109 protein-coding genes, 2 tRNA genes, 1 other RNA gene and 1 pseudogene (2 of these 113 cut by a window edge) are annotated in these 111,114 nt (G+C 68.1%); 65 read left to right on the top strand and 48 right to left on the bottom strand.

All coding sequences use genetic code 11. The features are described from left to right. Both FHR04_RS05340 and FHR04_RS05335 read right to left on the bottom strand, forming a co-directional pair. Positions 1-1,830, bottom strand: the 5' portion of a protein-coding gene (locus FHR04_RS05340; RefSeq protein WP_249038992.1) for an amylosucrase. 126 nt of this gene lie to the left of the window's left edge; only the first 1,830 of its 1,956 coding nucleotides appear in the window; its start codon is at positions 1,828-1,830; its stop codon lies beyond the left edge, outside the window. A 120-nt stretch (positions 1,831-1,950) separates the two neighbouring features. Further along, positions 1,951-2,226 (bottom strand): DUF2171 domain-containing protein, encoded by a 276-nt coding sequence (locus tag FHR04_RS05335; RefSeq protein ID WP_139401363.1) that lies wholly within the window; start codon positions 2,224-2,226, stop codon positions 1,951-1,953. 134 nt (positions 2,227-2,360) lie between these two features. Between FHR04_RS05335 and FHR04_RS05330 the strand changes: the two genes are divergently transcribed. Beyond that, positions 2,361-3,011 carry a DNA-3-methyladenine glycosylase gene (locus FHR04_RS05330; protein ID WP_139401362.1) on the top strand — a complete coding sequence of 217 codons (651 nt, stop codon included), beginning with the start codon at positions 2,361-2,363 and terminating at the stop codon, positions 3,009-3,011. Here the strand turns inward: FHR04_RS05330 and meaB are convergent. The 4 genes from meaB to FHR04_RS05310 form a co-directional block, all read right to left on the bottom strand. Next, positions 2,998-3,942 carry a methylmalonyl Co-A mutase-associated GTPase MeaB gene (meaB, locus tag FHR04_RS05325; RefSeq protein ID WP_170213859.1) on the bottom strand — a complete coding sequence of 315 codons (945 nt, stop codon included), beginning with the start codon at positions 3,940-3,942 and terminating at the stop codon, positions 2,998-3,000. The two genes, FHR04_RS05330 and meaB, sit on opposite strands and share 14 nt — an antisense overlap. A gap of 59 nt (positions 3,943-4,001) precedes the next feature. Continuing rightward, the gene (locus tag FHR04_RS05320) at positions 4,002-4,802 is read right to left on the bottom strand and encodes a VOC family protein (protein ID WP_139401360.1); all 801 of its coding nucleotides are present in this window, start codon (positions 4,800-4,802) and stop codon (positions 4,002-4,004) included. Between the two features lie 72 nt (positions 4,803-4,874). Further along, positions 4,875-7,022: a methylmalonyl-CoA mutase gene (scpA, locus tag FHR04_RS05315; RefSeq protein WP_139401358.1), complete on the bottom strand. Its 2,148-nt coding sequence runs from the start codon at positions 7,020-7,022 to the stop codon at positions 4,875-4,877. An 83-nt stretch (positions 7,023-7,105) separates the two neighbouring features. Continuing rightward, positions 7,106-7,360 carry a hypothetical protein gene (locus FHR04_RS05310; protein ID WP_139401356.1) on the bottom strand — a complete coding sequence of 85 codons (255 nt, stop codon included), beginning with the start codon at positions 7,358-7,360 and terminating at the stop codon, positions 7,106-7,108. Positions 7,361-7,501: 141 nt separating this feature from the next. Between FHR04_RS05310 and FHR04_RS05305 the strand changes: the two genes are divergently transcribed. After that, on the top strand, positions 7,502-7,759 hold the full coding sequence (locus FHR04_RS05305) for a hypothetical protein (RefSeq protein WP_139401354.1): 258 nt from the start codon (positions 7,502-7,504) through the stop codon (positions 7,757-7,759). 27 nt (positions 7,760-7,786) lie between these two features. On the opposite strand, the gene csaB is transcribed toward FHR04_RS05305, so the two are convergent. Next, the gene (gene csaB / locus FHR04_RS05300) at positions 7,787-8,761 is read right to left on the bottom strand and encodes a polysaccharide pyruvyl transferase CsaB (RefSeq protein ID WP_039682516.1); all 975 of its coding nucleotides are present in this window, start codon (positions 8,759-8,761) and stop codon (positions 7,787-7,789) included. Continuing rightward, positions 8,758-10,665 (bottom strand): DUF5693 family protein, encoded by a 1,908-nt coding sequence (locus FHR04_RS05295; protein WP_221265407.1) that lies wholly within the window; start codon positions 10,663-10,665, stop codon positions 8,758-8,760. Before FHR04_RS05295 ends, csaB begins: the two co-directional genes overlap by 4 nt. A gap of 218 nt (positions 10,666-10,883) precedes the next feature. On the opposite strand from FHR04_RS05295, the gene miaB reads away from it, so the two are divergent. After that, a complete protein-coding gene (gene miaB / locus FHR04_RS05290; RefSeq protein WP_139401352.1) occupies positions 10,884-12,263 on the top strand; it encodes a tRNA (N6-isopentenyl adenosine(37)-C2)-methylthiotransferase MiaB in 1,380 nt (459 codons plus the stop codon). A gap of 261 nt (positions 12,264-12,524) precedes the next feature. On the opposite strand, the gene FHR04_RS05285 is transcribed toward miaB, so the two are convergent. Then, positions 12,525-12,998 (bottom strand): hypothetical protein, encoded by a 474-nt coding sequence (locus tag FHR04_RS05285; protein ID WP_139401350.1) that lies wholly within the window; start codon positions 12,996-12,998, stop codon positions 12,525-12,527. Between the two features lie 410 nt (positions 12,999-13,408). On the opposite strand from FHR04_RS05285, the gene FHR04_RS05280 reads away from it, so the two are divergent. The 3 genes from FHR04_RS05280 to FHR04_RS05270 all read left to right on the top strand — a co-directional run bounded on the left by FHR04_RS05280 (position 13,409) and on the right by FHR04_RS05270 (position 17,363). Then, positions 13,409-15,127 (top strand): ABC transporter substrate-binding protein, encoded by a 1,719-nt coding sequence (locus tag FHR04_RS05280; RefSeq protein ID WP_039682521.1) that lies wholly within the window; start codon positions 13,409-13,411, stop codon positions 15,125-15,127. A gap of 141 nt (positions 15,128-15,268) precedes the next feature. Next, entirely contained in the window at positions 15,269-16,291 is a 1,023-nt protein-coding gene (locus tag FHR04_RS05275; protein WP_039682523.1) for an ABC transporter permease, read from the top strand. A 43-nt stretch (positions 16,292-16,334) separates the two neighbouring features. After that, complete coding sequence (locus tag FHR04_RS05270; RefSeq protein WP_039682525.1) at positions 16,335-17,363, top strand: ABC transporter permease; 1,029 nt, start codon at positions 16,335-16,337, stop codon at positions 17,361-17,363. An 81-nt stretch (positions 17,364-17,444) separates the two neighbouring features. Here the strand turns inward: FHR04_RS05270 and FHR04_RS05265 are convergent, their stop codons facing one another. Then, on the bottom strand, positions 17,445-18,284 hold the full coding sequence (locus tag FHR04_RS05265; RefSeq protein ID WP_139401348.1) for a VOC family protein: 840 nt from the start codon (positions 18,282-18,284) through the stop codon (positions 17,445-17,447). Positions 18,285-18,341: 57 nt separating this feature from the next. Continuing rightward, on the bottom strand, positions 18,342-19,280 hold the full coding sequence (gene hemC / locus FHR04_RS05260) for a hydroxymethylbilane synthase (protein ID WP_039682530.1): 939 nt from the start codon (positions 19,278-19,280) through the stop codon (positions 18,342-18,344). Between the two features lie 244 nt (positions 19,281-19,524). Here hemC and FHR04_RS05255 point away from each other — a divergent pair, with 244 nt between their 5' ends. The 3 genes from FHR04_RS05255 to FHR04_RS05245 all read left to right on the top strand — a co-directional run bounded on the left by FHR04_RS05255 (position 19,525) and on the right by FHR04_RS05245 (position 21,425). After that, the gene (locus FHR04_RS05255; RefSeq protein WP_139401346.1) at positions 19,525-20,094 is read left to right on the top strand and encodes a PaaI family thioesterase; all 570 of its coding nucleotides are present in this window, start codon (positions 19,525-19,527) and stop codon (positions 20,092-20,094) included. After that, complete coding sequence (locus FHR04_RS05250; RefSeq protein WP_139401344.1) at positions 20,091-20,534, top strand: hotdog fold thioesterase; 444 nt, start codon at positions 20,091-20,093, stop codon at positions 20,532-20,534. Before FHR04_RS05255 ends, FHR04_RS05250 begins: the two co-directional genes overlap by 4 nt. Before the next feature lie 306 nt (positions 20,535-20,840). Next, a complete protein-coding gene (locus tag FHR04_RS05245) occupies positions 20,841-21,425 on the top strand; it encodes a YcjF family protein (protein WP_039682535.1) in 585 nt (194 codons plus the stop codon). Positions 21,426-21,587: 162 nt separating this feature from the next. Here FHR04_RS05245 and FHR04_RS05240 read toward each other — a convergent pair whose 3' ends face one another. Further along, positions 21,588-21,983, bottom strand: a complete 396-nt coding sequence (locus FHR04_RS05240; protein ID WP_139401342.1) for a hypothetical protein — start codon at positions 21,981-21,983, stop codon at positions 21,588-21,590. 35 nt (positions 21,984-22,018) lie between these two features. On the opposite strand from FHR04_RS05240, the gene FHR04_RS05235 reads away from it, so the two are divergent. Both FHR04_RS05235 and FHR04_RS05230 read left to right on the top strand, forming a co-directional pair. Further along, positions 22,019-22,582, top strand: coding sequence for a DUF402 domain-containing protein (locus FHR04_RS05235; RefSeq protein ID WP_139401340.1), 564 nt, complete (start codon positions 22,019-22,021; stop codon positions 22,580-22,582). Between the two features lie 47 nt (positions 22,583-22,629). Next, positions 22,630-23,127, top strand: a complete 498-nt coding sequence (locus FHR04_RS05230) for a PaaI family thioesterase (RefSeq protein ID WP_139401338.1) — start codon at positions 22,630-22,632, stop codon at positions 23,125-23,127. A gap of 280 nt (positions 23,128-23,407) precedes the next feature. Here the strand turns inward: FHR04_RS05230 and FHR04_RS05225 are convergent, their stop codons facing one another. Beyond that, positions 23,408-23,863 (bottom strand): response regulator, encoded by a 456-nt coding sequence (locus FHR04_RS05225; RefSeq protein WP_039682543.1) that lies wholly within the window; start codon positions 23,861-23,863, stop codon positions 23,408-23,410. Between the two features lie 131 nt (positions 23,864-23,994). Between FHR04_RS05225 and FHR04_RS05220 the strand changes: the two genes are divergently transcribed. The 7 genes from FHR04_RS05220 to FHR04_RS05190 all read left to right on the top strand — a co-directional run bounded on the left by FHR04_RS05220 (position 23,995) and on the right by FHR04_RS05190 (position 31,151). Next, on the top strand, positions 23,995-25,215 hold the full coding sequence (locus FHR04_RS05220; protein WP_139401336.1) for a sensor histidine kinase: 1,221 nt from the start codon (positions 23,995-23,997) through the stop codon (positions 25,213-25,215). A gap of 61 nt (positions 25,216-25,276) precedes the next feature. Next, positions 25,277-26,110, top strand: coding sequence for an HAD-IIB family hydrolase (locus tag FHR04_RS05215; RefSeq protein WP_249038991.1), 834 nt, complete (start codon positions 25,277-25,279; stop codon positions 26,108-26,110). 50 nt (positions 26,111-26,160) lie between these two features. Then, positions 26,161-26,874 carry a nucleotidyltransferase domain-containing protein gene (locus FHR04_RS21325; protein ID WP_249038990.1) on the top strand — a complete coding sequence of 238 codons (714 nt, stop codon included), beginning with the start codon at positions 26,161-26,163 and terminating at the stop codon, positions 26,872-26,874. 60 nt (positions 26,875-26,934) lie between these two features. Then, positions 26,935-27,708, top strand: a complete 774-nt coding sequence (locus FHR04_RS05205) for an ABC transporter ATP-binding protein (protein WP_139401334.1) — start codon at positions 26,935-26,937, stop codon at positions 27,706-27,708. Between the two features lie 139 nt (positions 27,709-27,847). Continuing rightward, positions 27,848-29,539, top strand: a complete 1,692-nt coding sequence (locus tag FHR04_RS05200) for a putative ABC transporter permease subunit (protein ID WP_139401332.1) — start codon at positions 27,848-27,850, stop codon at positions 29,537-29,539. A 47-nt stretch (positions 29,540-29,586) separates the two neighbouring features. Beyond that, positions 29,587-30,420, top strand: a complete 834-nt coding sequence (locus tag FHR04_RS05195; RefSeq protein ID WP_139401330.1) for a hypothetical protein — start codon at positions 29,587-29,589, stop codon at positions 30,418-30,420. A gap of 104 nt (positions 30,421-30,524) precedes the next feature. Beyond that, positions 30,525-31,151 (top strand): hypothetical protein, encoded by a 627-nt coding sequence (locus tag FHR04_RS05190; RefSeq protein WP_139401328.1) that lies wholly within the window; start codon positions 30,525-30,527, stop codon positions 31,149-31,151. A 56-nt stretch (positions 31,152-31,207) separates the two neighbouring features. Here FHR04_RS05190 and FHR04_RS05185 read toward each other — a convergent pair whose 3' ends face one another. Further along, positions 31,208-31,672: an SRPBCC family protein gene (locus FHR04_RS05185; RefSeq protein ID WP_039682553.1), complete on the bottom strand. Its 465-nt coding sequence runs from the start codon at positions 31,670-31,672 to the stop codon at positions 31,208-31,210. Between the two features lie 293 nt (positions 31,673-31,965). Here FHR04_RS05185 and FHR04_RS05180 point away from each other — a divergent pair, with 293 nt between their 5' ends. The 3 genes from FHR04_RS05180 to FHR04_RS05170 are packed head-to-tail and all read left to right on the top strand — an operon-like array spanning position 31,966 to position 34,374. After that, positions 31,966-32,595 (top strand): nucleotidyltransferase family protein, encoded by a 630-nt coding sequence (locus FHR04_RS05180; protein ID WP_139401326.1) that lies wholly within the window; start codon positions 31,966-31,968, stop codon positions 32,593-32,595. Positions 32,596-32,634: 39 nt separating this feature from the next. After that, complete coding sequence (locus tag FHR04_RS05175) at positions 32,635-33,909, top strand: class I SAM-dependent RNA methyltransferase (RefSeq protein WP_139401324.1); 1,275 nt, start codon at positions 32,635-32,637, stop codon at positions 33,907-33,909. A 57-nt stretch (positions 33,910-33,966) separates the two neighbouring features. Further along, positions 33,967-34,374: a hypothetical protein gene (locus FHR04_RS05170; protein ID WP_249038989.1), complete on the top strand. Its 408-nt coding sequence runs from the start codon at positions 33,967-33,969 to the stop codon at positions 34,372-34,374. 7 nt (positions 34,375-34,381) lie between these two features. Here FHR04_RS05170 and FHR04_RS05165 read toward each other — a convergent pair whose 3' ends face one another. Beyond that, entirely contained in the window at positions 34,382-34,933 is a 552-nt protein-coding gene (locus FHR04_RS05165) for a hypothetical protein (RefSeq protein WP_139401322.1), read from the bottom strand. A gap of 100 nt (positions 34,934-35,033) precedes the next feature. Between FHR04_RS05165 and FHR04_RS05160 the strand changes: the two genes are divergently transcribed. Then, a complete protein-coding gene (locus FHR04_RS05160; protein ID WP_139401320.1) occupies positions 35,034-35,606 on the top strand; it encodes a hypothetical protein in 573 nt (190 codons plus the stop codon). A gap of 13 nt (positions 35,607-35,619) precedes the next feature. Next, on the top strand, positions 35,620-35,886 hold the full coding sequence (locus FHR04_RS05155) for a helix-turn-helix domain-containing protein (protein WP_139401318.1): 267 nt from the start codon (positions 35,620-35,622) through the stop codon (positions 35,884-35,886). Here FHR04_RS05155 and FHR04_RS05150 read toward each other — a convergent pair. Next, positions 35,811-36,689: a Cof-type HAD-IIB family hydrolase gene (locus FHR04_RS05150; RefSeq protein ID WP_081994893.1), complete on the bottom strand. Its 879-nt coding sequence runs from the start codon at positions 36,687-36,689 to the stop codon at positions 35,811-35,813. The genes FHR04_RS05155 and FHR04_RS05150 overlap by 76 nt on opposite strands. 10 nt (positions 36,690-36,699) lie before the next feature. Further along, positions 36,700-37,083, bottom strand: a complete 384-nt coding sequence (locus FHR04_RS05145; protein ID WP_039682567.1) for a 4'-phosphopantetheinyl transferase superfamily protein — start codon at positions 37,081-37,083, stop codon at positions 36,700-36,702. A gap of 38 nt (positions 37,084-37,121) precedes the next feature. Here FHR04_RS05145 and FHR04_RS05140 point away from each other — a divergent pair, with 38 nt between their 5' ends. Next, positions 37,122-37,817: a HepT-like ribonuclease domain-containing protein gene (locus FHR04_RS05140; RefSeq protein ID WP_039686639.1), complete on the top strand. Its 696-nt coding sequence runs from the start codon at positions 37,122-37,124 to the stop codon at positions 37,815-37,817. 31 nt (positions 37,818-37,848) lie between these two features. On the opposite strand, the gene FHR04_RS05135 is transcribed toward FHR04_RS05140, so the two are convergent. From FHR04_RS05135 to FHR04_RS05110, 6 genes are all read right to left on the bottom strand, one after another. Then, entirely contained in the window at positions 37,849-38,796 is a 948-nt protein-coding gene (locus FHR04_RS05135; protein WP_139401316.1) for an aldo/keto reductase, read from the bottom strand. Next, positions 38,793-39,581: a hypothetical protein gene (locus FHR04_RS05130; protein ID WP_139401314.1), complete on the bottom strand. Its 789-nt coding sequence runs from the start codon at positions 39,579-39,581 to the stop codon at positions 38,793-38,795. The genes FHR04_RS05135 and FHR04_RS05130 overlap by 4 nt, the downstream gene beginning before the upstream one ends. Continuing rightward, a complete protein-coding gene (locus FHR04_RS05125; protein WP_211344172.1) occupies positions 39,578-39,958 on the bottom strand; it encodes a RidA family protein in 381 nt (126 codons plus the stop codon). Before FHR04_RS05125 ends, FHR04_RS05130 begins: the two co-directional genes overlap by 4 nt. 10 nt (positions 39,959-39,968) lie before the next feature. Continuing rightward, entirely contained in the window at positions 39,969-41,486 is a 1,518-nt protein-coding gene (locus FHR04_RS05120; RefSeq protein WP_139401311.1) for a hypothetical protein, read from the bottom strand. A gap of 35 nt (positions 41,487-41,521) precedes the next feature. After that, the gene (locus tag FHR04_RS05115; RefSeq protein WP_139401309.1) at positions 41,522-42,316 is read right to left on the bottom strand and encodes an N-formylglutamate amidohydrolase; all 795 of its coding nucleotides are present in this window, start codon (positions 42,314-42,316) and stop codon (positions 41,522-41,524) included. A gap of 94 nt (positions 42,317-42,410) precedes the next feature. Further along, positions 42,411-43,520 (bottom strand): BMP family lipoprotein, encoded by a 1,110-nt coding sequence (locus tag FHR04_RS05110; protein ID WP_039682577.1) that lies wholly within the window; start codon positions 43,518-43,520, stop codon positions 42,411-42,413. Between the two features lie 227 nt (positions 43,521-43,747). On the opposite strand from FHR04_RS05110, the gene ligA reads away from it, so the two are divergent. The 5 genes from ligA (at position 43,748) to FHR04_RS05085 (ending at position 48,206) form a co-directional block, all read left to right on the top strand. After that, positions 43,748-45,823, top strand: a complete 2,076-nt coding sequence (gene ligA, locus FHR04_RS05105; protein WP_139401307.1) for an NAD-dependent DNA ligase LigA — start codon at positions 43,748-43,750, stop codon at positions 45,821-45,823. A gap of 122 nt (positions 45,824-45,945) precedes the next feature. Further along, positions 45,946-46,326: an Asp23/Gls24 family envelope stress response protein gene (locus FHR04_RS05100; protein WP_139401305.1), complete on the top strand. Its 381-nt coding sequence runs from the start codon at positions 45,946-45,948 to the stop codon at positions 46,324-46,326. Beyond that, complete coding sequence (gene nusB / locus FHR04_RS05095; RefSeq protein ID WP_139401303.1) at positions 46,323-46,877, top strand: transcription antitermination factor NusB; 555 nt, start codon at positions 46,323-46,325, stop codon at positions 46,875-46,877. The genes FHR04_RS05100 and nusB overlap by 4 nt, the downstream gene beginning before the upstream one ends. Next, a complete protein-coding gene (locus tag FHR04_RS05090) occupies positions 46,874-47,764 on the top strand; it encodes a bifunctional 5,10-methylenetetrahydrofolate dehydrogenase/5,10-methenyltetrahydrofolate cyclohydrolase (RefSeq protein ID WP_139401301.1) in 891 nt (296 codons plus the stop codon). Before nusB ends, FHR04_RS05090 begins: the two co-directional genes overlap by 4 nt. Next, entirely contained in the window at positions 47,748-48,206 is a 459-nt protein-coding gene (locus FHR04_RS05085; RefSeq protein ID WP_139401299.1) for a divergent PAP2 family protein, read from the top strand. Before FHR04_RS05090 ends, FHR04_RS05085 begins: the two co-directional genes overlap by 17 nt. A gap of 78 nt (positions 48,207-48,284) precedes the next feature. On the opposite strand, the gene FHR04_RS05080 is transcribed toward FHR04_RS05085, so the two are convergent. Together FHR04_RS05080 and FHR04_RS05075 are read right to left on the bottom strand one after the other, a co-directional pair. Beyond that, on the bottom strand, positions 48,285-50,456 hold the full coding sequence (locus FHR04_RS05080) for a glutamine synthetase III family protein (RefSeq protein ID WP_039682587.1): 2,172 nt from the start codon (positions 50,454-50,456) through the stop codon (positions 48,285-48,287). 274 nt (positions 50,457-50,730) lie between these two features. After that, positions 50,731-52,965: an ATP-binding cassette domain-containing protein gene (locus FHR04_RS05075; RefSeq protein WP_139401297.1), complete on the bottom strand. Its 2,235-nt coding sequence runs from the start codon at positions 52,963-52,965 to the stop codon at positions 50,731-50,733. A 164-nt stretch (positions 52,966-53,129) separates the two neighbouring features. On the opposite strand from FHR04_RS05075, the gene glnA reads away from it, so the two are divergent. From glnA to FHR04_RS05040, 7 genes are all read left to right on the top strand, one after another. Further along, a complete protein-coding gene (gene glnA / locus FHR04_RS05070; protein ID WP_039682591.1) occupies positions 53,130-54,476 on the top strand; it encodes a type I glutamate--ammonia ligase in 1,347 nt (448 codons plus the stop codon). Between the two features lie 398 nt (positions 54,477-54,874). Continuing rightward, positions 54,875-56,032, top strand: coding sequence for a branched-chain amino acid ABC transporter substrate-binding protein (locus tag FHR04_RS05065; protein WP_039682593.1), 1,158 nt, complete (start codon positions 54,875-54,877; stop codon positions 56,030-56,032). Between the two features lie 201 nt (positions 56,033-56,233). Further along, a complete protein-coding gene (locus FHR04_RS05060) occupies positions 56,234-57,247 on the top strand; it encodes a branched-chain amino acid ABC transporter permease (RefSeq protein ID WP_039682595.1) in 1,014 nt (337 codons plus the stop codon). Beyond that, the gene (locus FHR04_RS05055) at positions 57,244-58,881 is read left to right on the top strand and encodes a branched-chain amino acid ABC transporter permease (protein WP_039682597.1); all 1,638 of its coding nucleotides are present in this window, start codon (positions 57,244-57,246) and stop codon (positions 58,879-58,881) included. Before FHR04_RS05060 ends, FHR04_RS05055 begins: the two co-directional genes overlap by 4 nt. After that, a complete protein-coding gene (locus tag FHR04_RS05050; protein ID WP_139401295.1) occupies positions 58,878-59,729 on the top strand; it encodes an ABC transporter ATP-binding protein in 852 nt (283 codons plus the stop codon). The genes FHR04_RS05055 and FHR04_RS05050 overlap by 4 nt, the downstream gene beginning before the upstream one ends. After that, positions 59,726-60,493 (top strand): ABC transporter ATP-binding protein, encoded by a 768-nt coding sequence (locus FHR04_RS05045; protein ID WP_052195249.1) that lies wholly within the window; start codon positions 59,726-59,728, stop codon positions 60,491-60,493. The genes FHR04_RS05050 and FHR04_RS05045 overlap by 4 nt, the downstream gene beginning before the upstream one ends. Positions 60,494-60,614: 121 nt before the next feature. Beyond that, positions 60,615-61,634: a lipocalin family protein gene (locus FHR04_RS05040; protein ID WP_139401293.1), complete on the top strand. Its 1,020-nt coding sequence runs from the start codon at positions 60,615-60,617 to the stop codon at positions 61,632-61,634. Positions 61,635-61,653: 19 nt separating this feature from the next. Here the strand turns inward: FHR04_RS05040 and FHR04_RS05035 are convergent, their stop codons facing one another. Then, complete coding sequence (locus FHR04_RS05035) at positions 61,654-62,280, bottom strand: YczE/YyaS/YitT family protein (RefSeq protein ID WP_139401291.1); 627 nt, start codon at positions 62,278-62,280, stop codon at positions 61,654-61,656. Positions 62,281-62,287: 7 nt separating this feature from the next. After that, positions 62,288-62,869, bottom strand: a complete 582-nt coding sequence (locus tag FHR04_RS05030) for a hypothetical protein (RefSeq protein ID WP_039682601.1) — start codon at positions 62,867-62,869, stop codon at positions 62,288-62,290. A 158-nt stretch (positions 62,870-63,027) separates the two neighbouring features. Between FHR04_RS05030 and FHR04_RS05025 the strand changes: the two genes are divergently transcribed. The 4 genes from FHR04_RS05025 (at position 63,028) to FHR04_RS05010 (ending at position 65,130) form a co-directional block, all read left to right on the top strand. Next, positions 63,028-64,197, top strand: coding sequence for an ATP phosphoribosyltransferase regulatory subunit (locus tag FHR04_RS05025; RefSeq protein WP_139401289.1), 1,170 nt, complete (start codon positions 63,028-63,030; stop codon positions 64,195-64,197). Further along, positions 64,194-64,841, top strand: coding sequence for an ATP phosphoribosyltransferase (hisG, locus tag FHR04_RS05020; RefSeq protein ID WP_139401287.1), 648 nt, complete (start codon positions 64,194-64,196; stop codon positions 64,839-64,841). The genes FHR04_RS05025 and hisG overlap by 4 nt, the downstream gene beginning before the upstream one ends. A 113-nt stretch (positions 64,842-64,954) precedes the next feature. Then, positions 64,955-65,030, top strand: a tRNA-Ile gene (locus tag FHR04_RS05015). Positions 65,031-65,055: 25 nt separating this feature from the next. Beyond that, positions 65,056-65,130, top strand: a tRNA-Val gene (locus FHR04_RS05010). A gap of 137 nt (positions 65,131-65,267) precedes the next feature. Here the strand turns inward: FHR04_RS05010 and FHR04_RS05005 are convergent. Beyond that, a pseudogene (locus FHR04_RS05005) lies at positions 65,268-65,384 on the bottom strand (IS5/IS1182 family transposase); the annotation flags it as partial. A gap of 428 nt (positions 65,385-65,812) precedes the next feature. On the opposite strand from FHR04_RS05005, the gene FHR04_RS21320 reads away from it, so the two are divergent. Then, a complete protein-coding gene (locus FHR04_RS21320) occupies positions 65,813-66,625 on the top strand; it encodes a BON domain-containing protein (RefSeq protein ID WP_170213858.1) in 813 nt (270 codons plus the stop codon). 347 nt (positions 66,626-66,972) lie between these two features. On the opposite strand, the gene FHR04_RS04995 is transcribed toward FHR04_RS21320, so the two are convergent. After that, on the bottom strand, positions 66,973-68,010 hold the full coding sequence (locus FHR04_RS04995) for an LLM class flavin-dependent oxidoreductase (protein ID WP_139401283.1): 1,038 nt from the start codon (positions 68,008-68,010) through the stop codon (positions 66,973-66,975). A gap of 200 nt (positions 68,011-68,210) precedes the next feature. Here FHR04_RS04995 and glcF point away from each other — a divergent pair, with 200 nt between their 5' ends. The 5 genes from glcF (at position 68,211) to cpdB (ending at position 75,001) form a co-directional block, all read left to right on the top strand. Then, on the top strand, positions 68,211-69,488 hold the full coding sequence (glcF, locus tag FHR04_RS04990) for a glycolate oxidase subunit GlcF (protein WP_139401281.1): 1,278 nt from the start codon (positions 68,211-68,213) through the stop codon (positions 69,486-69,488). A gap of 91 nt (positions 69,489-69,579) precedes the next feature. Next, positions 69,580-71,010: an FAD-binding oxidoreductase gene (locus tag FHR04_RS04985; RefSeq protein ID WP_139401279.1), complete on the top strand. Its 1,431-nt coding sequence runs from the start codon at positions 69,580-69,582 to the stop codon at positions 71,008-71,010. Beyond that, on the top strand, positions 71,003-71,668 hold the full coding sequence (locus FHR04_RS04980) for a DUF5639 domain-containing protein (RefSeq protein WP_139401277.1): 666 nt from the start codon (positions 71,003-71,005) through the stop codon (positions 71,666-71,668). Before FHR04_RS04985 ends, FHR04_RS04980 begins: the two co-directional genes overlap by 8 nt. Positions 71,669-71,718: 50 nt before the next feature. Then, complete coding sequence (locus FHR04_RS04975) at positions 71,719-72,981, top strand: lactate 2-monooxygenase (protein ID WP_139401275.1); 1,263 nt, start codon at positions 71,719-71,721, stop codon at positions 72,979-72,981. 124 nt (positions 72,982-73,105) lie between these two features. After that, entirely contained in the window at positions 73,106-75,001 is a 1,896-nt protein-coding gene (gene cpdB, locus FHR04_RS04970) for a 2',3'-cyclic-nucleotide 2'-phosphodiesterase (protein ID WP_139401415.1), read from the top strand. 66 nt (positions 75,002-75,067) lie between these two features. Here cpdB and FHR04_RS04965 read toward each other — a convergent pair whose 3' ends face one another. From FHR04_RS04965 to ffs, 9 genes are all read right to left on the bottom strand, one after another. Beyond that, entirely contained in the window at positions 75,068-75,472 is a 405-nt protein-coding gene (locus FHR04_RS04965) for a hypothetical protein (protein ID WP_139401273.1), read from the bottom strand. A 272-nt stretch (positions 75,473-75,744) separates the two neighbouring features. Then, positions 75,745-76,473, bottom strand: a complete 729-nt coding sequence (locus FHR04_RS04960) for a redox-sensing transcriptional repressor Rex (protein WP_039682620.1) — start codon at positions 76,471-76,473, stop codon at positions 75,745-75,747. Next, complete coding sequence (locus FHR04_RS04955) at positions 76,473-77,636, bottom strand: SPOR domain-containing protein (RefSeq protein WP_139401271.1); 1,164 nt, start codon at positions 77,634-77,636, stop codon at positions 76,473-76,475. Before FHR04_RS04955 ends, FHR04_RS04960 begins: the two co-directional genes overlap by 1 nt. 344 nt (positions 77,637-77,980) lie before the next feature. After that, positions 77,981-79,648: a tetratricopeptide repeat protein gene (locus FHR04_RS04950; protein WP_249038988.1), complete on the bottom strand. Its 1,668-nt coding sequence runs from the start codon at positions 79,646-79,648 to the stop codon at positions 77,981-77,983. A gap of 122 nt (positions 79,649-79,770) precedes the next feature. Continuing rightward, complete coding sequence (gene rlmN / locus FHR04_RS04945) at positions 79,771-80,811, bottom strand: dual-specificity RNA methyltransferase RlmN (RefSeq protein ID WP_139401267.1); 1,041 nt, start codon at positions 80,809-80,811, stop codon at positions 79,771-79,773. 49 nt (positions 80,812-80,860) lie between these two features. Further along, positions 80,861-81,646: a PhzF family phenazine biosynthesis protein gene (locus tag FHR04_RS04940; protein WP_139401265.1), complete on the bottom strand. Its 786-nt coding sequence runs from the start codon at positions 81,644-81,646 to the stop codon at positions 80,861-80,863. 12 nt (positions 81,647-81,658) lie between these two features. After that, positions 81,659-82,846 carry a homocitrate synthase gene (lysS, locus tag FHR04_RS04935; RefSeq protein ID WP_139401263.1) on the bottom strand — a complete coding sequence of 396 codons (1,188 nt, stop codon included), beginning with the start codon at positions 82,844-82,846 and terminating at the stop codon, positions 81,659-81,661. Between the two features lie 166 nt (positions 82,847-83,012). Then, entirely contained in the window at positions 83,013-84,068 is a 1,056-nt protein-coding gene (gene argC / locus FHR04_RS04930) for an N-acetyl-gamma-glutamyl-phosphate reductase (protein WP_139401261.1), read from the bottom strand. A gap of 177 nt (positions 84,069-84,245) precedes the next feature. Next, an RNA gene (gene ffs / locus FHR04_RS04925) (signal recognition particle sRNA small type) lies at positions 84,246-84,344 on the bottom strand. 207 nt (positions 84,345-84,551) lie between these two features. Here ffs and FHR04_RS04920 point away from each other — a divergent pair. After that, positions 84,552-85,229, top strand: coding sequence for an MgtC/SapB family protein (locus FHR04_RS04920; protein ID WP_039684692.1), 678 nt, complete (start codon positions 84,552-84,554; stop codon positions 85,227-85,229). A gap of 385 nt (positions 85,230-85,614) precedes the next feature. Beyond that, positions 85,615-86,769: a branched-chain amino acid ABC transporter substrate-binding protein gene (locus FHR04_RS04915; protein WP_139401259.1), complete on the top strand. Its 1,155-nt coding sequence runs from the start codon at positions 85,615-85,617 to the stop codon at positions 86,767-86,769. A 64-nt stretch (positions 86,770-86,833) separates the two neighbouring features. Here the strand turns inward: FHR04_RS04915 and pfkA are convergent, their stop codons facing one another. From pfkA to FHR04_RS04895, 4 genes are all read right to left on the bottom strand, one after another. Further along, a complete protein-coding gene (pfkA, locus tag FHR04_RS04910) occupies positions 86,834-87,841 on the bottom strand; it encodes a 6-phosphofructokinase (protein WP_039684688.1) in 1,008 nt (335 codons plus the stop codon). Between the two features lie 76 nt (positions 87,842-87,917). After that, positions 87,918-88,820 (bottom strand): 16S rRNA (cytidine(1402)-2'-O)-methyltransferase, encoded by a 903-nt coding sequence (rsmI, locus tag FHR04_RS04905; protein WP_139401256.1) that lies wholly within the window; start codon positions 88,818-88,820, stop codon positions 87,918-87,920. Beyond that, positions 88,813-89,073, bottom strand: coding sequence for a hypothetical protein (locus FHR04_RS20875; protein ID WP_170213850.1), 261 nt, complete (start codon positions 89,071-89,073; stop codon positions 88,813-88,815). Before FHR04_RS20875 ends, rsmI begins: the two co-directional genes overlap by 8 nt. Beyond that, the gene (locus FHR04_RS04895) at positions 89,070-89,498 is read right to left on the bottom strand and encodes a hypothetical protein (RefSeq protein ID WP_039687253.1); all 429 of its coding nucleotides are present in this window, start codon (positions 89,496-89,498) and stop codon (positions 89,070-89,072) included. The genes FHR04_RS20875 and FHR04_RS04895 overlap by 4 nt, the downstream gene beginning before the upstream one ends. 152 nt (positions 89,499-89,650) lie before the next feature. On the opposite strand from FHR04_RS04895, the gene FHR04_RS04890 reads away from it, so the two are divergent. The 5 genes from FHR04_RS04890 (at position 89,651) to FHR04_RS04870 (ending at position 93,349) form a co-directional block, all read left to right on the top strand. Then, on the top strand, positions 89,651-90,091 hold the full coding sequence (locus tag FHR04_RS04890; protein ID WP_139401253.1) for a 23S rRNA (pseudouridine(1915)-N(3))-methyltransferase RlmH: 441 nt from the start codon (positions 89,651-89,653) through the stop codon (positions 90,089-90,091). A 54-nt stretch (positions 90,092-90,145) separates the two neighbouring features. Next, entirely contained in the window at positions 90,146-90,760 is a 615-nt protein-coding gene (locus FHR04_RS04885; RefSeq protein ID WP_139401251.1) for a GNAT family N-acetyltransferase, read from the top strand. Positions 90,761-90,844: 84 nt separating this feature from the next. Next, positions 90,845-91,306 carry a hypothetical protein gene (locus tag FHR04_RS04880; RefSeq protein WP_139401249.1) on the top strand — a complete coding sequence of 154 codons (462 nt, stop codon included), beginning with the start codon at positions 90,845-90,847 and terminating at the stop codon, positions 91,304-91,306. Between the two features lie 150 nt (positions 91,307-91,456). After that, on the top strand, positions 91,457-92,374 hold the full coding sequence (gene mraY, locus FHR04_RS04875; RefSeq protein ID WP_139401247.1) for a phospho-N-acetylmuramoyl-pentapeptide-transferase: 918 nt from the start codon (positions 91,457-91,459) through the stop codon (positions 92,372-92,374). Positions 92,375-92,407: 33 nt separating this feature from the next. Beyond that, the gene (locus FHR04_RS04870) at positions 92,408-93,349 is read left to right on the top strand and encodes a class I SAM-dependent methyltransferase (protein WP_139401244.1); all 942 of its coding nucleotides are present in this window, start codon (positions 92,408-92,410) and stop codon (positions 93,347-93,349) included. A gap of 435 nt (positions 93,350-93,784) precedes the next feature. Here FHR04_RS04870 and FHR04_RS04865 read toward each other — a convergent pair whose 3' ends face one another. Next, positions 93,785-94,006 carry a hypothetical protein gene (locus tag FHR04_RS04865; RefSeq protein WP_039684673.1) on the bottom strand — a complete coding sequence of 74 codons (222 nt, stop codon included), beginning with the start codon at positions 94,004-94,006 and terminating at the stop codon, positions 93,785-93,787. A gap of 129 nt (positions 94,007-94,135) precedes the next feature. Between FHR04_RS04865 and abxC the strand changes: the two genes are divergently transcribed. Beyond that, the gene (gene abxC, locus FHR04_RS04860) at positions 94,136-94,789 is read left to right on the top strand and encodes a monothiol bacilliredoxin AbxC (protein ID WP_139401242.1); all 654 of its coding nucleotides are present in this window, start codon (positions 94,136-94,138) and stop codon (positions 94,787-94,789) included. Positions 94,790-94,859: 70 nt separating this feature from the next. Here the strand turns inward: abxC and FHR04_RS04855 are convergent, their stop codons facing one another. Further along, a complete protein-coding gene (locus FHR04_RS04855) occupies positions 94,860-95,276 on the bottom strand; it encodes an organic hydroperoxide resistance protein (protein ID WP_139401241.1) in 417 nt (138 codons plus the stop codon). A 116-nt stretch (positions 95,277-95,392) separates the two neighbouring features. Continuing rightward, positions 95,393-97,003: a flotillin family protein gene (locus FHR04_RS04850; RefSeq protein ID WP_139401239.1), complete on the bottom strand. Its 1,611-nt coding sequence runs from the start codon at positions 97,001-97,003 to the stop codon at positions 95,393-95,395. 203 nt (positions 97,004-97,206) lie between these two features. On the opposite strand from FHR04_RS04850, the gene FHR04_RS04845 reads away from it, so the two are divergent. From FHR04_RS04845 to FHR04_RS04835, 3 genes are all read left to right on the top strand, one after another. Beyond that, positions 97,207-98,091, top strand: coding sequence for a hypothetical protein (locus tag FHR04_RS04845; RefSeq protein WP_139401236.1), 885 nt, complete (start codon positions 97,207-97,209; stop codon positions 98,089-98,091). Then, a complete protein-coding gene (locus tag FHR04_RS04840) occupies positions 98,088-98,492 on the top strand; it encodes a DUF8082 domain-containing protein (RefSeq protein ID WP_039684662.1) in 405 nt (134 codons plus the stop codon). The genes FHR04_RS04845 and FHR04_RS04840 overlap by 4 nt, the downstream gene beginning before the upstream one ends. Before the next feature lie 118 nt (positions 98,493-98,610). Continuing rightward, positions 98,611-100,086, top strand: coding sequence for a HAMP domain-containing protein (locus FHR04_RS04835; RefSeq protein ID WP_139401234.1), 1,476 nt, complete (start codon positions 98,611-98,613; stop codon positions 100,084-100,086). Positions 100,087-100,285: 199 nt separating this feature from the next. On the opposite strand, the gene FHR04_RS04830 is transcribed toward FHR04_RS04835, so the two are convergent. After that, the gene (locus FHR04_RS04830) at positions 100,286-101,413 is read right to left on the bottom strand and encodes an AI-2E family transporter (RefSeq protein WP_139401232.1); all 1,128 of its coding nucleotides are present in this window, start codon (positions 101,411-101,413) and stop codon (positions 100,286-100,288) included. A 330-nt stretch (positions 101,414-101,743) separates the two neighbouring features. Between FHR04_RS04830 and FHR04_RS04825 the strand changes: the two genes are divergently transcribed. The 3 genes from FHR04_RS04825 to FHR04_RS04815 all read left to right on the top strand — a co-directional run bounded on the left by FHR04_RS04825 (position 101,744) and on the right by FHR04_RS04815 (position 106,247). Next, the gene (locus FHR04_RS04825) at positions 101,744-102,172 is read left to right on the top strand and encodes a hypothetical protein (protein ID WP_039684658.1); all 429 of its coding nucleotides are present in this window, start codon (positions 101,744-101,746) and stop codon (positions 102,170-102,172) included. Positions 102,173-102,368: 196 nt separating this feature from the next. Then, complete coding sequence (locus tag FHR04_RS04820; RefSeq protein ID WP_139401230.1) at positions 102,369-105,830, top strand: diguanylate cyclase domain-containing protein; 3,462 nt, start codon at positions 102,369-102,371, stop codon at positions 105,828-105,830. 78 nt (positions 105,831-105,908) lie between these two features. After that, positions 105,909-106,247 (top strand): cupin domain-containing protein, encoded by a 339-nt coding sequence (locus FHR04_RS04815; protein ID WP_139401228.1) that lies wholly within the window; start codon positions 105,909-105,911, stop codon positions 106,245-106,247. Between the two features lie 131 nt (positions 106,248-106,378). Here FHR04_RS04815 and cutA read toward each other — a convergent pair whose 3' ends face one another. Beyond that, a complete protein-coding gene (cutA, locus tag FHR04_RS04810) occupies positions 106,379-106,690 on the bottom strand; it encodes a divalent-cation tolerance protein CutA (protein ID WP_039684651.1) in 312 nt (103 codons plus the stop codon). Positions 106,691-106,830: 140 nt separating this feature from the next. Between cutA and FHR04_RS04805 the strand changes: the two genes are divergently transcribed. The 3 genes from FHR04_RS04805 (at position 106,831) to FHR04_RS04795 (ending at position 109,269) form a co-directional block, all read left to right on the top strand. Continuing rightward, on the top strand, positions 106,831-107,328 hold the full coding sequence (locus FHR04_RS04805; RefSeq protein ID WP_139401226.1) for a LapA family protein: 498 nt from the start codon (positions 106,831-106,833) through the stop codon (positions 107,326-107,328). A gap of 145 nt (positions 107,329-107,473) precedes the next feature. Beyond that, entirely contained in the window at positions 107,474-108,328 is an 855-nt protein-coding gene (gene accD / locus FHR04_RS04800; RefSeq protein ID WP_039684649.1) for an acetyl-CoA carboxylase, carboxyltransferase subunit beta, read from the top strand. Then, the gene (locus tag FHR04_RS04795; RefSeq protein WP_139401224.1) at positions 108,325-109,269 is read left to right on the top strand and encodes an acetyl-CoA carboxylase carboxyltransferase subunit alpha; all 945 of its coding nucleotides are present in this window, start codon (positions 108,325-108,327) and stop codon (positions 109,267-109,269) included. The genes accD and FHR04_RS04795 overlap by 4 nt, the downstream gene beginning before the upstream one ends. 62 nt (positions 109,270-109,331) lie before the next feature. Here FHR04_RS04795 and FHR04_RS04790 read toward each other — a convergent pair whose 3' ends face one another. Continuing rightward, on the bottom strand, positions 109,332-110,228 hold the full coding sequence (locus FHR04_RS04790; RefSeq protein WP_139401222.1) for a metallophosphoesterase: 897 nt from the start codon (positions 110,226-110,228) through the stop codon (positions 109,332-109,334). A 92-nt stretch (positions 110,229-110,320) separates the two neighbouring features. Between FHR04_RS04790 and FHR04_RS04785 the strand changes: the two genes are divergently transcribed. Together FHR04_RS04785 and FHR04_RS04780 are read left to right on the top strand one after the other, a co-directional pair. Further along, positions 110,321-110,587 carry a hypothetical protein gene (locus FHR04_RS04785; protein WP_039684645.1) on the top strand — a complete coding sequence of 89 codons (267 nt, stop codon included), beginning with the start codon at positions 110,321-110,323 and terminating at the stop codon, positions 110,585-110,587. Continuing rightward, positions 110,584-111,114: the 5' portion of a metallophosphoesterase gene (locus FHR04_RS04780; RefSeq protein ID WP_039684643.1), read on the top strand. 279 nt of this gene lie beyond the right edge of the window; 531 of the gene's 810 nt are visible here — the first part of the coding sequence; it begins with the start codon at positions 110,584-110,586; its stop codon lies beyond the right edge, outside the window. Before FHR04_RS04785 ends, FHR04_RS04780 begins: the two co-directional genes overlap by 4 nt.

The raw sequence follows: 111,114 nt of genomic DNA, 5'->3' as shown, positions 1-111,114 counted from the left end.
CAGGGTGTAGGCGGGCAGCACCACGCGGTCCTCGCTGAAGTTGTACAGCTCCAGCAACGTGCCTTGCGGGTGGTCACGCCGCAGCACCAGCACCCGTGGGTCAGGGCTGGCGATGACCCGCGACTCAATGGAGGCGTGCAGATGGGGCAGCGTCTTTCGCACGGCGATTCTCTGGCGCAGCCCCGCGTTGACCTGTCCAGCAGGGGTATCGGGATGGGCCTGCACTTCCTCGGCCAGGGCCCAGTCCATGCGCGGGCGGTGCACCCAGCGGTTGTCGGCCGCATGTTCGGGGATGTCGGCGTAGCGGTCATCGTTGGTCAGCGCCAGTTCGTCGCCCATGTACAGCAGCGGCACCCCGCCGAAGCCCAGCACCACCGTGTGGAGGAGCAGCAGGCGCCCCACGGCCAGCTCGATCTGCGTCTCGTCGCCGCCCTCCAGCGCCGTTTCCAGGCCGGCCAGACTGGCCGCCGCGCCGCTGATGCGCCGGTCGCCGGTGGCCGGGTTGTGCTGAAAGACCAGGCCACGCGCAAAAGACCCGGCGAATTCGCCGCTGTAGAAGTCGCTGAGGAAGTGGCGGTGGCCCGGCCCGCTCATGCCCACCCGCGCGGCGTCGGTGTCGCTGATGGCCCAGCCGATGTCGTCGTGGCAGCGCACGTACAGGCCCCAGGTGGTGTTGGTCGGCTTGGGGGGAAAGGCGCGCAGGGCCTCTTCCATCAATCTCGTGTCGCGGCTGGCGAGGCTGCTCCACAGCTGCACCATCAGGCTGTTGTGGTAGGCCATGTCGCTGACCCGGCCGTGGTGGGTGCCGCTGCCCAGGTAATGGATCAGGTCATCCGGCCCCACGATGGCCTCGGCCTTGAACGCCACCGCCGGGGCCACGATGCGCGCCGCCGCCCGCAGAGCGCGGGTCAGGTGATGCACCTCCGGCTGGTTCTGGCTGCTGGTGCCCAGCCGCTTCCAGATAAAGGCGATGGCGTCCAGCCGGAATACCTCCACCCCCCGGTTCGCCAGATTCAGGATGATGTCCACGAATTCGGCCAGCACGTCGGGATTGCCCCAGTTCAGGTCCCACTGGTAGGTGTTGAAAGTCGTCCAGACCCAGCCGCCGATGCCGCCCTCGCCCGCCTGCTCGTCCCAGGTGAAGTTGCCGGGGGCAAAGTCGGGGAACACCTCGGGCAGGCTGGCCTCGTAGGCGTCGGGCAGGCCACGGTCGGCGAAGAAATGGAAGTAGTCGCGGTATTGTTCCTCGCCCGCCCGCGCACGTTCGGCCCACTCGTGCTCGCGGGCCACATGGTTCAGCACCAGATCCAGCACCAGGCTGATGCCCCGGCCGCGCAGTTCACGCGCCAGCCCCGACAGGTCATCCATGGTGCCCAGATCGGGGCGCACCGAGCGGTAGTCGGCCACCGCGTAGCCGCCGTCGTTCTCGCCCTCACGCGGGCGCAGCAACGGCATCAGGTGCAGGTAGGTGACGCCCAGCCCTTCCAGATAGTCCACATGCTCCTGCACGCCGCGCAGCGTTCCGGCGAAGCGGTCGGTATACGCCACGTACCCCACCATGTGCGGCGATTGCAGCCAGTCCGGCGACAGCAGCCGGGCCTCGTCCAGCCGTTTCAGGTCGGCGGGGCGGGTGTGGTAGGCGTGCAGCATGATCTCCAGCAGCCGTTCCAGCAGGCCATCGGCACGCTCCAGATACACCGCACGCAGGCTGTCCAGCAACTCGGGGCCGTAGCGCTCCAGCCGTAGAAAGAAGGTCTGGGCATCGCGGTCGTCGTCGAAGGCCAGCCGCAGCCGCTCGGCCTGTTCGGGGGTCAGCAGGGTGGTGGGCATAGGTCTCCTCAGCATACGGCCTCGGTGGAAGTGTTTCCAATCTGCCTGTTTTGCTCTGCCGACAGTCGGGCAAAGAAAAAGGGCGACAGATCGCTCCGCCGCCTCTTGTTGTGCGTGGGTTTACTTCATGGCCTCTTCGCGGGTCACGTTCAGGTACACGGCCACGTTGTCCATGCTCTCCACCTGCGAGAGCGGGACGTAGTGGTGCTGGCTGTCGCTGCTGTCGCTCTTGGTCAGCTTGATGCGGTCGCCGTCCAGATGATCCACGGTGCCGACGTGCTCGCCGTCCTTGTCCTTGACCTGCATGTGCTCGCCGCCCTGATCCAGCCGGGCCTTGAGATCCTTGGCAATGCGTTCGGTGATCTGGCCTGCATCTGCGTTCTGGTTCTGTGTCATGGCCCCAGGCTAGGCCGGAGGCATGACCGGCAGATTGGCGTGGGCGTTAGAGAACATTGAGATACAGCATTCCTGCCGTCGTTGCGTAGGCGTCCACGCACAGGCCGCCGCGCCTGCCCCTTACGCTGGCAGACATGCTGTTCGCCCCACCGGAGGTCGCCCACGCCCACGCCCTGAGGCCCGACTTTTTTGCGGGCGATCCGGTGGCGGTGGCCCGCGCCCTGCTCGGCGGGAGGCTGGTGCGCGTGCTGCCAGACGGCACGGTGCTGGCGGCCCGCATCGTGGAAACCGAGGGCTACGACTGCCCGCGTGATCCCAGCTGCCACGTGATCGCCCGGCTGCCCGGCGCGGCGGCGGCGATGGGCGGCGAGCCGGGCCGGGTGTACTTCCACTTCGCCTACCGGCAGGCGCTACTGAACGTCACCTGCCGTCCTGTGGGCGTGCAGGCGTCCATCCTGATCCGCGCCGCCGAGCCCCTCCTGGGCGAGGAGAGAATGCGCGAGTTGCGGCCCGTCAAGCGCTCGATTGAGCTGAGCAATGGCCCTGCCAAACTGGTCACGGCGCTGGGCCTGACCCCCGCACTGGCCGGCCAGCCCATCGACACCCCGGCCTTCTACATCGTGCCGGGTGAGGCGCTGCCGGAGTCGGCAGTCGAGACCACGGCGCGCGTGGGCCTGCGCCGGGGGGCCGAATTGCCGTGGCGTTTCGTGATCCGGGGCAATCCGTGGGTGTCGACGGGCAAACCGAGTGCGGGCACCTATGAAACGGGCCTCAACCCGCCGTGAGCGCGGCCACGCCCTGAATCGCGGTCAGCTGTCCAGCCTCCACCTCGGCCCGCAGGGTGCGGAGGTTGTTGCCATCTAGGCCTTCACGGAAGATCCTCCACGCCGCCTCGCGCAGCAGTTCGTCGAACCACTGGGCGGTCTGGGCACGGCGCCTGGCCGCCACATCCACCTCGCCCACGTAGTCCAGTACCGCCGCCCACACCTCCGGCACGCCCTCGCCGGTCAGGGCAGAGGCCCGCAGCGCACGGGGCCGCCACGGAGCGTCGTGCGGGGTCAGCAGCCGCAGGGCCGCGCGCAGTTCGGTCTGGGCGCGCACCGCCGCCTTCGGATCGCTGTCGGCCTTGTTCACCACGCACACGTCGGCCAGTTCCATGATGCCGCGCTTGATGCCCTGCAACTCGTCGCCGGCATTGGGCAGCGTGAGCAGCACGAACAGGTCGGTCATGGCGGCCACCTGCGTCTCGCTCTGGCCCACGCCCACGGTTTCCACCAGCACCACGTCGTGGCCCGCCGCCTCGCACAGCGTGATGGCCTCGCGGGTGCGCCGGGCCACGCCGCCCAGATTGCCGCCCGCCGGGCTGGGGCGGATGTAGGCATTGGGGTGAACCGTCAGCCGGGGCATGCGCGTCTTGTCGCCCATGATGCTGCCGCCCGTGCGGGCACTGCTGGGATCGACGGCCAGCACGGCCACCCGGTGGCCCGCATCGGCCAGGTGGACGCCCAGCGCCTCGATAAAGGTGGATTTGCCCACCCCAGGCACGCCGGTCAGGCCCACCCGGATGCTCTGCCCGGCGTGCGGCGCGACTTCCGAGAGAAGCTGCTGGGCCTGCGTCTCATGATCGGCGCGCGTGGACTCGCTCAGGGTGATGGCGCGGGCCAGCGCGCGGCGGCTGCCTGCCAGGAGGGGGGCGGCGAGGGGATGGGCGGACATGCCCCCAATCATAGAGAAAGCCCCACCTCTGCGGCGGGGCCGGGGGTGGGATGGGCGGTTTACGCGCCCGCAGGCTGCGGATTCATGACCGAGAAGACGGCCCCCAACGGATCGGCCAGCACCGCCATGCGGCCAAACTCCATGTCGAAGGGGGCCACCAACACCTGACCGCCGTGCTGTTCGGCCCGCTGCACGGTCTGATCCACGTCGTCGGCGTAGAAGTAGACCATCCAGCCGGCTGCGCCCACGGCGTCCCAGTTCTGCGCGTTGCCCGACACGCCCGCGAAGCCCGTCTCGCCGTGCATGAGCTGGTGATAGTCCGCGCCGGGAAGCGGCTGGGCGTCGGCGTGCAGCAGCTGACGGTAAAACGACACGGCGGGGGCTGAATCCTGGGTGTTCACCTCGGCCCAGACCAGGCGGCCTGGCCCGTCATACGCTGCAAATCCGCCGTGCTGATCGTCCTGCCACAGCCCGAAAGTGGCGCCGCCGGCATCGACACAGGTGGCCATGTGCCCCTGATCGCCGATCTGCATGGGGCCGACCAGCACCCGGCCGCCCAGGTGCCGCACGCGCCCGACATCGGCGGCAAGATCGGCACTGGCAAAGTAGACGGTCCAGGCACTCCGGCCCTCCCGCGCCGAGTACGGCGGCATCGGGCTGATCCCTGCGGCTTTGTTGCCTTGCACATGGGCGTTGGCATGGCCCCCAAACTGCTCCGAAATCCTGTAGTCCCAGCCAAACAGGGCGGTGTAGAACGGTCGGCTCTGGTCTGGATGGGGCGAATCCAGATCCACCCAGATCGGTTCTCCGGCGGCAATAGGCGAGGACATGACGGGCGCAGACGTCTGGGGCTGGAACATGGGTTGTGCCTCCTGTCGAATCGGACTGTCACAGCAGTCTAGGGCACAATCCATATTATGTCAATAGCATATTCAGAGAGTTGAATTCCGCTCCCGAAGCAACCGTAACACCTCGCGCGCACTGGTCAGGATCGGGGTGCCGGGGCCGAAGATGCCCGCCACGCCCGCCTCCCGCAACGCCGCGTAGTCCTGCTGAGGAATGACGCCGCCCGCGATCACCAGGATGTCCCCAGCTTCCTGCTCCCGCAGGGCGGCGATCAACTGGGGAATCAGGGTCTTGTGACCCGCCGCCTGAGAGCTGACGCCAATCACATGCACGTCGTTCTCCACCGCCTGCCGCGCGGCCTCGTCGGGGGTCTGGAACAGCGGCCCCACGTCCACATCGAAGCCCAGATCGGCAAAGCCGGTGGCAATCACCTTGGCCCCCCGGTCATGGCCGTCCTGGCCCATCTTGACCACCAGCATGCGCGGGCGGCGCCCCTCGGCCTCGGCAAAGGCCTCAATGTCGTGCTGGAGTCCCGCGAAGCCCTCGTCCCCGGCGTAACCCTGGGCGTAGACGCCGCTCAGGGTGCGGACCTCGGCAGCATGGCGGCCCCAGACCCGCTCCAGCGCGTCGCTGACCTCGCCCACCGTGCAGCGGGCGCGCATGGCCTCCACCGACAGGGCCAGCAGGTTGCCCTCGCCGGTGCGGGCGGCTGTTTCCAGGGCGTCCAGCGCCGTCCTGACCGCCTCCGCATCCCGCTCGGCCTTGACCCGGTTCAGCCGCGCGATCTGCGATTCCCGCACCGCGTCGTTGTCGATCTCCAGAAGCTCCACAGGGGTCTGCTCGCTCAGCTGATACTTGTTGACGCCCACGATCACGTCCTCGCCGCGGTCGATGCGCGCCTGTTTGCGGGCCGCGCTTTCCTCGATCCGCAGCTTGGGAATCCCGGCCTCGATGGCCTTGGCCATGCCGCCCAGTTCCTCGACCTCGCGCATCAGCTCGCGGGCCTTTTCGGCCAGATCGAAGGTCAGGCGCTCCATCAGGTAGCTGCCGCCCCAGGGATCGATCACGTCGGGAATGCCGGTTTCCTCCTGAATCAGCAGTTGGGTGTTGCGGGCAATCCGGGCCGAGAACTCGGTGGGCAGGCCAATCGCCTCGTCGAAGGCGTTGGTGTGCAGGCTCTGGGTGCCGCCGAACACCGCCGCCATCGCCTCAATTGCCGTGCGCACCACGTTGTTGTACGGGTCCTGTTCAGTCAGGGACCAGCCGCTGGTCTGGCAGTGGGTTCGCAGGGCGCGGCTCATGGGGTTCTTGGGGTTAAAGCCCGCCATGATCTCGGCCCACAGCAGCCGGGCGGCGCGCAGCTTGGCGACCTCGGTGTAGAAGTTCATCCCGATGGCGAAGAAAAAGCTCAGGCGCGGGGCGAAGGCGTCCACGTCCAGCCCCTTGGCCAGCGCGGCCCGCACGTATTCCAGGCCGTCGGCCAGGGTGTAGGCCAGCTCCAGCGCGGCGTTCGCGCCCGCTTCCTGCAGGTGGTAGCCGCTGATGGAAATGGAATTGAAACGCGGCATCTTCTGCGCCGTGTACTCGATGATGTCGGCCACGATCCGCATGGACGGTTCCGGCGGGTAGATGTAGGTGTTGCGGACCATGAATTCTTTGAGAATGTCGTTCTGGATGGTGCCCGACAGCTGTTCCAGGCTGGCTCCGCCCTCCTGCCCGGCCACGATGTATCCGGCCAGAATGGGCAGCACCGCGCCGTTCATGGTCATGGACACCGACATCTGATCCAGGGGAATGCCGTCGAACAGCAGCTTCATGTCCTCGACGCTGTCGATCGCCACCCCGGCCTTGCCCACGTCGCCCACCACGCGCGGGTGGTCCGAGTCGTAGCCCCGGTGCGTGGCGAGGTCGAAGGCCACCGACAGGCCCTTTTGCCCGGCGGCCAGGTTGCGGCGGTAAAAGGCGTTGCTGGCCTCGGCGGTAGAAAAGCCCGCGTACTGCCGGATGGTCCAGGGCCGCGCGGCGTACATGGTGGCGCGCGGCCCGCGCGTGTACGGCGGCAGGCCGGGCAGGGTCTCCGCCGCCCCGGCGGGCAGATCGGCGCGGGTGTACAGCGCCTGGAGGGTCAGGCCCTCGGGGGTGACGCGGTTCAGGGTTTCAGGTTCCGCGCCTTTCAGATCCTTGCGGGCCAGCGCCTTCCAGGCGTCCAGCGGGGGTATGTCTTGCTCGCTCATGCGCTCAGCCTCCGTAGGGGGCCATGATGCCACGCGCGGGCCTAACGGGCGTTAGGAAGGGGAAGGGACGCCCAGGGTTCGGCTCAGCGACCCTGCGCTGCTGCCTGCGTCAGCGCCGCCTCAATGCCGCGTCCGCGCCAGCCGGTGTCCAGCGCCTGCGCCTCGCCGCCGGGCCACACCAGATGCGCGCCGATCACCGCCCCCCCGGCAATGGCCAGGGCCGCCGCTGTGACGTCGCCCAGCGGGGCGCCGGGGCACAGGCGCAGGGCGGCGGCGTGCAGGGCCGGGGCCAGCGGCAGGGGCGGGCGGGTGACGCGGACACGGGCAGGCAGGCTCACCCTTCCAGGGTACACACCCGTCTCAAGGGTGGTGGGGCAGCGGCGGCGCGCCTGTCCGCCCTTCTCTTCTGCAGTCTGCTTTGACTACAATGCCCCCGATGACCGATGTACCGAGAGCCGCCTGATGGAAACGCAGCCCTGATGCGCGCCCTGGCCTGGATTCTGACCGTGGTGCTGATCGCCTGCGCGCTGTGGCTGGCGCTGCTGACGCTGGGCGCCTTCGCCTCGCTGGGGGCCAGCGCGCCGCTGTGGCTGCGCTCGCTGGGCAGCCTGGAGCACGCCACGAGCGCCCAGCTGGGCCTGTCCAGCCTGACGAATTTTGCCCGTGCGGTGGGGCTCGCGGTGCTGACCAGTGCCCTGGCGGGTCTGGCGGCGTACATCAAGCCCCGGCGGGCCTGAATCCACGCCGGGCCGGGCGGCCAGACTCTAGGTCAACGCCCGGCTGAAGCTGTGCGCGGCGCGCAGTTTCATGTCTTCCAGGGCATTCCAGTCCGGGGTGACGCGGCGGATGGCCTCGTCCACCAGGGCCGCGGGTGGGGGCGGGACGGGATGGCTGGGGGCGCCCGCGTCGGCGCAGAAGCCCTGGACCTTGGGGTCGTAGGCGACGCCGGAAAATGGCGTTCCGGCGGCGGCAGCCAGGATCACGGCGTGCAGGCGCACCCCGATCACGTAGCCGCTGCGGGCGATGGTGTCCAGCGCGGTCTGCGGGTCACGGGTGCTGACCACCACGTTGGCGCCCAGCGCGTGCGCGGCCACGTCGTCGTGGTCCGGCATGAAGCTCAGGGCCGTGACATGTCGCCCCGCACGCCGGAGCTGCAACGTCACCTCCCGCAGCGGCTCCAGCGCCTCTGTGACGTCCCCGCGCGGGGCGATGACCACGCTCCGCAGGTCACGGGGCAGCTCGGGCGTGGGCGTCAGCAGCAGGGCCGGATCGCCGCCCAGTTCCCCCTTCAGGCCCAGGCCTTCCAGGGTCTCCAGGCTGCCTGCGTCGCGCACGATGATCCGCAGGCCCCTCAATGCGGCGGCCACCTTGCGCCCACCTTCCGGCGACAGCGGGCCGACACTCTGGTTGAAAATCACCACGCGCTTGCCCAGCAGGCGGGCCAGCCGGATCACGCCCAGGTAGTAGCTCAGGGTCCGGGCGCTCGTCTTGTCCTGCAGCAGGCCGCCGCCGCCGCTGAGCAGCACGCTCGAGCGGGCCACCGCCGCCAGCAGCGGCCCCGGCTTCATGCGGGCCGCCGCCTCCGCGCCGAACGCCTGGGCCGATGCCTGCGGCGTGTTGGAGAGCAGCAGGGGCGTCAGGCCGCGTTTTTTGATCTCGCGCGTGATCGCCAGGGCAATCGCCTCGTCGCCGGTGTTGCCGAAACCGTAGTACCCGCTGACCGCCACCCGGCGGCTCACGCCTGGCCTCTGACACCGGCGCCCAGGCGCGGCGAGCCGTAGGTTTTCCACAGCCGCATTCCGGTCCTCAGCGCCCAGATGGCGACGACGCCCAGCAGCAGTCCCAGCCCCAGGCCGATAAAGACGCGCGCCGCGCTGATCAGCAGCGGGGTATGGAAGTGCGAGAAGGTGTTCAGGATGCTGGACTGCCCCACCACCCCGGCCAGGATCAGCAGGCCGCTGAAATAGCCGGGCAGTGTGCCACTCAGGCCCAGCAGCCCCAGCGGATGCGCGGCGATCTCCTTGAAGCGCGGGCGGATGATCGAGTCCTGCACCTCGCGCCGCAACGACGCCTCGAAGTCGCTGGCCGAGCCGCCGGTGGCGTTGCCGCGCCGCTCGTAGACCAGCGACAGCAGCACGAACCCCAGCGCCATCACGGCCACGTCGCCCAGCCGGATCGGGGCGGCGTAGATGTCGGCGGCGGTCTTTCGGATGTCCTGGCGCGGCAGGAAGCTCAGGGCCACCAGCAGCAGCGGCAGCAGCAGTGTCAGGCCGACGCCCCGGAACGGTTCGAGGCCCAGCGTGCTCTCGCGGCTGGCCCCCAGCGCGGACACGAACAGCACGCCCACCAGCGAGAGGCCGGTGGCCAGGAACCAGTCGGTGACCTTTGAGCGCCGCAGGACCAGCCCCAGCGCTGGAAAGGCCACGGCGGCCAGCAGCGCCGCACTCTCGAAGGGGTGCAGGGTGTTCAGGCCAAAGGCCAGCAGCGCCACCACACCCGCCAGGGTCACGCCCAGCCTGGACAGCGGGAAGCTCAGGCCCAGCAACAGCAGCGCCGCCAGCGGCCCCACGACGCTCAGCGCCCGCAGAAGCGGGCTGGGATTGAAGGTGCCCACCTGCGGCTCGGTCAGCGTGATGCCCGAGCGCTTCAGCAGCTGCTGGGTGCGGCCCAGCATGGCCTCGGTCTCGTTGATGGTGGGGTAGGGGCGCAGGTACAGCAGCCGCATGCCGCGCTCGCGGGCGGCCAGGTTGTACTTGCTGGCCACGTCCAGCGGCTCGAGCTTGTTCTGGTAGCTGGGGGCCAGCGCGAACAGCCGCACGCCGCCGTGCGTTTCCACCAGCCGGTCCAGCCCGTCCTGAATGTTGCCCTCGATGATGGCGGGCAGGCGGCTGCCCATCGCCTGATCCACCTGCGCCAGCAGTTCCGGGGTGCGTGCCCCGATCACCTCGTCGCCGGTAAAGGCGATGAAGGGCACGTCCGGCCAGTCCGTGCCTACCTTCTGGGTGGGCACCGCGTCATCCTGATAGGGGCGGTAGACCACCACCATGCCCTGCTGTTTGAAGTCGTTCACCGCCGCCGTGTCCGGCCCGGCCGGCAGGAAGCGCGGGTCGCTGGGCCACTCCACCCAGGTCTGGCCGCCGATGGTGACCTCGCGGGTGGGGATGGTGTAGCGGCCCCGCAGCGCCTCGGCAATGGCGGGCGTGGCCGCCTTCATGTACACCGCGTTGGTCTTCACCGCCTGCCCCGGAAAGTCCGCCGCCAGGTCCGCGCCGCTTTTCAGGTACAGCTCGCCGCGCTGTTCCAGGCTGGCAATGGTGTCCTCGTACAGCGCCACGCCGTTGACGCCCAGCGCCTTGTACCGGTCCAGCAGCGCCTGCGGCTCCAGCCCGAAACGCCGGGCCTGGATCACCAGCGCCGGGTAGTCCATCACCAGCGCTGCCGTTTTCTGGGACTGCTCGTACTGCACGCGCCCGAAGCCCAGCAGCAGCGCCGGGATCAGCGACAGCGCGATCAATCCCAGCAGCAGCGGCGTCCAGGGATGGCGGGTCGCCGGGGGCAGCGACGTGGGCGCGGCAGGCAGGCGCGGCTCCGGCTGGGGGATGGGAGACAGTGGGGCGCGGTTCGGGTCGGTCACAAAGCACATCCTAGCGGCGTGGTGGGGCGGGGGAGGGGCGGCGGGCCAAAATCGGGGCAGCCTAGCGCCTGTCCCGCGCAGGCTCGTCCGCCGAAGGGTGGAGGTGTGGGCAGGCGGTCCCTGGAAGCTGTGGCGTGGGCGGCGCGCTACAATCCGTCGTCACGCCCGAGTCGGGGCGCGAGAAAGGCCGCAGAATCCATCTGTCAGGCTGAGAGGAGAGCAGAACTATGAAGGCACACACCATCACCTACGGGTGTCAGATGAACGAGTACGACACGCACCTGGTTCAGTCGCAGCTGGTCAGCCTGGGCGCGGATCTGGTGGACAGCGTCGACGAGGCCGATTTCGTGCTGGTCAACACCTGCGCGGTGCGCGGCAAGCCGGTGGACAAGGTCCGCAGCCTGCTGGGGCAACTACGCAAGACCAAGGCCCAGCGCCCGCTGGTGGTGGGCATGATGGGCTGCCTGGCGCAGCTTGAAGAGGGCCAGCAGATGGCCCGCAAGTTCGAGGTGGACGTGCTGCTGGGGCCAGGCAGCCTGCTGGACATCGGCGCGGCGCTGGAGAGCAACGGGCGTTTCTGGGGCCTGCAGTTCAAGGACGAGCTGCACGAACACATTCCGCCCTCTCCCACGGGCAGGTTGCAGGCGCACCTGACCATTATGCGCGGCTGTGACCACCACTGCACGTACTGCATCGTGCCCACCACACGCGGCCCGCAGGTCAGCCGCTCGCCGGACGACATCCTGCGCGAACTGGACCTGCAGCTCGCGGCGGGGGTGCAGGAGGTCACGCTGCTGGGCCAGAACGTCAATGCTTACGGCGTGGACGGCGGGGCGCGGCTGGCCGGCTATCCCTCGTTCGCCGACCTCCTGCGCATGGTGGGGCGCAGCGGCGTGCGGCGCATCAAGTTCACCACCAGCCACCCCATGAACTTCACCGAGGACGTGGCCGCCGCGATGGCCGAGACGCCCGCCGTGTGCGACTTCGTGCATCTGCCGGTGCAGAGCGGCAGCAGCCGCGTGCTGCGGCGCATGGCCCGCGAATACACCCGCGAGAAGTACCTGGGTCACATCGCCGACATCAAGAAGCACCTGCCGAACGTGGTGCTCGCCACCGACATCATCGTGGGCTTTCCTGGCGAGACCGAGGAAGATTTTCAGGAAACCCTGAGCCTGTACGACGAGGTGGGGTTTGACAGCGCGTACATGTTCATCTACTCGCCGCGCCCTGGCACGCCCAGCTACAAGCACTTCGCGGACCTGCCGCGAGAGTTGAAGACCGAACGCCTGCAGCGCCTGATCGTGAAGCAGAAAGAATGGAGCAAGCTGAAAAATGCCACGAAAGTCGGCACCGTGCAGGAAGTGCTGCTGCGCGGCGACGCCCACAGCGAGGGCTTTCTGGAGGGCCACACGCGCGGCAACCACCCCACCGTGGTGCCCAAGGCCATCGGCGCCGATGGGGCAGGCGTCTATTCGGTGCTGATCGGCCACAGCACCCCGCACATGCTCTACGGCCAGATTCTGGGCGCAGACGGCCAGCCGCTGCCGGAAATTCCCCGGCTGGAGCCGCAGGCGGCGGCGCTGAGCAGCCCGCTCCAGATGGCGTAGGCCGTCCCTGGTCCCGGCCCTCTCCATGCGGAGGGGGCTTTTTGTTTTGCCCTTTTGTCAATCTCAAGCGGCTGTCATACGGATTCCGTTTGTTTCGTGTGGAAATCCGAGCTGTCCCGATTTCCACACTCCACGTCCGGAACCCGTTTTTCTCCTGCTCACTTCGCTCGGATTTCCAGGTGTTTTCAACACCTTTCAATCGGAGTCCGTATCAGATCAAGAAAGCCAGGTCAGAAGGGACCGCGCCGTGGTGATGCGGGGTTACTTGATGTCCACCTGAAAGGCCGGCACCTTCACCTGAATGGTGCGGAAGCCGTCCGGCCCGGTCCCTTCAGAGGCCAGCTTGACGTTGACGCTGGCCTGGGCCTCCAGCGTGCGGACGCCGGTTTCCTGCGGGAACTCCACCACGGCCTCGATGCGCTCGCCGATGTTCCACGGCTTGGGCGGCAGGTACGACGCCACACACACCTGAAACTGCCCGTACTTCAGGTCCGGCAGGCCGGTCTTGGCGGTGTCCAGCACGCTCAGGCTGAAGGGGCGGGGGCAGTCGTTCTTCAGCAGCAGGTTGTGGGGGCCGAGGTTGACCAGCGTGACCGTCAGCAGCCGCCCGTTGACGCTGACGCCGGAGCTGATCTGGGTCTGCGGCAGCGTGACGCGGGGGGCGCAGGACGTGGCGGCCAGCGCCAGACCCGCCAGCAGGAAACGTGAGGACGGCAAGTGGGGAAGGCGAAGCATGGCGTCCAGGGTAACAGCCTGCGTTCTGAGAAAGTGCCCTGAGCGGGCGTTCCCGTTGTGGAGGCCCAGGGTGGAACACAGAACCGCCGCCGCGTGTGTGGCAGCGGTGGCAGACAGCCGGCAGGGCCAGCCCCTGACCTGTGTCCCTGACCCACTCTGAAGCCCACCGGACACAAATCGTTGCCGCATGCCACCCCGCCCCTTCCGGACAGGGTTTCAGGGTTCTGGCCGAGACTCCGCGTCCTTGCCCCCGCTGCCTTAAGCTGATGCTGGTCCAGTTCACACTAAGCCGGATGACCTACGCTATGATGCGCGCGTTCAAACTCTAGACAGGTGACAAGGCCGGGCAATGCGAGCTTTGTGTTGTTCTCTTGACCCATCCCACCCGTCAACCCCCTTTCGGAGGCCCCATGAAGAAATTAGTCACCCTCAGCTCGTTGCTCCTCGTTTCCGCTGCACTGGCCGCGTCGCCCGCCGACACGCTGGTGATTCAGTCCGCCGCCGATATTCCCACGCTGGACCCCGGCGTGACCTACGACACCGCGTCCTCGAGCCTCGTGGACAACATGTACGAGACGCTGATCACCTATGACGGCGCCAGCCTGACCAAGCTGATTCCCGCGCTGGCCACCAAGTGGACCGCGAGCAACGGCGGCAAGACCTACACCTTCGACCTGCGCAAGAACGTCAAGTTCCACAGCGGCGCCACCATGACCTGCGCCGACGCCGAGTACACCTTCGAGCGCAACCTCGTGACCAACAGCGGCGCCAGCGGCAACTGGTTTATCGCCGAGCCGCTGACCGGCACGCAGAGCAACGCCGCCGACGACAAGAGCGTGACCTGGGCCAAGATCGACAAGTCCGTCGAGTGCAACAACAACGGGCAGCTCGTCTTCACGCTGGCCGCCGTGGACCCCGCTTTCCTGGCCAAGCTGGCCTACACCGGCATGGCGATTGTCGAGAAGGCCTACAGCGCCAAGATCGGCGAGTGGGACGGTACCGAGAAGACCTGGAAGGACTGGATCGGCAAGGACCTGACCGGCAGCGAACTGAGCAAGAAGCCCAACGGCACCGGCCCCTACAAGCTGGTCCGCTACGACGCCAACAACTACCTGTTCCAGGCCTTTGACGGCTACTGGGGCAAGAAGCCCAACATCAAGAACGTGATCCGTCAGAAGGTGCCGGAACTGGCCGCCCGCCAGCAGGCCCTGCTGCGCGGCGACGCCGACATCATTGAGGGCGGCGGACGCAGCGTGGACGAGGCTCAGATCAAGGGCAAGCCCGGCGTGACCTGGGTGGACGATCTGCCCAGCACCACCTCGACGGCCATCTTCATGAACGAGAAGATCGGCGGCAAGGGCAACAACCTGCTGGGCAGCGGCAAGCTGGACGGCAAGGGCATCCCCGCCAACTTCTTCAGCGACGTGAACGTGCGCCGCGGCTTCTCCTACGCCTTCGACTACCAGGGCTACATCAAGGACGTGCAGAAGGGCAAGGGGATCCAGCGCACCATGCTGATGCCTGATATCTTCCCCGGCTACGATCCCAAGGTGAAGACCTACACCTTCGATCCCAAGAAGGCCACCGAGTACTTCAAGCGCGCCTGGGGCGGCGAGCTGTGGAAGAAGGGCTTCGTGCTGACCGCCAACTACCGCGCCAACGCCGTGGCGTCTCAGACCGCCATGGAAATCCTGAAGCGCAACATCGAGTCGCTGAACCCCAAGTTCCGGGTCAACATCCAGTCCAAGCAGTGGAGCGAAATGCTCTCCGACTCCCGCAAGGGTGAGGAAGCCATGATCCTGATCGGCTGGGCCCCGGACTACGCCGACGCCGACAACTTCATGTACACCTTCTACGCCAGCGACGGCTACTACAGCCCCCGCGCCAACTGGAAGGACACCAGCGTCGACAAGTGGCTCAAGCAGGCCCGCAGCACCATCAACACCGCCGAGCGCAACCGCCTGTACAGCCTGGTGGGCCAGCGCGCCTACGAGCAGGCCCCGTACATCCTGGTGCCCGCACCCGTGGACTACCTGTTCAACAGCAGCCGCGTGACTGGGGCGCCGCGCACAAAGGCCGGCTACAACCCTATGACCTCGCTGTACTGGAAGGACCTGTCCAAGAAGTAACCGGTCCTGCTGTGACCTGAGGTGTCCGCAGGGACAGGCGGGGCAACCACGAACGCGGGTTGCCCCGCCCCCTTTTGTTTTTGCTCAGTTTCACCCCGCAAGCACCTTTATGCGCTTTTCACCCATTAAACTGAGGCTCAGATGCTGAACTTCACTCTCCGGCGACTGATCCAGATTCCACTGGTCATGCTCGTCCTGTCCGTCATCGTCATCGGCCTGACACAACTGTTGACCCCTGAACAGCGGGCCGCGCCGTACATCCGCAGCGAACAGCAGGCGGCCCGTCTGGAACAGATCATCACCGAGCGTGGGCTGCGCGATCCCTTCCCTGTGCAGTACGGGCGCTGGTTTTCCAACATCATCAAGGGTGACCTGGGCTACTCCAAGGCCAGCAACAAGGATGTCGTGGCCACCATCAAGGAACGGCTGCCCAACACCATCGAGCTGGCGCTGCTGACCGCTATTCCCATTCTGCTCCTGGCGGTCTGGCTGGGCACCCTGAGCGCCTTGCACAAGGACAAATTCATCGATCAGCTGCTCCGGGTGGTCGTGGTGCTGGGCTACAGCCTGCCGACGTTCGTGCTGGGGATCGTGTTGCTGGCGGTGTTCTACGCGTATCTGGGCTGGCTGCCCGGTGCAGGGCAACTGGACATCATCAACCAGTTTTCGGTCAGTGACCTGAAACGCTACACCGGGATGATGACGGTGGACGCCGCCCTGAACGGCCGCTGGGACATTGCCTGGGACGCGCTGCAGCACATGATTCTGCCTGCCGTGACCCTGCTGATTGTCCTGAGCGCCAACCTCGTCAAGGTGATGCGCAACAGCATGCTGGAGGTTCTCACCAGTGATTACGTGCGCACCGCCCGGGCCAAGGGCCTGTCTTCCAAAGTGGTCAACGGCAAGCATGCTCGCCGCAATGCGCTTCTGCCCATCATCACGCTGGGCGGCTTTTTGGTGATCAATCTGCTGGCGGGCTCGGTGATCACCGAAACCATCTTTGCCTATCCCGGAATCGGGCAGTGGTTCGTGCAGGCCGCGCTTCAGCTGGATATCGCCGGCGTGCTGGGCTTCACGCTGCTTTCGGCCCTGCTGGTGGTGGTCATGAGTACCGCGGTGGATATTCTGTACGGTGTGATTGATCCCCGCGTGAGGTTCCACTGATGCCGCTCTCTAACGTTTCCTGGACCGTTCTCTGGAGATTTCTATGACCACCAGCTCCTCTGCCCCCGTCTCTATCGAGAAGCGCGGCGCTTTCCAGATGTTCTGGACTGGCCCCGCCATGCGGAAGATGCGGCGCAATCCGCTGGCCATCGGCGGCCTGATTATCACCCTGCTGTTCGCCCTGCTCGCGCTGTTCGCCCCACTGGTGGCCAGGCCCGCCGGCAACTGCCTGCGCGATCTGGGGATGACCAGCCAGAGTCAGGTGTACAACCCGCTGGCCGCGCCGTTCTGGCAGGCCGTGTTCGCCCCGCCGGCCAGCTGCTACAAGATCCAGCGCCTGAGCTTCGCGCAGGAACCCGCGCCGCCCAATTCGATTGAGGGTGCCACCGCGCCGTTCGGAACCGTCAACGGCTACAACATCTTTTACGGACTGGTCTGGGGCACCCGCACCGCCCTGAAGATGGCCTTTACCATCGTGGGCATCACCCTGGTGGTGGGCGTGTTGATCGGAGCCATCAGCGGCTTTTACGGCGGCTGGGTGGACAACCTGATTCAGCGCTTTATCGACGTGATCTTCGCCATGCCAGGACTGGTGCTGACGGTGGTGATCCTGACCATCCTGCGCGCCAAGAATCCGGGGGGTGATCCGACGTGGCCGATCATCATCGCGTATTCGGTGGCCGGCTGGGCCGGATACGCCCGTGTAATTCGAGGTGACGTTCTCAAGACCCGTCAGCTGGAATACGTGGACGCCGCCCGAGGCCTGGGCGCCCGCGACATGCGGATGATCCTCAAGCACATCATTCCCAACAGCGTGACCACGGTGTTTACGATTGCCGTGCTGGATCTGGCCACCGTGCCGCTGGGCATCGCCGCCCTGAGCTTCCTGGGCCTGGGCTTCGAGCCGGGGTACTCCGAGTGGGGCCAGCTGGTGGACTTTGCCCGCGCGTGGCTGAAGCCCGAGTACTGGTACGTGCTGGTGTTCCCCGCCACCTTCATCGTGCTGTTCAGCCTGGCCTTCAACCTGTTCGGCGACGGCCTGCGCGACGCGCTGGACCCCAAGACGAGGTAAGCAGGTTTTCAGAGGGGCGCGGTGCCTGGGTCTTCACTTCCCAGGCACCGCGCCTTTTGCGTCGACGGTCTGGGCCTGTCCTCAGGCCGGGACGAATTCGAACACATGGCCTTCCGGGTCGCGCACGGCCAGCCCTTGCTCATCGCGCACCGACAGCAGTCCAGCGGCGTCCACCTGCCCGGCCACCGCGTCCACGTCGGCGTAGAAGCGCACCAGCGCGTGATCACCGCCCAGCATGTCGGCCAGCCCCACCTGCGGGTCCCAGGCGTACAGCCACCTTCTGGGCGTGCCGTTGCCGTCCGGCTCGGCCTGCGGCCCCAGGGTGAACTGGGCGAAGTCGCGGTCCTCTTGCTCCTTGGCATACGCAAAACCGTAGGCGCGGGGCAGCCGCTCCTTCATGGCGGCGTAATCACCAAAGGCCAGCGCGACCTCGCGCAGGCCCATCACCGGCAGGGCGTGGGCGGGGCGCTGAACCGGTGTGGGCGGAAAGTGCGGCTGACGCGCGTCGTCGCGGTTTACGCCACGCAGTTCCAGGCCGTGGCCGAACGGATCAAAGAAGTACAGCGTCGGGTCGGGCCGGTCGTCCGTGCCCAGGTTGATCTCCTGCCACTCCAGGCCGTGCGCGTCCAGCAGCGCCTTGCTCGGCTCCAGCTGAGCCGGATCGATCTGCCAGGCGTAGTGCAGGTGGGAGGCTCCGCGTGGCCTCAGTGGGGCCAGCCGCTCGTCATTGGCCTGCCGCGTGATGGGCTGCCACAGCGTCAGCGTCTGATGCGGGTTGACCGTGAACTCGGCCACGCCCGCCGCCTCGTCGTGACGCCGCAGCTCCAGGCCCAGAACCTGCGAGTAGAAGCGCACGCCGCGCCCCAGGTGGTTGACTTCCAGCGTCAGGCCCGCCAGATCGAGGATGGGAGAGGGGGTCATGCCCGCATTTGAGCGCAGGCCACCCCACCCAGTTCGCTGGCGAGGTTCAGGGATTCTTCAGGCGATCTGCTCGTGGGCCGCGTCCACCAGCGCCTGCGCGCCCTGTCCGAGCGTGTCGTTGGCCAGTTCCGCGCCCAGCTCGGCGCACTCGCTGGGGTCGCCGCTGGTGGTGGCGCGCAGCACCTGCGAACCGTCCAGCGCGGCCACCCAGCCTTCCAGCGTCAGGATGCCGCCCTTGACGGTGGCGTGCGCGCCCACCGGGGCCATGCAACCTGCGCCCAGCCCCGCCAGGAACTCGCGCTCGGCGGTGATGCGGTCGTCGGTGGTGTGGTCGTGGATGGCGTAGGCGACTTCCACCGTCAGGTCGTCGTCCGCGCGGGTCTCCAGGGCCAGCGCGCCCTGACCGGGGGCGGGCAGCATGATGTCCGGCTCGATGAATTCGTCGATGCGGTGGCGCATCTCGGTGCGGATCAGGCCCGCCGCCGCCAGGATGATCGCGTCGTACTCGTCGGAGGCCAGCGCGGCCAGCCGGGTGTCGATGTTGCCGCGCAGCCCCACGATCTGCAGGTCCGGGCGAAACGCCTTCAGGAACGCCTTGCGCCGCACGCTGCTGGTGCCGACGCGCGCGCCCTGCGGCAGGTCCGCGAGCCGCTTCATGCCCTCCTTGCCGATCAGGACGTCGCGGGCGTCCACCCGCTTGGGAATGGAGGCCACCTCCAGCTCTTCGGGCTGGCTGGTCGGCAGGTCCTTGAGAGAATGCACCGCGATGTCGATGCGCTTGGCGAGCAGGGCGTCCTCGATCTCCTTGATCCAGAAGCCCTTGTCGCCTTCCTTGGCCATCGAAATCAGGCTGGCGCGGTTGCGATCGCCCTTGGTGGCGATGGTCTGAATCCGGAAATCCGTTTCAGGCCACTCTTCTTTGAGCCGGGCCACCACCCAGTGGGTCTGTGCCAGCGCCAGCGTGCTGCCGCGCGTTCCTACCGTCACCGTCCGCATAACCTGAGCAGTATAGGGGTTGGGGGCGGCTCCCGCCTACGCGCGCTGGTCTTCATCTCCGGCAACGGTCTGGGGCGTGGCCCGCCGCCCGGCGGGGATGGACGGGGGATGGACTGTGAAAGGAACAGCGCCAGCCCCCGATGGTCGCCCCGGCCAATCCGTTCTATGGTGGCTGCTGGACCAGACCGGCCACCGTCCGGCACCATGAGCCGTGAGCGGCAAGGCAAGCCCGGCAAGGAGCGACATGACCCAGACTGAAGACCCACCGACGGCATCCGGCGCCGCGCAGCGCACCCGGACCTACACCTGGCAGGACCCGCTGATCGGCGCGGGCGCGGCCCCCGGCCTGAGTGGGCTGGACTACCTGCGCGGCATGGTGCGCGGCGAGTTTCCCCCGCCGCCTATCGGGCAGACGCTGGGCTTCAGCATCGGCCGCGAGGAGGACGTGCAGAAGGGAAAGGTGACCTTTCACCTGCGCCCCGAGGAATTCCACTACAACCCCATCGGCAGCGTGCATGGGGGCGTGTACGCCACGCTGCTGGATTCGGCGCTGGGCTGCGCGATCCACACCATGTTGCCTGCCGGGGTGGGCTACACCACCCTGGATCTGGCCGTCAAATACCTGCGCCCGCTGCGGCTGGGCATGGGCGAGGTCCGCGCGGTGGCCGAGGTGATCAGCGTGTCGCGCCGGGTGGCCACCGCCAGCGCGCAGATCGTGGACGACGCGGGCAAGGTCTACGCCACGGCCACCACCACCTGTCTGGTGATGCGGCCGGTCCACGCCCCCGAACCCACCCAGGAGAGCCAGCCATGACCGAGCCGCAGAGCCTGTCCGGTTCCAACCTTGAACAGCTCGGCGTTCAGCGCGGCCTGGCGGAACACCTGGGCATCACCTTCAGCGAGGCCAGCGGCACGCGGGTGGTGGCGCAGATGCCGGTGCAGCCGCAGGTCCATCAGCCCTTCGGCATCCTGCACGGCGGTGCGAGCGTGGTGCTGGCCGAGAGTGTCGCCAGCACCGGGGCGTACCTCAGCGTCAGGGACCGGGGCATGCTGGCGGTGGGGCTCGAAATCAACGCCAACCACCTGCGCAGCGTGGCGTCCGGAACGGTCACCGCGACGGGGACGCCCATCTTCCAGGGCCGCACCACCGAGGTCTGGAGCGTTGAGATCGCCGACGAGCGCGGCAAGCTGATCTGCGTCTCGCGCTGCACCCTGGCGATCATTCCCAGGCCGGAGGGGGCGCAGCCGGGGTGAACCGTGCAGGAGGGGCGCAGGCGTGTGCGGGTGCCTCTGGCCCCTGATCTCCAGCAGGCAGAACACAGGGGTGAGGGGGCATGTCTGAGGCTGTCCACAGCAAATTGTCAGAAGAGTGTCATGGGCCGGGCCTACGATGGTCTGGAGAGGTGTACTCCACCCCTCATCCTTCCCTCCCCGGACACGCCACCCCCCCCCGGCGTGTCCTGTTTTTTGCCGGGCCGGGCAGCGGCAGGCCCGCGCAATGGTGAACGTCCGCCCACGCCTGACTCACGCGCACCCGGTCACCGGGAGTACACTCGCCCCATGTTGCCCCCGCTGGTCAAGCAGGTTCTCGACAACTTCAACTTCGACATCGACCCCGGACTGAGCCGCGACGAAAACGTTGACGAGGTCATCAAGAGTGCGGCGCTGCTGTCCGGCGCAGTATCCATCGAGCCGATTCCCTTTGCGGACATCCTGGTGATTACCCCCGTGCAGGCCAAGATGGTGCTGCACATCGGCAAGATCTACGGCTTCGACATCACCGCCGAGCGGGCGCGGGAGATCGTGCAGGAGTTGGGGGTCACGGTGGCCTACGGCGTGGCGGCGCGGCAGGTGATGCGGGGGCTGGCCAAGATGGCGCTGCCGCTGATCGGCGGCCTCATCACGGCCCCTGCCGTGTACGGCTGGACCTTCGCGCTGGGCCGCGTGGCGCAGAGCTATTTCGAGCGCAAGACCCTGGGGTTGCCCGACAGCCGCAAGGAACAGGTCCGGGTGATTCAGGAGGCCAAGCAGCAGTCGCGCAAGGTGCTGCCCAGCGCCCAGGACTTCACGGATCTCGCCAGCGAGCTGCGCCGCCGCGCCGATGAGAAGAACCGCAACCAGGGTGGACCGAACGGCCCGAACTGAAGCTGGACAGCCATGCAGGCGGCGAGGGGTAGACCCTTCGCCGCGCTTTCCTGACGTGATCCGTTCCTGGCGTCACAGCAACAGTTCACAAGCGCGGCGTCAGATGCCGCCAGGCTTGCAGGCAGCGCGTCCACCGCAGGCCATCCTACCCTTCGTCAGTCTCTAGTCTCTGGGCCAGTGGAAGACCCGCCCGTCCCGGAGGGTCAGCGTCACGGTGGCTGGTCCGGTGCCCGGGTCAAGAATCGTGCAGGTCAGCGTCTCGGGCGGCGGGTCCCCCACGCCGCTCTCGAAGCCGCTGACGCTCTGGCAGGGGCCGCTGGCGTCCTGCTCGCCGTCGCCGATCACGTCGGCGGCAATCGCCACCTGACGGATGTATTCCTCGAAACGCACCGGATCAGAGGCCATCAGCCGCGCCGTCTCGGCCTGTCGCGTGGCCTCGGCGGCGTGGCGCTGGCGTTCGGCCCCGGCCTGACGGGCGGCAGGTACGACCCACAGCACGGCCAGCAGGACCACGCTTAGCAGCAGCACGGGCCACAGGCGGCCCACAGAACGGCTCACGCCCGCATCCTAGCGAAACCGCTACCCTGGGGAGCGTGAAGCGCAAAACCTTTGACCTGCGGCCCTGGGCACGGGTGACCCAGTCCACCCAGACGGCGCTGGCCGTGCCGGGGTACGTGATCGTGGATTTCACGGCCCAGACTGTGGTTCGCCCATTGGAGGTGACCCGGCCAGAAAGCACCATCTGTCACCTGATTCTGGACCACGGCTACCGCTGGATTCGCTGTCATCCCACCGGCACGGGTGAGGGCGTGATGGGCGCGGCGTTGACCGTGCAGCTGAATGCGGCGGGCCAGCCGGTGCAGTTTTACGTGGACATTCACGGCGGCGAGGGCGTGTACGAGGACGGCCTGCCGTGGCACGACGACCTGTACCTGGACGTGGTGGGCGATCCCGATGACGAGGACCGCTGGACCGTGGCGGCCACCGAGATCATCGATGCTGACGAGCTGGACGACGCGGTAGAGGCCGGACTGGTGACGCCGACCCTGGCCGCGCAGACCTGGGAGCACGCCCGCCAAATCGAGGCGCAGCTGCGGGCTGGCAGCTACCCGCCGGTGGACGTGCTGCGGCGCTACGTGGAAGACCCGTATACTTGAATCCAGAACTTGAACCCGGTTCAAAATCCAACTCCCAGAGGTCTTCGATGCCCGATTCCACGCTGCAAGCCCCGCTGCCCCCGCAAGCTGTTCAGGCGGTCCAGGCCGCCCTGCACAACATTCCCATGAACGCCACGGTGGGCGTGACCATCACCGATGTCGGTGTGGGCTGGGCCACGGGCGAGTGCCCCGACACGCCGCCGTTTCACAACCACCTGGGCACCATCCACGCCGGGGCGCAGTTCCTGCTGGCCGAGGCGGTGAGCGGGGCCGCTTTCGGCGGGGCCTTTGCGGCCCACTTTGCCAGTGCCGTGCCGCTCATCGAGCGACTGGACACCCACTATGTGGGCCGGGCGCGCGGCGGCTTGACGGCCAGGGCACAGGCCCGCGCGGCTGATCTCCCCGCCGCTCTGGCAGCCTACACGGCGGAGGGTAAAGCGCGGCTGATCGTCGATGTCAGCGTCCGCGACGGCGAGAACAAGGAAGTGATGCGGGCGGTGGCGCACTGGTATCTGCGCTCCATGGCCACCTTGCGGGGCAACTGAAGCACGGCAGCGGACAGGGATCCATAAGCCATAAGAAGGGCCAGTTCAACCAACCGGCCCTTTTCGTGCGTGTCGCCTGCATTTCTGCCTGATCCGGACAGGCCCCGCCGCAAAGGCGGATTCATACGGATTCCGTTTGTTTCGTGTAGGAACCGGGAGAGCGCCGGTTCCTACACTCCACGTCCGGAGGGATGTTTTTCTCTTTCTCGCTCCGCTCGGATTTCCAGGTGTTTCCAACACCTTTTAATCGGAGTCCGTATCATTCACCTGCGACGCCGCATCAGGAGCCGACGCGCCCCCGGATCACCTCTTCCAGGCTGGGCAGGCGCACCAGACCGCGCCAGTACGCCCGAATGGTTTCCAGCACGTGCATGTATTCCTGGTAGTTGCCCGGCTTGACGACGTAGCCGCTGACCTGCTGATCGTAGGCCCGGTGAATGTCGCTGGGATGCTCGGAGGTGGACAGCACCAGCACCGGAATGGAGCGCACCTCGGGTATGGCCTTGACCCGTTCCAGAAACTCATGGCCGTTCATGATCGGCATGTTCAGGTCCAGCACGATCAGGTGGGGGCGGGAGGTCTGGTCGGGGCGGGTCAGGAAGTCCAGAGCCTCCTGACCGTTCTGAACGTGGTGAACCGTGATGTCCTGGTCCTGCTCTGCCAGCATGTCCTGGAAGAGCAGGGCGTCGGCCAGCTCGTCCTCGACAAGCAGCAGGTGAAAGGGCGCAGCACTCATGAAATCAGATTAATAATTGACTGCCAGGCCAATCGTTAGCCAGTTGACAATGCCTTCTGGCAGCAAGGAAAAATGAAGATTGGGAGGAATGCTCAGTCTGCCAGCGGACGGCGGGTGTTACCCTGGGGGCCATGCCCGCCGCCACGCCGCCCGAACGCTTTGCCGTGGCGGCCTTCGATGCCCTGATGGCGAATATTGCCATCGTCGACGCGGACGGAGTGATCGTCGCCGTGAACCGGGCCTGGACGGTCTTCGCAAGTGAGAACGGCGGAAGCAGCAACGACGTGGGGATCAATTACCTGTCGGTCTGCGACGCGGCGCGGGGCCGGGACAGCGGCGACGCCCACGCCATCGCGGCAGGCATTCGTGCGGTGTTGGCCGGCGAGCAGCCCCTCTACGAGCTGGAGTATCCCTGCCACACGGCCACCCAGCCGCGCTATTACGTGGCGCGCGTGACCCGGTTCGAGCAAGACGGCGCGCACTACGCGCTGGTGGCCCACGAGGACATCACCCGCCGCAAGCTGGCCGAGCTGGAAGTGTCCTCGCTGAACGCCTCGCTGGAGCGGCGGGTGCTGGAGCGGACGCAGGCGCTGGAGGCTGGAGAACGGGACTTGCAGCGCCTGAACACCGAGCTGACCGCGCGCAACGAGGAACTCTCGCAGTTCGTGTACGTGGCCAGCCATGACTTGCAGGAGCCGCTGCGGACGTTGGGGGCCTACGCCGACATCCTGCGTCACCGTTACCGGGGGCGACAGTTCGACGAGCGGGCCGACGCCTATCTGGGTCACATCACCGAGCAGGTGGGCCGCGCCCGCCGACTGGTCCGCGACGTGCTGGCCCTGGCCACCGTCAGCGAGGAAGCGCCGCGTGAGGTGACCGATCTGGCCGAGGTCTGCCGCGAGGTCCAGGCTGAACTGGACTGGCCCCCGGACGCCCGGCTGCATGCTGCTCCGCTGCCGCTGGTGTGGGCCAGTCCGCTCCAGATGCGCCAGCTGCTGGACAACCTGCTGGGCAACGCCCTGAAGTTTCATGGCGCCGCGCCGCTCCGGGTGACACTGAGCGCGGAGGCGGAAGGCGAGCTGGTCCACTTCATCCTGCGTGACAACGGCATCGGCATCGCGCCGGAGCACACCGAGAAGGTCTTCGGCATGTTTCAGCGCCTGCACGGGCGCACGGCCACCGGGGGCAACGGCATCGGGCTGGCGGTGTGCCGCCGCATCGTGGAGCGCCACGGTGGGCGCATCTGGATCGAGGCCGCGCCGGGCGGGGGCAGCGCCCTGCACTTCACGTTGCCTGTTGCCCAGGATGACGCGGTCCATCTCTCTGCGGCCGGGGAGAGAACCAGCGGATGAGGCCAGGGGCTTTGACGTTCCATTCCCTTTGTCTGGCCCGGTCTTTGCTAGGCTGCCGCGCGTGACCTCCCGCGACTCTGGCCGCCCCACTGGACGCCCATCAATCTCAGCCCCGACCGGGCTGCCGCTGCTGATGGCCTTCGATCTGGACGGCACCCTGATCACCGAGCAGGGCCGCGAGGTGGACGCCGCCACGGCGGAGGCGCTGGCCCGCCTGCGCGGGCTGGGCGTCAGGCTGGCGATCATCACCGGGCGCGACATGGCCCCCGACGCCGTGATGGACGTGATGCAGCCGGACGCGGTGGCCACCAACAACGGCGGGCGCATCGTGGTGAACGGCGAACTGCACACTGAGGCCCGGTTCACGCCCTCGGATCTCGAGGCGGTGCTGGCCCACGAGTTGACGGGCGCGCGCATCGTACTGTTCACGGCTGAGCGCCTGTTCGTGGACCTGCCGCACGGCACCGAGCCGGAACCCTGGATGATCGCCCGCGATTACGCCCCGCTGAGGGACGCCCCGGCCGGAGACGTGTTGAAGGCCGGGTTCTACCATCCCGGCGTGGCGGACTTTGCCGGCCGGCTGCGGCAGTCTCACCCGCATCTGGTGGTGACCGGCGCGCAGGACCCGTACCTCAGTTTCCTGACCGTCACCCCCGAGGGCGCCCACAAGGGCGCGGCCCTGACCCTGATCGCGGACGCGCTGCACCTGCCGCATAACCGCACGGTGGCCTACGGCGACAGCGACAACGACGAGGCCATGCTGGAGGTGGCCGGCTACGCCGTGCAGGTGGGCCGCCTGCCCCTGCTGACCCGCCACGCCCACGCCCGCCTGGAGCGTCAGACGGACCTGGGAGGCTACCTGGGCGCCTGGGCAGATCGTCTGGAGCGGGAATAAAAGCTTCCCATCAGTTCTCCAGCGGCAGAATTTGAACTTAACATTGACGGGTGAAGTCCGAACTCTTCTCCCATCAGGCCCGCCTGGAAGCCGCCCTGCCCGCTGCCCTGAAGCGACTCGCCACCACGCCGGGGGTTTACGCCGCGCTGTGGTGCGGCTCGGCGGCGCGGGGGGAGGCCACCCCGTACAGCGATCTGGACTTTCATGCGCTGGTCACGGGTGATGTACGCTGGCGCCGCAATGTCGTGGTGGACGGCGTGCCGGTGGAGGTCTTCCATAACCCCGTCCGCAAGGTACGCGCCATGTTCGCCGCCGAGGACGCCGCGACGATCACCATGTACGCGCAGGGCCGTGCCGTCCTGCCCCATCCCGATCTGGACGCGCTGATGGCCGAGGCGCAGGCGCTGTCCGCGGCTGGCCCGGTGCCCCGCCCACTCAGCGAGGCGCAACGCTTCAACCTGATCGAGGAGGTGATGGACTGCCGGGGCGTCGTCCAGCAGCCCACGCACGCGCTGCTGGCGCTGGCTGTGGCGAGTCGCGCCGTGGATCGGCTGTACGCGGTGAACGGCTGGTGGGAAGTCAAGCGCGAGCGCTGGCCCGCTGACCTTGCCGTCAAAAATCCAGAGGTGGCGCAGGAGTTGAATGCTGTCCTTGTCGCCTCTGAACCGGATTCACGACAGGCGGCGCTGGAAACCCTGATCACGCGGCTGACCGGCGATCTGGCGTACCGGGACGGGGGCAGCGAACCTCAGGCCGTGCCCTGAAGCCGCGTCAGTCTCCTGTCATTCTGTTCGTCCTACACTCCCGCCAATGATCGAGGCCAGATGATTGAGGTCAGCCACTACGGCAAACGCTACGGCGCACATCAGGCGGTGCAGGATCTCAGCTTCACCGTGCAGCCGGGGGCGGTGTTCGGGCTGCTGGGCAGCAACGGGGCGGGGAAGACCACCACCATCCGCGCGCTGGTGGGCCTGACCCGCCCCACCTCCGGCACGGTGCGGGTGGCGGGCTTCGACGTGTGGAAGGAGCCGATGAAGGCCAAGGCCGCCTTCGGCTACATCCCGGATCGCCCGTACCTGTACGGCAAGCTGACCGCCCGCGAGCTGCTGCGCTTCGTGGGGCAGCTGTACCGGGTAGAGGGGGCCGACGCCGAGATCGACCGCTGGCTGGCCCTGTTCCGACTGGAAGACTTCGGCAACGAACCCATCGAGACGTTTTCCCACGGCATGCGGCAGAAGGTGGCGATCATCGCGGCCCTGCTGCCCGATCCCGGCGTGTTGATCGTGGACGAGCCGATGGTGGGCCTCGATCCCCACGCGGCCCGGCAGGTGCGAGAGCTGCTGCGCGCCCACGCCGACCGGGGCCGCACGGTCTTGCTGACCACCCACAGCCTGCCGCTGGCCGAGGCCGTGTGTGACCGGCTGGTGGTGCTCGACCGGGGCCGCGTGCTGGGCGAGGGCACGATGGACGAGCTGCGAGATCGCACCGGCACCGCCGCCGGGGGCGTCCACGGCGACAGCCTGGAGCGCATCTTCTTCCGCCTGATCGAGGAGGAGCAGGAGGAGGAACGTCAGCGCCGGGAAGGGGTGGCGGGATGAAGCTGGGAGGCAGTCCGCAGTGCGCGGTACGCGGCTCTTTAATTCTTCCCCCCTTGTGGGAGAGGGAGGGAGCCGCGAAGCGGCGGAAAGGTGAGGGGGCCACCGAGCGGCGAACCCGCCCCACCCAGGCCCCCCGCCCATGACCACCCGCCCCGCCCCCACACCCCAGTCCACCCGCCCGCCCAGCCTGCTGAACCTCAAGCTGACGGCCCTGCGCCACACGCTGCGGCGAGGGCCGAAATGGGGCTACGCCCTGGTCATGCTGCTGGCCGCGCTGCTGGTGTGGGCCGAGATTTACGGCACCTGGCGGGCGCTGAATTTTCTGGGGTCTTTCGGCAGCATCGGCACCAATGTCTTCGCCCGCGTGCTGGAAATCGGCCTGATTACCCTGTCCAGCGGCGTGACCTTCAGCGCCACCACCGCCGCCATCTCCACGCTGTACCTCAGCGAGGATCTGAACTTCCTGCTGACCCAGCCGATTAAAACCTGGCGCGTCTTCGCCCTGAAAGTCACTGAGACGTTCCTGAATACGGCGATGGTGCCGGTGTTCCTGACCCTTCCGCTGCTGCTGACGGTGGGCGTGTATTTCCACGCGCCGCCGTGGGCCTACCCGCTGATGGTGCTGACGGCCTTAATGACCTTCGCCGCCCCGGTGGGCCTGGGTGCCTTGCTGGCTGTTCTCCTGATGCGGGTGGCCCCGGTGGGCCGGGTGCGCGAGGTCAGCACCGGCCTTGGCGTGCTGATCAGCGCCGGGCTGGTGTACGCCATCCGTGCGCTGCGCCCCGAGGTGCTGATCCAGAAGATGCAGGATCCGGCGCAGTTCGAGACCCTGCTCAAGACCTTCGCCAGTCCCAGCAGCCCGTTTCTGCCGCCCGTGTGGGCCTCGCAGGGCATCTGGGGAGCGGCGCAGGGCCGGCTGGACTGGGGGGTGCTGCCCCTGCTGATCCTGACCGTGGGCCTGCTGGCCGCCGCCACCGCCCTCGCCACCCGCGCGTACCAGGACGGCTGGGCACGGGCGCTGGATTCCAGCACGCCCCGCCTCGATCCGGCGCCGAAGCGGGCCACCGCCGCCGAGCGGCTGTTCGCGCGCCTTGGCCCCGGCGGCAGCCTCGCCTACAAGGATCTGCGCGTGACCCTGCGCGATCCGACGCAGTGGAGCCAGCTGCTCGTGGTGGTGGCGCTGGCCGGGGTGTATCTGGTCAGCGTGAAGGCCGTGCCGATCCCACTGCCGCAGTTCCGGGGCATTCTGGGCTACGTGCAACTGGCCTTTCAGGGCTTTATCGTCTCCGGCGTGGCGGTGCGGCTGGCCTTTCCCGCCGTCAGCACCGAGGCCCGGGCGTACTGGCTGCTCAGAACGGGGCCGATCAGCGCCCAGCAGATCGTGCTGAGCAAGTTCTGCGGCGTGCTGCCGGTCACCCTGACGCTGGGGCTGGTGATGGGCGTCGCTAGCGCCCTGAGCATGAACCTGGGGCCTACCCTGCTGCTGCTGAGCGTGCTGGTCAGCGTCAGCAACGCCTTCGTGATCACGGCGCTGGGGGTGGGCCTGGGCGCGGCCTCGCCTCGATTCGACGCCGACAACCCCGCCGAGATCGGCGTCAGTCCCGGCGGGCTGGCCTTCATGGGCCTGAGTCTGGCGTACTCGGTGCTGTGCCTGGGGCTGCTGGCGCGTCCGGCGGCGGGCAGCGTGCTGCGGCCAGACCTGTTTCCGGGCCTGTCCGCACTGGGCACAGTGGAAGGCGTGCTGGGCTTGACTGGCCTGGGGCTGGCCACCGTCTCCGGGACATGGCTCAGTTTGCGCCTGGGGTGGCGACGGCTGGACGCGCTGGAATAGCGGCGGTCTGGGCGGACTCCAGCGGGAAAGCGCATAATGTTCCAAACATGTCGACAGACCTTCAAGACACAGATCGCGAAGATAGAGAGCACCGCCACGAGCGCAGAGAGCGCCGCCGTGCCGCACGCAGGGACGATCCGCTTTCGGCGCTGGGGGGCACCCTGATCGCGCTGCTCGTGACGGGCCTGATCTTCGGTGAGGCGCTGGTGGGCTTCGCGCTGCTGGTGCTGGTGGCGGTGTTCGCTGCGGCGTATCTGGTGTTGCCGGGGGCGCAGCGTGGACTGTCGGCGCTGCTGCCCACCCCCGGCTTCAAGCGCGCGGCTGGGCTGGTGATTCCGGTGTTCGTGCTGGCGGGGATCTTCGGCACCCCCCTGCTGATGGTGCTGGTGCTGGTCATCGCCGCGCTGATGCTGGCCGCCGCCGTCTTCGGCGTCCGTCCGGCGGCCCCCTTCCCCGAGGCGGGCGTGCAGGCCGTCACGCCGCCCGCTGCCGTGCCCGCGTTGCCGGCCCAGGCCAGTGGCGAAACCATCTCTGAGATCGACATCCGCGCGCTGTGCCGGGGACTGCCGCCCGCCGTGGCCGGGCAGGTCTTCGCCACCGTGGAGCATCTGGAAACGGTGGCCGTGGAGGCCCGGAAAAATGGCGACACCCGCCGTTCCTACGACGCCCGCCAGGGCCTGACCGATTACCTGCCCAACACGGTCAACGCCTGGAAGGCCCAGACCGAGGAGGGGCGCGATTTGGGCGAGTTGGAGCGGGCGCTGGCCCAGGTGCGCGAGATCGCGGGGGCCGACGACTCCGGCGGCGAGGCCGGGCGGCGGGCCTGGGAAACCCAACAGCGCTTTCTGGCGTCGCGCAAGGGGGAGAAGGACGGGGCATGAGGGGGCGCTGGGACTGACTTTCGGCTGACGATCTCTCCCCCTGGCCTCCGGTATAAGTGGGGAACGCAGTTTCTTTCTCCCTCTTTCCCGCTCCAGGAGGACGCATGACCCGTCGCCGCCCCACCCTGAACACCCTGATCCGCGTGACCAAGGCCCTGCGCGAACCCGAGGCCAGACCCGGCGAGAGCGGCGGCTTCCGCGAAACGGCCCGCCGCGCCGCCCAGAGCGCCCTGAACGATCCGCGCGTGCAGAGCGCCGCCGGGCTGGTGCGTGACCGCGCCGAGGCCGTCCGCATCCGCGTGGGCGACACCGCTGACCGCAATCTGGAACGCCTGATCGGCGAGGCGCGCGCCCGCCGGGGCGAGGCCACGCCGGACGAGGTGGCCGCCGTGCTGGAGACGCGCCGCCGTGAACGGGACGCCCGCATCCGCCGCGCGCTGGCCCGCCAGGAACTGCTGAACCGCGCCGAGACCCCCGAGCAGCGCCAGATACTGACGCTGGTGGCCGGGGTCACGGCCTGGGCGGGCGGCTCACCGGAGGCCGGGCCGCTGCGCTACACGGCACTGCTGGATCGGCTGGCCCCCGGCGGCAGCGCCGAGGCGGAAATGGCCGTTCACCGCGCCCTGTGGACACTGGCCGAGCGACGCGTGCTGGCGGTGTCGCCGCACGGCGTCGTGACGGCGGTGCAGCTGCTGGAACAGGGGCGGGCGGCGTTGCCGGAAACGGACTGAACAACAAAGCGAGAAGCGGGAGGGGAGTACGCGCCTCCCGCTTCTCGCTGGATGAACTACGCCAGCGTTCCGCCCGCCGCGCTCATGGCCGTCCCCATGTTCTCGAAGGTCTTCTCGATCAGCTTCTTGGCCTGCACGTCCAACATGCGCCCGCCCACCGAGGCCACCGGGCCGCGCATGCTGGCCTCGCCTGTCCAGTCCAGGGTGGTGGTGCCGTCGCCGTTGTCCAGCACGTTCGCGCCCGCCGTCAAGTCCACAACGCTGCCCAGGCCCCCGCCGCGCACGTTGACGTTTACGCGTCCGGCCGCCTCGTCGGGCAGCACCTCGATCTTGAACTTGAACTTGCCGCGCACCATGCCCACGCCCACCTGCACGGTGGCTTCCATGTGGGTGGCGTCCTGCACGGTGACTTCCTGCACATCGGGCAGGCAGCGGGCCACCCGTTCGGGATCTTGCACGAAGGCCCACACCACGGCGGGGGCGGCTTTGACCTGTTCCTGACCTGAGTAATTGAGTTTCATGGTTGACGCTCCTTGAGGGAAAGGGGACGGAGAACACCGGGCTGGGGCTGCTGCCGTGATTGTAGGGGGGCAGGCGAGGGAGACGGTGAACGCGCCCGCTGGATTCCTTATACGGACTCCGATTGAATCGTTTGCAAAACGATGGAAATCCGAGCGGACGCGAGAAGGAGAGAAACGGGTTCCGGGCGTGGAGTTGGCAAACTGGCGCTTTCCCAGTGTGTGAACGAAACAGACGGAATCCGTATTATGAGCCTGGGGCTCCTCCTTCGCGCTGCCCCGTACTACCATGCGCCATGCCTTCCCCGCCCCTCCCCGTCGCGGGCGTGCTGCTCGCCGCTGGCCGCAGCACCCGCATGGGCCGGCCCAAACAGCTGGCGCCCCTGAATGGGCAGCCGCTGTGCCGGTACGCGGCGCAGGCGCTGGCCGGGGTCTATTCGCCGCTGCTGGCCGTCGTTCCCCCCGGCGAGATGGGCGACGGCATCCGCGCGGCGCTGGCTGATCTGCCGTTCGCGTTCGCCGTCAACCCGCAGCCCGAACGTGGGCTGGCGTCCTCCTTCCGGGTGGCGGCGGCCCACCTGCCCCCCGGTCTGGGCGGCGCGGCCTTCGCGCTGGCCGACATGCCGCTGGTGACGGCGGAGCTTCACGCGGCGCTGCTCGCGGCGTTCCGGGCCTCGAATGCGCCGGTGGTCATGGCCGCCTACGGCGAGGGCAGTGCGGCGGTGCCGGCCCCCCCACACCTGCTGCGCGCAGACCTGCTGCCCGAGCTGCTGACCCTGCCCGACGCCGATCACGGCCCCCGCCGGGTGATCGCGGCGCAGGGGGGGGCGGCGCAGACGCTGCACTTTCCCGCCGCCCTGCTGCTGGACGTGGACACGCCTGAGGCGCTGGAGCCGGCCGAACGGGCGCTGAAGGCAAGCCGCTGAACGGTTCGGGCCGCCGCGCCGCGCTACCCTGAAGGTCTGATGTCTGAAGCTGCCCCCCAGAATGCCCCCCAACCCGAAGTGCTGACCCTGAACATAGAAAAACTCGTGGCCGGGGGTCTGGGGCTGGCCCGTGACGAGGGCGGCGTGGTGCTGGTGCGCGGCGCGCTGCCCGGCGAACGGGTGCGCGCCAGCGTGCGCTCCGGCCGGGGCGTGCGTCAGGGCGTGACCCTGGAGGTGCTGGAGGCCAGCCCAGACCGCGTGGACGGCCCCCGCCTGCCCACCGCCGATCTGGCCCACGCCAGCTACGCCGCGCAGCTGCGCTACAAGCGCGACTTCGTCCGGGAGGCGCTGAGCCGGATTGCCAAGCTCCAGCACGGAGTCAACGAGACGCTGCCCAGCCCCAGCGAGTGGCACTACCGCAACACCGCGCAGTATCTGGTCACGCCTACGGGACTGGCCTACCGCGAACGGCGCGGCAACGAGCCGCTGGTGGTGGGCGAGGATCCCCTGGTCATGGCCGCCATCTCGGCCATCGTGAACAAGATCGATCCGGCGCATCTGGATCCGGCGAGCGAGGTGGCTTTCCGTGCCAGCGCCCTGACCGGCGAGGTGGTGGCTGCCCTGATCGGGGCCGGCGAGCCGCGCGTGTTCCTGCGGGCCAGCGATCACCTGATGGACGCCGGGGTGGTGGGCGTGTCCCTGGCCCAGCCGGCTGGACGCCGCTTCAGCGCGGGCGTGCGCCTGATCGCCGGGGAATCGGAAATCCGCGAACAGTTCGGGCGCGTGCAGGTCAGCGTGAGCGCCACCGGCTTCGCGCAGGTCAATCCGGCGGCGGCGGGTCTGGCCTACGTCAGCGCCGCCGAACTGGCGGGCAGCGGCGAACACGCCGTCGATCTGTACGGCGGCGCGGGCGCCATTGGCCGCCACCTGGCCCCCAACTTTCGCCGCGTCACCGTGCTGGACGCCTCGCCCGAGGCCCTGGCGCGGGGGCGGCAGGACGTGGCCGAGAGTGTGGCTGCCGGGCGGGCCGAGGGCAACGTGACCTACGTGGGCGGCGACGCGGCCCGCTTCAGCGAACTGGGCACCGACGTGATCGTCGTCGACCCCCCGCGCGCCGGGCTGGAAGAGGGGGCGCGGATTCACATCGATTCCAGCACCGCCGACCGGCTGGTGTACATCTCCTGCGACCCGGCCACCTGGGCGCGTGACGTGGGCGATCTGGTGCGGCGCGGCTGGAAACTGGGCGAGGTGACGCCGCACGACTTCTACCCCCAGACCAGTCACATCGAGATCGTGAGCGTCCTGAACCGCTGAGAATCCATAAGCGCCGTCTTCACCCTGGCCTGGGCCGCAGGTTCTAGCGTGGTGGGTGTGAAAGCTGGCCTCCTCCTGTTGCCCGTCCTGCTGCTGAGCGGCTGCCAGTCTCCTGGGCCGGACCCGGAGGTCGAGCGGCAGCTCGCCGCCCTGAATGCCCGCATTGACGCGCTGGAAACGGAGGTGGCGTCGCTGCAGACCGGCCCGCAGGTCACGGGAACCGTCAACGCGGGTGACGTGACGGCCCGCGCCGCTGCCCAGAACTGCGCCGTCGCGCTGGCCCGCACGCTGGAACTGTTCCGGCAGAGCAGCATGGGTCACCGCTATCCCGCAGCGTCACAGGTGGTGCTGCCCGACGCCTGCGAGGGCCAGCGCGTGGGCTGGAAACGGCTGGAAGCCCAGCAGTACAGCTTTGCCGTGACCAATCGGGACGGTGAGGTGCTCGCGCAACAGAGCGGGCCGTAGGAGACCCTCAGTCTCCCAGCGCCACCGGATCTCCCAGTGCCACCGGATCGTCGGTGCGCTCGTCTTCCAGCAGCACGCCAAAAGACGTGATCTTCTCGCCCGTGAAGCCCATCACGAAGGCCCAGACCTGATCGGGGAACTTCTCGTAGATGCTGCTGCGGACGTACAGCGCCTCGCCGCCCTGCGTGAAGGTCCGCTCGCGCACCACCCTGGTTTCCTTGCCGTACTGCTCGAAGCCCGTCTTGCGGAAAGCCGTGAAGCCCGCCAGCGATCCGTACTGCGCCTGCACGTCTGGGGTGAAGGCATTCCATAACCGTTCCACCTTGAGGGCCAGAAACTCGGCCATCAGCGCGTGCCCCCGCGTGAAGGCAGTCTGCTCGGCGGGCGTGCGCGTGGAGGGAGTGGCCGCCGGTCTGTTCGGAACCGGCGCTGCGCTCTGCGCCCCTGCTGCCGGGCTGGCGACCAGCAACGCGAGGGCCAGCGCCACTCCCTTCATCGGCGACAGGGCGGGCGGCGCCGAATAAATCGGCTCTGGATGAAGTGGCACTGAGGCGTTCATACGCCAGCGTACAAGGCGGAATCGGGCAGGGCTGTCAGCTGGGAGACCATCTTCTTTTCCCCTGCTTGATTATTGTTCCGCAATAATATATTGTCGTGGTATGATGACGTCTCAGGAGGGTCAGCGGGTGGATTGGGAAACCGCCCGGCAGCGTGCGGCGGACAGGGCCAGAAAGCTGTGGGCGCTCTCGCTGTCCCTGTTTGTGGTCCTGGTCGTCTCCATTGCCGTCTCGGACTTCCTGAAACCGCTGCTGTTGCAGGTTCGCGAGTGGCGTGAACTGAGCCCGACGGGCGGCGTGGCGCCAGGAGAAGTCCTGACTTGGGTCAGCCTGCGGGCGTTGTGGGCCGCCCCGGCGCTGGCACTGGCGGCGGCGATCTGGGCCGCCCAGAACTACCTGCGGCACCTGGGCGCTGGGGAATTGTGGAACGCAGGGACCGCACGGCTGCTGCGGCGGGTTGGCAGTGCGCTGCTGCTCAGCGCGGCACTCACGGCGGTGGGCGTGCCCAGTGGGACGCGCTGGCTGGAGGCGCGGGGCGGTTTTGACGTCACGCTCAGCACCGAGGTGTTGACGCTGGGCGTGCTGGGCGCGCTGCTGATCGTGATGGCAGACCTGCTGAAAGACGTGTTGCAGACGTCCAGTGCCCTCAAGGCCGACAGCGACGGCTTTGTCTGATGGAGCTTTCCTGATGCCCATCGTCGTGCGTCTGGACGTGATGATGGCCCTGCGCAAACGCCGGGGCAAGGATCTGGCCGCCGAAATCGGCATCACCGAGGCCAACCTCTCGCTGCTGCGAACCGGTAAGGTCAAGGGCGTGCGCTTCGAGACGCTGGCCGCCCTGTGCCGCGCGCTGGACTGCGTGCCGGGTGACCTGCTGGACTACGAGCCGGACGACGAGGCACCGGACGGGCCGCAGGGCATCCCCGAAGCGGGAGCGGCGGGCGGTACCAGGTAGAGCAGCTGCTCGATCACTGCTGCCACCCCGTCCTCCGCGTTGCTCAGGGTGATTTCATCTGCCGCCGCCAGCGCTTCAGGCTCCGCATTCGCCATCGCCACGCCGCGCCCGGCCCACGCCAGCATCTCGGCGTCGTTGGGGGCGTCCCCGAAGGCCAGCACCTCCTCCCTGGCGATCCCCAGTGTCTCGCACAGCCGCGACAGGCCCCACGCCTTGCTGACCCCCTCGGCCAGCACTTCCAGAAACGGTGCGCCGCTGTGGGTTACCGCGTAGCCGCCCAGTGCCAGGGCCTGGACTTCCGCCAGCAATTCGCGCGGGGTCAGCGCCGGGTGGCGCACGATGAATTTCAGGCTGGGTTCGGCCAGCACGTCGTCCAGCTGGTGGCGGCCCATCTCTCCCGGCTCACGCTTGTGGTCCTCGAAGTGGGCCAGTTCGGCGTAGCCTTTCTGGGCGACGAACACTTCGCCCCCACGCCGCACGCTCACGAACAGCACGCCGGGAAGGCGCCCGGACAGGGCCTCGGCCAGCGCACGTTGCGCCGCCACCTCCACATGGGCCTCGAACAGCACCTCCCCGGTGGTCAGGTGAACGCCGTGCGCGCCGTTGCCGCACAGCGCCCACCCGGTGAAGGCGGCCGCCTCTGCAATCCGCCGGACGCCACGCGGTTGCCGCGCCGTGACCGGAACAACCAGGAGGCCCGCGGCCCGCGCCGCGTCCAGCGCCCGGCGGGTGCGCGGGCTGACGCTCAGGTCGGGGCGCAGCAGCGTGCCGTCCAGATCGGTGGCAATCAGGCGAATGGGCATGGGGGCCAGCCTAACGCTTCTCCAGCACCACCACCGCCGAGGCGTGTTCTTTCGTGTGGGTCAGCGTCAGGTGCGCCACCCAGCCGCGTTCCCGCATCTCGGCCTCGATCTCGGGAATGAAGCCCAGCGTGGGTCGGGCAAAGGGAAACGGGCCGTCCGGCGTGGCAAGGCGCACCACCCACACGTCGCGCCAGCCGTGGGGGCGGGGCCAGACCTTCTGAAAGGCCTCCTTGGCGGCGAAGCGGGCGGCCAGACTGGGGGCCGGGTCGCTCAGACGGGCGCAGTACGCCTGTTCCTCGGGGGCGAACAGCCGTTCGGCGCGCGGTCCCTCGCGCTCCAGCATGCGGCGGATGCGCGCAATCTCGATCAGGTCATGGCCCACGGCGACGATCATGACCGTGATGCTAGAGCGTGGACCGCTATCTTCATACGGTGAACTCCGCCTCGCCGCACCTGTTTCCCGACACCAGCCTGCAAGAAGTGGCGCGCATCATCCGCTCGGTGGAACCCCAGTGGCGCGGCATGGGCGCGTCCCGCGTGCGGATCTTCGGCTCGGTGGCGCGCGGCGAGGCCACGGACCTGTCCGATGTGGACCTGCTGGTGGACTTTGCGGGCGAGGCCGGGCTGCTGGACCTGATGAACGTCAAGGACCTGTTCGAGGACACCCTGCGCCGCCGCATCGACGTGCTGACCGAGGGCGGCCTCAAGCCGCAACTGCGCCGCGAGATTCTGAGCGACGCGGTGGACGTCATGGAGGTGCCGCGCCATCCCCAGACCACCTTCCGGCGCAAACGCTGGCGCTGGCGGCTGCATGACGTGCTGGACGCCCTGGACCGCGTGCGTGACTACACGGCGGACCACACACTGGACAGTTTCATTGCGGACGAGCGGACCCGCGACGCCGTGCTGCGAAACCTTGCGCGACTGGGCGAGACCACCAAGTTCATCCCGCAGAGCGTGGAGGACCGCCACCCGCAGGTGCCTTGGGCCTACCTGCGTGACATCCGCAACCTGGTGGCGCACGACTATTTCGGCATTGACCCGGCGCTGGTGTGGCACACGGCCACGTCGGAACTGGTCAACATCCGCCCGGCCCTGCAGGAGCTGGCGGACGGGGGAGAGGAATAGTGGAATGGGCCGTGACCAGGGGGGCTCCCCCTCAGTTCCAGGCCAGCCCGGCCCGCGTGCGCCAGTAGGAGGCTGGGGACTCGGCCAGGCCGGCCAGCCCTGAGAAATCGCCCGCCAGCGTCAGCGCCTGCAGATTGCTCTCCAGCTGCTCCACCGTGGTTGCCCCGCTCAGCACCCCGTCGGCCCACGGCTGAGCGAGGGCGGCGGCCAGGGCCACCGCGTCGGGGGTGGCGTTCAACCCGGCGCAGAGTTCGGCCAGCGCAGGGGGAAGGGTGGCGCGTCCGGCCAGCCGCCCATTGGCCACCGCCTCCTTGACCACCACCGCCCAGCCCGCCGCATCTGCCTCTGCCAGCGCCGTCCCCGCCGACGGCTCCAGCAGGTTCCAGGTGGCCTGCACGGCGCTGAAGGGGTTCACGCCGTCCACCGCGACCTCTAGTGCTCGCCGCAACGTCTCGGCCTGTCCCGGCCCGCTGGTGGACAGGCCCACGCGCACGCCCCCTGCCGCCCGTTCGGCCAGCCGTGCCAGCACCCGCACGTCCTCCAGCACGCCCGTGGCAAGCGTCGCGGAGTGGATCAGGTACAGGTCTGGCTGGCGGCCCAGCGCCTCAAGCGTTTCGGGCCACTGCCGGTCCAGCGTGTCCAGATCGTGGCTCTTGATCTCGTGCGTGTCGGCGTCGGTTCGCCAGTTGGCGACGTAGGTGTAGCCCCACTTGCTGCCCACCGTTGCTGGATAGCCGCGTTCCCGCAGCCAGCCACCCAGAAAGTCCTCGGCGCGTCCGTAACTGCGGGCGGCGTCGAAATAGCGCAGTCCGGCGGCCCAGGCGCGGTCCAGCACGGTCCAGGCGTGTTCCCGCATGGCCTCCACGGTCTTGTCGGTCAGATCCTCGCCGTGGCCCAGATTGATGTAGCCGGGCCGGCCCAGCGCGGCCAACCCCAGGCCCAGGCGGGGTGCATGTGGTGGGAGCAGGGGAGAGGTCATGCGCCCACCCTCGCACGTTCCCTTAAATCCTGCGCCAGTTCCGGATTTACCTTCAAGCCCAGACTTGCGGCCAGTTCCAGGGTCCAGCCGACGGCCTCCGAATAGGCGGCCTCCAGATCATCCACGCTGCCTGTGATGGCGGCATACCGCCGCAACGTGTCTGCGCTTAGCCGCCGCTCGGCCAGCCTTGCTGGGTTGAGCAGATATTCCGTGTGGCCGGATTCCACAGAGGCCAGCGGGAGAAGGCCGCCCTGAATCCACCACAGCAGCCCGTGCGCCCGGATGCGCTCGCCGCGCGCCAGCACGTTTAGTCCGAAAGCCATCCAGTTCAGCAGGCGGTCCAGCGTGGCCTGCGTATCTGGGTGGGGCGGGGCTTTCGCGGCTAGCTTTTGCAACGCCGCCCGAAGGCGCCCGTCCGGGTCCTTGACCAGCATCCGCTCGGGAAAGAGGTGTTCGTTGCCCCAGTCCTCCAGCCCTGCCAGGCGCGTATTGGGAACGGCGTGCAGTTCTACCCGCAGCAGACCAGAGAGGATGGCGGTGGGCGTGCCAAACTCGTTGACGACAAAGTGCAGAACGGGCGTCAGCGTTTCGAGCCAGCCGCACACGTCAAAGTCAGCGTCTGGCGCCAGATAAAGCCAGTATTCCAGATCGCTGAACCCGTCTGCCGTGCCCTGCGTGAAACTGCCGTAGGCCAGCGCGTGGCTGATGCGTTCATCGGCGCGCAGAGCGTCGCGCAACCGCGCGTCCAGCTTGGCATGACGGTTCAAATCCGGGGCCAGACTCACGAAATGATGGCCTCGGCCTCGATTTCCACCAGATGCTGCGGGTCAATCAGGGCGGCCACCTGCACCATCGTCGCCGCCGGGCGGATGTGCCCGAAGACCTCGCCGTGGGCGCGGCCCACCTCCTGCCAATGCGAGATGTCGGTGACGAAGATGCGGGTCCGCACCACGTCTTCCAGCGCGGCCCCGGCTTCCTTCAGAGCATTGTGGATGATCCCGAGAATCACGTGGGTCTGCTCGTAGGGGTCGCCCACACCCACCACCTCGCCGTTCACGGTGGCGGTGGTCCCGGCCACATGCACCACGTTGCCCACGCGCACGGCGCGCGAGTAGCCCACACTCGTTTCCCAGGGCGAGGTGCCCCGGACGTTCTGCCTCACCCCTCCTGACCTATTCGGCATACGGCTCACCCACGCGTTTCTCCAGCGCCCAGCGGGTCACGGTCCAGCCGCCCGCCCCCCGTGTCAGGTCAATGGTCAGGGTGGAGCGCTCGCCGGTCACGTACTCGCTGTCCTGCTCGGCGGCCACCAGACCGAAGGTCACCGGAGCCACCACCCGCGCGGTGTCGGCCCGGTCCAGCGGCATCTCCAGGGCCGAGACCGTGAAATTGCCCAGCCTGCGCGGATCGAACTTCAGGTTGCCCAGGGCCAGCGCGGGCTGCACACGCGACACGGCCACGTCGATGCGGCGCTGGATTTCGGCCTGCTGCGCGGCGCTGCGTGGCGCGCTGGCATACCCCGAGGCCACATGCCGGGCCAGCGCTTCCAACTGGGCGATCAGCCGGGTGGCGGCACCCAGGGCGTCGTCTTTCAGGACCGTTCCCGAGGCCGTGCCCAGACGGTACACCGGGTACTGCACGCTGCCGGAACTGGCGTCGTACACCACAGCGTCGTCGCGGCCCGTCGCGCGGCGGACGGTGAAGGCGGGCCACCAGTTCAGCCCTGCGAAGCCGGTCTCGAAGATGGCCCCTGCAGGCAGCGGGCGGGTGTCCAGCGCGTCCCCGGCCACGATGCCCCCCGACTGCGGGCGATACAGCCGCAGCGCTGCCGTTTTGCCCTGACCGACCACGGCCAGGTACTCTGCCCGGCCCGGCGCGCTGAACGAGCCGCCGATGCCGGTCCGGGGAGCGTCCGGGTCCGCGCCCGCCCGTGTGGGCCAGTCGGACATGCCGTAGTCCGAGAGGTTCTGGCGGAGGTCGGGACCGTAACTGGTCAGCCAGGTCCGCAGCCGGGGCGGCAACTGCGACAGGTAGGTCTGGGCCCGCGCCGTTTTGCCGGCCACCAGCAGAGAGGCGTAGTCGTACAGCGCCTGTCCGGGGCGCGTGTCCGGTCCGGGCTGGCCCACCTCGCGCAGGGCTACCCCCGGATACGCGCGGCTGTTGTCCACGTACTGCCCACCGATGAACGAGTAGATGCGCCATAACGCCGGGCTGTCGGCAAAGGGCAGGCCGTAGGCGTAGGCAAAGCGCCAGTCGCCGCCCAGCAGTTCCAGCGCGCCCTGCCCGTCCAGTTGCTGTGGCGTCAGCGTATCGGTGTCGGCACTGAATACGTGCAGGACACGCCGGGGCGGGTTGCTCAGCGAGTACAGGTGGTGCGTGAAACAGCAGTGCGCGCCGCCGCTGAATCCCGTGAGCATCGCTTCCGGAATGCCGTCGCCGGTCACGTCGCGGCAGAAATCCAGCTTCACCATCGTGTCGCTGACGCGGGCCAGCGTCACGCCGTTCAGCAGCAGGCTGGCGCTGTCGGGGGGGTCCTCGAAACCGTTCTGCCGAAGTTGTACAGTGTACGCGCCGCACGTTGTGCGGGTGGTCTCGACGGGCGCGGGTGGGCTGGACTGCGCCCCGGCAAGGGAGGACCACCCCAGCGCAGGCAGGCTCAGGACGGCGGCGGCAAGGACTGTTCTCAGCATGGGGTCACTCCTGAAAAGGACAACGCAGGGGGACTTCAGTTCACCAGTTCCAGCGCCGCGTCCGCGAACCTCGCGAAGGCCGCGTTCATCTGCCGCATGACGTCGTCGCGCGGCTGCCCGTCGCGGAGATGCAGCCCCACGTTGAACTCGATGCCGAAGGCGGGTACGCCGCTGCGCCGGCTGTGCGTCAGGCTCAGCGTGTCGGTGCTCCACGGCTCGCCGATGGTCACGCGCTCGAAGGGGCTGGCGGCGATCACGTCACCGAACGCATCCTCGGCGGCGCCTTGCAGCGCGTGCCACTGCTGGTGCGGAAAGGTGGGGGCGTCCGGCGTGCCGGGCATCAGGCAGATGGCCGGGCGGGGCGTGCCGGTGTCCTGGCCCAGCCGGGGGCCGTGCGAGGCCATGCTGTGGCCCACGATCATCAGCCGCGCGCCGGACAGTTCCGCACCCACGGCGGCGTCGAAGGGGTCCCAGATGTGCCGCAGGCGGGCCTCGCGCTCGTCGTCCAAGAGCCGGGTGTGGGGCGGGTACAGCGGCTGGCGGTCAAAATCGGTGTCTTTGATCACGCCGTTGTCCACCCGGTCGCCGCGCTCCCGATTCAGGTCCACGGCAAAGCGGCTCCAGGGCGCCTGAACGTGTCGCGCGCCGGGCAGCGAGTACAGCAGATCGGTGTAGGCGTCGCCGTCCAGAAAGATGCGCCGCAGGAACGCCTCGCGCTTTGGGGTGTCGAACACGTCGTCGCCCAGCATCTGCCGCAGGATGTCGGCGGGCAGCTGGCCGGACGGATGGGGTGTGACGATCAGCAGCGCATCTCGGTCTGAACGGGACATGGCCGCAGGATAGATCACCGGCGCGTCGGGTCAGCCCGTCACAAAAGAAGAAGGCGGCCCACACGGGACCGCCCTCCGCCGAGAGGAAGAGACTTTACTTGCTGGGCACCTTGATCTTGCCGCTGATGATCTGGGCCTTGATGCCCTCGACCTTGGCGACCTGGGCGCTGCTGATCAGGGCCTTGTTGTACTGGTCGACCGCGTAGCCCACGCCGCCGTCCTTGAGGCCGAACACGCGCGAGCCGCCCTTGAACTTGTCGTCCTTGACCGACTCGATCAGCTGGTACACCGCGTTGTCCACCCGCTTGACCATGCTGGTCAGGCCGTGGTTCATGGTGGCGGGGTTCTTGTCGAAGTCGCCCAGGTAGTTCTGGTTGCTGTCCACGCCGATAAAGAACATCGGGCGGGTGTTGCCGGCGCAGGCCTTGGTGTAGGCCGCGCTCTTCTTGACGTTCTTGAAGTTGTCGCTGACGAACTTCACGCCGCTGGGCAGGTTGCCGGCCTTGATGCACTGGGTCTGCTTGACGTAGTCGATCACGCCGTTGCCGGAGGCGCCCGCGGCGGCAAAGATGATGTCGGCACCCTTGGAGCGCATGCTGCCTGCGATTTCCTTGGCCTTGCCGGGGTTGTTCCAGGCGTCAGGGGTGGTGCCCACGTACTGCGCGATCACGCGCGCCTTGGGGTTGGCGGCCTTCACGCCTGCGGTGTAGCCGGCCTCGAACTTGTGGATCAGCGGGATGTCCATGCCGCCCACGAAGCCCACCACGCCGGTCGAGCTGTTCAGCGCGGCCAGGTAACCCACCAGGTAGCTGCCTTCCTGCTCGGAGAAGGTCAGGCTGGCGACGTTCTTGGCGTCCGAGATGTCGTCCACCAGACCGAAGTACAGGTCCGGGTTTTCCTTGGCGACTTGGGTGATGCTGGCGTTGTTGGCAAAGCCCACGCCGATGGTCAGGTCAAAGCCCTCGTTGGCAAAGGAGCGCACGCCCTGGATCACCTGGCTGGGATCGCTGGGCTCGAAGTCCTTGACCTGCACGCCCAGCTTCTGCTTGGCGCGCTGGCTGCCCTCGTAGGCACTCTGGTTGAAGCTCTTGTCAAACTTGCCGCCCGCGTCGTAGGCCAGGCCGACGCGAATGTTCTGCGCGCCAGCGAGGGAAACGGAAACGGCCAGGGCCAGGGTCAGACAGTTCTTAATAGCGGTCTTCATGGTGAATCCTCCAGTTTGGGGCTGTGCCTAGACAGCAGGCGTGTAGGTTGCTTGAACACAGTATACGAAAACTGCGCCGCCATCTGATCATATCGGGGTGACGTCCACCTGATGGGGGGAGGGCCGGGGTGGGTGAGGTGCGCCAGTTCTGCCCCCAGGCCAGCCGCGCTGGAGTCTTCTCCATTCCGTTCCCAGCTGAACCCGGCGGGGGTGCTACGCTCGCTGACATGGATCAGGCCGAGTTGACCCCCGGTGAATACGAGCAGTACCTCAGTCTCAGCGCCGCCGTGGCCCGCCACAACCGCGCGTACCACGAAGAGGACGCGCCCACGATTCCCGACAACGAGTACGACGCGCTGGTTCGGCGCCTGCGTGCCCTGGAAGCCCAGCATCCCGAATGGGCCGAGCAGGCCGCGCAGGCGGCAGGGGGCGACACCAGCCCCGCGCAGGCGGTGGGGGGGGCGCCCAGCACGGCCTTCCAGCCGGTGAACCACCCCACCCCCATGACCAGCCTGGACAACGTCTTCAGCGACGCCGAACTGGGCGAGTGGCGCGAGAAGCTGGCCCGCGCGCTGAATCTGCCCCCCGAGCACGACGACTTCGTGTTCACGGGCGAGCTGAAGATCGACGGCCTGAGCGTGAACCTGTACTACGTGAACGGTCAGTTGCAGTGGGCCGCCACGCGCGGCAACGGCTCCGTCGGCGAGATCGTGACCGCGCAGGTGGCGACGGTGCCGGGCATTCCCACCGCCCTGGACGGCCTGAGCGGTGAACTGGAGGTGCGCGGCGAGGTCTACATGAGCCGCGCGGACTTCGCCGCCTACAACGCGCAGGCCGAGGAACTGGGCACGCCGCTGCTCAAGAACCCCCGCAACGGCGCGGCGGGAGCGCTGCGGCAGAAAGACCCGGAGGTCACGCGCACCCGCAACCTCAAGGCCATCTTCTACGCGCTGGGCAAGCGCGACGGCGTGCCCGCCACTACCCAGGGCGAGGTGCTGGCGTGGCTGGCCGCCCAGGGCTTTCCGATCAGCACCCACAGCGAGGGGCTGAGCGGCATCGCCGCCGCCGCCGATTACCACGCCCGCATGACTGCCGGACGTCAGGACTTCGAATTCGATGCCGACGGCACAGTGTTCAAGCTCGATTCGCTGCGCCTGCAGGAGGAGGCAGGCTTCACCAGCCGCGCCCCGCGCTGGGCGATTGCCTACAAGTTCCCGGTGGAGGAGGTGGAGACCGTGCTGGAGGGCATTACGGTCAACGTGGGCCGCACCGGCAAGCTCACGCCGCTGGCCCACCTGTCGCCCCGCCTGATCGAGGGCAGCACCGTCAGCAAGGCCACGCTGCACAACCAGGATTTCGTGCGGGATCTGGATCTTCACATTGGGGACACGGTGGTGGTGCGCAAATCCGGCGGCGTGATTCCGCAGATCATGCGTGTGATCGTGGACAAACGCCCGGCAGATGCCCAGCCCTTCGTCTTTCCCGACACCTGCCCCGAGTGCGGCCAGCCGGTCACGCGCGATCCCGAGGACGCCAACACCTACTGCACCAATCCGGCCTGCCCGGCGCAGACCTACAAACTGGTGGAGTATTTCGTGTCGCGCGGCGCCATGGACATCGCGGGCGTGGGGGGCAAGCTGATCGCGCAGCTGCTGACGCTGGGCCTGATCCACGACGCAGCAGACCTGTACGCCCTGAACGCCGAGACGCTGGCCGGACTGGAGCGCGGCGGCGAGAAGAAGGCCGCCAACATCCTGGCCGAGCTGGAGGCCAGCAAGACCCGCCCGCTGTGGCGGCTGATCAACGCGCTGGGCCTGGATCACGTGGGCGAGCGCAACGCCCAGGCGCTGGCCCGCGCCTTCGGCACGCTGGACGCGCTGATGGCGGCCACTCCCGAGCAGATCGAGGCCGTGCCGGGGCTGGGCAAGGTGATCGGCGCAAGTGTGGCGGTGGCCCTGAAAGAAGAGGGCTACGTCACCCTCCTGAACAAACTCAAGGCGGCGGGCGTCAACCCGCAGGAGGAGGAGGTGAGGCGCGGAGAGCAACTGGAGGGCCTCAACTTCGTCATCACCGGCAGCCTGGGCCGTCCGCGCGACGCCATCAAAGCCGAGCTGGAGGCCGCCGGGGGCCGCGTGACCGGCAGCGTCACCGGCAAGACCTCGTACCTGATCGCTGGGGAGGACGCTGGAAGCAAATTGACCCGCGCGCAGGAACTGGGCGTGGCCGTGCTGGACGAGGCCGGACTGGCGGCTCTGCTGGCGGAGAAGGGCGTAGAAAACGGGGAGGCGTCCGCCCAGACCTGAAGACGTGCGGCGGGCTGATCTTGAACTGCGGCCCCACCCGCCCACCGCGTCCCGCTCAGCCTCTAAACTGGCCTGTATTGGCGCGGCGCACCACTCGGCCCGCGCGCGGAGGCATTCCCATCATGGCAAGCAACCCCACCCAGACCAGCACCCCCAGTTCCGAAGTCGAAATCAGCAAGAGCGTCCTGATGGACATCGCCGCCACCACCATCACCGGGATCGAGGGCACCGAAGTGGCCTCGGCCCCGCTGAACATGGGCGAGGTGCTGCGCAACCAGAGCGGCGCCCGCAAGCCCCGCGCCCTGCGCGTGAGCCGTGACGGCGCCAGCGTCAGCGTGGACGTGGGCCTGAACATCGATTTCGGGCAGAATCTGGTGAACGTGTCCCGGCAGGTGCAGCGCGCCGTGTGCGAGAACATCGAGCTGATGACCGGCCTGAAGGTCAGCGCCGTCAACGTGACCGTGCAGGGCGTGTGCGTGCCCGCCGCCAGGGGCAAGTCTTGACCCGCCGCCGCGAGAAGGCCGCCCAGCCGGTCGGGACGCGCCGCGCCGCCCGCGAGTTCGCCTTCCGCGTGCTGTTCGAGGCTGACCGGGGCGATCTGCCGCTGGACACGGTCTTTGTGCGTGCCGAGGGCCAGATGCGGGACGGCGACGACACCTTCCCCCGCCTGAACGAGGAAGCCCTGACCTTTGCCCGTGAACTGGTGGACGGCATCGGGGCACGCCGCGCCGAGATCGACGAGACGCTGCAGCGCACCATCCGGGGCTGGAGCTTCGGGCAGATGGCCCAGACGGACCTGAACGTGTTGCGGCTGGCGACCTTCGAAATGGGCCACACCCCCGAGCCGCACCCCCCGGTGATCGAGAGTGCCGTGCGTATCGCGCGCAAGTTCGGCGGCGACGATTCGGGCCGCTTCGTCAACGGCGTGCTGGCGGGCCTGAGCCGCAACATGAAAACGGCCCCCGCCGCGCCGCAACTGGACGAACAGGACGACGAGGAGCAGGCGGTGCCCGGACACGCGGCAGGGGAGAGCGGGCCAGAGGAGCGCGGGTGAGCGCACGGGTGCTGGCCGGGCCGCCGGCCGCCGCCGCGCTGCTGGCGGACGCGGCGGCCCGTGCCGGGCGTCTGCCCACCTCACCCCATCTGGTGATCGTGTGCGTGGGTGACGATCCTGCCAGTCGCAGCTACGTGCGCGGCAAGTCGCGCAAGGCCGGCGAGGTGGGCCTGCGCAGCACCGTCCACGCGCTGCCTGAGAGCGCCACCCAGGCCGAGCTGCTGGCCCTGATCGACACCCTGAACCGCGACGACGACGTCAGCGGCATTCTGGTGCAGTTGCCGCTGCCCGCGCAGATTGCTGAGGCTGCCGTGCTGCACGCCATCGATCCGCGCAAGGACGTGGACGGCTTTCATCCCCTGAACGTGGGTGAGCTGTGGGCGGGCCGCCCGGCGCTGACGCCGTGTACGCCTGCCGGCATCATGTATCTGCTGGAGCATTACGGGGTTGCGGTGGCCGGCGCGCGGGCCGTGATCGTGGGCCGCAGCCATCTGGTGGGCCGCCCGCTGGCCGCGCTGCTGCTGCTGGGCGACGCCACCGTCACGGTGTGCCACAGCCGCACCCGTGACCTGGGGCGCGTGACCCGCGAGGCCGAGCTGCTTGTCGCCGCCGCCGGAAGCCCCGGCCTCGTCACGCCGGAGATGGTCAGGCCAGGGGCAACCGTCATCGACGTGGGCATCAACCGCGTGCTGGGGGCGGACGGCAAGGGCCATCTGGTGGGCGACGTTCATCCGGACGTGGCGGGGGTGGCCGGGGCGCTGACCCCGGTGCCGGGCGGCGTCGGCCCCATGACCGTGGCGCAGTTGCTGGCGAACACCGTGCGGGCGGCCGAACTGCAGCACGCCACGCGCGCCCACCCAGAGGTTGCCGGTGAATTCGTTCGCTGAACTGCTGAGCAACCGCTGGCTGTGGACCGCCATCCTGGCGTCCACGAGCGCGCAGCTGTTCAAGGTCTTTCTGATTCTGCTGATCGAGCGGCGCTGGCGGCCTGCCGCCTTCATGGAAACCGGCGGCATGCCCAGCAGCCACAGCGCCATGGTGGCGGCCCTGACCACCGGCGTCGGGCTGTCCGAGGGGGTGGGCAGCGCGCCGTTTGCCATCAGCTCCGTGTTTGCGCTGATCGTCATGTACGACGCCACCGGGGTGCGGCACGCCAGCGGTCAGCAGGGCGCCCTGCTCAACGAACTGATCAGCGAGCTGCGCGACGTGGTGCGCGCCGGTTTCGCGCCCCTGCCGGTGCGCGTCCTGCTGGGCCACACCTATCTGGAGGTGCTGGTGGGCCTGCTGCTGGGCGTCGGCGCAGGTTTTCTGGCGTTCCGGGTGCTGTAAAGGCTGTAAAGACAGCGGCCCGGACAGACGAGAAGCCCCGCCACACTCGGGCGGGGCTTCCACGCAGAACGCGCGGCTCTACTTCACGAACAGCATCTGACGGTACGTCGGCAGCGGCCACAGCTTGAAGTCGATCAGGTTCTCCAGCCGGTCGGCCACGGCCCGCACCTCGCGCATGGCGGGCAGCACGGCGTCGCGCATGTGGTAGGCCTTCTCGTGCACCTCTTCGCCGCCCAGGGCGTCGTTCTGTTCGCGCAGGGCCTGCAGGGCGTCGTAGAGCCGGTCGGTCAGTTCGCCCACTTCCCGGCTGACCCCGGCGGCGGCGCGGCTCTCGGGCACGTCCTTCAGGGCCGCCAGATACGCCAGGGCCGCCGGCAGAATCTGGCGCTGGGCCATGTATTCGGTGGTCTCGCCCTCGATGTTCACGGTCTTGAAGTAGATGTCGTACATGATTTCCTGCCGGGCCGCCAGTTCGCGGTCATTCAGGATTTCCAGTTTCCCGAACAGCTCGACGTTCTTGGGGCTGTGCAGGTGCTCCAGCGCGTCCAGGGCCGTTCGCAGGTTCAGCAGGCCGCGGTCGTGCTCGGCCTCGCGGTGCCACTCGTCGCTGTAGCCGTCCCCATCGAACACGATGCGGCGGTGCTTCTTGTACGTCTCGCGCACCAGTTCGGCCAGCGCCACGCCCAGCTCCTCGCCGCCGTCCAGCCGCGCCTGCAGATCGGTCACCAGCTGCGCCACCGCCTCGGCCACGATGGCGTTCAGCACCGTGATCGGAAAGGAGATGCTCTGGGAGCTGCCCACCGCGCGGAACTCGAACTTGTTGCCGGTAAAGGCGAAGGGGCTGGTGCGGTTGCGGTCTCCGGCGTGAATGGGAATCTCCGGCAGCACGCGGCTGCCCAGCCCCATCAGCCCCGCCGCCTTGCCGCGCCCGCCCTGCCCGCTGGCCAGGCGCTCGTAGATGTCGCTCAGCTCGCTGCCCAAGAAGATACTGATGATCGCGGGCGGGGCCTCGGCGGCCCCCAGGCGGTGATCGTTGCTGGCGCTGGCTACGCAGGCCCGCAGCAGGTCCTGGTGCTCGTCGACGCCCTTGAGGACGGCGGAGGTGAAGAACAGGAACTGCATGTTCTCGTGGGGCGTCTCGCCGGGGTCCAGCAGGTTCTCGCCCGCGTCGGTGGCCATGCTCCAGTTGCAGTGCTTGCCGCTGCCGTTGACCCCGGCGAAGGGCTTTTCGTGCATCAGGCACACCAGCCCGTAGCGGCGGGCGGTGTTGCGCAGCACCTGCATCAGCAGCTGCTGGTGATCGGCGGCGATGTTGGAGTCCTCGAAAATCGGGGCCACCTCGAACTGCCCCGGCGCCACCTCGTTGTGGCGGGTCTTGACGGGAATGCCCAGCGCGTACAGCTGCATCTCGGCGTCGGTCATGAAGCTCAGGATGCGGTCCGGGATCACGCCGAAGTAGTGGTCTTCCAGCTCCTGCCCGCGCGGGGGCTTGGCCCCGAACAGCGTGCGCCCGCTCATCACCAGATCGGGGCGGCGGTAGTAGTACTCCTCGGCGATCAGAAAGTATTCCTGCTCCGCGCCCAGGCTGCTGGTCACGCGGGTGCCCTCGGAAGCCCCGAACAGCTTGAGGGCCGGGGTGACCGCCCGGTTCAGCGCCTCGATAGAGCGCAGCAGCGGGGTCTTGAGGTCCAGTGCCTCGCCCTTCCACGACGCGAACACGCTGGGAATGCACAGCGTCGCGCCGTTGGCGTGCCGGACGATAAAGGCCGGTGACGAGGGATCCCAGGCAGTGTAGCCGCGCGCTTCGAAGGTGGCCCGCAGGCCGCCAGAGGGAAAGCTCGACGCATCCGGCTCGGCCTGGATCAGTTCCTTGCCCGAAAAGGACATGATCGCCACGCCGTCCCCGGCGGGGTTCAGGAACGAGTCGTGCTTCTCGGCGGTGCCGCCGGTCAGCGGCTGGAACCAGTGGGTGTAGTGGGTGGCCCCCTTTTCCATCGCCCAGGTCTTCATCGCCAGCGCCACGGTGTCGGCGATGCTGGGGTCCAGCGTCTCGCCGCGCTCGGCGGTGGCCTGCAGGCTCCGGAAGGCGCTCTTGCTCATGCGGGTCTTGAGCTGATCCGGCGTCAGCACGTCGCTGGCGAACTTCCCGGTCACCAGTTCGCTGGGGGTGGGCTGCGCGGTGGCCTCTACCCGCCAGTTGCGGGCCGCCGAGTTGACATCGAAATCCTGGTTGTTCCCGGTCTGGTTCATGGTCGTTCCCCCTGGTGCAAACCTGGAAGGGGCGGACGCAGGACCCGGTTGCACCCCGGCCCCTGTGGCGTCCGCCCCTGGTCTGTCATCGGCCGCGAGTATAGGGCGGCGAGGCAAAGGCGGTCAACGCACTTCTCTGAACAACTGTCTCCGGAAAGACAGCTCATCAATCAATGGTTGTCCGATGTCTGCAATTTGTCATTCTGGGAGTGAACGTTTGGCCAGATCATTGGGTCCGTTCTGCAAAGCGTCGCCGATTGGAGGGGGCCTCGCACTACAGAAAGGGTCCGGTCAGGCTCCGCGCGCAAGTCTTGAGGCCCTGCGGCGGCCCGGCGTACAGCACCTCGCCGCCTGCGCCGCCGCCTTCCGGCCCCAGGTCGATCACCCAGTCGGCCTGCCGGATCACGTCCAGATGGTGTTCGATCAGCAGCACGGTGTTGCCGCCGTCCACCAGCCGGTCGATCAGGCGCATCAGCATCCCGATGTCCGAGAGGTGCAGCCCGGTGGTGGGCTCGTCCATCACGTAGACGCTGCCCCGCTTGTGCAGTTCGCCCGCCAGCTTGAGGCGCTGGCCCTCGCCGCCCGACACGGTGCTCAGCGGCTGTCCCAGCTTCAGGTACCCCAGCCCAACATCGTTCATCGCCTGCAAGACCGCCCTGATCTTCTTCTCGGGAAAGAACGCCAACGCCCCTTCCGCCGTCATCTCCAGCACGTCGGCAATCGAGTGGCCGCGCAGGTGGTACGCCAACACCTCTTCCTTGAAGCGTCGGCCCTCGCAGACCTCGCACACGGAGGTCATGCCCTCCATAAAGGCCAGATCGGTGTAGATCACGCCCAGCCCGCTGCATTCCGGGCAGCTGCCCTCGCTGTTGAAGCTGAACAGGGCGGGGCTCACGCCGTTGGCCCTGGCGAACGCCTTGCGAATGTCGTCCATGATGCCGGTGTAGGTGGCCGGGGCCGAGCGGCTGTTGGCGGTCACGCGCGACTGGTCGATCACGATGGCGTCCGGGTGCTGGGCCAGGAACACGCCGTTGATCAGCGAACTTTTGCCCGACCCCGCCACGCCGGTCACCACCGTCAGCACTCCGGTGGGAATGGCCACCGAGACGTCTTTGAGGTTGTGCAGCGTGGCGTTCTGGACGCTCAGGTGGCCCGTCGCCCCGCGCACGTTCTCCTTGACCGGCAGATGCTGGCTCAGGAATCGCCCGGTGGGGGTGTCGGCGTTCTGAAGATCGGCGTAGCTGCCCTCGAACACCACCTGACCGCCGTGCGTTCCGGCCCCTGGCCCGAGGTCCACGACGTGATCGGCCACCGCCATCACGTCCGGGTCGTGTTCCACCACCAGCACCGTGTTGCCCTTGTCGCGCAGTTTCCGCAGCAGCCCGGTCAGCCGCGCCACGTCGCGGGCGTGCAGGCCCACGCTGGGCTCGTCAAGGATGTACAGCATGTCGGTCAGGCTGTTGCCCAGGTGCCGGATCATCTTGAGGCGCTGCGATTCGCCGCCGGACAGTGTGGCCGTCTCGCGGCTCAGGCTCAGGTAGCCCAGCCCGATGTCCACCAGATGCTGCAACCGCTCTTGCAGGTGGGCGGCCACCCGCGCCGCCGCCGGATCGCTCAGACGCTCCAGAAAGGCCATCAGCCCGGTGATTTCCAGGTCCGACACCTCGGCGATGTTCTGCCCGTCGATGCGGCTCTCCAGCGCCGCCGCGTTCAGCCGCGCGCCGCCGCACAGCGGGCAGGTCTGGGAGGTGGTGAAGGCCTCGAACACCGTCCGCGCCCGCCCGGACATGGCCGCCGCGTCCTTTTTCAGGTACATGCGCGTGAACCGCTCCACCAAGCCCTCGTACTTCGAGCCGAATTCCCCGAACGAGACCTTCACGTCCGCGCCGTACAGCAGCGCGTGCAACTCGTCGGGGGTGTAGTCCTCGATGGGTTTGTCGTTGTCGAACAGCCCTGACAGCGGATACATCTTCCACATCCACTTGCCCACCTTGAATTCGGGGTGCAGAATCGCCCCGCCGTTCAGCGACAGGCGGCGGTCCAGCAGTTTCTCCACATCCAGCTGCGTGGTCCGGCCGATGCCCTCGCACTCGGGGCACATGCCCTGCGGCGTGTTGAACGAGAAGGCGAAGGCCGGGCCGGCGGAGGGCTGGCCGAAGCGCGAGAACAGCAGTCGCAGCGGCGCGGCGAGGTCGGTGTACGTGCCCGCCGTCGAGCGGGCGCCGCCGCCCACCCGCTTCTGATCGATGATGATCGGCGCGTTCAAGTGCTCGATGCGGTCCACGTCCGGTTGCCCGTAATGCGGCAGGAAGCCCTGCACGAAGGCGGTGAACGTCTCGTTGAGCTGCCGCTGCGCCTCGGCGGCGATGGTGTCGAACACCAGCGAGGACTTGCCGGACCCCGACACGCCGGTGAACACCGTGATCTGGCCCCTGGGAATGTGCAGCGACACGTCGCGCAGGTTGTTCTCGCGGGCGCCGTACACCTCAATGAATTGCCGCTCGGTCATGGGTGGACCTCCTGTGACTTTCAGGCTCTCTGAGCTTGATGTGAAAATGCCCCACGGTGGGCCTTAATCTCATCTTTATCCCTGGCGGACGGGCGAGGCGACTCCTCCGCTGCCCCGCCGGCCCGCTACCCTGGGCTCAGGACATTCCTGGAGGTAGACCACGCATGACCCCATCCCCTGACCGGGCCGCGATTCTGGCCCAGCTGCAAGACGCCCAGATCAAGTTTCTGCGGCTGCAATTCACCGATATCCTGGGCGCCACCAAGAACGTCGAGGTGCCGCGCTCGCAGTTTGAGAAGGCCCTGAGCGGCGACGTCACTTTCGACGGCAGCGCCGTGGAGGGCTTCACCCGCGTCGAGGAGTCTGACATGCTGCTGCGCCCGGACCTGACCACTTTCCTGATCTACCCGCCGTTCTCGCGCGAGGAAGGGGAGCGCGGCGCGGTGGCGCGGCTGATCTGCGACGTGACGCTGCCCGACGGCACCCCGTTTGAGGGCGATCCGAGGCAGGTCCTGCGGCGGCAGATTGAGCGGGCGCAGGTCCTGGGCTACGAGATGTTCGTGGGCACCGAGCCGGAGTTCTTTCTGTTCGAGCGCACGCCGGCCGGCCTGGGCACCACCGTGACCCACGACCGGGCAGGCTACTTTGACCTCGCGCCCATCGACAAGGGCGAGCGCATCCGGCGGGAGATCGCCAACAAACTGGTCGAGATGGGCTTCGAGATCGAGGCCGCCCACCACGAGGACGCGCCCGGCCAGCACGAGATCGACTTCCGCTACGCCCCGGCGCTGGAGACGGCCGACCGCATCGCCACCTTCAAATTCGTGGTCAAGCGGGTGGCGCTGGAATACGGGTTGCTGGCCAGCTTCCTGCCCAAGCCGATCCCCGGCGTCAACGGCAGCGGCATGCACTGCCACCTGAGCCTGTTCAAGGGCGGCCAGAACGCCTTTGCCGACGAGCGCGGCGAATACGGCCTGTCCAGCACCGCCGGGAGCTTCATCGCCGGGCTGCTGGACCACGCCGAGGGGATGACGGCCATCACCAATCCGCTGGTCAACAGCTACAAGCGGCTGGTGCCGGGCTTCGAGGCCCCGGTGAACATCGCCTGGAGCACCAGCAACCGCAGCGCCCTGGTCCGCATTCCGGCCAAGCGCGGCAATTCCACCCGCGCCGAGTTGCGGATGCCGGACCCCAGCTGCAACCCCTACCTGGCGCTGGCCGTGATGCTGGCCGCCGGTCTGGACGGCATCGAGCGCGGGCTGGAGCCGCCGCCCGCGATTGCCCGCAACATCTTTAAAATGACCGTGCGCGAGAAACGCCACCACCGCGTCAAGGAGCTGCCCACCGACCTGCGCGAGGCCATCGACGAACTGGGCAAGGACGAGGTGCTGCGCCGCGCGCTGGGCGAGCACGTCATGGAGCATTTCATGGCCGCCAAACGGGCCGAGTGGCGGGAGTACAGCAGCGCCGTGCATGCCTGGGAACTGGAGCGCTATCTCGATCTGGTGTAAAGCTGTGGAGCTTTGCCAGGGCTCGCCCGTAGGAACTGCAACTTGTTCTTCTGGTGACTGCAGTGATACTGCAGTGATGCGGGTCCGCCGCGCCCAGCACCCACCAGCACCCGTGTCCGCAGGCCATTGGGGGCCAATTCCACCTGAATTGGCCCCCTCGCTGTATTAAGACAGTGGGGTAGAGAACCGCCCAGACTCCCAGTTCTGCACCAATGTTGCTCGAACTGCCCCTGGTTCGGCAATAATTCTTCTTCTACAGCCCATTCTTCATGCTGGAGTTCCAAAGGCCAGATGAGCGGCGCATTGACTTCACCTTAACTCGTCCCTAGAATCTCGCTATCGCAACCACAGCGCACCCAGGCCCCAGGGTCTGCGGCGCATTCATATTCGGAGGAATTATGATGAAGACTGCACTGAGCCTTTCTGTACTCGCCGCCCTGGCCCTGGGCACCGCCAGCGCCCAGACCACCATCAAGATTGCCACCATCAGCCCGCTGTCCGGCGGCCAGAGCAACCTGGGCACCCAGATCCGCAACGGCGTGCAGCTGGCGGTCAACGAGTACGCCGCGCAGTTCAAGAAGGCGGGCTTCAACCTGCAGTTGGTGCCCTACGACGACCAGGCCGATCCGGCCACCGGGACCGCCGCCGCCCGCAAGATTGCCGCCGACAACCAGATCCTGGCCGTGGTGGGCACCCTGAACAGCGGCGTGGCGATTCCGGCCAGCGCCGCGCTGGCCCCCAGCAACCTGGTGATGATCAGCCCGGCCAACACCGCCAACCAGGTGACTGACCGCGGTCTGGCCAACATGAACCGCATCGTGGCCCGCGACGACTCGCAGGGTCCGGCCGGCGCGAACTTCATCATGAACAACCTGAAGGCCAAGAAGGTCTACGTCCTGAACGACAAGACGGCCTACGGTGAAGGGCTGGCCGCCGAGGTCGAGAAGGCCCTCAAGGCCAAGGGCGTCACCATCTCCGGCAGCGAAGGCACCGAGGAAAAGAGTGACTTCTCCAGCATCGTCGCCAAGATCAAGCTGACCAAGCCGGACGCCATCTACTTCGGCGGCATCTACAACCAGATCGGCGTGTTCATCAAGCAGCTGCGCGGCGCGGGCATCGACACCCCTGTCGTCGGCGGCGACGGCCTGGACAGCAGCGAGCTGCCCGTGATCATCGGCAAGGCCGGGGCCAACAACGTCTACTACACCACCGTGGCCGCCCCTCTGGAAGCGCTGCCCGCCGCCAAGACCTTTGCGGCCAACTTCCAGAAGACCTTCAACACCCCCGCCCAGGGCTTCGGCGCCTTCGGCTACGACGCCGCCAAGGTCACGCTGCAGGGCATTCTGGACGCCGCCCGCGCCAACGGCGGCAAGGCGCCCAGCCGCAAGCAGGTGATGGACACCATCCGCAAGGGTACCTACAAGGGCCTGCTGTCGGGTGAAGTCAGCTTCAACAGCGTCGGGGACCGCAAGGCCGCCACGCTGTACGTGATCAAGATCAAGGACGGCAAGGCGGCGCTGGAAACCAGCCTGTCGGTCAAGCCTCCCAAGAACTGACGCTGGTCTTTGAGTCACCGTGGGGCCGGGCTGCGTGCCTGGCCCCTTTTTTTTAAGACGCGGGACACTGTCGGGAAGCGCTTGGAAGTGATTCCACCTCTCCCCCCACGCCCCAAGAGTAGAATGCCGCTGATTTCACCGTCCCCGCTGTTTTTGAAGTCCCACCGTCCCCCCTTCATTCATTGAAAGGAGCTGATTTCTTTGGAACTTTCTGTCCTGCTTCCCTTTATCGTCAACGTGATCGTGGGGGGCCTGGTGCTGGGCTTCGTCTACGCCATCATCGCGCTGGGCTACACCATGGTGTACGGCGTGCTGCAGCTGATCAATTTCGCGCACTCGGAAGTGTTCATCACGGGCGCCGTGGTGGGCTTCGAGATCTTTCGCGTGCTGCAGGACTCGGCCATGAACGGCTACCTGAAACTGCTGCTGGCGCTGCTGGCCGCCATGACCGTTTCGGGCCTGCTGAACGTGCTGATCGAGCGGCTGGCCTACCGCCCGCTGCGCGGCGCGCCCCGGCTGGTGCCGCTGATCACGGCAATTGGCGTCTCGCTGATCCTGCAAGACGTGCTGCGGTTCCTCGAAGGCCTGCAGGGCCGCTTTGACCTGACCTACACGCTGCCGACCGGGTTCGGCAACAAGTTCTGCGCCACCGACAGCACCTGCGCCCCGGTGGGCAATTTCCTGCGCACGATTGGCGTGGACGTGCAGCTCAAGGACGTGATTCTGGTGGTGGTGGCCCTGGTCAGCCTGCTGGTGCTGAACTACGTGGTCAACCGCACCCGGCTGGGCAAGGCCATTCGCGCCGTGTCGCAGGACCGCGTGACCGCCGGCCTGATGGGCATCGACTCCAACCGGATGATCAGCGCCACGTTCCTGATCGGTGGCTCACTGGGCGGCGTCAGCGGCGTGCTGTTCGGCATGAAGTTCGGCACGGTCAACGCCTACAGCGGCTTTGATCCGGGCATCATCGCCTTCACGGCGGCGGTGCTGGGCGGCATCGGTAGCATCCCCGGCGCGGTGTTGGGCGGGTTGTTGCTGGGCGTGATCCAGAACCTGATCGGCGTCATGAACATCTTCGGCAACCTGCTGGGCTTCGCCAACCTGGGCACCATCGACGCGAGCTATTCTAAGATCGGGCCGTTTATCGTGCTGGTGCTGATCCTGATCTTCAAGCCTACCGGCCTGCTCGGCAAGAGCAACGTGGAGAAAGTATGACGGTGGCCACGCCCGCCAAGCCCGCGGTGCGCCGTCCGGTGGTCAAGCCGGACCGGACCATCCTGCTGGTGCTGTTTTTTGTCGTGACCTCCGTGTTGCTGATCATCTCGCACCAGCCGGGGATGATGAAGAGCCTGGGGCCGTTCGGCGACGTTCTGCGCAACAAGGTGGTGGAGGCGCTGGTCGTCTCGCTGTTCCTGGCCAATGTGCTGTTCGCCTACCTGTGGAAGGCCGCCAACTGGGCCAAACTGCTGGTGGGCATCGGAAGCCTGCTGTTCGTGTTGCCGCTGGCCGGGCAGACCGACACCAGCCTGCTGGACCTGAGCATCCAGATCATGATCTTCGCGGCGCTGGCGCTGGGCCTCAACATCGTGGTGGGTCTGGCCGGCCTGCTGGACCTGGGCTACGTGGCCTTTTTCGCGGTGGGCGCGTACACCTGGAGCATCTTCGCCAGCCCACGCTTCGGCGAGGTCCTCAAGTACTACGGCGAGAACCCCGGCGCGACCGGCAGCGGCACCCTGGCCATCGGGCTGGTGCTCACAGGGGTCACGGCCGGCAGCATGCTGTACATCCGTGGCCTGCACGGGCGCATGGCCCCCACCCGCCTGAGCAGCCTGAGCTTCCTGCTGGCGGGCTTCGGGCTGCTCTCGGGCATCATCCTGGTGGGCCGCTCGATCCTGGTGCTGGCCTCCGGCTCGGCGGCGGCGGTGGCCAGCGGCATCAACCCCGGCTTCTTCTGGCTGTTCCTGGCGCTGAGCATCATGGCCGCCGCCATCGTGGGCGTGCTGATCGGCCTGCCGGTGCTGCGGCTCAAGGGCGACTACCTGGCGATTATCACCCTGGGCCTGGGCGAGGTGATCCGGGTGCTGGCGAACAACCTGGGGCTGTACACCGCCGGTTCGCAGGGCATCACCCCCATCGGCTCGGCCCCGGTGCCGTGGTTCAACAGCCTGGCCGGATCGCTGGGCTTCCGGCCCGACCAGTATTCGCTGCTGTTCCTGTACGTGCTGGTGCTGATCGTGATCGCGGTGATCCTGCTGGTCAACGTGCGGCTGGACAAGAGCCGCATCGGGCGCGCGTGGGTGGCCATCCGGGACGACGAGATCGCCGCGCAGGCGATGGGCGTCCCCCTGATGCAGACCAAGCTGATCGCCTTTGCCACCGGGGCCAGCTTTGCCGGGGTGATGGGCATGATCTTCGCCGCCAAGCAGACCTTTATCAGCCCCGAGAGCTTCAACCTGTTGCAGAGCATCACAGTGCTGAGCATGGTGGTGCTGGGCGGCATGGGCTCGTTCAGCGGCGTGATTCTGGGCGCGGCGGTGGTCACGCTGCTGAACCTGCGCATCCTGCCGGGCCTGGGCGAGGCCAGCGCCAACGTGCCCTGGATTCCGCAGGAGGTCAACCCGGCGAACTTCAACCGTTTTATCTTCGGCTCGATTCTGGTGGCCATGATGCTGCTGCGGCCTGAAGGCTTGCTGCCCAACAAACGCGTGGCCCGCGAGCTGCACCACGAGGACGATCAGGAAGACGAGAGCGAGGACGGCAACGCCAGCGGGCTGAAGCAGGGCGGCGACGTGTACAGCGCCGGGCTGGCCACCATCAAGGAAGACGACCGCCCCGGAGGCGAGCGATGATCAAGACCACGGTCCATCCTGGCCCGGTGACCCCGGCCAGCAGCGGCAACAGCATTCTGGAAGTGGACGCGCTGACCAAGGAATTCGGCGGCCTGACCGCCGTGAACGCGGTGACCCTGCACGTTCCGGAGCGCAGCATCGTCAGCGTGATCGGCCCCAACGGCGCGGGCAAGACCACCTTCTTCAACATGATCACCGGCATCTACGCGCCCACGCGCGGCAGCATCAAGCTGGCCGGGCGCGAGCTGGTGGGGTTGCGGCCCGATCAGGTCACGGAGGCCGGCATCGCCCGCACCTTCCAGAACATCCGGCTGTTTTCCAGCATGACCAGCGAGGAAAACATCATGGTGGGGCGCAATTCCCGCCTGAAAAGCACCTTCGTGGACGCCGTGCTGCGCACCCGCCGCTTTCACGAGTCCGAGCACGAGGCGCGCGAGGCCGCCCGCATCATGCTGGACTTCGTGGGCCTGAGCCAGTGGCGCAACGAGATCGCCACCAACTTGCCCTACGGCGATCAGCGCAAGCTGGAAATCGCCCGCGCGCTGGCGACGACGCCCAAGCTGATCCTGCTGGACGAGCCGGCCGCCGGCATGAACCCCCGCGAGACCGAGGACCTCAAAGCCCTGATCCGCCGCATCCGTGACGAGCTGGGCGTGACCATCTGCCTGATCGAACACGACATGCGGCTGGTCATGACCCTCAGCGAGTACATCACCGTGCTGGACTACGGCACCAAGATCAGCGAGGGCCTGCCGCACCAGGTCCGCAACGACCCCGCCGTGATGGAGGCGTACCTCGGCCGCGGGGCCGCCGCCGGGGAATACGGCAAGGAGGAAGCGCCCAGATGACCCAGTCCACTGTCCCACCGCAGCCCACTGCGCCCAGCACCACGGGTTCGGCCATGCTGGAACTGAACGACATCCACTCGTACTACGACCACATCCACGCGCTCAAGGGAATCACCCTCAAGGCCTACGAGGGCGAGATCGTGGCGCTGATCGGCGGCAACGGGGCTGGCAAGACCACCACCCTGCGCACGGTCAGCGGCATGATGAAGCCCAGAGTCGGCACCCTGACCTACCTGGGCCAGGACATCGCCGGCAAGCCCGCGCACCAGACCATGCAGATGGGCATGAGCCACGTGCCGGAGGGCCGCCGGATTTTCCCGCAGCTGACTGTGCGCGAGAATCTGGAGGTCGGTGCCTACACCATCACCGACAGGAAGCTGATCGAGGAGCGCGTGCAGGAGGGTTTTGCCTACTTCCCCCGCCTGAAGGAACGCGAGAACCAGCTGGGCGGGACCATGTCGGGCGGTGAGCAGCAGATGCTTGCGATTGCCCGCGCGCTGATGGTCAATCCCCGGCTGCTGCTGCTGGACGAGCCGAGCATGGGGTTGTCGCCGCTGTTCGTGGAGGCGATCTTCGACATCATCGTCAAGCTGAACCGCGAGCACAACACCACCGTGCTGCTGGTGGAACAGAACGCCAACATGGCCCTGGCGATCGCGCACCGCGCCTACGTGCTGCAAACCGGCGAGATGAAACTGAGCGGCAAGGCCAGCGACATCGCCAAGGACGAGACGGTGCGCAAGGCGTACCTGGGCGACGAGTAGGCTCTGCAGAACGGCAGAACAAACGTGCAAGTCAAGAGTCGAGGGCCGGGAGATGTTCCCCGGCTCTCGACTTTGCATCAAGGCCTGAAGTCTGAGTGGACGTGGGCGCCTAGGATGCAGCATGGACAAGCTGCGTCTCGCCGCCGCGCTGATGGTCAGCGGCACCCTGCTGACCGCCTGCGTCCCTGCGCCGCTGGCTTTCGATCCGGCGCAGATGCCGGTGGCGAACGATCTGGGAGCCAGGAATGCTGGAACCGAGTGGTGGTATGTGTCCGGGGTGCTGCCGGAGGCCGGGCTGGCCTTTCACTGGGCCCAGTTCAAGGTGAATTACCGGGGCGTGCTGTACCACGCTTCGCATGTGGCCATCACTGATCTGAGGAACGACAAGCTGTATTTCGTGGAAAACGGCAATCAGACGGCGACCTTTGGCTTTCCGCCGCTCAGGGTCTCGCAGGGAGACTGGAAGCTGGCGCAACAGGCTGGAGACGACGCCCCTTTTGGGCTGTCGGCGGGACCGCTGAACCTGACGCTGACGCCCACCCGCAATCCGGTGGTTCACCCGCCCGGCTACTCGGGAACGGCCGAGACCGGGCGCATGTACTACCAGAGCGTGACCCGGCTGGACGTGGACGGCACGGTTCAGGTGGGCGAGGAAACGCGGCAGGCGCGTGGGCAGGTGTGGCTCGATCACCAGTGGGGCGATCAGCAGCCCGGCGCGGCGGCACGGTGGGACTGGTTCGGCCTGCACCTCTCGGACGGCTCGGACCTGATGCTGTACCGGGTCCGGAACGCCCGGAATGAGGTGGTGCAGGTGACCGGCTCGCACGTCAGTCCGGAGGGGGTGGCGCGGCAGGTCAGGAATCTGACCATGACGCCGGGCCGCGTGTGGACCAGCCCCAGTGGCCGCGAGTACACCCTGGGCTGGACGGTGAGCGGCGAGAATCTGGCGCTGGAACTCGGTTCCCTGCGCGACGATCAGGAACTGCTGAGCAAGACCACCTCGGTGGCGTACTGGGAGGGGCCGGTGAGCGGCGCGGGCACCATGAACGGGCAGGTCATCACCGCTTCGGGCATGGGGGAGTTCGTGGGCGGCGCCCTGACCAGGGCCGAGGGCGGCCTGCTGAGCGTTCCGGCAAGGTAGCTGTCCGGGGCAACCTGCTTCAGGGCTTCTTGCCCACCCCGAACAGAGCCAGTCCCCAGCCCATCGCCGGCCCCACCGTCACCGCAAAGACCAGCGTGCCCCAGCCCAGCGGCCCGCCCAGCGCCCAGCCGAGCAGCAAGACCAGCAGTTCCACGCCGCTGCGGATGCGCGGCACCGGCCAGCCGGTCACGCGGCGCAGCGCCAGCGTCAGGCCGTCGCGGGGGCCGGCGCCCAGGCCCGCCGCCACGTAGGCCCCGGTGGCGAAGCCCAGCAGGCCCACCCCCAGCAGAAACTGTGCCCAGCGCCAGCCCAGCGCCTCGGGGCTCGGGATCAGCGGGGCCAGCACGTCCAGAAACACGCCGATCAGCACCACGTTCAGCACCGTGCCCAGGCCGATGCGCTCGCGCAGGCGCAGGGCCGTGAAGGCCACGATCATGACGCCGGTCAGGATGCTGACCAGCCCCACTGTCAGCGGCAGGTGGCGGGTCACGCCCACGTGCAGCACCTCCCAGGGGGCCACGCCCACGCGGGCGTCGAGCATCAGGCGCAGACTCAGGCCGTACAGGAACAGGCCGGTCAGCAGCAGGGCCAGCCGCCCGGCCCGCGAGGAACGCACCAGACCCGCCAGCGGCGCAGAGGCGGTCATGTGGCGGCTAGCGGGCGCGTAACGTCGCCTGATTGCCGGCCGTGTCGATCACCACGATATCGGCCCAGATGCCGGTGGTCTCGGCGAAGAACTCCACGCGCGGGCCGGGGGTGATGTTCAGGCGGTTGCCGTCCACCAGCACCTGCGCCACGCCGCCCTCGTCCCCTGCCACGCCCGAGACCCGGATGGTATTGCCGCTCTTCTCGAAGCGCGTGACCTGAATGGTGGGTTTGACCGTGTCCACGCTGATCGGCAGCACCAGCGTGGATTCGTTGCCCGCCGCGTCGCGCGCCGCGATGGTGTACTTGCCCTGGGTGCCCTCGATCAGCGTCTTGAACTGAAAGCGTGCCAGCTTGCGGCTGCCGGGCAGGATCGGAATGGGTTTGCCGTCCACCGTGATCTGCGTGACCCCGGTGTCGTCCAGCGCGTACCCGTCGACCAGCACCGACTTCTCGCGGCTGACGCCCACCGCGCTGCTGATGCTGATGCGCGGCTTGAAGGTGTCGGTGGTGCGGGCGCAGCCGCTCAGGAGCAGCCCAGGGGCGAGGAGCAGCGCTGCGGCAGGTGGAAAGGACGGACGGCGGCGCATGGCCCCGAGTATAGCGGGCGGCAGCACGGCGCTGCGGTAGGGGTGCGGGGATGGGGGAGGGCCAGCAGAGAAGGGTCAGCACGAAAGGGCCAGTGCAGTCCAGGGGGCGGGGAAGACGGCCAGACACCTGACCCCGCCGCCGCCGCCCAGCCCCTACAATGCCCGGCGTGAGTTCGCCCGCCCGTCCCCTGTCTGCCCTGCCGTCCGCCTCCATTCCCGAGGGCACGCGCGACGTGCTGCCGCCCGACTGGGAGCAGCGCGAGGCCCTGCGCGCCCGGCTGTCCCATCTGTTCGGCAGCTGGGGCTACCGGGGCGTGGAGGTGCCGGCGCTGGAATACGCCGACGCCCGCCACCCGCAGGACGCCCGCGCCTTCAAGCTGATCGATTCGGGCGGGCAGGTGCTGGCCCTGCGCAGCGAGTTCACCACCGCCATCGGGCGGCTGGTGCGCGCCCAGTTCGCGGACGGGCCGTTTCCGCTGCGGCTGCACTACAGCGGCCGGCTGTGGCTGCGCGCCCTGACCAGCGAACTGGGGCGCCTGCGCGAGTTCGGGCAGACCGGCGTGGAACTGATCGGCACCCTGGGCGCCCGTGCCGACGCCGAGCTGCTGCAGCTGGCGGCGGCGGCGCTGGCCGAGGTCTCGGTGGCCGCCGAGCTGGAAGTGGGCTTTCCCGGTTTCGTGGACGCCGTGCTGGAGGACGCGGCGCTGCACGGCCCGGCCCGTCAGGCGCTGCACGGCGCGGTCGACCGCAAGAGCGGGGCGGACATCGATCTCCTGTCGCGCCAGCATGGGCTGTCGGGCGGGGTCACGCGCACCCTGCACGCCCTGACCGATCTGTACGGCGGCGCGGAGGTGCTGGACGCCGCCGCGCGGCTGGCGCAGGGCACGCGGGCGCGGGCGGCGGTGGCGCACCTGCGCGAGGTTGCGGCGCTGTACGGCGGCCCGCTGCTGTATGACCTGGGGGCCAGCCGCCGTTACGACTACTACACCGGCCTGACCTTCCGGGCCTACGCGGCGGGCCTGAACCAGCCGGTGCTGGGCGGGGGCCGCTACACGCTGGACAGCGGTTCAGATGGGGGCCTGCCCGGCGCGGGCTTCGCCATGGGCCTGGAGCGCCTGCTGCGCGCCGCGGCGCCCCAGTTGCCCCCCCAGCCGGAGGTGGTGCTGGCCCTGGACGCTGCCGGGGCCGAACTGGCGCGCGGCCAGGGCCTGTGCGCCGAACTGGCCTGGACGGACGATCAGGCCGAACTGCGGCGCTACAGCGCGGCGCGCGGCATTCGCCGCTGGGCGCGGGGCTCCGGGCTGTTCGAGCCGCAGGTGCAGGCATGACCCCCGCGCCCCTGCGTGCCCCCGATCACCTGACGCTGGCGCTGCCCAAGGGCCGCATTCTGGAAGAGGCCATCGCGCTGCTCTCGCAGGCTGGCCTGCCGCTGACCCTGCCCGAGAAGTCCCGCGCCCTGCGTCACGAATTCCCTGGCGTGACCGTGCTGGAACTGCGCAATCAGGACGTCCCCGTATACGTCGATCTGGGTGTGGCCGATGCGGGCATCGTGGGCAAGGACGTGCTGATCGAGTCCGGGCGCGAGGTGTACGAACCCGTCGACCTGCGGTTCGCGCAGTGCCGCCTGTCGCTGATCCGCGAGGTGGGGGCCACGGCGCCCATCGTGCGGGTGGGCACCAAATATCCGCGCGCCGCCCGCGCGTACCTGAATGCGCGCGGCATCCCTGCCGAAGTGGTCAAGCTCAGCGGCAACATCGAACTGGCGGCCCTGACCGGGCTGGCCGAGGCGGTGATCGATCTGGTACAGACCGGCAGCACCTTGCGGGCCAACAATCTGGAGGAAAAGGAGGTGCTGTTCGAGTCCAGCGCCCGTCTGATCGTCAACCGCGCGGCCCTGAAGCTGCGGCGTGAGCGGCTGCGTCCCCTGATCGAGCGTCTGCGCGAACTCGTGACCGAGGACCGCCCAGCCTAGCTCCGTCTGCGGGGCCGTCTGGATTTGACAAGCACGGGGACCGTTGCTACACTTCCCCTCGCCTGAAGACCCGCCGCGCTGTGGCGTTTTGGAAGGAAAGTGCCGGAGGCTGCGGGCCTTTAGCTCAACGGTCAGAGCAGTCGGCTCATAACCGATTGGTTGCCGGTTCAAATCCGGCAAGGCCCACCACAGATGGACCACGTTCAACAGTTTCGGGCGGTTAGCTCAGTGGTAGAGCATTCGCTTCACACGCGAGAGGTCGTAGGTTCAAGTCCTATACCGCCCACCAAAAAGAAACACCGTCTAGAGCGGTGTTTTTTCGTTTGTTGTTCCTGGGAAAACAAATCAGCGGGAGTGTCACGCCCGACAACCCGCCAATCAGGAAGAACAGGAACGCCGTGAAGCTGTAGCGCGTGCCGATCACCTTACGTTCCGAATCGAGTATTTCCGCTGTCTGGCATCTTGAGGGCTGAGCACGAGATACGGGAGCAAGAACAGGTACGTGTCGTCATCTGCGTCACTGGGGTAGCCTTGCCGGTTCACCCAGACATGCTGCCCATTCCAGAGTCGACACCACAAACTTCAAATGTGTTCTTGTCAGCCTCTGAGGGCATCCCAAAACATAAGATGATAAAAAATCTGTGAAATGAAGACAGCACTGAAGCTTCATTAGTTCTGAATGGTGGCCCCTTAAAACAAAAGTCATCTATTTAAGCGGGTCATTGGGTAAGGTCAGCAGTACGAAACCTGTAGAAAAAGCTGCATCTGGAGGTTCTGGGTGCCGCTTTTCTACCATTCATTCACAGGAGGTCGGAATGACCCGTAATCGTGATGAGCGCTATGATTCCCGCAATGATTTCTATCGAAACGACATGGAACGTTCCGAGGGAATGTACCGGGACCGTAACGATGGCCGTTTCTCGTCCAGGGATGACCACCGTGGCATGGAGCGAGGCGGCGGGTATGGTGGGATGGACCGCGAGAATTTTGGCCGCGACAACTACGACCGTGGCGGCTCGTCTGACTGGGGCGGATATGGTCAGTCCGGTTCGGGGCAGTACGGCAGCGGGATGGACCGTGACCGCCAGGGCTATGGCCGTCAGGACGATGGCGGCCTGGGCCGGAGTATGGGGGGGCAGGGCTACAGCAGTATGGGCCGCGATTCCCGTGGCATGGGCGAGGCGTACCGGGACAGCCAGGGCATCAGCAACCAGGGTTACAGCGGCCGGGGCTACGGCAGCAGCTCGAGCGGCCAGGACTACGGCAGGGGTGGTGGCCGTGGAGACGGTGGAATGGGCCAGGACCGCTCCGGCTACAGCGATGATTACAGCTCCGGCATGCGCCAAGGTGCGTACAGTGATCCCTACCAGGGCAACCCCAGTTACAGCGGCGGCTCCAGCATGGGCAGCTATGGCCGGGACAACGATATGGGGTCCGGAATGACCAGTCACCGAGGCAAGGGACCCAAAGGCTACCAGCGCAGCGACGAGCGCCTCAAGGAAATGGTCAGTGAGGCTCTTGAAGACGAACACGGCGTCGACGCCAGCGACGTTGAAGTCAAGGTGGAAAATGGAGAGGTGACCCTGACCGGCACGGTGCAGGACCGCTCGCAGAAGCGCCGCGCTGAAGACTGCGCCGAGGGCGTGCGCGGGATCAGGGACGTTCATAACCAGATCCGTGTCAAACGCAATGACGGGTCCGGCCAGACCGGCGACTCCAGCACCCTGACGGCCAGCGCGACGTCATCGAGCCAGAAGAACAAGGCCGGGACAAACGCCAGCTGAGCTTGCCCCTTGATCAACCTGCGTGACCTTACCCTCGCTCCCCCTTCTCCAGTAGAAGGGGGTTTTAAGAGGCTTCGAACCAATTGGCGAGGTCAACGTCCGCCCCTGGTTCTAATGGCCGAGACTTCAATATCGGTTCGGACAGCGAATGTATGAGCCGCGCCGTACCTAATGGTGATCACGTCCGCCCGAAAGAAAGGACGCCTCGTCGGCCGACCTGGGGGTATCCCTTTTCATGAGGTCCACGCCGTGGATTCGGCGGTCTCTATAATCCGCCAGGGGGCAAACGGATGATGCGTGAGGGCCTGTGTCGCCTTGCCGTCACCACGCCCTGAATGGTGGTGTTTTCAGTCCGCCGCCACCGCCCCTGCGCGCATCGCCTCCATCACCAGCGTGTAGGAGCGCCGCCGCGCCGCCGGATCGTGGGTCATGGCGGTCAGGATCAGTTCGTCGGCTCCGGTCTGCTCGGCCAGGCGGTGCAATCGGGTGGCCACGTCCCTGGCGTCGCCCACGATGGCGCGGGCGCGGGCCGCCTCGGCCACCGCGCGTTCCTGCGGGGTGTAGGGGTAGTCGCGGGCCTCCTGCACGCTGGGAAACGAGGCCACCTCGCCGCGCGTCAGGCGCAGGAACATCAGCCCGGCGGACAGGGCCAGTTCCTCGGCCTCGGCGGTGGTGGGGGCGCAGATCACGCTGGCGGCGACGATCACCTGGGGTTTTGGGAAGGCGGGAGACGGCTGGAACGCAGCGCGGTACGCCTGGGCGGCCGCTGCCGCCTGCGCGGTGTCGGGGTTGATGTGCCACGCGAAGGCCAGCCCCGCGCCGATCTGGGCCGCGACACGCGCGCCGTACCCGCTGCTGGACAGCAGCCACAGCGGCGGAAACAGACCGTCGCCCGCTGGGGCCGCCACCGTCCCGGCGAAGGGGTGCCCCACCGGGAACTGGCCCGTGCCGAAGGCGATCAGCTCCGCGAGTTGCCGCTCGAAGGGTTCTTCCATGGGCCCTGCCGCGCCCCGCAACGCCCGCGCGGTGCGCCCATCGGTGCCGGGGGCGCGGCCCAGGCCCAGATCCACGCGGTCTGGAGCCAGCGCCGAGAGCAGGCGGTAGCCCTCAGCCACGGCCAGTGGCGCGTGGTTGGGCAGCATCACGCCGCCCGAACCCAGGCGAATGCGGCGCGTCACCTGCGAGGCCGCTGCCAGCACCGCCAGCGGCACGCTGGACGCCACCGCGCCCATGTTGTGGTGCTCGGCCACCCAGTAGCGGTGATAGCCGAGGTCTTCGGCGTGTTGCGCCAGCCGCAGGGATTCGCGCAGGGCCGCCGTGGCGTCCGAGCCGGAGGGAATCGGCACCAGATCCAGCACTGAGAGGGGCAGGGGAGAGGAAGTCATGCCCCGAGTGTGCGCCCCCGCGCCGCTTTACATCTTGAACCAGTCCACAAAGCCCTCTTAAGCTGGCTTGAAGGGTTGGGGCTGGCGAACATGGCGACAGGGAGGAGCGGACACAGGGTTGGCCCCTCTAGCCCAATCCATTCCCGCGTGACCTTCGCTCCCATCACTGCCCCGTATCCTGTCCGTGTGAGGCTTTCCCCGTGAACAACGAGATTCCCGTGCAGGCGTTGGGGCCGCAGGGCGAGGTGATGGCGCACGCCGTGGACGCCTGCGTGCACTGCGGCTTCTGCCTGCCCGCCTGCCCCACCTACGCGCTGCTGGGCGACGAGATGGACAGCCCGCGCGGCCGCATCGTGCTGATGAAGGAGGTGCTGGAAGGCGGTCTGGATCTGCTGGACGCTGCCCCGCATCTGGACCGCTGCCTGGGGTGTCAGGCCTGCGTGACCGCCTGCCCCAGCGGCGTGCCCTACGGTGAGCTGATTACCAGTTTTCGTGGCTGGAGCGAGCCGCAGCGCCAGCGTTCGCCGTTGGATCGGGCCAAGCGCTACGCGATTCTCAAGGCCCTACCCGCACCGAAACTGTTCAGCGTGGCCGCCCGCGTCGGGCAGTACGCCAAGCCGCTGGCCCCGGCGTTGCCTGCCGCGCTGCGTGGCCCCCTCGATCTGCTCCCGGAACATGTTCCGGCCATGCAACCCAGCCCGGAGGTCACCCCGGCGCGGGGGCAGCGCCGGGGCCGGGTGGCCTTTCTGACCGGCTGCGCCCAGCAGGCCCTCGCGCCCAACTTCAACGCCGCCACCCTGCGCGTGCTGGCCCGCAACGGCATCGAGGTGGTGGTGCCGCAGGGCCAGGGCTGCTGCGGGGCCGCCGCGCTGCACACCGGGGCGCGGGGCGAGGCGCTGCGGCTGGTGCGGGCCAATCTGGACGCCTTCAACCCCGACGATTACGACGCCATCCTGTCCAACGCGGCGGGCTGCGGTGCGGGCCTCAAGGAGTATCCAGTGATCCTGCATGGCCTGCACGACGAGAAAAAAGCGAAAGCCTTTGCCGCCAAGGTGCAGGACATCAGCGAGTATCTGGCGACGCTGGCGCGGGAGGAGGGACTGGAGCCGTTCCTGCCTACATCCAGGCCCCTCAAGATCGCGTACCACGACGCCTGCCACCTGGCCCACGCGCAGGGCGTCCGCGCCGCGCCGCGCGAATTACTGCGAATGATTCCCGGCGTGAGCATCGTGGAAATTCCGGAGGGTGACCTGTGCTGCGGCAGTGCGGGCACCTACAACCTGGAACAGCCCGAGCTGGCCGGGCAACTGGGGGCACGCAAGGCCGGGCATATCCTCTCCACCACGCCAGACCTGATCGCCAGCGGCAACATCGGCTGCCACACCCAGATTCAGAGCCATGTGCGCCGTCAGGGCAGCGCCGTGCCGGTGATGCACACGGTGGAAGTTTTGGATCTGGCTTACCGGGGGGAGCTGTGAAAGGTCTAAGGGTCAAAGAGTTTAAGAGTCTAAGGAGGGCGGTTCTTAGACCTTTAGACCCTCAGACTCTTAGACGCGCCGGAGGCGCAGCATGACAGTAGAGAAGCTCGCGCTGACCACCACCTCGCCCGCCCGCAAGCCCCGGTCAGAGGGCGGGGGCGACAACGCCCTGGCCGCCGAACTCACCCGCCTGCTGGGGCCGAAGAAAGTGCTGTCCAACCTCTCCGAGCGGCTGAGCTACCGCTTCGACGCGATTCAGTTCGGGGTCACGCCCCTGTGCGTGGTGCTGCCGGAAAGCACCGAGGACGTGATCGCCACCGTCAAAGCGGCGCGGCGGGCAGGCGTGAGCATCGTCGGGCGCGGCGCGGCCAGCGGCCTGAGCGGCGGCGCCGCACCCATGCAGCCCGCTGTGGTGATCTCGTTCACCCGCATGACGCGGCTGGAGATTTTCCCCGAACAGCGCGAGGCTGTCGCGCAGCCCGGTGTGATCACCCTGGCCGTGACCGAGGCGGCCAGACCCCACGGCCTGATCTACCCGCCCGATCCGGCGTCCTTCCGCACCAGCACCATCGGCGGCAATCTGGGCGAGAACGCAGGCGGCCCACTGTGCTTCAAGTACGGCGTGACCGGCGATTACGTGAACGCCCTGGACTTTGTGGACGCCGAGGGCGAGCTGCACACCCTGACGCGGGATGCCTACGATCTGGCGGGCCTCCTCATCGGCTCGGAGGGCACGCTGGGCCTGATCACTGAAGCCACGCTGCGCCTGACGCCGCCGCCGAAATTCACCCGCACGCTGATGGCCCATTTCGCCGAGGTGGGGCAGGCCGCCGAGGCCGTGAGTGCGGCGATTGCCGCCGGGGCCGTGCCAGGGAAGCTGGAATTCATGGACGGGGCCTGCACCAACGCCGTGGAGGATTACCTGCACCTGGGTCTGCCGCGCGACGCCGGGGCGGTGCTGCTGGTGGATACTGACGGCGACGATCTGGACACCGTGGAGGAGGAACGAGCGCTGGTGGAGGCCGCCTGCCTGGAAGCCGGGGGCGTGGTGCGCCGCGCTGCGGACGAGGCCGAGGCCGCCGCCCTCTGGCAGGCCCGCCGCAGCGTCTCGCCCGCGCTGGGCCGCATCCGCCCGCAGCGCATGAACGAGGACATCGTGGTGCCCAGAAGCGTGCTGCCGGAGGTGGTGCGCCAGATTCGGGCGCTGGGCGACGCCTCGGGTTTCCATCTGGTGCAGTTCGGACACATCGGGGACGGTAACCTGCATCCCAATATCCTGTTTGATCCGCGCACCGAGTCGGCGGAGGCCGTGCATCATCTGGCCCACCAGATTGCCCTCGTCGCCCTGCGGCACGGCGGCGTGCTGAGCGGCGAGCACGGTATCGGCACCATGAAGCGCGACTTCATGCGCGACGCGGTGGACGCCGAGACCATGACCGCCCTGCACAACGTCAAACGCGCCCTGGATCCCTCGGGCGCCCTGAATCCGGGCAAGATTCTGCCGGAGGAACCCCATGCCTGAGCCCAGAATCGACGTCTCTCCCGGCGATCAGACCCTGACCGTCTCCGGCGATGTCAGCCTGCTGGAGGTGTACGCCGCGCTGCCCCCCGGCCTCTACCCGCCGTTTCCCCCGGTGGAACTGCCCGGCGGCGTGGGCGGCCTCGTCTCGCGCGGCGGTTTTGGGCAGACCTTCTTCTCCGGCGCGGAGGTGCTGGGCGTGACCTTCCGCGCGCCGTCGGGCCGGGTGGTGCGGGCCGGGGGCCGGACGGTCAAGAACGTGCAGGGCTACGATCTGACCCGCCCCTTCGTGGGCAGTTTTGGGGCGCTGGGCGAGGCGCTGGAAGTTACGCTGCGCCTGCGCCCCGGCCGGGCGGCCCGTCACGTCACGGCCCCCGGCTCGCTGGACGCCCTGTCCGAACCCCTGCCGCGCTTTGCCTGGGCTGTAGAGGGTCAGCTGCACCTGATGCACTTCGGGCACGCGCATCAGGTAGACCGCGCACTGGCGGCGCTGCCCGGCGCGGTCAGGGTGGAGGGGCCACTCGATCTGACCTCCTTCTTTCCGGGGGGCATGGGCGTGGGTGTGGGTGGCTGCGTGCGGGATCGCCGCTTCGGCTGGGTGGACGGCGGGGCCGTGCCGCCCGTGCCGGCGCTGTTCGCGCGGGTGGCGGCCAGCCTGTAGGGTGGTCTGACCGCCGGGGGGGGCTGACGGTACGACGGTACACTTCCAGCATGTCCCCCCCCAGACCGCTGGCTCCCGGCCCTGGCCGCAGCCGTCAGACGCAGATTTTCGTGGACGGGCTGGGCGGCACGCGCCCGCTGGTGCCGGTGGCCCCCGAACGCCTGCAGGAGGCGGCGCGGCGCAAGCTGGACGCGGCGGCCTTCGCGTATCTGGCGGGCGGCGCGGGCGCGGAACGGACCATGCGGGCCAATCTGGACGCCTTTGCGGGCGTGAAACTGCTGCCCCGCCGGCTGTGCGGTTCGGCGTCGCGGGACCTGAGCGTGGAGTTGTTCGGCCAGAGTTACCCGGCTCCCGTGTTGCTGGCCCCGCTGGGCGTGCTGGAACTGGCCCATCCGGAGGCGGATCTGGCGGTGGGCCGCGCCGCCGCCACGTTGGGCGTGCCGTTCGTCTTTTCCTCGCAGGCGTCCGAGCCGATGGAGCAGGTGGCCTCGGCCATGGGCGACGCGCCCCGCTGGTTCCAGCTGTACTGGGGCACCGACGAGGAGGTCACGCGCTCCTTCGTGCGCCGGGCCGAGACCTGCGGCGCGGAGGCGATCGTGCTGACGCTGGACACCACGCTGCTGGGCTGGCGGCCCCGCGATCTGGACCTGGGCCACCTGCCCTTCCTGCGCGGGCAGGGGCTGGCGCAGTACCTGACGGACCCGCATTTCCGGTCCAGGCTCGCGGGCGTGACGCTGCCCGCCGCCTCGCCCCGGCCCTCGCCCGCCCTTCTCAAGACGGCGGCCAGCCTGGGCGCGCACGGGCGCAAGTTCGGCCTCTCGCTGGCGCAGATGCGGGCAGCGGCAGCTCATTTCACCGCCAGCTACACCCGCCCCGATCTGCAGTGGGAAGACCTCTCACGCCTGCGTGGCTGGACGGATCTGCCCATCATCCTCAAAGGCATCCTGCACCCCGACGACGCCCGTGAGGCCGCCCGGCGCGGCATGGACGGCCTCATCGTCAGCAACCACGGCGGACGCCAGATCGACGGCGAGGTGGGCAGCCTGACCATGCTGCCGCGCGTGGTGGAGGCGGCGGGTGAATTGCCCGTGCTGCTCGACAGCGGGGTCCGCACCGGCTCGGACGTGGCCAAGGCATTGGCCCTGGGCGCGCGGGCGGTGCTGCTGGGCCGCCCCTACGCCTACGGACTGGCGCTGGCGGGCGAGGCGGGCGTGGCCGAGGTGATCCGCAACGTGGTGGCCGAGTTCGACCTGACGCTGGGTTTGCTGGGCGCGCACGCGGCGCGGGAACTGGGGCCAGCGCATCTGGCGTGAAAGTGCATTGGCGGGATGGGCCATACCGCACCGGCCCTGGGGCCATTTGTTCCATGTCACAGACACTTCCCCCGCCGGGGGGCGTATTCTGAACGGCGTGAATAAACACAATTCTCTGGCTTTAATGGCGGCGCTGCTGCTGGGCAGCCTGGGCGCGGCGGGCGCGCAGACGGTCAACCTCCGTATTCTGGAAACCACCGATCTGCACGCCAACGCGCTGGGCTACGACTACTACCAGGACAAGCCCACCGGCGAGTTCGGCTTCGAGTACACCGCCACCCTGATCAAGCAGGCCCGCGAGGAAAAGCGCAACACCCTGCTGTACGACAACGGTGACCTGATCCAGGGCACGCCGCTGGGCGACTACGTGGCCAAGGTCAAGCCGCTGGAGCCGGGCCAGATGCACCCGATGCACGCAGCGATGGCCCTGCTGAAGTACGACGCGGGCAACCTGGGCAACCACGAGTTCAATTACGGGCTGCCCTTCCTGAAACAGGTGGTCGCCGCCGCGCCCATGCCCATCGTGAACGCCAACGTCTATGTCGAGGACGGCGACGGCAACCCTGACAACGACAAGAACGCCTTCACGCCCTACCTGATCCAGCGCAAGCTGGTGCACGACACCTATGGGCGCCCGTACTACCTGAATGTGGGCGTGCTGGGCCTGACGCCCCCGCAGATCGTCGACTGGGACAAGGTCAATCTGGAGGGCAAGGCCACCACCCGCGACATCGTGGAAACTGCCCGCAAGTTCGTGCCCGAGATGAAGGCGCGCGGCGCGGACATCATCGTGGCGATTGCCCACAGCGGACTGGCCGCCGACTACCAGCCGGGCCAGGAGAACGCCTCGACAGAGCTGACCAAGATCGACGGCATCGACGTGGTGCTCAGCGGCCACAGCCACCAGGAATTCCCCGGTCCGGTCTACAAGGACATCCCCGGCGCGGACATCACCAACGGCACCATCAACGGCAAGCCCGTGGTGATGGCCAGCTTCTGGGGCAGTGACCTGGGCATCGTGGACCTGACCCTGCAGCGTCAGGGCAACAACTGGAAGGTCACGGCCGGCAAGGCCGCCGTGCGGCCCATCTGGGACAAGGCCGCCAAGAAGAGCCTGATCACGCCGGACCCCGCCATCGCAGGCGCGGTCAAGGCCGCCCACGAGGGCACGCTGGCCTACGTGCGCGGTACGGTGGCCGAACTGGCGACGCCCATCAACTCCTACTGGGCGCTGGTGCAGGATGATCCCAGCGTGCAGCTCGTGAGCAATGCCCAGATCGCCTACGTCAAGGCTGCGCTGGTGGGCACCGAGTACAAGGACCTGCCGGTGCTGAGCGCCGCCGCGCCCTTCAAAGCCGGTGGACGCGGCGGGGCCAGTTACTACACCGACATTCCCGCCGGCACGCTGGCGATCAAGAACGTGGCGGACCTGTACGTGTATCCCAACACCGTGCAGGCGGTGGAGGTCACGGGCGCGCAGCTTCAGGAATGGCTGGAACGCAGCGCGGGGCAGTTCAACCAGATCGACCCCAAGAAGACCGAGCCGCAGCCGCTGGTCAACGACGCCTTCCCCACCTACAATTTCGACGTGATCGACGGCGTCACCTACGAGATTGACGTGTCTCAGCCCAGCCGTTACGACATGGACGCCAAACTGGTGAACCCGGACGCCCACCGCATCAAGAACCTGATGTACCAGGGCAAGCCTATCGACCCAGAGCAGAAGTTCGTCGTCGCCACCAACAACTACCGTGCCAGCGGGGGTGGCAAGTTCCCCGGCCTGAACGGCAAGAACATCGTCCTCGAATCGCCGGACGAGACCCGCCAGGCCCTGATCGCCTACTTCACTGAGCAGAAGACGGTCAACCCCAGCGCCGACGGCAACTGGAAACTGACCCCCATCCCCGGCGCGACGCTGCTGTACGTCAGCAGCCCCAACGCGCAGAAGTTCGCCCCGGCCGGAGCGACGTTGCTCAAGACGCGCGACGACGGGTTTGCGGAGTACACGATCAAGTTCTGAGTCAGGCTGAAAAAGAGGAGGTGGAGGCCATCATCAGCCTCCACCTCCTCTTTCGGCTCCAATCGCTCAATCGCCCGCTTTGTACCCTTGGCTTGAAATGCCCGTTGCCTTGACTGATACCGGTGCGCCGTTACTACTCTGGCCGAAGAATTCTATATCAATGCTGCTGGATGCGTCGGCCAGATTCGCCTTAACTGTTGAAACTAAGCCTCCAGCGAAGTTAATGCCCAATCCACTGATGGGAAGGCCGTTGGCAGGCTGGACGTCGGTGCGCTGCTGTAGGTCTGCAGTGTATTGCTGGCAAGATTGATAGTTGGGCAAGCTGGCTCGTTCAGGACAGGTGTAGCCAGACGGAACATAGATATCCAATTTGTTGACGTCGCCAGATACGGGTACAGCTCTACCGTTGATGGTATAGGCCGTTAGCCGCCAGCCGGTGATGTATGCAGCATCCGACCCAGGGCGAGTCATGAATGTAAAGTTTACGGGCCCAGCGTCACTAACCGCAAAAGATATTTTTTCAGGAGTCGGAGGAACGGCAGGTGTACCATTCGGATTACCCTCCGAGGGTGGTATGGCGGGCGTTCCAGGGGTGGCAGGCGTAACAGTCCGGGTCACGGTAACAGTGGAGCCGGAGTCGTCAGCGCTCACACCCAGAGAAACCCTGCTACCGGAGACCTGTCCGGGCGCACTGCCACAGGCACTCAGGGTCAGGCCAGCCAGCAGCAGAAGAGCATATTTCTTCATTCGTTATCCTCCGGGACGGGTGAATCTTTCAGATGGGGATTGAGGGTATAGAAGGCGAGCCGTTTCATACCGGCCAGGAAATCGACGTTCTCGACGATTACACCACGCCATTCATCACCAATTTCTTGCTGAAAGTTTCCGCCAACGGAGCGGTGATCTGCCGCGCGCTCATCTGTTGGACGCGGCCCGATGACCACCGGGGCAAAATTGAGAATGCCGCGCACGCCAGCGTCTACCAGCGCCTGGGCGGCGTCCTGGGCACGTTCGGGCGGCACGGCCAGAAAGCCCATATCAACTTTGTTCTCCCGCACGAAGTCGCGCAGTTCCTCGATATGACGCACGGTCAGGTTCCGGACCTGCCGCCCCACCAGCTCAGGACTGACGTCGAACAGGCCCACGTACTGAAACTGGTAGTCGCTGGCCCCTGGATAGTTGGCGATGGCCTGCCCCAGCCGTCCGACGCCCACGATCACCACGTTCCAGGTCTGGTTCAGACCCAGCACCCGCACCAGTTCCCGCTTGAGAATCGGCACGGTGTAACCCATGCCGCGCGTGCCGAAGCGCCCGAAGTAGGCCAGGTCCTTGCGCACCTGAAAGGCGCTGACCCCGGCGCGTTCGGCCAGGTCGGTGCTGCTGGTGCGACTGACCTCCCGCGTTTCCAGTTGCTCCAGAATGCGCAGGTAGGTCACCAGACGGCTGATGGCGGCGGTGGGAACCTCGGCCATCAGCGCACCCGGAAGTGGTCCAGATTGTTGTCATCCAGCCGCTTCTCGGTGCGGGTCAGGGCGTCGCCGGTGTAGGGGCCGACGGCCACCGTCACCTTGCGGCCCTCGGGCGCGTTGACGGTAGGCACGTAGCCCAGGTCACGCAACTGGTCCACCAGCTTCTGGGCGCTCTCCACGCGGTCAAAGGCCCCCACCTGCAGGTAGATCGGGCCGCTGGGCGCCGCCGCCGGGGCGCTGGCCGGGGCAGGCGCAGAACTGGCGCTATCGCTGCTGGAGCTGCTGCCCGAACTGCTGTCAGCGGTGCCGGTGGCCTTGGCGCGCGGCGGGTACAGCAGCGCGCCGGGGTAGGCCCGCTGAATGTCGCCCAGGGCCTGCCGGGCGCTGGCCTCGTCGGCGAAGGGGCCAACCTGCGCCACCACCTGGCTGCCCAGATCGATGGGATAAACCGTGTAGCCCAGGCTGCTGACTGGCGCGGTGCGGCTCTGGGCCGTGCCCACGCTCCCGAAGGTGCCCAGGCTGATGCGGTAATCGCTGCGCAGCGGCGTGCGGCTCTCGCTGGTGGCAACGGCGCCACCGCTACGCGGCGCAACCGTGCTGGCGGTGGGGGTTTCGGTGGGAGTGGCTGGCGGTTCGGTGATCTCGGCCTGGGGAGTTTCGGTCTGGGGGGGCTGAGCGTCAGCGGTGGGGGTCCTGGTGGCTGGTGTTTCAGCGGTTGAGGCATCGGTGCTGGCCGCCGTATCCGGCGTCGCTTCTGGTCCGGTGGTGGCTGTGTCGTCAGCCGTGGGCGCGGCGGGAATGATGGGCGCCTCGGTGACCGCATCAGTGGCCGCGGCCGTCTGTGCGGTGTCGGTGGGCGCGGTGGCGGTAGGGCTGGCGCTGGTGGAGGGGGTGTCGGAGGCGGCCGCAGTGTTGGTGCTGTCGGTGGCTGCGCTGTCCGGAGTCGTATCGGTGTCCGCCGCAGGGGGCGTAATGGTGGTGGTGTCGTCAGCTGTCCCCGGCGCGGCGGGTATGCCGGAAGTCGTCGGCGCTGTCGTGGTGGGCGTGGTGGTGGTGGCCGTCTTGCGCTGGCCCAGCAGCAGCGCAGCAAAGCCGGCCAGCAGCAGCAGCACCAGAACCCCGATCAGGATGTCGGGCCAGCGGCGGGTGGCGGTGGGTCTGCTCATCGTGCTCTCCCGGCCGTCATCGGCCGCCTGCGGTCTGGATGGTGAGGCGTGATGTGTTCATGTCCCCGTGGGAGACCGTGTTCTGTCGTGTTTGCCCGCATACAACCCCCTTGAACCCTCTTGATCGATCCAGCACTGGCGCTGTCAGCGGCACACTCTGGCCCGCAAGGCAGCCCTGTCTTGAATGCCGTGCCTCAGCTTACAAAAAAAGCGTGTGGGTAAGGCACGCTGGGACGTGTGGGGGTGCGGATCAGCAACTGCAGGCGGCCAAGACAAAGAGACCGAACGACAAACGGCGGCGCTCAGGGCCAGATCAACCCTGAGCGCCGCCGTTCCTGCCTCCTTTACTTCAGGGCATCCCTGGCCTTGCTGTTGCCCAGATCGGCGGCCACCTTGAGTGAGATCCGGGCCTGATCGTCCTGGCGCTGCGAGCGCTGGGCCAATCCCAGCATGTACCACGCGTCGGCGGCCTTGGGGTCTTCCGTGACCAGACCGCGCAGCACGGCCTCCGCCTCCGCGTAGCGCGCGCTCGCCAGCAGGGCGGAGGCCAGATTCAGCCGCGCCGTGGGGGTGGGGCTCAGCCGCACGCTGTCGGCCAGGGCGCTCGCGGCCGCCGGGTAGTCCTGCCGGGCGTAGTGGCTCAGGCCCAGCCACAGCGCAGTGTCGGCGTCGGGGCGGCGTCTGTGGCTTTCCTTGAGCGCCACCACCGCGTCCAGCAGCCGGTTCTGGCGGTAGGCGGCAAGGCCGCGCACGTACAGCGCCCGCGCCGACGTGGCCGTATCGGGCTTGAGTTTCAATGCCAGCGTGGTGTCGGCGGCGGCCTCGTCGAAGCGGCCCAGGGTCAGGCGGACGCCGGCCAGCGCCGTGCGGTAGGCGGCGTTGTCCGGGGCCAGCCGCACCGCGCTCAGGTACGCGGTCAACGCGCCCGACCGGTCATTGCGCAGCGCGCGCAATTCGCCTTCACGCGCGAACGCGGCGGCGTTGTACTTGTCGGCCTTGGCGGCGGCGCTCGCGGCCAGGACCGCCCCACGGGTGTCCTTGCCAGCCGCCAGGATGTCGGCCTTGCGCAGCAGCAACGCCGAGCGCTCGCTGGCCTTCCTGACCCGCTTAACCGCGGCGTCCAGCTCGCGCACGGCCCGGTCCGGCAATCCCTGGGCCACGTAGATGTCGGCCAGCAGCAGCGCCGCGTCCATGCGGGTGCCGTCGGCCTGCAGCACCGCGTACAGGCCGGGCAGCGCCTCGGCCCCCTGGCCCGCCAGGGTCCGGGCCTGCGCCAGCCGGTAGCCGGCGTCCAGGTCCTCGGGGGCCAGCGCGGTGATCTGGGCCAGGGTGGCGCTCAGGGCGGCGAAGTCGGCCAGCCGGGTCTGTTCGGCGGCCAGGGCCTCGAGAATCTGGCGCTGGGTGGCGGCGGGGGCCTTGCCCTCCATCAGCGTGACGGCCTGAGCGTACAGTTGCAGCGCCCCCGCGTGATCCCCGGCCCGGCCCGCAATCACGCCCAGGTTGTACGGTCCCTCGTAGCGGTCGGGGGCCAACGTCACGAACTGTCTTAGCTCAAAGGCCGCGCCCTTGTCGTTGCCCAGCGCCAGCAGTGCCAGCGCCAGCCCGAAATGCGGTTCCGGATGGCCGTAGTTCTGCGCCACCAGTGCCTCAAAGCCGCTGCGGGCCTGGGCGTACTGCTTGGCCGCATAGGCCGCCTGCGCCTTTTCCAGCCCGGCCTGTTGGGCCGGGGTCAGTGGGGGAATGGGCGGGGTGGTCGGGCCTGGCGCGGCCGTCCCCTGGGCCGCACCTGGGGCGTTTTGGTCTTGAGTCGCCGTGTTCTGTGCGGCTGTGGGCAGTGTGGGAAGTTTGGGAACAGTGGTCGCCGAGTTCAAGGTGTTCTGGATGCCGACGGACGTGACGGTTTCCACCATGGTCTGGGCCGAACTGACGCCGGCCAGGCCCAGCAACAGGCCGGGCAGCAGTCCGGTCAGTGCGGCGCGTCTGGAACGGCTGGAGCGCGTTGTTTGCTTCACCTGAGAGCCTCCTGAGGTCGTTAAAACGCCCTCAACGTAGCACCCGGCTTTTTCCATAACTCTTACGGCAAGGCGGGGTGAGGTGACCTCCAGCTGGTGCCGCTCTGTCCCAGTAGGTTGGTTTACAGGGCCGCGCCGGTCCCGCTCACCGCGCCGGGCCGCTTGAGGGCCAGCTGCCCGCAGGCCGCCCCCGCATCCTTGCCGCGCGACCGGCGCACGCTGACGTCCACGCCGCGCGATTCCAGCGTGTCGTAGAACGCCTGGATGTCCGCCTCGGAGGTGCTCTGAAAGCCCGAACCCTCCCAGGGATTCATGGGAATCAGGTTGACGTGGCTGACCAGCCCGCGCAGCAACTCGGCCAGCAGCTCGGCCTGCCACACCGCGTCGTTGACCCCGCGCAGCATGGTGTACTCGAAGGTAATGCGCCGCCCAGTCACGCCCTGGTACTCGCGCGCCGCCGCCATGATCTCGGCAATCGAGTTGGCCGCCCCGGTGGGAATGATGCGCTGACGGGTTTCCTCGTCGGGCGCGTGCAGGCTGATCGCCAGCTTGAGGCCCAGATCGTCCTCGGCGGCCAGCCGGGTGATGCCCTTGGCGATCCCCACCGTGGACAGCGTGATGCGGCGTTTGCTCATGCCCAGCGCCTGCGGGTGCAGCAGGATGCGCGCCGCCGCCATCGTATGGTCATAGTTCAGCATCGCCTCGCCCATGCCCATGAACACCAGATTCCGCAGCTCGCGTGGGGCCAGGCCCTCGCCCCCAGCCACCGCCAGCACCTGCCCCACGATCTCGCCGGGGGTCAGGTTGCGCCCGAAACCCATCGCCCCCGTCGCGCAGAAGGAACATTTGGCCGGGCAGCCCACCATCGTGGAGACACACACGGTCTTGCGGTCGAGGTACGGCATGTAGACCGCTTCCATCTGCCGCCCGTCTTGCAGGGTGAACAGGTACTTGACGCTGCCGTCCGTGCTGCGAACCGTCTCGATCTCGCGGAAGGGGTTGAGGTGGTATTTGTCCGCCAGTTCGCCGCGTAGTTCGGCGGGCAGGTTGGTCATATTCTCGAAGGCGCCCACCCCCTGCACGTAGACCCATTCCAGCAGTTGGGTGCGCCGGAACCCCTCCAGGGGGTAGGCGTCGGGGTGAAGGTCGAGGAGAAGCTGCATCCTCGTAGTCTAGTGCGTCGGCCTGCCGGGCAACGTGACGCTCGCCTGTTCAGTTCAGAGGAACGGCCCCCCCACCCACCCAGACCTCGGTGCCGCCTTCTGCCGGGCCAAACTGCACGCTCAACCGCGCGGGGTGCCCCGGCATCCGCTGGGCCGCGCGCAGCAGGTTGGTGTCGGCGGGCAGGCGATTCGACGCGCCCAGCACGCCCACCGCACAGGCCAGCATGTTGCTGCTGGCGGCGTCCTCCAAAAAGCCCCTGAGCGGCCCGAAGGCCCGGAAACTCAGATCGGCGCGGCCCGGCCCGCCCATCGTGAAGAGGATCAAGCCTGTGGTTCCCGTGGTCTGGCCCAGGAGAGAGATCACTTCGGCGTCCGGCGTGAAGGCGTCCAGCGCCGCCAGATCGGCCACCTCCACCACCAGATTGGGCCGTCCCAGACTGGAACTCCAGCACGGCTCAGCACTCAGGCCGATGGGGGAGAGGTTGGCCTCCACCTCCCTGACCTGCGGCACGCCCTGGCGCAGCAGCCATTCACCGCCGCACAGTTGGGCGGGCCACGTTTCGCCGCCCATCCCAACCTCGGCCACGTCCAGCAAATCGGGGCGCAGATGCGTGAGGGCCGCCAGCGCCGCACTGTCTGAACTGCCCTTCTCCTTGACCGGCGTGAAGACCCGCAAAGACACTTCGGAGACGCTGGCCGAGTGCACGAACACGCTCAGGGGTGCCCCTGCCCCCGCCGCCCTGGCCTGCAAATCACCGTCCGCATTGGGAAAGACGGCGACGAGTTTGCCACCCTCGCCCTTTTCGGAAAGTACGCGGTAGAGAGAAACAGTCACGCCTCCATTCTGTCAGGCACTGACCCACTCGCGCAGCAACGCCTCCAGGTGGGCGTCGTCCAGATCGTCGGTCTCGGCCAGTGCCTTGATGTGATCGGTCACGCGGCGCAGGGCGTCCTCACCGTAGTGCAGGCCCAGTTCGCGCGCCTTGTAGGCGATCGCGTGCTTGCCGGTCACCTTGCTGGCGGCCTGAATGCGGCGGCCCACGCCAAAGGCTCCGGGGGGGATGGCCTCGTAGGCGCCGGGGTTCAGGTAGATGGCCTTGAGGTGCATCCCGGCCTTGTGGTTGTAGGCGAATTCGCCGGTCAGGTAGTTGTTCCACGGAATCGGCAGGCCCACCATGCGGGCGATCATGTTGTCCAGCTCGGGCAGCAGTTCCAAGTTGTACTTGTCCACCAGCCCCTGCGGATCGAAGGTGAACATGCGGGCCAGAAAGCCCCCCAGCGGCGTGATGCCATTGCGCTCGCCGATCCCCAGAATGGTGGTGTCGATGTGGGTGGCCCCCGCCTCGACGGCCTCGTAGGCGTTGCTCACCGCGCAGCCGGTGTCGTTGTGGCCGTGGAACTCGATGCCGCACCCCTCGTGGATCACGTTCCGCACTTCCCGCACCAGCGCGTAGACCTGCCGGGGCGTCGCCACGCCCACCGTGTCCGCCAGCCCGACGCGGTGGACGCCCAGATCGGACACGGCCTTGTACACGGCCATCAGGTCGGCCTCCTCGCTGCGGAAGGTGTCCTCGGCGGAGAAACGCAGTTCCAGCTGCGGGTGGTGGGTCTTGATCCAGCCGATCACCGTCTGCGCCGACTCGATGATCTGGCCGATGTTCTTGCCGTGCGAGAACTCGCGCAAGAAGCTGGAGGTGCCGAACAGCAGATCCAGGCCGTCCACCCCGGTGTCCACCGCCCGCTGCACGTCTTCCATGTGGCAGCGCACATGGGTCAGCAGTTTGGCGTTCAGGTTCAGATCGGCCAGCTTGCGGATGTCGCACGCCGTCTGGGCACTGACCATGGGGGTGGTCAGCTCGATGTATTCGGCCCCGAACGCATCCAGCGCGCGGGCCACCTCGACCTTGTCGTCACTTTTGAAGTTGCCACGCGCGAACTGCTCGCCCTCCCGCAGGGTGGAATCGATGATGGCCCAGGAACGGGCGGGAATCGGAGGAACAGTGGACTGGGCGGGCGGGGGCAGTTGCTGGGTCATGGGATGGCCTCTTGCCGCCCAGTCTGCCGAACCACTTATTAAATGTCAATAAAAGATGTCTATAAGTTGCCGTGTGAAAAGAAGAGAAGAGGAGTGGTGCTGAATCGCTCACGCGCATCAGAAATCTGTCGACGCGCTGCCCCTGGGCTGTCCGCTCCCCATCCGTTCAGGCCGGATGCAGCCCCGCAAACTCCAGCCCCGTCGTCTCGGCCCAGCCCTGCGCGATGTTCAGGGATTGAACGGCGTGGCCCGCCGTGCCCTTGACGAGGTTGTCGATGGCGCTCATTAAAACCACGCGCCCGGTGTCCTGATCCATCTCGAAGCCGATGTCGCAGTAGTTGGTGCCGTCCAGCAGCATGGGGTCGGGATAGCGGTGGACGCCTTTGGCCACCTTGACGATGCGGATGAACGGCTCGGCGCCGTACACCTCGCGGTACGCGCTCCAGACGTCGCGGTCACTGTAGCCGTCGGGAATCCAGGCCTGCGCGGTGGTCAGGATGCCCCGCACGCGCGGCGTGCTGATGGCGGTCAGGTGCAGCGGAAAATGCCCCGGCAATTCCTGCTGCGCCTCGGAGGTGTGGCGGTGGCCGACGGGCTTGTACACCCGCAGGCTGCCCGCCCGCTCCGGGTGGTGCGAGGATTCCGAAGGGCTGGCCCCCGCCGCGCTGCTGCCCACCAGCCCGGTGGCGATGATGTCCTTGGGCAGCAGGACGCCCAGCTTCAGCAGCGGGTACAGCGCCAGGATCACCGAGGTGGCAAAGCAGCCCGCGCAGGCGATCCGGGTGGCGCCGACAAGTTCCTCGCGGTGCAGTTCAGGGTTGCCGTAGACCCAGTCGCCCAGCTTTTCGGGCGTGGGGTGTGCCTCGCCGTAGACCTTCTCGTACACTTCTGGGTCTTTGAGGCGGAAGTCGGCGGACAGGTCGATCAGGATGCGGCCCTTGCCCTCGAACTCGGCCAGCCGCTTGGCCGCCGAGTTGTGCGGCAGGGCCAGCACGATCACGTCGGCTTCCTCCAGCTCGGCCAGCTTGCGGAATTTCAAAGTGGTGCGCCCGCGCAGGTTGGGATGCACCATGCTGACTGGCGTTCCGGCGCTGCGTTCGCTGGTCACCTGCGTGACCTTCAGGTGCGGATGCCCCAGCGCCAGCCGCAGGAATTCCCCGCCCGCGTACCCGCTGCCCCCCACGATGGCGACTGTCAGTTGTTCCGAAGATGGACGGCTCATACGCGTCCCACTCTGCCCGAAATGAGAGGGGGCAGGTGGGAAGTGGCTAGGGGAGGGCCATGAGGCAGTGGTGCGAGGAAAGGCAAAACGCCCTGCTCCAGTTGGAGGGGACGCTCGGGGTTCTCGCTGCTGGATTGAGGTTGCCTGGTTTCACTGGCATGCCAGTGAACAGAAAAAGCATTGCCGGTGAGCAACGGCACCCGCGAATCATCCCTTATGGCTGCTGCCTTCCGGCCCTGACCAGGTTCGAGCGTTCGCGCTGCGCTGCGCCAGCAATGCGCCGTAGAAGATAGCACAGCCATTCGGGAAGGCAAAATGCGCGGCCCCCTGTGTCGGCCCGCCGCGTTCAGGCCGCCTGCCCGGAGCGTGGGGTGGGCGAGGCGTGGTCTAAACTTCGGACTGTTGAGTTGCTCAGTCGAGTGCCGGAGAACGAAGGGACGAGTACAGACTAATGAGTACAGACCAAAAGGAGGCTGAAGCGACGTGACCTCGGTGACCGAAGTGATGGTGCGGCTGTGTCTGGCCGTCGTGCTGGGTACCCTGCTGGGGCTGGACCGCTTGCGGGTGGAACCGGCGGCGGGGCCGCGCACGCACGCGCTGGTGGCGCTGGGATCGGCGCTGCTGCTGATTGTGTCGAGCGAGGGGTTCATGCGCGTCATCGGGCTGCCGCACGTGGTGCTGGACCCGTCGCGGGTGGCGGCGCAGGTGGTCAGCGGCATCGGGTTCCTGGGGGCCGGCGTGATTCTGCTGCGGCGCGAAACCGAGACCATTCGCAACCTGACCACCGCCGCGAGCATCTGGGTGGTGGCCGCCATCGGGCTGGCGGTGGGGGCCGGCCTGTACGTGGGGGCGGTGGCGTCCACGGTCCTGGCCCTGCTGATCCTGCGGGGGGTCAAGCGGCTGGAGCAGACGCAGAAGAGCCTGATGCGCCGCTACACCCTGACGCTGCGGTTCGACTCGGGTGCGGACGGGGCCGCCGAGATCGAGCGCCGGGCGGTGCAGGCCGGCGCCCGCTGCCGCTACCGCCGGCTGCAGCTGAACAACAAGCAGGGGTACGACGAGTACGAACTGGAGGTCAGCCGCATCAGCGCCCCGGACCTGATGGCCCTGACGCGCGAGTGCCGCAACGTTCCCGGCCTGCTGGACCTGTTGATGCGGTGACGCTGGAGAAGGTGCAGTGCAGGCGCGCTCACGAACCGCACGGCAGGGGCGCTGTAGGCGGCTCAGCGGAAACGACCTTGCCCAGGGTAGGGCCGCACCTGCGACAGGTCATGGTCTCGCCAAGCTGTGGGGCCGTTTTCGCGTCGGAAACGCCGTTCCTGTTTCCGGCATAAACCGTGTAGAGCAGTGGGTCATCTGATCTGAAGGCCAGGATTGTCTTGACATTTGCCTGATCTTGTTTGACAGGTGAGAGGAGGATTGATAGGGTGACCAGATCTGATTTAAGTCATTTCTGGCCTGGCAAAATTCGGTCCATTGTATAGACGGAGCCGGATTTTACCGAACTGCACCATTGTTATGGAAGGCCGATGTCACGGAGGAAAGAATGAAGAGACTCACCCTGAACGTGTTGACCCTGGGCCTGCTCGCCGCCGGTGTGGCCGGAGCGCAGACCACCATCAAGATCGCCAGCCTCTCGCCGCTGTCGGGCAGCCAGAGCTTTACCGGCACGCTGGTCCGGAACGGGGCGCAGCAGGCCGTAGACGAATACAAGGCCGAATTCAAGAAGCTGGGGTTTGACCTGCAGTTTGTCGGCTACGACGATCAGGCCGACCCGGCCACTGGCACGGCGGCGGCGCGCAAGATCGCATCCGACCGCAGCATTCTGGGCGTGGTGGGCACCATGAACAGCGGCGTGGCGATTCCGGCCAGCGAGGCCCTCAAGGCCAGCCACGTCACCATGGTCAGCCCGGCCACCACCGCCAATCAGGTCACCGACCGCGGCCTGGCCAACATGAACCGCATCGTGGCGCGCGACGACGCCCAGGGGCCGGCGGGCGCTGAATTCATGCTGAACAAGCTGAAGGCCAAGAAGGTCTACATCCTCAACGACAAGACCGCCTACGGTGAGGGGCTGGCCTCCGAGGTCGAGAAGACCCTCAAGGCGGGCGGCGCCACGGTAGTCACCAACGAGGGCACTGAGGAAAAGAGCGACTTTTCCAGCGTGATCGCCAAGATCAAGCTGCAGAAGCCCGACGCGGTGTACTTCGGCGGCATCTACACGCAGATCGGCATTTTCATCCGTCAGCTGCGTGACGCCGGGATCGATATCCCGGTGGTGGGGGGCGACGGGTTGGACAGCACCGAACTGGCGGTCATCGCCGCCAAGGGCGCGAACAACATCTATTACACGACCATTGCGGCGCCCATTGAGGCCCTGCCTGCGGCCAAGACCTTTGTCGCGGACTACCGCAAGAAGTTCAAGACCGCGCCTGCCGGCTACTCGGCCTTCGCCTACGACGCGGCCAAGGTGATCGCGCAGGGCATCCTGAACGCGGCCAAGGCCAATGGCGGCAAGCTGCCCAGCCGCGCCCAGGTCGAGAGCGCCATTCGCAGCGGGAAGTTCACCGGGTTGCTGTCCGGCGAGGTGACCTTCAACAGCGTCGGCGACCGCAATTCGGTGACGCTGTACATCATGAAGGTGGAGGGAGGCAAGCAGATTCTCGACACGCAGTCGACGGTCAAGCCGCCCCGGAAATAACCGGCAGAAGGCGGGCGGAACGTGGGGAATCAGTCCCTGCGTTCCGCCCTTTTCGATGCCCGCGTTACACGCTCAGTTTCATGGCGCAGCGGTACAGATCGCGGTTGACGTCCTTGCGCTTTTCCCAGGTCTCGTGCAGCGGCGTGTGGATGATGTCGCCGCCGCGCCGCCCCACCATCACGCCGCTGACGCCGTCCATTAACGCGTAGACGGCGGCCTCGCCCAGACGGCTGGCCAGGATGCGGTCGCTGGACACCGGGGTGCCGCCGCGCTGGATGTGACCCAGGATGCTGACGCGGGTTTCCAGGCCCGTGCCGGCCTGAATGGCGTCCCCCACGCCCTGCGCGCCGCCCGGCACGCCCTCGGCCACGATCACGATGCTGCCCATCTTGCCCTTCTTGACGCTGTCCTTGACGATCTGGATCACGTCTTCGATGGGCTTGTCGTCTTCGGGAATAAAGACTTCCTCGGCGCCGCCCGCCACCGCCACGTCCAGCGCGATGTGCCCGGCGTGGCGGCCCATCACCTCGATCACGAAGATGCGCTCGTGGCTGGCCCCGGTGTCGCGCAGCTTATCCACGGCGTCCAACGCGGTCTCCACCGCCGTGAAATAGCCGATGGTGTGGTCCGTGCCGTACAGGTCGTTGTCGATGGTGCCGGGCACGCCGATCACCGGAATGCCGTGCTCCTGCTCCAGCAACTTCGCGCCGTGAAAGCTGCCGTCGCCGCCAATCACGATCAGGCCGCCCACACCGTTGTCTCGCAGATGCTGCGCGCCGCTGGCCCGGCCTTCGGGAGTGCGCCAGGTGGCGCTGCGGGCGGTGAGCAGGATGGTGCCGCCGCGCTGGATGGTGTTGGCCATGTCGCGCGGGCCGATCAGCCTCAGCTCGCCCCGGTGCAGGCCCGAAAAGCCCCGGCGCACGCCCATGACCTCCAGGCCCTCGAAGGCGGCGGTGCGGACCACCGCGCGGATCGCCGCGTTCATGCCCGGCGCGTCGCCGCCGCTGGTCAGAACGGCCACGCGCTGGATGCCTGCGGGGTTAGGGTGCCGGGTGGGGGTGGGTTCAGTCATGGTCAGTCTCGCTTTGTGGGAAGTGGAAAAAGTGTGGGGAAAAGGAGGCGGGCAGGGGCGTCCGGTGCAGGCCGGCTCAGGCCCCGCCTGTGACCCGCAGGGCCAGCGCATAAGCGTCATTCTTACGCAAACCCTGGGCCATCAGCAGATCACGTATATCCCTGGATGTTTTTCCCTGTCCGGCCCATTCCTGGGCCAGCGCCTCGTGATCCGGGGCGGGGGCGTCGGGATCGGCCTCTCCGGTCGGGCGGCCACCCACCACCACCACAATCTCGCCCCGGACCCCGGCAGCAAAGCGCACGGCCAGTTCGCCCAGCGTGCCGCGCGCGGTTTCCTCAAATTTCTTGGACAGTTCGCGGGTCACGCTGGCGGGGCGCGTCTCACCGCAGGCCCCCGCCAGATCGCCCAGCGTGGCTCCCAGCCGGTGTGGGCTCTCGTACAGGACGGTGGTTTCGGGCCGGGCGGCCAGGGCCACGAGGCGGGTCTTGCGCTCGCGGCCACTGCGCGGCAGGAAGCCCTCGAAGGTAAAGCGCGCGGTGTCCAGTCCCGACAGCACCAGCGCGGGCACGAAGGCGGTGGCTCCGGGCAGCACCTCCACCGGAACATCCGCCGCGAGGGCTGCCGCCACCAGTTCCGCGCCGGGATCGCTGACGCCGGGGGTGCCTGCGTCCGAGACGTAGGCCAGCCGGGGGTACTTGTCCAGCACGGCGGGGGCGCGGCGCATGGTATGGGCGTCCAGGCGCACCAGCGGCTTCTGAATCCCCAGGTGCGACAGCAGCGCCCCGCTGCGACGGGTGTCCTCGCAGGCCACCGCGTCCGCCCCCTTCAGGACCTCCACGGCGCGCAGGGTGATGTCGCCCAGGTTGCCGACGGGCGTGGGGACCAGCCACACACGCGGGCCGCCCTCCTGCCCGGAGACAGGGGAGGGGCGGCCAGGCGGAGTGGGGCGCGGCGGCCCGGCGTCCGGCAACTCAGTCATCGGCTCCAGACGGCGGGCCGCCCAGCGTCAGGCGGGCGCCCACCAGCCCCGCGCCGTCCGTGCCGGTGGCGGCCAGTCCGACGTTGGGTTTGAGCCTGACCTTGACCTTGCGCGGCCGTTTGAGCACGTTGGTGATGCGGGCGCGCAGCAGTTCGCCCTCGCCCACGGTGACGGTGACCACCGTGCCCTCAGGCAGGCGGGTGCCCAGCACCACCACCACCCCGTTTTCCACGACGCCCTTGTAGGCTCTCATGCTTCCCTCCCCTGGGCGCGGCGTTGCCGCCGGTTGGCCCTGGACAATGCTTCCTGAAGTGCCACAATTTCCGATTCGCGCGCCCCGCCCAGCCGGGCGTAGCGGTCAATGACTTCAGCGGCCTCGCGCCGGCGGTCTAGCCGCAGCAGCAGGGCGCCCAGATGCTCACCGCCCACGAAGTACGCGCGGGGGTTTTCCGGGTCCGCCAGAATCTGCGCGCGGGCCTTTTCCATTCTGGACAGCGCCTGCTGATGACGCCCCACCTGCCAGCGCACCAGATACAGCGCCAGCCCGAAGGTCAGCAGGGCGCCCAGCACCGAGATCGAGATGGTTTCCGAGACCCCGAAGCCCGCGCCCAGCCGCAACGTCAGCGGAAAGCAGAAGGCCAGCACCACCATGACCGCCAGCGTGGCTGCGTAGTTCACGCACCGCCCCACTGGACAGCGTCACAGAGGGTGCCGCTCTGGGGAGGGGCGGACAGAACCATGCCACACAGTCTAGCGGTCAGCGGCGGCCACACGCCGTCAGTCGGCTCACGCTGCCCTGCGCTGAACCAGAAGGTTTAGGCTGGAACCCTGTGAGGCTGCACCTGATCACCGTTGGAGAACCCCGGCTGGCCTACGCCCGCGCGGGCTGGGACGAGTACGCCACGCGGCTGCGGCGCTACCACAAGCTGCAGGTCAGCCGCGTCTCGGGCAAGACGCAGGCCGCCGAGAGCGAGGCGGTGCGCCGGGCCGCCGGCAAGGCCCCGTTGATCCTGCTGGACCCGCGTGGGCGGCAGTTCACCTCGGAGGGCCTGAGCGCGTACCTGGACGCCCGCGCGCTGGGCGGCACCGGGGAACTGGCGTTCGCGGTGGGCGGCCCCGAGGGCCACACCGACGAGCTGCGGGCCGGGGCCGACGCGCTGTGGAGCCTGGGCGAGCTGACCCTGCCGCACGATCTGGCCATGGTGGTGCTGGCCGAGGCGCTGTACCGCGCGGCCACCATCAGCGCGGGCGAGCCGTACCACCGGGGCTAGGCGCCTGTCCGCCCGTTTGACAGCCGGAGGTCCCGCTGTCCTACACTCTGCGCCGTGACCCCTGACGCGCCTGCCCCCGAAGCCGAGTGGTTCCAGACGCCCACACTGACGGGCCGACAGGTCTTTCTGGAAGGACTGACCGAATCGCACGCCCCCGACCTGTGCGCTGGGGCAGACGATGAAATGGTGCGGCTGCTGTCGCGGGGCGGACCGTCCGAGGCCACGCCTGCCGCCTGGGCCGAATACATCGGGCGGCTGAACGCCCTGCCGCAGCGCATCAATTTCGCTGTTCGGCGGGTGGAAAGCGGCGTGACCGTGGGCCGCATCAGCTACTCCGAGATCCGCTGGGCAGACCGCTGGGTGGAGGTCGGGACCATGCTGCTGCCTGCCGCGCAGGGCGGCGCCGTCAACCCGGAGGCCAAGCTGCTGCTGATGGCCCGCGCCTTCGAGGTCCTGGGCGCGGGCCGCGTGCAGTTCAAGGTGGACGCCCGCAACGCCCGCAGCCTGCGCGCCATGCACAAGCTGGGCGCGGTGCAGGAGGGCACGCTGCGGCAGTATCAGGTGGTGTCCGGCGGCTATGCCCGCGACAGCGTGGTCTTTAGCGTGCTGCGCGGCGAGTGGCCTGCGGTCAGGGCCGGGCTGGAGGCCCGCGTCGCCGCGCTGGGCTGACCGCGTCCGCCGCCGCGCGTCCTCATCTGCCTGAGCACACCCTTAACGATTGCCAGAGACCGGACTGTTAGCCTCGTGGGCATTATGTCCCTGCCGCGCCCTGCCCTCGTGACCCTCCTTGCCCTGAGCCTGCTGGGTTCACACGCCTCCGCCCTGATCGTGCCGATGAACGGCTGGGTGCCGGTGGGGGGGGACGCCCGCGTCTGGACCGACACCAGCGGGGCCTGCCTGCTGCGCGAGGAGCGCACCGGTCAGGCGTTCCCGGTCCTGGCCTCGCAGCCCGAGGCGCTGGCCTTCGCGACCAAGCTCCGCAAGCAGCTGAGCAAGACGATGGGCACCGTGGTGATCCAGCCGGTGGACCGCGCCGGGTTCTGGGCGGTGCTGGCCGCCTACGACTACAAGCAGGGCGGCGAGACGTACAAGGTCTCCCAGCTGTACCTGAACGACGCGGGTCTGCTGAGGACCGTGACCGGCAGCAGCGCCGAGGGCGAGAAGGGCGCGTGCGTGAACGCCATGCGGGAATTCATCCGTTACTTGGCGGATTGAGCCGGGGGCTGACCAGACACCGGGGCTCTCCACGGTCAGGGCCGATCCGGGGCCGGGCTGCCCGGCGTCCGCGTGCTACCCTCGCCAATTGATGTGTGATCTCCGTCTGTTTCTCCCACCTGCCTCCGCCGTTGCCTGGAGGACCGCACCGTGATGGTGGTGGCCGCCCTGCTGTCGCTGCTGCTGGTGGGGCTATTCATCCGGGTCAGCAAGGCGCGGGGCTGGGGCCAGCCAGTCCGCAAGGAGGGGCCGCAGACGCACCTGATCAAGGAGGGCACGCCCACGGCGGGTGGCGTGGCGTTCGTGCTGGCCCTGGCGCTGGTGTTCTTCCCGCTGTACTTCACCGGCCACGCGGGCGGCCCGCGCGAACTGCTGATCATGCTGACCGCGCTGGGCATGGGATTGATCGGCGGGGCGGACGATTTTCTGAAGGTGCGTTCGCGGATGAAGGGGGGCGGCAAGAAGGAGCTGATCGCCCGCGAGAAGATGCCGCTGCAACTGCTGGTGGGGCTGCTGTTCGGGTGGTTCGCCGCGCCGCTGGCCGCCCATGAACTGGTGCCAGGTTTTGGGCAGATCGGGGACACCATCCTGCTGACCCTGGTGATGATCGGCAGCGTGAACGCCTTCAACTTCACCGATGGCCTGGACGGGCTGCTGGGCGGCGTGGCGATCATCGTGCTGCTGCCGCTGCTGGCGCTGTCGCCGGTTTCGGCGCTGCTGGTGGCCGTCCTGCTGGGCTTCCTGTGGTTTAACGCGCACCCGGCCCGCGTGTTCATGGGCGACATGGGCAGCCACGCCATCGGGGCCATCGCGGCGGGGGCATACGTGCTGTACGCCGACGTGTGGCTGCTGCCGCTGGCCGCCGTCATTCCGGTGGTGGCCGTGCTGAGCGTGGTGATTCAGGTGGTGTCGTTCCGCACCCGCAAGAAGCGCGTCTTTAAAATGAGTCCCATCCAGCACCACTTCGAGCTGAGCGGCTGGCCCGAGACGCACGTCACCCTGCGCTTCTGGGTGGTCACGGCGGTGGCGACGGCGGCGGTGTGGTGGATTCTGGGGGGCCGGCCGTAGTGACCGCTTCTCGGCCCGCCCGCCACGCAGTGCATGATTGACCGCCTCGCGCCCCTGCTGGCCCGCCGCGCCCATCTGCCCGCGCAGGGCACCACCTTCTACCGGGGCGTCCACACCACCGAGACGGCTGGGCAGTTCGCGCTGGATCTCGCCGGGGATGCCGGGGTCCTCAGCCTGTACGCGGACTTCTCACCGCAGGAGGAGGCCGAACTGGCCGGGGCCTGCGCGGCGGCGGCGGGGCTGGCCGGCGTGTACCTCAAGCGCCGCCCCCCCGAGGCACGTCACGCGGCGAACGTGGCCCGCGAATGGCTCTCGCCGCCGGGGCCAGTCTGGGGTGAGGCGCGGGCAGAAGTCACCGCGCTGGAAAACGGCGTGCCCTACGTCATCCGCCCCGGCTCGGATCTGAGCATCGGCCTGTTCGCCGACGCCCGCCCGGCGCGGGGGTGGGTCCGGCAGCACGCCCCGGCGCGGGTGCTGAACGCCTTCGCCTACACCTGCGGCTTCGGCCTGAACGCGGCGCTGGGCGGCTCGGCCACGGTCAAGAACGTGGACCTGTCGCGCAAGGTGCTGGCCTGGGGGCAGGAGAACTACGCGCTGAGCGGCCTGAATGCCCCGGATGACGATTTTCTGTACGGCGACGTCTTCGACTGGTTCCGGCGGCTGGCGCGGCGCGGCGACGCCTTTGACTTGGTGGTTCTGGATCCGCCCAGCTTCGCGCGGGGCAAGACCGGCCTCTGGCGTGCGGAGCGGGATTACGGGCGGCTGGCGGCGCTGGCGGCGGCCGTGACCGCGCCGGGCGGGGGGCTGCTCACCCTGCTCAACCACGCGGGGGTGCCGGCGGCCAGCTTCGAGCGCATGGTCCGGCTGGGCCTGGAGGACGCTGGACGACGGGAGCATGCTGCCCAGCGTCTGGGCGCAGGCGAGGATTTTCCGGAGGCCACGCACCTGAAAGCCGTGGCCTGGACGCTGGATTAGAGCAGTTGTCCGAATTGCAGCATCAGAAAAGAAGACTTCTGATGCCTCCATTCTCTCCTTCGGAGCTGAATCATACGGATTCCGCTTAATTCCTTAACCCATCAGGAAAGCGCCGCTGGGTTAATCCATACGCGAAACCCGTATTCTTTCCTACTCGCGTCCGCTCGGATTTTATCGTTTTTGCAAACGATTCAATCGGAATCCGTATCATACGGATTCCGTTTGTTTCGTGTAGAAATCGGGACACCTCCGATTTCTACACTCCACGTCCGGAACCCGTTTTTCTCCTGCTCGCTTCGCTCGGATTTCCAGGTGTTTTCAACACCTTTCAATCGGAGTCCGTATCAGTCCCAACTGCTCGTTGAAATTCACTCCCTCTCTGCGAGCTGTGCCAGTCCGTTCGGTCAAAAGGAAACAGCTCTTATGACAAATGCTCTAATTCCCCTCGGGCAGTCCGAACGGGGCGAGTTCGCCGCCCGCAAAACTACAGGTCAGGTCTCCCAGACTGATGTCGGCGCTCATCGCCCCGTAGACGACGAACCGGATCACCTCACCCGCCTCCACCCGGCGCAGCACGTCCGGCGTGACCCAGCCGCTGACCGTGATCTCGCCGTAGGTCATGCTGAAGAACTCGGTGGCTTCGGGCGGACTGGACATGGTTCAAGCATAGGGCAGGCGGGGCAGGCGTGGGCCACATCCTGGGCTGCGCCCTCCAGTCCCCCATCATCCACGCCCACTTGTGCGCCGCCTCACTTCGTTTTGTAAAGCGGCGGGTATGCTGAGGGCATGACGCAATCTGCCCCCTCTGAATCCCAGGCCGAGAAACAGGTGCTCGTTCCCCTGACCACCCCCCAGGAAGTCGACCAGTTCCTGACGGATTACCCGCTGGCCGCCGTGTTCAAGGCCGGCACCTGCCACAAGACCATGCAGGGCTTCGGCGTGCTGGAAACCTTCCTGCAAGACCACGAGCTGCCGGTGGGCTTTATCCGTGTGGTGGACTGGCGGCCCGCCAGCAACCGCGTCGCGGAGATGACGGGCATCGTTCACCACAGCCCCCAGCTGATGATCTTCAAGGACGGTCAGGTGCAGTTCGAGGTCAACAACTGGGACATCACCCCCGAGGCCCTGGAGCCGGTGTTCGCGCAGATTCCGGCCCGCAGCGCCTCCGGCAAGGTGCAGACCGACGACAACATCGAGCCGTACCGCCGCCTGATGCACGATTTCGTGGACGGCAAGATCAGCGACTGGGCCTTCCAGGATCAGTACGTGACCCTCTTCCGTGACGACGCCAGCCTGCGCAGCCAGCGCGAGTTTGACCTGCTGTCCCGCCTGTTCGGCGATCCAGACGCCTACCACGGCGGCCTGCACCAGCTGGGCCAGCCGCAGGAGCGCGGCGAACTGAAACAGCGGGTGCAGCAGCTGCTGGCCGAACTGGGCTGAGCCATCCCTTGACACACGAGAAGAGCGCCGGACGCGATGCCCGGCGCTCTTCTCAGTCTGGTGGCTCGGGTTACTTGACGCTCAGGCGCACGTCCACGTTGCCGCGCGTGGCGTTGCTGTAGGGGCAGACCTCGTGGGCGGCCCGCATCAGGTTCAGGGCCTGTTCCTCGTCCAGGCCGGGAAAGTGGCCCTGGAGTTCCACGTCCAGCCCAAACGCGCCGCCGTCCCTGGTCAGGCCCACCATCGCCGTGATGGTCTGGTCACCGCTCAGGGTGATCTTGTCGCGGCGGGCCACGTTGCCCAGCGCGCCCTGAAAGCACGCCGCGTAGCCGGCGGCGAACAGCTGTTCGGGGTTGGTGCCGGGGCCGTCGTCGCCGCCCATGCCCTTGGGGACGCTCAGGTTCAGGTCGAGGCGTCCGTCGTCGCTCTTGGTGTGTCCGGCCCGTCCGCCCGTGGCGGTGGCTGTTGCGGTATAGAGGTTGCTCACGGGTTCAGCATGGCACAGAACTCGGCCGTCACAGGGCGTCCGTCTGGACGTGGGCAGGGGGCACAGCAGGGCGGACATCCCGAATCAGAGGATGTCCGCCCGAGAATGGTTGAGCTTCAGTCGTTCGCCGCTGACACCGTGTCCCCCCGCGCAGGCGGCTCGGCGGGCGCAAAGCGGTTGTGCAACAGGCTCAGCAGGTTGACCCCGGTGGCGTTCTCCACCTGCTCCACCAGCCCGATGATGTTGCCCGGCATGGTCTGCATGGCGCTCTTCACGGCGCGGCCGTCCTTCACGGCGCGGCCGTCGCCGCTGTCGATCACGGTCACCTTGTCGATCTGCATGCCCTTCACGCTGCCGCTGATCTGCTCGATGATGGCAGGCAGCATGTTCAGCACGTAGGCGCGCTCGCCCTCCGGCCCGGCGTTGCGGAAAGCCTCCACCATCAATTTCACCGCCTCGGCCTTGGCGCGGCCCTCCTCGATGATCGGGGCGGCGGCGGCCTGGGCTTCGAGCAACTCGGCCTCGCGGCGGGCGCGGGCGGGGGCCACCACGTCGGCCTCCAGGCGCTTGGCGTTCAGGATCACGCGCTCCTGCTCCAGCTGCTGCTCGGCCACCACGCGGGCGCGTTCGGCCCCCACCTTGGCCTCGTTCTCGCGGCTGGCGGCCACCGCTTCCAGCTCGGCGCGGCGCACCCGCAGCTCGTTCTCGCGCTCTAGAATGGCCTGCTGGGCGGCGGTCTGGGCGATCACCGCGCGCTGCTTGGCCTGCGCCTCGGCCTCGGCGGCCTCGGCGTTCTGCTGGGCCTCGATCACGCGGGCCTGCCGCTGGGCCTCGGCCCGCTTTTGGCGCAGCGCGGCTTCCAGCGCGGCCTGCTCCTGCTCGAAGTTCTGGGTGGCGCGGACTTTCGCCAGTTCGGATTCCACCGTCGCCTCGTTCTGGCGCGACAGCTGAATGGCGCTCAGCTCGGTCTTGCGGACTTCCAGCTTGTTCTGCTCTTCCAGAATGGCCTGCTGCGCGATGGCCTGCGTGACCTGGGCGCGCTGCACCGCCTGGGCCTCGGACTGCGTGGCCTCGGCGTTGCGCTCGGCCTCCGCGACGCGGGCCTCTTTGAGCACCTCGGCGGTCTGGCGCCGCCCGATGCTCTCCAGGTACCCGGCGATGTCCGACACGTTCTGGATCTTGAGGGTGTCGAGCTTGATGCCGAGGTTGTTCATGTCATGCTCGGCCTCCTCGATCAGCGATTCGGCGAAGCGCAGGCGATCCTGGTTGATCTCCTCGGGGGTCAAGGTGGCGATCACGCCGCGCAGGTTGCCCTCCAGGGTGTCGCGCACGATGTTGGTCAGCGAGGCGCGCGGCACGTCCAGAAAGCGCTCGATGGCGTTGCCCAGCTGCGGATCGGAGCCGTTGATCTTGACGTTGGCGACCGCGTGAATCTTCAGGGGAATGCCGCCGCGCGAGTACGCGTTTTCCACGCTCAGGTCCAGCGGAATGGTGGTCAGATCCATCCACGAGACCTTTTCTAGTACCGGGATGCGGAAGGCCCGCCCGCCCCGGATCACGCGGTAGCCCACCGTGTCGCCCTCGGCGGTCTGGCGGCTGCGCCCGGAAATGACCAGCACCTTGTTGGGCGGCACCACGATCAGCAGGTTCTGGATCAGCATAATCACCAGCACGATGCCGACGACGATGATGCCCGCGACGATGACGAAAGGAATGAAGTCGTTCATGGGGTGGTCCTCCGTTCAGTGAGTACGCGGTGAGGTCCAGGGCAGTTCCCAGGCCACCACCGCGGCCCCGAGCGCCGAACGGCCCCTACGGTTTACAGGGTCTGTAAGCGGGGAGTAAGAGGGTCTGGGGTGTCATGGGCTTAATTTCCATTTCTGCACGTTTGCTCATCGCCCGCCTCTGCCCCTGCCCCCGGAACCTGCCCATGACTGAATCCTCTGCCCCTACCCTGCCGCCCACCACCCCGCCCCCCCTGCCGCTGGACCGCATGATCTACGCGGACCTCTGCACCGACCACTACCCCTGGACCGAGATCATGGTGGACCTTGAGGCCCGCCAGACTGCGGGCTTCAGCGGCGTGCTGGACGCCGTGCAGGGCGAACGCTGGGCACGCTTCGTGTGGGCGCGCGGGCAGTGTCTGGGCGGCTTTACCGGCGGCGGGCAGGCGGTGGGCTGGGCGCAGACCCACGGCGGGCTGCCGCGTGCCCGCGTGCGGCTGGGCGAGTGCCCGGCGCCGGTCAGCGCGGTGATCTGGACCAGCCGGGCGGCGCGGGCGGGGCAACTGGCCGGGCGCTGGCCGGACACGCAGCTGATTCTCAAGCACGAGCAGTTCTACGGTCTGCTGGTCTCCGAGGAGCGGTGCAGCGTGTGGGAATCCGGGCAGGTGCTGGCCGGACAGGTGCCGGACAGCGGCGCGCTGTGCGTGGCCTACTCGCCCAACACGCCGGAAAACCGCGAGCCGCTGCTGCGGTTCTGGCGCGATCTGCTGGCCGCCGTTCACCACAACGTGTCGCTGGACGAGGTCTGGCAGCAGACCTGCGTGCGCCTGAGTGCCGAGCATCCCTGCCTGGACCCCTTCGTGCACGATGTCACGCTGCGCGGCGGTGTCCTGAACGTCGATCCGGGCGTGGCGGTGGGTGAATTCCGCCCCGCCCTGCAGACGGCGCTGCGGGCCGCCCTGCTGGGCCTGGGTGTCGGGCTGGACAATCTGGCGCTGGGGAACCTGCCCAGCCGTCCGGAATGGGCCGCCGCTGGCCTGGGCGGTCCGGTGACGGGGGCCGCGCCGCTGCGCCGTCCGGTGGGCCGGTGAAGGCGCTGGCGTGGCCGGAGGGCCTGGGCGCCGAGATGGCCCTGCCCTTCGCGCTGTGGCGGACCCTGGACCTGATCGACGGCCAGCGGGACGCCGCCGAGGTGGCGCGGCTGGCCGGGCTGAGCGCCCCCGAACTGCGCCGGCAATTGCGCGAGGCCGAACGCTGGGTAGAGCGTGCCCAGGACCACCAGCGCCCGGTGACCGCCGAAGCCACCCAGACCGTCACCGGCTGTCTGCTGCAGGTGGTCGGCCCGGTGGCCGAGCTGATGATCGACGAAACGCTTGAGGACCTGGGCGGCGGCGCCACCCTGAGCGCGCTGCTGGCCGGTCTGGCTGCCGAGCTGACCCCCGAGCAGATGGCCCGCTTCGCCCAGCACCTGCGCGCACGGGGGCTGGCATGAGTACTGAACTTGGCATGAACACAGCTTCAGGAATGAACACAGGGTTTGACCTGCGCTGGGGGCAGGCGCGGCGACACAGCGGGACCCAGCGCACCGCACGAGGGGAAGGGGGAAGACCATGAAGTACACCGTGACCATCCAGCAGCCCGTTCAGGACGAACGTCGGCGCGGCCTGGAACAGCAACTGACCGAGCGCTTCAACCTCAACGCCGAACAGGCCGCACGGCTGGCGGGGCGGCGGACCGGACGGTTGATGAAGCCCACCAGCCGCAGCCGCGCCGAGTTGCTGCTGGACGTGTTTCAGCTGGGGGGAGCAGCGGTGGCCCTGGAGGAAGTGCCGGAAGAAACCCGCATGATGCAAGAGCCGTTCCAGGGACTGGCCCCGTCGGCCGCCGCGTCGGCCTTCGGGCGCAGTGAGGCGCCGGACGAAGCGTTTCTGGCCCCGTTGCAGCCGGCTCCTGCCTGGCCCGCCCCCATGGAGGAGGCCAGCGCCGAGCCGGTTAGCGTCGCCGTCCCCTCATCCTTCGGGGCGCCGCCCGTGGCCTTCACGTCGGGCGGGGCCGCCCTTTCGGGCGGCGGCTCTGCCGTCGCGGTGCCTACGGCGGTGGCCGCAACGGCTGACCCGTTTGCCGGCCCACCCGCCGATGTCTGGTCCGACTTCACCGGCTCGCTGACCATGACCGACGCCGTGCCGGCAGTGCCCGCCGGCGGCGTGGATCAACCGTCCACGGCAGTGGTGCCGGTGGTCATTCCGGCGGTGACCGCCGACGCTGGCCCCACCCTGCCGCGCCGCAGCCTGACGCGCCTGCTCGCGCTCAATACCCTGGCCCCGCTGGCGTTGTCGAGCGTCGCCGCGCTGGGCCTGCTGACCCTGACGCTGCCGGCGGTGCAGCGTCAGGCGGCGCAGAGCCAGGCCCAGACGCTGGCCGCCGCCGTGGGCGCCGGTCTGGGGGGTGGAGCTCAGCCCAACTCCCAGCAGCCCAGCAGCCCACAACTCAGTGGCCAGCAATTGGGTGCCCAACTCGGCGCCGTGGTCGCCACCCCCGGCGTGGCCTTCGTGCGCGCGGAATTGCCCGGCGGGCCGGCCATCCTGCGCGCCCAGGACGCGGACGTGGGCCGGCAGAGCCGGGAACTGTCGGCCTGGCTGGGGCGTCATCCGAAGGGCGGCAGCCTGAAGCTGGGCGGCAGCGAGTTCATGGTGGCCCAGGCGGTCTTCCGGACCACCGCTGCCGGAAAAGCAGAGCTGCTTCCAGCGGGAGCTGCCACGGACGCGGGCGTGCTGCGCCGCGTGGCGGTAGGCGTGCCGGCAGCCCAGGCAGGGTCGGTGCTGACCACGGCGCTGCTGCTGGTGCTGCTCGCCGCCCTGCTGGGCTTGTTCCTGGCCTCCCTGCTGACCCGGCGCTCGGCCCGGCAGATCACCGGTCCTATTGACCGCCTGGTCAAGGCGGCCGATGCCATCAGCATGGGTGACCTGTCACGCCCGGTGCATGCCCACCAGAACGACGAGATTGGTGATCTGGCGCAGGCCCTGGAGCGCATGCGCCAGAGCCTGGAGGCCGCCATGGAACGGCTGCGCCGCCGCCGCAAGGGCTAAGAGCGGCAGCAGAACGGGTTCCGGGCGTTGCCCAAACCGGCGCCCCTCAGTTGCTGAGCGAACAGACGGCAGTCCGTCTCAGGCGGCGCCCTGCGGCTGGAGCATCTTCCCCTCGCGGGGGACAAAAGGGCATCGCCCATCGGTAAAAGGAGAGTGGGACGTCGAAAGGTAGCGTCCCACTCTCCGTTTCCTCTCTTGCCTACGGTCCTTCCGAGTATAGGCGGCTGGGGTAGTAGTACTTCTGCAGGGCCAGTTTGCCCAGCGCCACCAGCGGCACGGCCAGCAGCGCCCCCACAAAGCCCAGCAGCGACACGCCCACCAGAATGGCCACCAGCACTGTGACCGGATGCAGGTCGGTGGTGCGGCTCAGGATGTAGGGGCTGAGGAAATTGCCCTCAATCTGGTTGGCAATGACAAACACGGCGATCACCAGAATCACGGTCAGCAGCACATTCGGCATCGTCAGCGCCAGCAGGATGGCGGGCGTGGCCCCGATGATCGGTCCCAGGTACGGCACGATGTTGAAGGCCCCGGCGATAAAGCCGATGGCGGCGGCGCTGGGCACGCCGATCAGGGTCAGGCCCAGCCACACGAACACGCCGATAAACAGCGCGATCAGCAGCTGGCCGCGCACGTACCCCCCCACCGCCGTGCCGATCAGGCCGCTGAACTCCAGGGCGCGCGGCTGCCACGGGCGCGGGAAGATGCCCAGCAGCGTGGCGTTGACCCGGCTGTAGTCGGCCATCAGGTAGATGCTGAGCAACAGGATCAGCACGACCTGCCCCACCACGCCGCCGATCTGAACCACACTGTTGAACAGCGTGCCGGTGGAGTTCAGCGCGTCTCTGAGCAGCGGCACCAGGTTGTCGCCCAGATTGGTGGCGTAGTCCTGCGCCCCCTTGATGATCTGCTCGCGGGCGTTGGTCAGGCCGCCCACGCCCCGTTCGGTCAGCCAGGCGGTCATGCGGTCCAGAATGTCGCCCAGTGTGCCGATCTGATCCGGCAGTTTGTTGAACAGCATGATCAGCTGCCCCGAAACGGTCACCAGCAGCAACCCGACCAGGGCGAACAGCCCGAAGAACAGCAGCACGACGAAAAAGACCCCCAGTCCGCGCTTGACCCGCCCCCGTTGCAACCAGTTGAGCAGCGGATTGGCCAGGTAGGCGATCAGGAACGCCACCAGGAAATCCACCAGCACGGTATGGACCTCTCCGGCCAGCTGGTACGCCAGATAGGCCACCAGCAGAAAGACGGCGGCGCGCACCCAGGGGTTGCGCCACACGAACTGGAAGGCGTTCGGAGGTGGGGCAGGAGGCGGTGAACCCACCGGTCTGATGGAGGGGGTGGCAGCCGGCGCGCCCGCGAGGGGAGCCGGCGCCGTCTCCTGTCCCGACACGGGCGCCCTCAGGACCGATGGCTCGGCCCCGGGCCGACGGGAGTCTGACAGATCATGGGAGGCTGGCAGATCGGGGCCGGAAGAGTCAGGGGGGGGTCCGTTGGCGTTCACTGCCGCTCACTGTACGTCACCGGGCAACGTGTGAACGCCGCGCTTCACTCTTGATCCTCCAGTGGGGCACCCCGCCGTTGCTCGGTGCAAGTTGCATGGTCCCTTTCCTCATCCTCCGGGCGCCTGCAGGCGGCAAGCTGAGGCCCTGCTATGCCCGCCTTCGGCGATCCCCCCAACTACAGCACGCCCCGCACGCTGGGGCTGGCGCTGACCAGCATTCTGGGCTCTCTGGCGCACTTCACGCTGGGGGCGCTGGACTACGAACACGTCAGCCGCTACCTGGGGCTGGCGGTGATGCTGCTGGCCGGACTGCTGCTGGTGTACGGCGTCCTGACCCTGATCCGCTACGCAGAGGCCATCACCTCCATGCAAGACCCCCACGCGCGCACGCCCATGTACAACACCCCGCACGAGACCCTGACCTACCGGGTGGGGGTGGGGCTCAACGCGCTGGCGGCATGCTCCGCCGTGGCCTGGGCTGTGGGCGGCGAGCTGCCGCTGTGGCATCTGGGAGCCGGCGTGGTCAACGTGTGGGCGGCGTACCTCGCCTGGCTGACCCGTCCGGTGGGGGAGGGGTGAGTCCCGGAGGCCAGGCTGGTGAATGCTGGGCTGAACTGGCTCCGCAGCGCCTGGAAGCCCGGATCTTTACGCTGGTGCCTGTCACGGTCCGGTGCCAGAACGTCCCATAAGATGAATGCATGATGAAGTCTGTCGTCCTGATCCTCCCTGAAACCGGTGTGCCCTGCGGTCCGGTGTGGCCCGGGGCCGTTGGTCCGTGACTGAAGACCCCGCCCTGAAGCTGGGGGTCGGTTTCCGCTCCGACGCCCCAGAGCACGCCGACGATCTGACCGGGCTGCCCCAGCGGCAGGCGTTTTTTCAGCACCTTGAGACGTTGTGCGCGCGGGGCCACGGCAGTCTGCTGCTGTGCGATCTGGACTACCTCAAGCTGATCAACGACACCCTGGGGCACCCGGCGGGCGACGCTGCCCTCGTGGAGGTGGCCGGCACCTTGCGGGGCCACCTGCATCCCGGCTGGCAGGCCTACCGTCTGGGTGGGGACGAGTTCGCGGTGCTGGCCCCGGTGGATGCCGCGCAGCTGGCCGGCTGGGCCAGCGCGGTGATGGCAGCGCTGGCGGCCCGGCCGGGTCGGCCGTTGCGGTTGAGTGCCGGTCTGGCCGGGATCATGCCCGGCAGCACCGCGCAGCGCCTGCTGGCCGGGGTGGACCGGCGGCTATACGCGGCCAAACGGCGGGGGCGGGGGCGCCTGGTAAGCGACGATGAGGGTGCCGGGGCGCCAGACCACAACCCCCGTCTGCTGGAGCGTGACGAGGCCCTGGGACAGCTGACCACGCGTCTGCAGGCGGCGCTGAACACCGCACACGGCACAGCGCTGGTGGAGGTCCGCACGGGCCGTGGCGGCGGCCTGAGTGCCTTCTTGCAGGTGGCTGACCGGGCCGCGCAGCTGCTGGGCTACCGGACGCTGTCCATCCAGGGCAACCGCAGCCGCCGGCTCCGGCAGTACGGCGCGTGGGCGACGGCCACCCTTGATGGTTACCCGGTCAATGGGCCTGCGGGGCACCGGCCCCCTCTGGATGGCCTGACGGCCGCCGAGGACGCGCCGCGGCTTCTGCCGGACATGCTGCCGCCTTCAGACCAGCCGCTGGCGCTGCTGCTCGACCGCCCCGAGGACTTTGATCCCCATACCCTGAACGCCATCGAACCGCTGCGGGCGGCGGCCCGGATCTGTGTGGTGGGCCGCGTCGCGCCGGCCTCGGGGCCTGCTGATGCGGCTGGACGGGACCCGGCCCGTCCGGTCATTGTGTTGCCGCCGCTGTCGGACAGCGCCGTGGGCGCGCTGGGAGGGCTGCTGTGCGGGGCGCCGCTGGCCGGGCCGGTGCAGACCTGGCTGGCCCAGCGGTCCAGGGGCGTACCCGCCGAGATCGGGCGCTGGCTGGGCGCGCTGCTGCTGGAAGCCCGGCTGCGCCATGAGGACCCGCTGCAGCTGGTCCAGCGGAGGCTGAAGCCCCCTGATCTGGACAGCGCCCAGGCTGACGAGGTGGCGCCCGACACCGACTGGCAGTGGAGTGCGGCGCGTCACCTGACCCGCCCGCCGCATTACAACCGTCCCTACCTGTGGGGCCGCGCCGCGCTGTTCCAGAGGGCCGCGCAGGCCTTACAGCGCGGCGCGGTGGTCGTGCTGACCGGGCCGGCCGGTCGGGGGCGCACCCGGCTGGCCGAGCAGCTCCTTATGGAAGGCGCCCATGACGCTCCGGGCGGGGCGTGGGCGGTCTCGCTGGCCGGGATCGGCCGCACCGAGGAACTGCTGAGCCGGCTGGCCCAGACCCTGCTGGGGCACCCGGCCGACCTGGGCGGGCTGGAAAGCGTGGGCCGGCTGCTGGCCCGGCGGCCCACGCTGCTGCTGCTCGACGACCTGCCGCCGGGGGTGGGGGGCGCCGCCCTGGAACGCCTGCTCAGCTTCGCGCCGGGCACCCGCGTGATTGTCACGGCGCCGCACCCGCTGGGCCTGCCCGGCGAGCAGGTGCTGGCGCTGCCGCTGCTGGAGCGCGCCGTGGTCGCCGAGGCCCTGAACTCGCTCGCCCCTGCGCTGGCCGGTGACGGACAGGGGCTGGCCGAACGCGCCGCCGACTGGGTCAGGGGAGATCCGGCGCGGCTGCAGGACGCGCTGCGGACGCTGACCATCGACCCGTCCGGCGGGTTGCTGCAGAGCCTGCTTGCCCGCCCGGCGCCGCATGCCAGATGGGCGGGGGGGCTGCCGCTGGGCGCGCCGGAACGTCACGCCCTGACGGCCCTGGAACTGTTCAGCGACGTGTTCAGCCTGCCGTGGGCGCAGGCGGTCAGCGGAGCCTCGCCGCTGATGCTGGCGGGTTTGCAGCAACACGGCTACCTGGTCTCCGTCGGCCGGGGGTTGTACCGTCTGGCGGGGGGCCTGGAACTGAGCGGGCCGCAAAACACTCAGCCGGACTCCACGCTGCCGCCCGTGCGGCGGGCCGCCCGTCGCCGCGCCCTCGCGGTGCTGGCCCGCACCCTGGCCTGGCCCGGTCCGGCCCAGCACCGCGAGTGGCTGGCCCGGCTGGACACCGCCTACCTGCCGCTGCGCTCGCTGCTGACCGGGCTCCTGCGGCGCGGTGTCCCGGACGTCGGCCCGGAGGCGGCACTGGTGAACGCCGTGGTGGCTCTGAACCCCTACCGCATCTCGCGCACCTATTTTCTGGATGCCCGCGCGGATCTGGAGCAGGTCTTGCGCTCCAGCGCCCACAGCCTCCAGCGTCCGGCGCGGGCCGCCCCGGCCCTGCCACCTGCGCGGCTGGCCGAGGCCCGGCTGGCGCTGGCGCGGACGCTGCAGCACCTGGGGGAGTACACACCGGCCACGGCCCTGACTGCGGCGGTGCAGGCCGATCCGCGCCTTGCCGCCCGGCAGCACGCGGGCGCCCTGCTGGTCCAGGGCCGGATCCTGCACCGCCGCAGCGAGTACCCGGCGGCGCTGGACGCCTACCGTCAGGCCCAGACTCTGCTGACCCGCAGCCGCGCCGCGCGCCGCGCCCCGGAACTGCTGGCGCTGGCGCTGGGCGGTCAGGCCCGCAGCCTGATCTATCTGGATCAGCTGCCGCAGGCCCGCCGCCTGAACACCCGTGCGCTGCAGGTGCTGGGGCCGGACCACGAGCCGCTGACCCGCGCGCTGCTGCTGAACACCGCCGCCCTGATCGACACCGAGGACCGTCTGCTGGAGGCTGCCGAGGCGGGCCTGCGCGCGGCCCTGCACCTGCACGAGGACCACGGCGACCGCGAGGGCCAGATCCTGAACCGCATGGGGCTGGCCTGGGTGCAGTTGCTGCGCGGCGAGGGCGAGGACAGCGTCCGCCTGGGCCGGGAACTGTTGCGGGAGGCGCAGGACGCGGCCCAGGTCTGGGAGATTGCCAACATCCTGCTGAATCTGGGCCACGCCGAGCACCTGTGCGGCCGTGTGGAGGTGGCCCGCGCCCACTACCTGGAAGCCGGAGCGCTGGTCGACGAACATGACTCGCCCTCGCTGCACGCTGAACTGCTGGGGGGACTGGCCGCCTGCGCCCACAGCCGGGGCGACCCCGCCGAGGCCGCCCGGTTGCTGGCCCACGCCCTGAGCCATCCGGGGGCCAACGCCGAGGTACGGCGCTTCTTCGCCCCGCTCCAGGCTGCTCTGGAGGGGGGTGGGATTCGGCCTGAGGGTCACCTCACCTAAAGCCCCGGCGAAGTGCCGGTGAAGGCCCGCTTAACCCCCCATCATGCCGCGTGCCGGGTCAGGGGTGAGAGTGAGGCCATGACCCAGAACAGCGACAGCCAGCAGTACAAAGTCAGCCGCAGCGAAACCACGCATGGTCAGGACGGCCAGCACCATCTGGTGGCCGGACAGCAGGGCAGCATGCGCCTGTGGCACAACGAACAGCCGGCCGACACCGCCGACAAGCAGCCCCATGCCAACGATTACGAGACGCTGGGATACGTGATCAGCGGTCAGGTGGAACTGAAGATGAACGGCCAGACCCTGATGCTGGGAGAGGGTGACAGCTACTGCGTGCCGAAAGGGGTGCAGCACACCTACCGCGTCACGCAGACCCTGACCGCCGTGGAGGTCACCACCCCGGCCCAGAAGGGCTGACCGCCCTCAGCGCAAGCGACCTGTAGGCTCCGCCCGCCCACCGCGCGGCGGGGTTTTTCGTGTTCTTGGCCCATCTGGCCGCAGCGGAAGAGGTCAGGCGGGCTTTTGTTCCCGTTGCCTCTGTCCTCAGCTCACGGACTCAGCGCTTCCCGCAGCCAGGTCTGAAATTCCGGCAGGGCGCGGTCGTATTGCAGGGCCAGGATCTCGGGAACCTCGTAGGGGTGAAGGGACTTGATGCGGGCTTCGAGTTCAGGGTATTTCTCGCCGCTGGTCTTGATCAGCAGCATGCTCTCGGGGTCCTCGGCGACGTCGCCCTGCCAGCGGTACACGCTCTGGACGCCAGGCAGGATGTTGACGCAACCCGCCAGATGCTCGGCGACCAGCGTGCGGGCCAGGTCATGCGCCCGTTCGGGGGGGAGGGTAACCAACACGACGAGGGACATAGGGCCACAGGATACCGCCTGCGTGCGGGTGAGAACCGTGATATCCGCCGGGGCCGGCGCGGGGTGTGAAAGTGCGGAGTGTAAAAGTCTCGCAAAGCCGCCCGCGCGGGTCAGGGGAAGCGTGGTGTTAAGCTCAGACCATGCGGACAATTGTCCTGATCGCCGGTCTCGTCCTCCTCCTGATTTTCGCCGTGCTGAATTTCGGCTCGCTGATGGCGCTGCAGCCCATGAACCTGGGCTTCATCCAGTACGTCACCGCCCCCATCGGGCTGATCATGCTGCTGACCGCCATCTTCGCCGCGCTGCTGTTCTACTTCTGGGCGGGCATCAGCAACCTGCGCGCCCAGGCCGACACCGCCAAGCTGCTGCGCGACATGGAAACGTTGCGCCTCAGCCTGGACAGTCAGGAGGGCAGCCGCTTTGCCGAGCTGCGCAGTCACCTCGACACCCGCCTGAATGCCCTGGGCACCGGGGAGACCAGCAACGAACTGCGGGCGGTCCACAGCCGGATCGACGAGCTTCAGCGCGACATGAACCTGCAACTGGCGCAGCTGGACGACTACCTGAAAACCCGGCTGGGCGAGATCCCGGTCACGCAGGCCGCCGCAGGCGAGATCCGGCTCGACAAGAAGCTTTGATTCCCCAAGTTCGGGGCGGCGTTCAGGGCACGCCCCTGACCGCCCGGCCCGTTTTCCCCGGCGTTTGCTGGACCCGGTGTATTTGTTCGGCGGTCACGCCGTTAGAATGCGGCGGTAACGATGGACCCCTGGAGGACTGAACCGCATGGCGCTTGACCGATTTTTCCGCCGCCGCCGCCCACAGCAACAGACGGGCGCGGACGTGCCCGAGCTCTGGACCCACTGCCCCGAGTGCAAGGAGAGCATCTACAACCGCGATCTGATGGCCGCGGCCTACGTCTGTCCCAAGTGCGGCCACCACCTGCGGCTGAACGCCGCCCAGCGCGTGGACGTGCTGCTGGACGAGGACAGTTTCGTGCAGCTGTCGGGCCGAGTGCAGCCGGTGGACGCGCTGAACTTTCACGACACCGAGGCGTACACGGACCGCCTGAAACGCGCGCAGGCCAAGACTGGACGCCCCGACGCCATCCTGACCGGCAGCGGCACCCTCCTGAACCTGCCGGTGACGCTGGCTGTGATGGACTTCGCCTTCAGCGGCGGCAGCATGGGCAGCGTGGTGGGCGAGGAAATCTCGCGCGCCGCCGAGCACGCCGCCGAACACGGCACGCCGCTGATCATCGTGACCGCCAGCGGTGGGGCACGGATGCAGGAAAGCGCGCTGTCGCTGATGCAGATGGCCAAGACCACCGTGGCGCTGGAAACCCTGGCCGAGGCGGGACTGCCCTACGTGAGCGTCCTGTCGGACCCCACCACCGGGGGCGTGACGGCCAGCTTCGCCACCATCGCCGACGTGATCGTGGCCGAGCCAGGGGCCTTGATCGGCTTTGCCGGGCCGCGTGTGATTCAGCAGACCATCCGCCAGCACCTGCCCGAGGGCTTCCAGCGCGCCGAGTTCCTGCTGGAGCACGGCATGGTGGACGCCGTGGTGGACCGCCGTGAGCAGCGCCCGTATCTGGCAAATCTGCTGGGCCTCCTGACCCGCCAGGGGGCGAGCGCGTGACCGGCAGCCCTGAGGCCCTGCGTGAACTCGAAGCCCGCGTGCGCGATCTGGAGGCCACCGCCGAGCGCACCGGCCAGAACCTGGACGCCTCCATCTCGCCGCTGAAGGTGGAGGTCCAGCGGCTGCGCGAGGCCGGCGGGCCGCCCAGCCGCTGGGAGCGCGTGGCGCTGGCCCGCGCCCCCGGCCGGCCCACCGCGCTGGACTACGTGGAGCGGCTGTGCACCGGCTTTACCGAGCTTCACGGGGACCGCCGGTTCGGCGACGATCCGGCGCTGATCGGCGGCCCGGCCCGCTGGATGGGCGTCCCCGTGATGCTGCTGCTGCAGCAGAAGGGCCGCGACACCAAGACCAAGATCAAGCGCCGCTTCGGCAGCGCCAACCCCGAGGGCTACCGCAAGGCCGTGCGCCTGATGGACCTGGCCGAGAAGTTCGGGCTGCCGGTGGTGGCGCTGGTGGACACCCAGGGCGCGTATCCGGGCCTGGAGGCCGAGGAGCGCGGCCAGGGCTGGGCGATTGCCGAGAGCATCCGGCGCATGCTGAACCTGCGCGTGCCGGTGGTCTGCGCCGTGATCGGCGAGGGCGGCAGCGGCGGCGCGCTGGCCGTGGGCGTGGGCAACCGCGTGCTGATCCAGGAAAACGCGTGGTACAGCGTGATCTCGCCGGAAGGCGCGGCCAGCATCATCTGGAAAGACGCCAGCAAGGCCCCGCTGGCCGCCGAGGCCCTGAAACTCACGGCGCCCGACCTGCTGGAACTGGGCATCGTGGAAGAGGTGATCCCCGAACCCACCGGCGGCGCGCACCTGAACATGGACGAGGCCGCCGCCGCCGTGGGCGAGGCCGTGGGCCGCCACCTGGCCGAGCTGATGGCACAGTCGCCGCAGGAACTCAAGCGGGGCCGGGCGGCGCGCTTCCGGGCGCTGGGAGCCTTTACCGAAAGCTAGGAACGGACCCCCGCCCCTGACCCTCTCGTCACAGAGAGGGTTCTTTTATGGGCGGCCTGTCGTCAGGTCTCCGGTGTCAGCGTGAACAGGGCCACTTCCGGCTCGCACAGGTTGCGCAGCGGCACGCCGCTGAGGCCCAGGCCCCGACTGACGTAGGCGGGCGTGCCGTGCGCCCCCGTGACCCAGCCCATCGCGTAGCGCTGCCCATATCGGCTGGGCACCACCGGAGCGCCGATGAGGGGCAGCCGAATCTGGCCGCCGTGGGTATGGCCGCACAGCACCAGGCCGGGGCCGGGGGGCAGGTCCGGCAGCAGATCGGGGTTGTGGCTGACCAGCAGCGTTGCTCCCTGCACCGGTTTCCCAGCCAGCGCCGCGCCCAGGTCCACCTCTCCTTCCCACAGGTCATCCACCCCGGCCAGATACAGGTCCTCACGTACGCGGCGCCCCTCATTCCGCAAGATGGTGACCCCGGCCTCCGCGTAGGCGGCGCGCAGACTCTCGCGGACCTGCGGCCAGTCGTCGCGGCGCGGGCCGTAGTGCGGGCTGTAGTACTTGCCGAAACTGCCGTAGTCGTGGTTGCCCCACACGCCGTACACGCCCAGCGGGGCCTTCAGCCGCTTCAGCTCGGTCAGCAGGCCGGTGGGCGGTTCATCGGCGCGGTAATCCATCTGATCGCCGCCCAGCACGATCAGCTCTGGCCTGGCGGCGTTGGTGGCGTCGACCCAGGCGCGCACGCTGCCGCCGTAGATGAACAGGCCGTAGTGCAGATCGGTCAGGAGGGCCACCCGCACGGGCCGCGTCAGCCCCGGCAGCGCGCGGGTGTGGCGCGTCACGCCGAAGCGGTAGGCCTGCGCCGCGCCCGCTCCCCCCAGCGCCAGGGTGCCCAGCCCGCCACCGGCCAGCCCGCGCAGCACGCGGCGGCGGGTCAGGAGGGGGCCACGCAGGCGGGAGGCAGACATGGCCCGCAGCCTACCCCCCTGCTGGGGGCAAGGCGTCCTCCGAACGGTGCAGGTGGGCGAGGGATGAGAGGCGGGGCGCTAGACTGCCCCCAATGAGCGTGAACGCCGAAGAACTGCTGGTGATCGATGTGCTGGACGAGGACGCGGGGCTGGCCGACGTGGAGGACACGCAGGGCCGCACCTTTCAGCTGCCCGCCGAGTGGCTGCCCCAGGCGGCGGACGGCGCGGCGTACCGGGTGGGCGTGGCGGACGGCACCGTGACCTTCACGCCTGATCCGGACGGTGCCCGCCTTCTGCGCGAACGCAGCAAGCAGACGCTGCTGGACTTTGTGGATGAGGCCGAGGAGGAGGGGCCGTGACCCGTCAGGTGGTGGTGGTGCCGGACCTACATGGCCGGCCGGACCTGCTGGACGCCACCCTGGCCCAGTACCCGGAGGCGCATTTCGTGTGTCTGGGCGACGCGATTGACCGGGGGCCGCGCAGCATGAAGGTGGTGGAAAAGCTGCTGACCCTGAAGAAGGAGGGCCGCGCCACGCTGCTGATGGGCAACCACGAACTGATGGCGGCGTCGGGCCTGCGCTGGTACCGGCAGTACCTGGGCACCCACGACATGGGCGACTACCGCCGCGCCATCGAGGGCTTCCGGTCGTGGATGCGGGCGGGCGGAGAGACGGTTCGCAGCGAACTGGGCGGGCTGACGCTGGAGCAGTTCCCGCCGCTGCTGGAGGAGTATCTGCAGGACCTGGACCGGGTGGTCTACGTCACCGGGGACGGCGCGGTGCATGCCGAGCCGCCCGCATTGCCCAGCGTGCTGATCGCGCACGCCTCGCCGCCGGTGCGCCATCAGCAGTACCCGGATCCGCTGACGGCGGCGCTGTGGCTGCGT

The organism is Deinococcus radiopugnans ATCC 19172, from assembly GCF_006335125.1.
GTDB lineage: Bacteria > Deinococcota > Deinococci > Deinococcales > Deinococcaceae > Deinococcus > Deinococcus radiopugnans.
The sequence above is the reverse complement of the archived record's forward strand: the minus strand, read 5'-3'. Positions and strand labels throughout refer to the sequence as shown.

Bases quoted from the DNA above. Each gene is read 5' to 3' on its own strand.
- FHR04_RS05335 (WP_139401363.1), bottom strand. From the start codon at position 2,226: ATGACACAGAACCAGAACGCAGATGCAGGCCAGATCACCGAACGCATT.
- FHR04_RS05330 (WP_139401362.1), top strand. From the start codon at position 2,361: ATGCTGTTCGCCCCACCGGAGGTCGCCCACGCCCACGCCCTGAGGCCC.
- meaB (WP_170213859.1), bottom strand. From the start codon at position 3,942: ATGTCCGCCCATCCCCTCGCCGCCCCCCTCCTGGCAGGCAGCCGCCGC.
- FHR04_RS05320 (WP_139401360.1), bottom strand. From the start codon at position 4,802: ATGTTCCAGCCCCAGACGTCTGCGCCCGTCATGTCCTCGCCTATTGCC.
- scpA (WP_139401358.1), bottom strand. From the start codon at position 7,022: ATGAGCGAGCAAGACATACCCCCGCTGGACGCCTGGAAGGCGCTGGCC.
- FHR04_RS05305 (WP_139401354.1), top strand. From the start codon at position 7,502: ATGCGCGCCCTGGCCTGGATTCTGACCGTGGTGCTGATCGCCTGCGCG.
- FHR04_RS05295 (WP_221265407.1), bottom strand. From the start codon at position 10,665: ATGTGCTTTGTGACCGACCCGAACCGCGCCCCACTGTCTCCCATCCCC.
- miaB (WP_139401352.1), top strand. From the start codon at position 10,884: ATGAAGGCACACACCATCACCTACGGGTGTCAGATGAACGAGTACGAC.
- FHR04_RS05285 (WP_139401350.1), bottom strand. From the start codon at position 12,998: ATGCTTCGCCTTCCCCACTTGCCGTCCTCACGTTTCCTGCTGGCGGGT.
- FHR04_RS05280 (WP_039682521.1), top strand. From the start codon at position 13,409: ATGAAGAAATTAGTCACCCTCAGCTCGTTGCTCCTCGTTTCCGCTGCA.
- FHR04_RS05275 (WP_039682523.1), top strand. From the start codon at position 15,269: ATGCTGAACTTCACTCTCCGGCGACTGATCCAGATTCCACTGGTCATG.
- FHR04_RS05270 (WP_039682525.1), top strand. From the start codon at position 16,335: ATGACCACCAGCTCCTCTGCCCCCGTCTCTATCGAGAAGCGCGGCGCT.
- FHR04_RS05265 (WP_139401348.1), bottom strand. From the start codon at position 18,284: ATGACCCCCTCTCCCATCCTCGATCTGGCGGGCCTGACGCTGGAAGTC.
- hemC (WP_039682530.1), bottom strand. From the start codon at position 19,280: ATGCGGACGGTGACGGTAGGAACGCGCGGCAGCACGCTGGCGCTGGCA.
- FHR04_RS05255 (WP_139401346.1), top strand. From the start codon at position 19,525: ATGACCCAGACTGAAGACCCACCGACGGCATCCGGCGCCGCGCAGCGC.
- FHR04_RS05250 (WP_139401344.1), top strand. From the start codon at position 20,091: ATGACCGAGCCGCAGAGCCTGTCCGGTTCCAACCTTGAACAGCTCGGC.
- FHR04_RS05245 (WP_039682535.1), top strand. From the start codon at position 20,841: ATGTTGCCCCCGCTGGTCAAGCAGGTTCTCGACAACTTCAACTTCGAC.
- FHR04_RS05230 (WP_139401338.1), top strand. From the start codon at position 22,630: ATGCCCGATTCCACGCTGCAAGCCCCGCTGCCCCCGCAAGCTGTTCAG.
- FHR04_RS05225 (WP_039682543.1), bottom strand. From the start codon at position 23,863: ATGAGTGCTGCGCCCTTTCACCTGCTGCTTGTCGAGGACGAGCTGGCC.
- FHR04_RS05220 (WP_139401336.1), top strand. From the start codon at position 23,995: ATGCCCGCCGCCACGCCGCCCGAACGCTTTGCCGTGGCGGCCTTCGAT.
- FHR04_RS05205 (WP_139401334.1), top strand. From the start codon at position 26,935: ATGATTGAGGTCAGCCACTACGGCAAACGCTACGGCGCACATCAGGCG.
- FHR04_RS05200 (WP_139401332.1), top strand. From the start codon at position 27,848: ATGACCACCCGCCCCGCCCCCACACCCCAGTCCACCCGCCCGCCCAGC.
- FHR04_RS05195 (WP_139401330.1), top strand. From the start codon at position 29,587: ATGTCGACAGACCTTCAAGACACAGATCGCGAAGATAGAGAGCACCGC.
- FHR04_RS05190 (WP_139401328.1), top strand. From the start codon at position 30,525: ATGACCCGTCGCCGCCCCACCCTGAACACCCTGATCCGCGTGACCAAG.
- FHR04_RS05185 (WP_039682553.1), bottom strand. From the start codon at position 31,672: ATGAAACTCAATTACTCAGGTCAGGAACAGGTCAAAGCCGCCCCCGCC.
- FHR04_RS05180 (WP_139401326.1), top strand. From the start codon at position 31,966: ATGCCTTCCCCGCCCCTCCCCGTCGCGGGCGTGCTGCTCGCCGCTGGC.
- FHR04_RS05175 (WP_139401324.1), top strand. From the start codon at position 32,635: ATGTCTGAAGCTGCCCCCCAGAATGCCCCCCAACCCGAAGTGCTGACC.
- FHR04_RS05165 (WP_139401322.1), bottom strand. From the start codon at position 34,933: ATGAACGCCTCAGTGCCACTTCATCCAGAGCCGATTTATTCGGCGCCG.
- FHR04_RS05160 (WP_139401320.1), top strand. From the start codon at position 35,034: ATGATGACGTCTCAGGAGGGTCAGCGGGTGGATTGGGAAACCGCCCGG.
- FHR04_RS05155 (WP_139401318.1), top strand. From the start codon at position 35,620: ATGCCCATCGTCGTGCGTCTGGACGTGATGATGGCCCTGCGCAAACGC.
- FHR04_RS05150 (WP_081994893.1), bottom strand. From the start codon at position 36,689: ATGCCCATTCGCCTGATTGCCACCGATCTGGACGGCACGCTGCTGCGC.
- FHR04_RS05145 (WP_039682567.1), bottom strand. From the start codon at position 37,083: ATGATCGTCGCCGTGGGCCATGACCTGATCGAGATTGCGCGCATCCGC.
- FHR04_RS05135 (WP_139401316.1), bottom strand. From the start codon at position 38,796: ATGACCTCTCCCCTGCTCCCACCACATGCACCCCGCCTGGGCCTGGGG.
- FHR04_RS05120 (WP_139401311.1), bottom strand. From the start codon at position 41,486: ATGCTGAGAACAGTCCTTGCCGCCGCCGTCCTGAGCCTGCCTGCGCTG.
- FHR04_RS05115 (WP_139401309.1), bottom strand. From the start codon at position 42,316: ATGTCCCGTTCAGACCGAGATGCGCTGCTGATCGTCACACCCCATCCG.
- FHR04_RS05110 (WP_039682577.1), bottom strand. From the start codon at position 43,520: ATGAAGACCGCTATTAAGAACTGTCTGACCCTGGCCCTGGCCGTTTCC.
- ligA (WP_139401307.1), top strand. From the start codon at position 43,748: ATGGATCAGGCCGAGTTGACCCCCGGTGAATACGAGCAGTACCTCAGT.
- FHR04_RS05100 (WP_139401305.1), top strand. From the start codon at position 45,946: ATGGCAAGCAACCCCACCCAGACCAGCACCCCCAGTTCCGAAGTCGAA.
- FHR04_RS05080 (WP_039682587.1), bottom strand. From the start codon at position 50,456: ATGAACCAGACCGGGAACAACCAGGATTTCGATGTCAACTCGGCGGCC.
- FHR04_RS05075 (WP_139401297.1), bottom strand. From the start codon at position 52,965: ATGACCGAGCGGCAATTCATTGAGGTGTACGGCGCCCGCGAGAACAAC.
- glnA (WP_039682591.1), top strand. From the start codon at position 53,130: ATGACCCCATCCCCTGACCGGGCCGCGATTCTGGCCCAGCTGCAAGAC.
- FHR04_RS05065 (WP_039682593.1), top strand. From the start codon at position 54,875: ATGATGAAGACTGCACTGAGCCTTTCTGTACTCGCCGCCCTGGCCCTG.
- FHR04_RS05055 (WP_039682597.1), top strand. From the start codon at position 57,244: ATGACGGTGGCCACGCCCGCCAAGCCCGCGGTGCGCCGTCCGGTGGTC.
- FHR04_RS05050 (WP_139401295.1), top strand. From the start codon at position 58,878: ATGATCAAGACCACGGTCCATCCTGGCCCGGTGACCCCGGCCAGCAGC.
- FHR04_RS05045 (WP_052195249.1), top strand. From the start codon at position 59,726: ATGACCCAGTCCACTGTCCCACCGCAGCCCACTGCGCCCAGCACCACG.
- FHR04_RS05040 (WP_139401293.1), top strand. From the start codon at position 60,615: ATGGACAAGCTGCGTCTCGCCGCCGCGCTGATGGTCAGCGGCACCCTG.
- FHR04_RS05035 (WP_139401291.1), bottom strand. From the start codon at position 62,280: ATGACCGCCTCTGCGCCGCTGGCGGGTCTGGTGCGTTCCTCGCGGGCC.
- FHR04_RS05030 (WP_039682601.1), bottom strand. From the start codon at position 62,869: ATGCGCCGCCGTCCGTCCTTTCCACCTGCCGCAGCGCTGCTCCTCGCC.
- FHR04_RS05025 (WP_139401289.1), top strand. From the start codon at position 63,028: ATGCCCGGCGTGAGTTCGCCCGCCCGTCCCCTGTCTGCCCTGCCGTCC.
- hisG (WP_139401287.1), top strand. From the start codon at position 64,194: ATGACCCCCGCGCCCCTGCGTGCCCCCGATCACCTGACGCTGGCGCTG.
- FHR04_RS21320 (WP_170213858.1), top strand. From the start codon at position 65,813: ATGGACCGCGAGAATTTTGGCCGCGACAACTACGACCGTGGCGGCTCG.
- FHR04_RS04995 (WP_139401283.1), bottom strand. From the start codon at position 68,010: ATGACTTCCTCTCCCCTGCCCCTCTCAGTGCTGGATCTGGTGCCGATT.
- FHR04_RS04985 (WP_139401279.1), top strand. From the start codon at position 69,580: ATGACAGTAGAGAAGCTCGCGCTGACCACCACCTCGCCCGCCCGCAAG.
- FHR04_RS04980 (WP_139401277.1), top strand. From the start codon at position 71,003: ATGCCTGAGCCCAGAATCGACGTCTCTCCCGGCGATCAGACCCTGACC.
- FHR04_RS04975 (WP_139401275.1), top strand. From the start codon at position 71,719: ATGTCCCCCCCCAGACCGCTGGCTCCCGGCCCTGGCCGCAGCCGTCAG.
- cpdB (WP_139401415.1), top strand. From the start codon at position 73,106: ATGGCGGCGCTGCTGCTGGGCAGCCTGGGCGCGGCGGGCGCGCAGACG.
- FHR04_RS04965 (WP_139401273.1), bottom strand. From the start codon at position 75,472: ATGACTCGCCCTGGGTCGGATGCTGCATACATCACCGGCTGGCGGCTA.
- FHR04_RS04960 (WP_039682620.1), bottom strand. From the start codon at position 76,473: ATGGCCGAGGTTCCCACCGCCGCCATCAGCCGTCTGGTGACCTACCTG.
- FHR04_RS04955 (WP_139401271.1), bottom strand. From the start codon at position 77,636: ATGAGCAGACCCACCGCCACCCGCCGCTGGCCCGACATCCTGATCGGG.
- rlmN (WP_139401267.1), bottom strand. From the start codon at position 80,811: ATGCAGCTTCTCCTCGACCTTCACCCCGACGCCTACCCCCTGGAGGGG.
- lysS (WP_139401263.1), bottom strand. From the start codon at position 82,846: ATGACCCAGCAACTGCCCCCGCCCGCCCAGTCCACTGTTCCTCCGATT.
- argC (WP_139401261.1), bottom strand. From the start codon at position 84,068: ATGAGCCGTCCATCTTCGGAACAACTGACAGTCGCCATCGTGGGGGGC.
- FHR04_RS04915 (WP_139401259.1), top strand. From the start codon at position 85,615: ATGAAGAGACTCACCCTGAACGTGTTGACCCTGGGCCTGCTCGCCGCC.
- pfkA (WP_039684688.1), bottom strand. From the start codon at position 87,841: ATGACTGAACCCACCCCCACCCGGCACCCTAACCCCGCAGGCATCCAG.
- rsmI (WP_139401256.1), bottom strand. From the start codon at position 88,820: ATGACTGAGTTGCCGGACGCCGGGCCGCCGCGCCCCACTCCGCCTGGC.
- FHR04_RS20875 (WP_170213850.1), bottom strand. From the start codon at position 89,073: ATGAGAGCCTACAAGGGCGTCGTGGAAAACGGGGTGGTGGTGGTGCTG.
- FHR04_RS04880 (WP_139401249.1), top strand. From the start codon at position 90,845: ATGTCCCTGCCGCGCCCTGCCCTCGTGACCCTCCTTGCCCTGAGCCTG.
- FHR04_RS04870 (WP_139401244.1), top strand. From the start codon at position 92,408: ATGATTGACCGCCTCGCGCCCCTGCTGGCCCGCCGCGCCCATCTGCCC.
- FHR04_RS04865 (WP_039684673.1), bottom strand. From the start codon at position 94,006: ATGTCCAGTCCGCCCGAAGCCACCGAGTTCTTCAGCATGACCTACGGC.
- abxC (WP_139401242.1), top strand. From the start codon at position 94,136: ATGACGCAATCTGCCCCCTCTGAATCCCAGGCCGAGAAACAGGTGCTC.
- FHR04_RS04850 (WP_139401239.1), bottom strand. From the start codon at position 97,003: ATGAACGACTTCATTCCTTTCGTCATCGTCGCGGGCATCATCGTCGTC.
- FHR04_RS04845 (WP_139401236.1), top strand. From the start codon at position 97,207: ATGACTGAATCCTCTGCCCCTACCCTGCCGCCCACCACCCCGCCCCCC.
- FHR04_RS04835 (WP_139401234.1), top strand. From the start codon at position 98,611: ATGAAGTACACCGTGACCATCCAGCAGCCCGTTCAGGACGAACGTCGG.
- FHR04_RS04825 (WP_039684658.1), top strand. From the start codon at position 101,744: ATGCCCGCCTTCGGCGATCCCCCCAACTACAGCACGCCCCGCACGCTG.
- FHR04_RS04815 (WP_139401228.1), top strand. From the start codon at position 105,909: ATGACCCAGAACAGCGACAGCCAGCAGTACAAAGTCAGCCGCAGCGAA.
- cutA (WP_039684651.1), bottom strand. From the start codon at position 106,690: ATGTCCCTCGTCGTGTTGGTTACCCTCCCCCCCGAACGGGCGCATGAC.
- FHR04_RS04805 (WP_139401226.1), top strand. From the start codon at position 106,831: ATGCGGACAATTGTCCTGATCGCCGGTCTCGTCCTCCTCCTGATTTTC.
- accD (WP_039684649.1), top strand. From the start codon at position 107,474: ATGGCGCTTGACCGATTTTTCCGCCGCCGCCGCCCACAGCAACAGACG.
- FHR04_RS04790 (WP_139401222.1), bottom strand. From the start codon at position 110,228: ATGTCTGCCTCCCGCCTGCGTGGCCCCCTCCTGACCCGCCGCCGCGTG.
- FHR04_RS04785 (WP_039684645.1), top strand. From the start codon at position 110,321: ATGAGCGTGAACGCCGAAGAACTGCTGGTGATCGATGTGCTGGACGAG.